The organism is Streptomyces sp. NBRC 110035, from assembly GCF_000829695.1.
Classification (GTDB): domain Bacteria; phylum Actinomycetota; class Actinomycetes; order Streptomycetales; family Streptomycetaceae; genus Streptomyces.
Genome location: NZ_BBNN01000026.1, coordinates 56,710 through 169,661, shown reverse-complemented (window position 1 = coordinate 169,661; position 112,952 = coordinate 56,710). Strand labels below are relative to the sequence as shown.

At 71.7% G+C, this 112,952-nt stretch carries 98 protein-coding genes and 7 pseudogenes (2 of these 105 only partly in view); 56 read left to right on the top strand and 49 right to left on the bottom strand.

All coding sequences use genetic code 11. The features are described from left to right. Both TU30_RS16905 and TU30_RS16900 read left to right on the top strand, forming a co-directional pair. Nucleotides 1-931: the 3' portion of a polyprenyl synthetase family protein gene (locus tag TU30_RS16905; protein WP_042170712.1), read on the top strand. The gene continues 125 nt to the left of window position 1, outside the view; 931 of the gene's 1,056 nt are visible here — the last part of the coding sequence; the start codon falls outside the window, past its left edge; its stop codon occupies nucleotides 929-931. 82 nt (nucleotides 932-1,013) lie between these two features. Further along, nucleotides 1,014-2,174, top strand: coding sequence for an oxygenase MpaB family protein (locus TU30_RS16900; protein WP_042170708.1), 1,161 nt, complete (start codon nucleotides 1,014-1,016; stop codon nucleotides 2,172-2,174). Between the two features lie 373 nt (nucleotides 2,175-2,547). On the opposite strand, the gene TU30_RS16895 is transcribed toward TU30_RS16900, so the two are convergent. Next, nucleotides 2,548-3,375 carry a restriction endonuclease gene (locus tag TU30_RS16895; protein WP_078878319.1) on the bottom strand — a complete coding sequence of 276 codons (828 nt, stop codon included), beginning with the start codon at nucleotides 3,373-3,375 and terminating at the stop codon, nucleotides 2,548-2,550. A gap of 168 nt (nucleotides 3,376-3,543) precedes the next feature. Next, a complete protein-coding gene (locus TU30_RS36520; RefSeq protein WP_042170703.1) occupies nucleotides 3,544-3,954 on the bottom strand; it encodes a DUF664 domain-containing protein in 411 nt (136 codons plus the stop codon). 429 nt (nucleotides 3,955-4,383) lie between these two features. On the opposite strand from TU30_RS36520, the gene TU30_RS16885 reads away from it, so the two are divergent. The 7 genes and pseudogenes from TU30_RS16885 to TU30_RS16860 all read left to right on the top strand — a co-directional run bounded on the left by TU30_RS16885 (nucleotide 4,384) and on the right by TU30_RS16860 (nucleotide 10,158). After that, the gene (locus tag TU30_RS16885) at nucleotides 4,384-5,310 is read left to right on the top strand and encodes a GNAT family N-acetyltransferase (RefSeq protein ID WP_042170700.1); all 927 of its coding nucleotides are present in this window, start codon (nucleotides 4,384-4,386) and stop codon (nucleotides 5,308-5,310) included. Nucleotides 5,311-6,131: 821 nt separating this feature from the next. Further along, a complete protein-coding gene (locus TU30_RS16880) occupies nucleotides 6,132-7,031 on the top strand; it encodes an NAD-dependent protein deacetylase (protein WP_042170699.1) in 900 nt (299 codons plus the stop codon). A gap of 136 nt (nucleotides 7,032-7,167) precedes the next feature. After that, nucleotides 7,168-7,408 (top strand): annotated as a pseudogene (locus TU30_RS37290) (response regulator); the annotation flags it as partial. Nucleotides 7,409-7,623: 215 nt separating this feature from the next. Beyond that, on the top strand, nucleotides 7,624-8,211 hold the full coding sequence (locus TU30_RS16875) for a hypothetical protein (RefSeq protein ID WP_078878318.1): 588 nt from the start codon (nucleotides 7,624-7,626) through the stop codon (nucleotides 8,209-8,211). Next, nucleotides 8,208-8,630, top strand: a complete 423-nt coding sequence (locus TU30_RS16870; protein ID WP_042170694.1) for a DUF6003 family protein — start codon at nucleotides 8,208-8,210, stop codon at nucleotides 8,628-8,630. Before TU30_RS16875 ends, TU30_RS16870 begins: the two co-directional genes overlap by 4 nt. Before the next feature lie 239 nt (nucleotides 8,631-8,869). Further along, entirely contained in the window at nucleotides 8,870-9,724 is an 855-nt protein-coding gene (locus tag TU30_RS16865) for a hypothetical protein (protein ID WP_042170692.1), read from the top strand. Between the two features lie 26 nt (nucleotides 9,725-9,750). Next, nucleotides 9,751-10,158: a DUF4190 domain-containing protein gene (locus TU30_RS16860; RefSeq protein WP_042170689.1), complete on the top strand. Its 408-nt coding sequence runs from the start codon at nucleotides 9,751-9,753 to the stop codon at nucleotides 10,156-10,158. Between the two features lie 171 nt (nucleotides 10,159-10,329). On the opposite strand, the gene ykgO is transcribed toward TU30_RS16860, so the two are convergent. From ykgO to TU30_RS16840, 5 genes and pseudogenes are all read right to left on the bottom strand, one after another. Continuing rightward, nucleotides 10,330-10,452, bottom strand: coding sequence for a type B 50S ribosomal protein L36 (gene ykgO, locus TU30_RS16855; protein WP_042170687.1), 123 nt, complete (start codon nucleotides 10,450-10,452; stop codon nucleotides 10,330-10,332). Between the two features lie 96 nt (nucleotides 10,453-10,548). After that, nucleotides 10,549-10,713 (bottom strand): 50S ribosomal protein L33, encoded by a 165-nt coding sequence (gene rpmG, locus TU30_RS16850; protein WP_042170684.1) that lies wholly within the window; start codon nucleotides 10,711-10,713, stop codon nucleotides 10,549-10,551. A 527-nt stretch (nucleotides 10,714-11,240) separates the two neighbouring features. Further along, nucleotides 11,241-11,414 (bottom strand): hypothetical protein, encoded by a 174-nt coding sequence (locus TU30_RS36515; protein ID WP_170102187.1) that lies wholly within the window; start codon nucleotides 11,412-11,414, stop codon nucleotides 11,241-11,243. 227 nt (nucleotides 11,415-11,641) lie between these two features. Continuing rightward, on the bottom strand, nucleotides 11,642-12,751 hold the full coding sequence (locus TU30_RS16845) for a glutamate--cysteine ligase (protein WP_042170683.1): 1,110 nt from the start codon (nucleotides 12,749-12,751) through the stop codon (nucleotides 11,642-11,644). A gap of 742 nt (nucleotides 12,752-13,493) precedes the next feature. Then, a pseudogene (locus TU30_RS16840) lies at nucleotides 13,494-13,694 on the bottom strand (serine aminopeptidase domain-containing protein); the annotation flags it as partial. Nucleotides 13,695-13,974: 280 nt separating this feature from the next. Between TU30_RS16840 and TU30_RS16835 the strand changes: the two are divergent. The 4 genes from TU30_RS16835 (at nucleotide 13,975) to TU30_RS16820 (ending at nucleotide 21,012) form a co-directional block, all read left to right on the top strand. Then, nucleotides 13,975-15,342, top strand: a complete 1,368-nt coding sequence (locus tag TU30_RS16835; protein ID WP_042170676.1) for an FAD-binding oxidoreductase — start codon at nucleotides 13,975-13,977, stop codon at nucleotides 15,340-15,342. Nucleotides 15,343-16,040: 698 nt separating this feature from the next. Continuing rightward, complete coding sequence (locus tag TU30_RS16825) at nucleotides 16,041-17,438, top strand: erythromycin esterase family protein (RefSeq protein WP_042170805.1); 1,398 nt, start codon at nucleotides 16,041-16,043, stop codon at nucleotides 17,436-17,438. A gap of 401 nt (nucleotides 17,439-17,839) precedes the next feature. Beyond that, complete coding sequence (locus TU30_RS36065; RefSeq protein ID WP_141713767.1) at nucleotides 17,840-18,064, top strand: hypothetical protein; 225 nt, start codon at nucleotides 17,840-17,842, stop codon at nucleotides 18,062-18,064. Nucleotides 18,065-18,285: 221 nt separating this feature from the next. Next, on the top strand, nucleotides 18,286-21,012 hold the full coding sequence (locus TU30_RS16820) for an HAD-IC family P-type ATPase (protein WP_199816864.1): 2,727 nt from the start codon (nucleotides 18,286-18,288) through the stop codon (nucleotides 21,010-21,012). 170 nt (nucleotides 21,013-21,182) lie between these two features. Here the strand turns inward: TU30_RS16820 and TU30_RS16815 are convergent, their stop codons facing one another. Next, nucleotides 21,183-22,385 (bottom strand): acyltransferase family protein, encoded by a 1,203-nt coding sequence (locus tag TU30_RS16815; protein ID WP_234307884.1) that lies wholly within the window; start codon nucleotides 22,383-22,385, stop codon nucleotides 21,183-21,185. Nucleotides 22,386-22,739: 354 nt separating this feature from the next. On the opposite strand from TU30_RS16815, the gene TU30_RS16810 reads away from it, so the two are divergent. The 3 genes from TU30_RS16810 (at nucleotide 22,740) to TU30_RS16800 (ending at nucleotide 24,880) form a co-directional block, all read left to right on the top strand. After that, a complete protein-coding gene (locus TU30_RS16810; protein WP_042170671.1) occupies nucleotides 22,740-23,735 on the top strand; it encodes a sporulation protein in 996 nt (331 codons plus the stop codon). 221 nt (nucleotides 23,736-23,956) lie between these two features. Continuing rightward, entirely contained in the window at nucleotides 23,957-24,223 is a 267-nt protein-coding gene (locus TU30_RS16805) for a GlsB/YeaQ/YmgE family stress response membrane protein (RefSeq protein ID WP_042170669.1), read from the top strand. Nucleotides 24,224-24,304: 81 nt separating this feature from the next. Then, nucleotides 24,305-24,880 carry a TerD family protein gene (locus tag TU30_RS16800; RefSeq protein ID WP_042170666.1) on the top strand — a complete coding sequence of 192 codons (576 nt, stop codon included), beginning with the start codon at nucleotides 24,305-24,307 and terminating at the stop codon, nucleotides 24,878-24,880. Between the two features lie 85 nt (nucleotides 24,881-24,965). Here TU30_RS16800 and TU30_RS16795 read toward each other — a convergent pair. The 3 genes and pseudogenes from TU30_RS16795 to TU30_RS16785 all read right to left on the bottom strand — a co-directional run. Continuing rightward, a pseudogene (locus TU30_RS16795) lies at nucleotides 24,966-25,536 on the bottom strand (GNAT family N-acetyltransferase); the annotation flags it as partial. A 105-nt stretch (nucleotides 25,537-25,641) separates the two neighbouring features. Then, a pseudogene (locus TU30_RS16790) lies at nucleotides 25,642-26,380 on the bottom strand (methyltransferase domain-containing protein); the annotation flags it as partial. A gap of 4 nt (nucleotides 26,381-26,384) precedes the next feature. Then, complete coding sequence (locus TU30_RS16785; RefSeq protein ID WP_078878323.1) at nucleotides 26,385-27,461, bottom strand: YafY family protein; 1,077 nt, start codon at nucleotides 27,459-27,461, stop codon at nucleotides 26,385-26,387. Nucleotides 27,462-28,041: 580 nt separating this feature from the next. Between TU30_RS16785 and TU30_RS16780 the strand changes: the two genes are divergently transcribed. From TU30_RS16780 to TU30_RS16750, 7 genes are all read left to right on the top strand, one after another. Continuing rightward, nucleotides 28,042-29,136, top strand: a complete 1,095-nt coding sequence (locus TU30_RS16780; RefSeq protein WP_042170664.1) for a winged helix DNA-binding domain-containing protein — start codon at nucleotides 28,042-28,044, stop codon at nucleotides 29,134-29,136. Between the two features lie 378 nt (nucleotides 29,137-29,514). Continuing rightward, on the top strand, nucleotides 29,515-30,720 hold the full coding sequence (locus TU30_RS16775; protein WP_176726259.1) for an ATP-binding protein: 1,206 nt from the start codon (nucleotides 29,515-29,517) through the stop codon (nucleotides 30,718-30,720). Further along, nucleotides 30,717-31,118, top strand: a complete 402-nt coding sequence (locus TU30_RS16770) for a roadblock/LC7 domain-containing protein (protein WP_042170662.1) — start codon at nucleotides 30,717-30,719, stop codon at nucleotides 31,116-31,118. The genes TU30_RS16775 and TU30_RS16770 overlap by 4 nt, the downstream gene beginning before the upstream one ends. Beyond that, nucleotides 31,115-31,489 (top strand): DUF742 domain-containing protein, encoded by a 375-nt coding sequence (locus TU30_RS16765; protein ID WP_042170660.1) that lies wholly within the window; start codon nucleotides 31,115-31,117, stop codon nucleotides 31,487-31,489. Before TU30_RS16770 ends, TU30_RS16765 begins: the two co-directional genes overlap by 4 nt. Beyond that, nucleotides 31,464-32,066 (top strand): ATP/GTP-binding protein, encoded by a 603-nt coding sequence (locus TU30_RS16760; protein WP_042170657.1) that lies wholly within the window; start codon nucleotides 31,464-31,466, stop codon nucleotides 32,064-32,066. Before TU30_RS16765 ends, TU30_RS16760 begins: the two co-directional genes overlap by 26 nt. Before the next feature lie 101 nt (nucleotides 32,067-32,167). Beyond that, a complete protein-coding gene (locus tag TU30_RS16755; RefSeq protein ID WP_042170654.1) occupies nucleotides 32,168-33,469 on the top strand; it encodes a cytochrome P450 in 1,302 nt (433 codons plus the stop codon). A gap of 36 nt (nucleotides 33,470-33,505) precedes the next feature. Beyond that, on the top strand, nucleotides 33,506-33,850 hold the full coding sequence (locus tag TU30_RS16750) for a hypothetical protein (RefSeq protein ID WP_141713768.1): 345 nt from the start codon (nucleotides 33,506-33,508) through the stop codon (nucleotides 33,848-33,850). 34 nt (nucleotides 33,851-33,884) lie between these two features. On the opposite strand, the gene TU30_RS16745 is transcribed toward TU30_RS16750, so the two are convergent. After that, the gene (locus tag TU30_RS16745; RefSeq protein ID WP_042170650.1) at nucleotides 33,885-34,292 is read right to left on the bottom strand and encodes a RidA family protein; all 408 of its coding nucleotides are present in this window, start codon (nucleotides 34,290-34,292) and stop codon (nucleotides 33,885-33,887) included. A 302-nt stretch (nucleotides 34,293-34,594) separates the two neighbouring features. On the opposite strand from TU30_RS16745, the gene TU30_RS16740 reads away from it, so the two are divergent. Then, on the top strand, nucleotides 34,595-35,527 hold the full coding sequence (locus tag TU30_RS16740; protein WP_107068480.1) for an endonuclease/exonuclease/phosphatase family protein: 933 nt from the start codon (nucleotides 34,595-34,597) through the stop codon (nucleotides 35,525-35,527). 225 nt (nucleotides 35,528-35,752) lie between these two features. On the opposite strand, the pseudogene TU30_RS33210 reads toward TU30_RS16740, so the two are convergent. Then, nucleotides 35,753-37,002, bottom strand: a pseudogene (locus TU30_RS33210) (IS110 family transposase). A 302-nt stretch (nucleotides 37,003-37,304) separates the two neighbouring features. Next, nucleotides 37,305-37,505 carry a hypothetical protein gene (locus tag TU30_RS16725; RefSeq protein ID WP_042170645.1) on the bottom strand — a complete coding sequence of 67 codons (201 nt, stop codon included), beginning with the start codon at nucleotides 37,503-37,505 and terminating at the stop codon, nucleotides 37,305-37,307. A 277-nt stretch (nucleotides 37,506-37,782) separates the two neighbouring features. Between TU30_RS16725 and TU30_RS16720 the strand changes: the two genes are divergently transcribed. Beyond that, nucleotides 37,783-38,268: a hypothetical protein gene (locus TU30_RS16720; RefSeq protein ID WP_042170642.1), complete on the top strand. Its 486-nt coding sequence runs from the start codon at nucleotides 37,783-37,785 to the stop codon at nucleotides 38,266-38,268. A 243-nt stretch (nucleotides 38,269-38,511) separates the two neighbouring features. Continuing rightward, nucleotides 38,512-39,174: a CBS domain-containing protein gene (locus TU30_RS16715; RefSeq protein ID WP_042170639.1), complete on the top strand. Its 663-nt coding sequence runs from the start codon at nucleotides 38,512-38,514 to the stop codon at nucleotides 39,172-39,174. 102 nt (nucleotides 39,175-39,276) lie between these two features. Here TU30_RS16715 and TU30_RS16710 read toward each other — a convergent pair whose 3' ends face one another. From TU30_RS16710 to TU30_RS16695, 4 genes are read right to left on the bottom strand one after another with little or no spacing between them, the layout of a single operon-like run. After that, nucleotides 39,277-40,653 (bottom strand): GH1 family beta-glucosidase, encoded by a 1,377-nt coding sequence (locus TU30_RS16710; protein ID WP_042170789.1) that lies wholly within the window; start codon nucleotides 40,651-40,653, stop codon nucleotides 39,277-39,279. Between the two features lie 32 nt (nucleotides 40,654-40,685). After that, complete coding sequence (locus TU30_RS16705) at nucleotides 40,686-41,528, bottom strand: carbohydrate ABC transporter permease (protein ID WP_042170787.1); 843 nt, start codon at nucleotides 41,526-41,528, stop codon at nucleotides 40,686-40,688. Nucleotides 41,529-41,533: 5 nt separating this feature from the next. Then, on the bottom strand, nucleotides 41,534-42,484 hold the full coding sequence (locus TU30_RS16700; RefSeq protein ID WP_042170636.1) for a carbohydrate ABC transporter permease: 951 nt from the start codon (nucleotides 42,482-42,484) through the stop codon (nucleotides 41,534-41,536). Beyond that, a complete protein-coding gene (locus TU30_RS16695; protein ID WP_042170633.1) occupies nucleotides 42,481-43,755 on the bottom strand; it encodes a sugar ABC transporter substrate-binding protein in 1,275 nt (424 codons plus the stop codon). The genes TU30_RS16700 and TU30_RS16695 overlap by 4 nt, the downstream gene beginning before the upstream one ends. Before the next feature lie 330 nt (nucleotides 43,756-44,085). Between TU30_RS16695 and yicI the strand changes: the two genes are divergently transcribed. After that, nucleotides 44,086-46,359 (top strand): alpha-xylosidase, encoded by a 2,274-nt coding sequence (yicI, locus tag TU30_RS16690; protein WP_042170631.1) that lies wholly within the window; start codon nucleotides 44,086-44,088, stop codon nucleotides 46,357-46,359. A 296-nt stretch (nucleotides 46,360-46,655) separates the two neighbouring features. On the opposite strand, the gene TU30_RS16685 is transcribed toward yicI, so the two are convergent. Together TU30_RS16685 and TU30_RS16680 are read right to left on the bottom strand one after the other, a co-directional pair. Beyond that, nucleotides 46,656-47,444, bottom strand: coding sequence for an SAM-dependent methyltransferase (locus tag TU30_RS16685; RefSeq protein ID WP_042170629.1), 789 nt, complete (start codon nucleotides 47,442-47,444; stop codon nucleotides 46,656-46,658). Between the two features lie 101 nt (nucleotides 47,445-47,545). Further along, on the bottom strand, nucleotides 47,546-48,553 hold the full coding sequence (locus tag TU30_RS16680; RefSeq protein WP_042170785.1) for a LacI family DNA-binding transcriptional regulator: 1,008 nt from the start codon (nucleotides 48,551-48,553) through the stop codon (nucleotides 47,546-47,548). A gap of 414 nt (nucleotides 48,554-48,967) precedes the next feature. Here TU30_RS16680 and TU30_RS16675 point away from each other — a divergent pair, with 414 nt between their 5' ends. From TU30_RS16675 to TU30_RS16655, 5 genes are all read left to right on the top strand, one after another. After that, complete coding sequence (locus TU30_RS16675; protein ID WP_042170626.1) at nucleotides 48,968-49,894, top strand: carbohydrate ABC transporter permease; 927 nt, start codon at nucleotides 48,968-48,970, stop codon at nucleotides 49,892-49,894. Between the two features lie 7 nt (nucleotides 49,895-49,901). Beyond that, nucleotides 49,902-50,852, top strand: a complete 951-nt coding sequence (locus TU30_RS16670; protein ID WP_042170623.1) for a carbohydrate ABC transporter permease — start codon at nucleotides 49,902-49,904, stop codon at nucleotides 50,850-50,852. Between the two features lie 129 nt (nucleotides 50,853-50,981). Beyond that, complete coding sequence (locus TU30_RS16665) at nucleotides 50,982-52,325, top strand: ABC transporter substrate-binding protein (RefSeq protein ID WP_042170621.1); 1,344 nt, start codon at nucleotides 50,982-50,984, stop codon at nucleotides 52,323-52,325. A 59-nt stretch (nucleotides 52,326-52,384) separates the two neighbouring features. Beyond that, on the top strand, nucleotides 52,385-54,427 hold the full coding sequence (locus tag TU30_RS16660) for a beta-galactosidase (RefSeq protein ID WP_042170618.1): 2,043 nt from the start codon (nucleotides 52,385-52,387) through the stop codon (nucleotides 54,425-54,427). Nucleotides 54,428-54,604: 177 nt separating this feature from the next. Continuing rightward, nucleotides 54,605-56,653, top strand: a complete 2,049-nt coding sequence (locus tag TU30_RS16655; RefSeq protein ID WP_042170616.1) for a glycoside hydrolase — start codon at nucleotides 54,605-54,607, stop codon at nucleotides 56,651-56,653. 93 nt (nucleotides 56,654-56,746) lie between these two features. On the opposite strand, the gene TU30_RS16650 is transcribed toward TU30_RS16655, so the two are convergent. From TU30_RS16650 to TU30_RS16640, 3 genes are read right to left on the bottom strand one after another with little or no spacing between them, the layout of a single operon-like run. Beyond that, nucleotides 56,747-58,825, bottom strand: a complete 2,079-nt coding sequence (locus TU30_RS16650) for an iron ABC transporter permease (RefSeq protein WP_042170612.1) — start codon at nucleotides 58,823-58,825, stop codon at nucleotides 56,747-56,749. A gap of 4 nt (nucleotides 58,826-58,829) precedes the next feature. Next, nucleotides 58,830-59,807, bottom strand: coding sequence for an iron-siderophore ABC transporter substrate-binding protein (locus tag TU30_RS16645; RefSeq protein WP_042170609.1), 978 nt, complete (start codon nucleotides 59,805-59,807; stop codon nucleotides 58,830-58,832). After that, nucleotides 59,804-60,658 (bottom strand): ABC transporter ATP-binding protein, encoded by an 855-nt coding sequence (locus tag TU30_RS16640; protein ID WP_042170606.1) that lies wholly within the window; start codon nucleotides 60,656-60,658, stop codon nucleotides 59,804-59,806. The genes TU30_RS16645 and TU30_RS16640 overlap by 4 nt, the downstream gene beginning before the upstream one ends. Before the next feature lie 255 nt (nucleotides 60,659-60,913). On the opposite strand from TU30_RS16640, the gene TU30_RS16635 reads away from it, so the two are divergent. Then, nucleotides 60,914-61,405, top strand: a complete 492-nt coding sequence (locus tag TU30_RS16635) for a DUF5949 family protein (RefSeq protein WP_042170604.1) — start codon at nucleotides 60,914-60,916, stop codon at nucleotides 61,403-61,405. Between the two features lie 27 nt (nucleotides 61,406-61,432). Here the strand turns inward: TU30_RS16635 and TU30_RS16630 are convergent, their stop codons facing one another. Next, complete coding sequence (locus TU30_RS16630) at nucleotides 61,433-61,657, bottom strand: hypothetical protein (protein WP_042170601.1); 225 nt, start codon at nucleotides 61,655-61,657, stop codon at nucleotides 61,433-61,435. Between the two features lie 302 nt (nucleotides 61,658-61,959). Between TU30_RS16630 and TU30_RS16625 the strand changes: the two genes are divergently transcribed. Continuing rightward, a complete protein-coding gene (locus TU30_RS16625; protein ID WP_042170599.1) occupies nucleotides 61,960-62,433 on the top strand; it encodes a carboxymuconolactone decarboxylase family protein in 474 nt (157 codons plus the stop codon). Nucleotides 62,434-62,600: 167 nt separating this feature from the next. On the opposite strand, the gene msrA is transcribed toward TU30_RS16625, so the two are convergent. Continuing rightward, complete coding sequence (gene msrA / locus TU30_RS16620) at nucleotides 62,601-63,113, bottom strand: peptide-methionine (S)-S-oxide reductase MsrA (RefSeq protein ID WP_042170597.1); 513 nt, start codon at nucleotides 63,111-63,113, stop codon at nucleotides 62,601-62,603. Between the two features lie 183 nt (nucleotides 63,114-63,296). Between msrA and TU30_RS16615 the strand changes: the two genes are divergently transcribed. Genes TU30_RS16615 through TU30_RS16605 form a run of 3 tightly spaced genes read left to right on the top strand, consistent with a single transcriptional unit; the run spans nucleotide 63,297 to nucleotide 66,624 of the window. Further along, the gene (locus tag TU30_RS16615; protein ID WP_042170595.1) at nucleotides 63,297-63,740 is read left to right on the top strand and encodes a helix-turn-helix transcriptional regulator; all 444 of its coding nucleotides are present in this window, start codon (nucleotides 63,297-63,299) and stop codon (nucleotides 63,738-63,740) included. A 10-nt stretch (nucleotides 63,741-63,750) separates the two neighbouring features. Beyond that, nucleotides 63,751-64,164 (top strand): VOC family protein, encoded by a 414-nt coding sequence (locus tag TU30_RS16610; protein ID WP_042170783.1) that lies wholly within the window; start codon nucleotides 63,751-63,753, stop codon nucleotides 64,162-64,164. Nucleotides 64,165-64,224: 60 nt separating this feature from the next. Next, nucleotides 64,225-66,624 carry an excinuclease ABC subunit UvrA gene (locus tag TU30_RS16605; RefSeq protein ID WP_042170593.1) on the top strand — a complete coding sequence of 800 codons (2,400 nt, stop codon included), beginning with the start codon at nucleotides 64,225-64,227 and terminating at the stop codon, nucleotides 66,622-66,624. 57 nt (nucleotides 66,625-66,681) lie between these two features. Here the strand turns inward: TU30_RS16605 and TU30_RS16600 are convergent, their stop codons facing one another. Continuing rightward, entirely contained in the window at nucleotides 66,682-67,134 is a 453-nt protein-coding gene (locus TU30_RS16600; RefSeq protein WP_042170591.1) for an ATP-binding protein, read from the bottom strand. Between the two features lie 133 nt (nucleotides 67,135-67,267). On the opposite strand from TU30_RS16600, the gene TU30_RS16595 reads away from it, so the two are divergent. Next, complete coding sequence (locus TU30_RS16595; protein WP_042170589.1) at nucleotides 67,268-67,879, top strand: hypothetical protein; 612 nt, start codon at nucleotides 67,268-67,270, stop codon at nucleotides 67,877-67,879. 81 nt (nucleotides 67,880-67,960) lie between these two features. Continuing rightward, nucleotides 67,961-69,148, top strand: a complete 1,188-nt coding sequence (locus TU30_RS16590) for a S1 family peptidase (RefSeq protein ID WP_042170587.1) — start codon at nucleotides 67,961-67,963, stop codon at nucleotides 69,146-69,148. A 290-nt stretch (nucleotides 69,149-69,438) separates the two neighbouring features. On the opposite strand, the gene TU30_RS16585 is transcribed toward TU30_RS16590, so the two are convergent. Beyond that, entirely contained in the window at nucleotides 69,439-70,035 is a 597-nt protein-coding gene (locus TU30_RS16585; RefSeq protein WP_042170585.1) for a snapalysin family zinc-dependent metalloprotease, read from the bottom strand. 289 nt (nucleotides 70,036-70,324) lie between these two features. Between TU30_RS16585 and mgrA the strand changes: the two genes are divergently transcribed. Beyond that, complete coding sequence (mgrA, locus tag TU30_RS16580; RefSeq protein WP_042170582.1) at nucleotides 70,325-71,368, top strand: L-glyceraldehyde 3-phosphate reductase; 1,044 nt, start codon at nucleotides 70,325-70,327, stop codon at nucleotides 71,366-71,368. A 91-nt stretch (nucleotides 71,369-71,459) separates the two neighbouring features. Further along, on the top strand, nucleotides 71,460-71,942 hold the full coding sequence (locus TU30_RS16575) for an MSMEG_6728 family protein (RefSeq protein WP_042170579.1): 483 nt from the start codon (nucleotides 71,460-71,462) through the stop codon (nucleotides 71,940-71,942). Between the two features lie 113 nt (nucleotides 71,943-72,055). Here TU30_RS16575 and TU30_RS16570 read toward each other — a convergent pair whose 3' ends face one another. The 6 genes from TU30_RS16570 to TU30_RS16545 all read right to left on the bottom strand — a co-directional run bounded on the left by TU30_RS16570 (nucleotide 72,056) and on the right by TU30_RS16545 (nucleotide 77,899). Beyond that, nucleotides 72,056-73,342 (bottom strand): ABC transporter substrate-binding protein, encoded by a 1,287-nt coding sequence (locus TU30_RS16570; protein ID WP_042170577.1) that lies wholly within the window; start codon nucleotides 73,340-73,342, stop codon nucleotides 72,056-72,058. After that, the gene (locus tag TU30_RS16565; protein ID WP_042170573.1) at nucleotides 73,339-74,481 is read right to left on the bottom strand and encodes a branched-chain amino acid ABC transporter permease; all 1,143 of its coding nucleotides are present in this window, start codon (nucleotides 74,479-74,481) and stop codon (nucleotides 73,339-73,341) included. Before TU30_RS16565 ends, TU30_RS16570 begins: the two co-directional genes overlap by 4 nt. Next, nucleotides 74,474-75,370, bottom strand: coding sequence for a branched-chain amino acid ABC transporter permease (locus tag TU30_RS16560; protein WP_042170570.1), 897 nt, complete (start codon nucleotides 75,368-75,370; stop codon nucleotides 74,474-74,476). The genes TU30_RS16565 and TU30_RS16560 overlap by 8 nt, the downstream gene beginning before the upstream one ends. Continuing rightward, nucleotides 75,367-76,170 carry an ABC transporter ATP-binding protein gene (locus tag TU30_RS16555; RefSeq protein WP_042170568.1) on the bottom strand — a complete coding sequence of 268 codons (804 nt, stop codon included), beginning with the start codon at nucleotides 76,168-76,170 and terminating at the stop codon, nucleotides 75,367-75,369. The genes TU30_RS16560 and TU30_RS16555 overlap by 4 nt, the downstream gene beginning before the upstream one ends. Next, a complete protein-coding gene (locus tag TU30_RS16550) occupies nucleotides 76,167-76,979 on the bottom strand; it encodes an ABC transporter ATP-binding protein (protein WP_042170566.1) in 813 nt (270 codons plus the stop codon). The genes TU30_RS16555 and TU30_RS16550 overlap by 4 nt, the downstream gene beginning before the upstream one ends. A gap of 167 nt (nucleotides 76,980-77,146) precedes the next feature. Then, the gene (locus tag TU30_RS16545; RefSeq protein WP_042170565.1) at nucleotides 77,147-77,899 is read right to left on the bottom strand and encodes a TioE family transcriptional regulator; all 753 of its coding nucleotides are present in this window, start codon (nucleotides 77,897-77,899) and stop codon (nucleotides 77,147-77,149) included. A 58-nt stretch (nucleotides 77,900-77,957) separates the two neighbouring features. Here TU30_RS16545 and TU30_RS16540 point away from each other — a divergent pair, with 58 nt between their 5' ends. Then, entirely contained in the window at nucleotides 77,958-79,205 is a 1,248-nt protein-coding gene (locus tag TU30_RS16540) for an erythromycin esterase family protein (protein ID WP_042170563.1), read from the top strand. Between the two features lie 121 nt (nucleotides 79,206-79,326). Here the strand turns inward: TU30_RS16540 and TU30_RS16535 are convergent, their stop codons facing one another. The 3 genes from TU30_RS16535 to TU30_RS16525 all read right to left on the bottom strand — a co-directional run bounded on the left by TU30_RS16535 (nucleotide 79,327) and on the right by TU30_RS16525 (nucleotide 84,819). Beyond that, complete coding sequence (locus TU30_RS16535; RefSeq protein ID WP_042170560.1) at nucleotides 79,327-80,586, bottom strand: CdaR family transcriptional regulator; 1,260 nt, start codon at nucleotides 80,584-80,586, stop codon at nucleotides 79,327-79,329. A gap of 143 nt (nucleotides 80,587-80,729) precedes the next feature. Then, complete coding sequence (locus TU30_RS16530) at nucleotides 80,730-83,657, bottom strand: helix-turn-helix transcriptional regulator (protein WP_052479830.1); 2,928 nt, start codon at nucleotides 83,655-83,657, stop codon at nucleotides 80,730-80,732. A 223-nt stretch (nucleotides 83,658-83,880) separates the two neighbouring features. Beyond that, nucleotides 83,881-84,819 carry a lipase gene (locus TU30_RS16525; protein ID WP_042170555.1) on the bottom strand — a complete coding sequence of 313 codons (939 nt, stop codon included), beginning with the start codon at nucleotides 84,817-84,819 and terminating at the stop codon, nucleotides 83,881-83,883. Between the two features lie 452 nt (nucleotides 84,820-85,271). Between TU30_RS16525 and TU30_RS16520 the strand changes: the two genes are divergently transcribed. Further along, nucleotides 85,272-85,412: a hypothetical protein gene (locus tag TU30_RS16520; protein ID WP_234307883.1), complete on the top strand. Its 141-nt coding sequence runs from the start codon at nucleotides 85,272-85,274 to the stop codon at nucleotides 85,410-85,412. 82 nt (nucleotides 85,413-85,494) lie between these two features. Here the strand turns inward: TU30_RS16520 and TU30_RS16515 are convergent, their stop codons facing one another. Continuing rightward, on the bottom strand, nucleotides 85,495-87,207 hold the full coding sequence (locus TU30_RS16515) for a tetratricopeptide repeat protein (protein WP_042170550.1): 1,713 nt from the start codon (nucleotides 87,205-87,207) through the stop codon (nucleotides 85,495-85,497). A 273-nt stretch (nucleotides 87,208-87,480) separates the two neighbouring features. Between TU30_RS16515 and TU30_RS16510 the strand changes: the two genes are divergently transcribed. Then, nucleotides 87,481-88,302, top strand: coding sequence for an SAM-dependent methyltransferase (locus tag TU30_RS16510; protein ID WP_042170547.1), 822 nt, complete (start codon nucleotides 87,481-87,483; stop codon nucleotides 88,300-88,302). Between the two features lie 113 nt (nucleotides 88,303-88,415). On the opposite strand, the gene TU30_RS16505 is transcribed toward TU30_RS16510, so the two are convergent. Both TU30_RS16505 and TU30_RS16500 read right to left on the bottom strand, forming a co-directional pair. Then, nucleotides 88,416-89,348 (bottom strand): helix-turn-helix transcriptional regulator, encoded by a 933-nt coding sequence (locus TU30_RS16505; RefSeq protein ID WP_042170544.1) that lies wholly within the window; start codon nucleotides 89,346-89,348, stop codon nucleotides 88,416-88,418. Between the two features lie 131 nt (nucleotides 89,349-89,479). Further along, complete coding sequence (locus tag TU30_RS16500) at nucleotides 89,480-89,710, bottom strand: DUF397 domain-containing protein (protein ID WP_042170541.1); 231 nt, start codon at nucleotides 89,708-89,710, stop codon at nucleotides 89,480-89,482. 395 nt (nucleotides 89,711-90,105) lie between these two features. On the opposite strand from TU30_RS16500, the gene TU30_RS16495 reads away from it, so the two are divergent. Beyond that, nucleotides 90,106-90,651, top strand: coding sequence for a hypothetical protein (locus TU30_RS16495; protein WP_078878316.1), 546 nt, complete (start codon nucleotides 90,106-90,108; stop codon nucleotides 90,649-90,651). A gap of 280 nt (nucleotides 90,652-90,931) precedes the next feature. Here the strand turns inward: TU30_RS16495 and TU30_RS37280 are convergent. Further along, a pseudogene (locus tag TU30_RS37280) lies at nucleotides 90,932-91,318 on the bottom strand (dihydrofolate reductase); the annotation flags it as partial. Between the two features lie 272 nt (nucleotides 91,319-91,590). Between TU30_RS37280 and TU30_RS16485 the strand changes: the two are divergent. The 3 genes from TU30_RS16485 (at nucleotide 91,591) to TU30_RS16475 (ending at nucleotide 96,565) form a co-directional block, all read left to right on the top strand. Further along, a complete protein-coding gene (locus TU30_RS16485; RefSeq protein ID WP_199816863.1) occupies nucleotides 91,591-94,329 on the top strand; it encodes a SpoIIE family protein phosphatase in 2,739 nt (912 codons plus the stop codon). 145 nt (nucleotides 94,330-94,474) lie between these two features. Beyond that, nucleotides 94,475-95,842, top strand: coding sequence for an FAD-dependent oxidoreductase (locus tag TU30_RS16480; RefSeq protein WP_042170531.1), 1,368 nt, complete (start codon nucleotides 94,475-94,477; stop codon nucleotides 95,840-95,842). A gap of 225 nt (nucleotides 95,843-96,067) precedes the next feature. After that, nucleotides 96,068-96,565 (top strand): lamin tail domain-containing protein, encoded by a 498-nt coding sequence (locus TU30_RS16475; protein WP_042170529.1) that lies wholly within the window; start codon nucleotides 96,068-96,070, stop codon nucleotides 96,563-96,565. A gap of 39 nt (nucleotides 96,566-96,604) precedes the next feature. Here TU30_RS16475 and TU30_RS16470 read toward each other — a convergent pair whose 3' ends face one another. After that, nucleotides 96,605-98,974, bottom strand: coding sequence for a glycoside hydrolase family 65 protein (locus TU30_RS16470; protein WP_042170528.1), 2,370 nt, complete (start codon nucleotides 98,972-98,974; stop codon nucleotides 96,605-96,607). 201 nt (nucleotides 98,975-99,175) lie between these two features. Between TU30_RS16470 and TU30_RS38315 the strand changes: the two are divergent. Beyond that, nucleotides 99,176-99,522 (top strand): annotated as a pseudogene (locus TU30_RS38315) (transposase domain-containing protein); the annotation flags it as partial. Further along, a complete protein-coding gene (locus TU30_RS16465; RefSeq protein ID WP_370626667.1) occupies nucleotides 99,505-100,608 on the top strand; it encodes an IS4 family transposase in 1,104 nt (367 codons plus the stop codon). The pseudogene TU30_RS38315 and the gene TU30_RS16465, both read left to right, overlap by 18 nt. A 36-nt stretch (nucleotides 100,609-100,644) precedes the next feature. On the opposite strand, the gene TU30_RS16460 is transcribed toward TU30_RS16465, so the two are convergent. Both TU30_RS16460 and TU30_RS16455 read right to left on the bottom strand, forming a co-directional pair. Beyond that, nucleotides 100,645-102,369 (bottom strand): GAF domain-containing sensor histidine kinase, encoded by a 1,725-nt coding sequence (locus TU30_RS16460; protein WP_042170527.1) that lies wholly within the window; start codon nucleotides 102,367-102,369, stop codon nucleotides 100,645-100,647. Between the two features lie 103 nt (nucleotides 102,370-102,472). After that, complete coding sequence (locus TU30_RS16455; protein WP_042170777.1) at nucleotides 102,473-103,165, bottom strand: response regulator transcription factor; 693 nt, start codon at nucleotides 103,163-103,165, stop codon at nucleotides 102,473-102,475. Between the two features lie 489 nt (nucleotides 103,166-103,654). Between TU30_RS16455 and TU30_RS16450 the strand changes: the two genes are divergently transcribed. Together TU30_RS16450 and TU30_RS16445 are read left to right on the top strand one after the other, a co-directional pair. Beyond that, nucleotides 103,655-104,065, top strand: a complete 411-nt coding sequence (locus TU30_RS16450) for an STAS domain-containing protein (protein ID WP_042170524.1) — start codon at nucleotides 103,655-103,657, stop codon at nucleotides 104,063-104,065. Between the two features lie 202 nt (nucleotides 104,066-104,267). Further along, the gene (locus TU30_RS16445; RefSeq protein ID WP_042170522.1) at nucleotides 104,268-105,473 is read left to right on the top strand and encodes a globin domain-containing protein; all 1,206 of its coding nucleotides are present in this window, start codon (nucleotides 104,268-104,270) and stop codon (nucleotides 105,471-105,473) included. 88 nt (nucleotides 105,474-105,561) lie between these two features. Here the strand turns inward: TU30_RS16445 and TU30_RS16440 are convergent, their stop codons facing one another. The 4 genes from TU30_RS16440 to TU30_RS16425 all read right to left on the bottom strand — a co-directional run bounded on the left by TU30_RS16440 (nucleotide 105,562) and on the right by TU30_RS16425 (nucleotide 107,751). Beyond that, nucleotides 105,562-105,936: a hypothetical protein gene (locus TU30_RS16440; RefSeq protein WP_042170520.1), complete on the bottom strand. Its 375-nt coding sequence runs from the start codon at nucleotides 105,934-105,936 to the stop codon at nucleotides 105,562-105,564. An 86-nt stretch (nucleotides 105,937-106,022) separates the two neighbouring features. Beyond that, a complete protein-coding gene (locus TU30_RS16435; protein ID WP_042170518.1) occupies nucleotides 106,023-106,532 on the bottom strand; it encodes a roadblock/LC7 domain-containing protein in 510 nt (169 codons plus the stop codon). A gap of 38 nt (nucleotides 106,533-106,570) precedes the next feature. Continuing rightward, complete coding sequence (locus TU30_RS16430; protein WP_042170516.1) at nucleotides 106,571-107,350, bottom strand: hypothetical protein; 780 nt, start codon at nucleotides 107,348-107,350, stop codon at nucleotides 106,571-106,573. After that, nucleotides 107,347-107,751 (bottom strand): hypothetical protein, encoded by a 405-nt coding sequence (locus tag TU30_RS16425; RefSeq protein WP_042170514.1) that lies wholly within the window; start codon nucleotides 107,749-107,751, stop codon nucleotides 107,347-107,349. Before TU30_RS16425 ends, TU30_RS16430 begins: the two co-directional genes overlap by 4 nt. Before the next feature lie 504 nt (nucleotides 107,752-108,255). Here TU30_RS16425 and TU30_RS16420 point away from each other — a divergent pair. Beyond that, nucleotides 108,256-109,452 (top strand): hypothetical protein, encoded by a 1,197-nt coding sequence (locus tag TU30_RS16420; RefSeq protein WP_042170511.1) that lies wholly within the window; start codon nucleotides 108,256-108,258, stop codon nucleotides 109,450-109,452. 94 nt (nucleotides 109,453-109,546) lie between these two features. On the opposite strand, the gene TU30_RS16415 is transcribed toward TU30_RS16420, so the two are convergent. Next, a complete protein-coding gene (locus tag TU30_RS16415; protein WP_052479828.1) occupies nucleotides 109,547-110,692 on the bottom strand; it encodes a hypothetical protein in 1,146 nt (381 codons plus the stop codon). A 397-nt stretch (nucleotides 110,693-111,089) separates the two neighbouring features. Between TU30_RS16415 and TU30_RS16410 the strand changes: the two genes are divergently transcribed. The 3 genes from TU30_RS16410 to tgmB all read left to right on the top strand — a co-directional run bounded on the left by TU30_RS16410 (nucleotide 111,090) and on the right by tgmB (nucleotide 112,719). Then, nucleotides 111,090-111,407, top strand: a complete 318-nt coding sequence (locus TU30_RS16410) for a YkvA family protein (RefSeq protein WP_042170508.1) — start codon at nucleotides 111,090-111,092, stop codon at nucleotides 111,405-111,407. Between the two features lie 120 nt (nucleotides 111,408-111,527). Continuing rightward, a complete protein-coding gene (gene tgmA, locus TU30_RS16405) occupies nucleotides 111,528-111,719 on the top strand; it encodes a putative ATP-grasp-modified RiPP (protein ID WP_042170505.1) in 192 nt (63 codons plus the stop codon). 16 nt (nucleotides 111,720-111,735) lie between these two features. After that, on the top strand, nucleotides 111,736-112,719 hold the full coding sequence (tgmB, locus tag TU30_RS16400; RefSeq protein ID WP_042170503.1) for an ATP-grasp ribosomal peptide maturase: 984 nt from the start codon (nucleotides 111,736-111,738) through the stop codon (nucleotides 112,717-112,719). A 59-nt stretch (nucleotides 112,720-112,778) separates the two neighbouring features. Here the strand turns inward: tgmB and TU30_RS16395 are convergent, their stop codons facing one another. Next, nucleotides 112,779-112,952, bottom strand: the 3' portion of a protein-coding gene (locus TU30_RS16395; RefSeq protein WP_042170500.1) for a hypothetical protein. The gene runs 48 nt beyond the window's last position; only the last 174 of its 222 coding nucleotides appear in the window; the start codon falls outside the window, past its right edge; the stop codon is at nucleotides 112,779-112,781.

Below are 112,952 nucleotides of genomic sequence, written 5' to 3'. Positions count from 1 at the left end.
GCAGTTGGAGGCGGCCGTCGCGGACGGCAAACGGCTGCGGGCGGCGTTCTGCTACTGGGGCTGGCGTGCGGTGGGACAGCCGGACAGCGACGCGCTCGTGCGGGCAGCGGCCTCCATGGAGCTGGTGCACGCCGCCGCTGTCGTGCACGACGACCTCATCGACGACAGTCCGCTGCGGCACGGGCGCCCTACCGCGCACATCGCCCTGCGTGGTGCCGTACGCCGTCGCCCCCGTGCCGACGCCGCCGCGCGGTCGCTCGCGATGCTGGTGGGAGACCTGCTGATGGCGCTGGCCGGGCAGTTGTTCGCCGGCAGCGGCCTGCCTGCCGCATACCTGGCCCGGGCCCGCTCCCTGTGGTCGGTGATGGCCCGCGAGCTGATCGCCGGCGAGTGCCTGGAAATTCTGCGCACCGGAGCCGGTCCGGACACGGCCGCGTCACTGAAGGTGGTCCGTTACAAGACCGCCAAGTACACCGTTGAGCAGCCCATGTTGATCGGCGGCGCCCTGGCCGGGGCGGGCCCGCGACTGCGCGAGGGCTACTCCGCGTACGGTCTGCCGCTGGGTGAGGCGTTCCAGCTTCGGGACGACCTGCTCGGTCTGTTCGGAGACCCGGAACGCACCGGCAAGGCCAACACCGACGACGTGCGCGGCAACCGGCCCACGGCTCTGCTGGCAGAGACCTGGCGCCTCGCCGACGACGAGGACCGCGAACGGCTGCGCGCCCTGCTGGGCCGGCGCCGCCCGGACGCGGATGCCCTGGATGCGGTGCGCGAGGTGACGCGCCGGCTGAAGGCACCCGACCGCATCGAGGACATGATCGGCGCACGCGTCCAGGAGGCACTCGGCGCTCTCGACGAGCTGGACGTGCCAGCGCACGCCGCGAGCGCCCTGACCGCACTGGCGCGGTCCGCCGCGGACCGCCTGTCCTGAACTTTTGCCACCCGGTGGGCACAGCCGGCCGTCGGCCCTCCCGCCGGTCGTCAACGGTACCGAGGAAACAAGGAGCCCTGCCATGACCTACACCGAGGCATCCATGGACGCCCTACGGCACACCGGCGACGAACTCGCCGACGCCACGGTCGCCGCGCTCTTCGAAAGCGGCCAGGTGGGCACGTTCAACACCCTGATGCGCTACGTCTCCACCGTGGGCGCTCCCCTGCCGGACGGACTGCCCGACATCGCCCGGGAGTACCTGGAGTCCACCCGTGTCCCGCCGTCCTGGGTGGACTGGGCGGAAATGGAAAAGGCACGGCTGTTCTTCATCGACAACAACGTGCACATCTCCACCGCGCTGTCCTTCGCCTCGATGCCCGCCTGCTACGTCGTGCCGCACGTGGCGAAACTGCTGTCGGCCACCCACGGGCTGAAGTACCCGTCCAAACGGATGGCGGAGACCGGTCAGTTCACCGTCTACCTGATGCAGCCCGACGCCTTCGAGGCCGGCAGCCGCTTCATCCCCGCCGCCCAGAAGGTCCGCCTCCTGCATGCCTCCATCCGCCACCACCTCAAGCGCGCGAACCAGTGGGACACCACCGCGCTGGGAACGCCGATCTGCCAGGAGGACATGGTAGGCGGGCAGATGTTCTTCTCTCTGCTCGTCCTGGACAGTCTGAACCGCCTCGGCATCCACATGTCACAGGAAGGCGCCGAAGCCTACTACTACGCCTGGCGGGTGGTCGGTGCCATGCTCGGCGTCGACCAGGACGCCGTCCCCGAGACCCTGGAGGAGGCCCGCGCCTTCCTCGACCTGTACATGATCCGGCACATGGGACCCTCCGAGGAGGGCGCGCACCTGACCCGGCAACTCATCGACCTCTACGAGGAAGTGGTGCCCGGCGCCTTCTTCGACCCGATCGTCTCCGCCCTCATCCGCTACCTCGTCGGCGACACCTGCGCCGACTGGCTCCACGTGCCGCAGACCCCGTGGGACACCGTCGTCAAGGCCCTGCCCCACCTCCTCGGCGTTCTCGAAACCATCGAAGACCGCTCCCCGCTCGGTGCCTGGGCCCTGGACCGTCTCGGCCACCTCACCACCGTCTTGGAGCTCTCCTCCCTCACTCGGGGACGCGTCATGCACTACGCCATCCCCGAACAGCTCAAGAAGGACTACGACATCTCCAGCACGGTGCCCCGCACCCGCCGATGGACCCCGCCGGCCGCCACGGTGTCCTGATCACACAGCACTCACGCCTCGGTGGCACCCACGTGAGGTCCGGTGACACGGAACAGCAGGCCCCGACACACAGCTCACAGCTCACAGCTCTGTGTACCGTCCGAGGATCTGGTCCCCCTCTCGGACGATCTGGTCCGGTTCGTTTCCTGTCTCAGGTGGCCTGGTCGTCCCTTGCCGACGAATCCCGAGCGGGGTCACCGGAGCAACGTGGAAGTGTGCGGGCCCTCTGGACCGATGCAGAACATGGTCGAGCGCCGACCGGCCCGCGGGTCCCCGGGTGGCCTTGCCGAGAGGACCCAGGTCCCCTGATCGGCCGGTACTGATGAGTCCCCCCACAGCGCCCGTCCGCCCGTCCTCACCCGCCTCACCCGCCTCACCCGGCCACGAACTCCGGCTCCCACGGCCGCGGCCCCACGCCGTGCTGCCAGCGCAGGAGTTCTTGACCGTCCATGCACACAATGCCGCACTGCTCGGCGTACTCGATCGCGGGAGCGGTGAAGTCGCTGGTGGTGACCACGACGGCGACATCGGCCCCGTGAACGGTGAAACACGTGCCGCCGAACCGCTGCATGTCCTGGGAACCGACTCGGTTGGCGTCGCAGTACCGCTTGCACTGGACGACGACCAGGCGCCCGTCCGGCGTCCTCGCCAAGACGTCGGCGCCCAGGTCGCCGGCCCCGCCCACGACGTCCACGTCGAGGCAGCCGTCGCGTCGGCACAGCTCGGCTATCGCCTGCTCGAACTCGGCGGGGTCCAGCTCCTCGTAGCCGACCTCCCCGGGGTCCGCGGACGCCTCGTTCACGGGCTCAGGGAGCGGGATGGTCCGTTCCGCGTCGGGGCGACCCCCACGGGGACCGGTCCGTGCTGGTACGAGGTCGGCGGCAGGAGCCGGTGGAGCGGTGTCGAGGGCTTCGACCGCCGTGTTCGTGGCCTCGTCCAGGGCTTCCGCGGCGTGGCGCGCGAGCCTCGCCGCCGATATCCGGCGCCTTCTGCGGCAGAAGGCCACGACACCGCCGACGCCCACGAGGACGAGCGCGACAGCCCAGGCAGGACGGCGTTCGGCGGCGGCCGCCGCAGTACGGACAGCCGTGCCCACCAACACCAGGACGACGGCGAGAAGGACGAAGTACAAAGCCGTCGACCGCAGTTCGAACCGGCGGGAGCGGCGCACGGAACGCGAAGCACGTGCGGGTACAGCCATGGTGTTACTTCCCCTCCAAGGGCGACAACGAAGATCAAGGCGCGTCTGCCCAGGTACGGAAGGTTCTATCGAGCCGGTGCGATCACCCGTGTCGCCGAGCATCCGACCGACTTCAATGTCCGGAGGGCCGCCCTGCCTGGTTTTGTCGACGGAATCCGGCACCACGTGTCACTCAGTGCCCTTGGGCAATGAGGCCGGTCGGCCACGAGTCTGCGACCTGGGCGGACTTGACTGGTGGACACGCAGGGCCGTTGGCGGAGCGGTGATGACACTCGTCGCACGGTGATCTCCGGTGAAACCGTCGACGGACTCGCGCGGCATGCCCGCCCGGCTCGCGTGCCGAACGGCTCCCTCGAGCATGTGCGTCAGTGCCCGGCGCAGTGAAACGGTGACGCCGTCGAAGAACGCGCATGCGTTGCCGGCGGCGTCGACGTCGAGGCTCTCGATCGCTTCGTCCCGGCCCGGGAGACCGTTCTGGACGGCACGCCTCAACAAACGGCGCACGGCATCAGTGACCACGACGCCTTCGCCGTCGGCCCGACCTGCGGGGGCAGCCGTCTCGATCACAGCCGAGAGCATCGCGACACGCTACGGCGGCCGGGACGAACCGCTGTCCCACCGCACCGGCCCGCTCCGCACACTGCGTGCAGCAGCAGGGGGACCGCACCTGTCGACGGTTGTGGCCGGACAGCAACCGATCTGCGGGGGTCGCCGACGGGTGGGGCATTCTTCGCTGACGCGCTGCACGTCGGCCGCGACCCCTCGCCGGCTCGCCAGGCCCGCCCCGCGTCTTCCGGTTTCCTGTTCGGCCCCGGCGGTCCATCCGACCCTCTGATCCCGGTTCGTTCCTGGGACAGCGGGACGGCCGTTGCCCACGGAGCACCCGGCGTGCCCCGCCCGCTGACGCCCCGCGGTCCGCGGGACCGGGCGGCCGCGCCCTCCCCGGATGCGGTCGCCAGCCGGAAAAGCCGTTGCGGCCCGCGCCCCTCTCCCGGACCCTAGGCTGTCATGCACTACTCCCTGCGGCCCGCCGCGCTCACGGACGCGCCCGCCATCACCGAACTGCTCAACAAGGTCGACGAGATCGAGATCGGCCGGCCCGAGACCGACCTGCACACTGTCCAGGCCGACCTGAAACATCCCGAGACCGATCTGGAGCGCGACTCGTGGCTCGTGTGGGACGGGGACGAGCTGGTGGCCTACGGCCTGCTGTGGGACGAGTCCGGCGGCGACCGCATCGACATCGACCACTACGTGCTGCCCGACCATCAGCGGCCCGGCGCGCACCTGCTGGAGGTGATGGAGGCCAGAGCGCTGGAGAAGGCAGGGAAGAACGGCGCCGAGCGAGCCGTGGTCCACCTCCACCTCAACGTGGCGCCCACCCTCGACACGCAGCTGCTGCTGACACGGGGCTGGCAGGTCGTACGGCGATATCACGTGAAGCACCGCCCGCTGGACCCCGCGCTGGACGTGGTGCCCGAGGCACCCGCCGGTGTGCGGATACGGAACTGCGGCGCCGAGGAGGACCGGGTCCGCGTCCACGCACTCCACCAGGCTTCCTTCGCCGACCACTTCGACTTCCAGCCGCGCACGTACGACCAGTGGCTGCACGACATCGACGCCGACGCGCTGGACTGGTCCCTGGTGTGGATCGTCTCCACCGACGAGCTGGGGGACGCCGGATTCCTGCTGGCGCGCAACGACCGGGAGGCCTTGGGGTGGATCCCCAGCCTCGGCGTGCTGTCAGGGGCCCGCGGCCTGGGCCTCGGCGGTTTCCTGCTCCGGCACGCCTTCGCGGCCTTCGCGGCACGGGGCCGGGACACCATCGGGCTCGGGGTGGACACCGCGAACACCACCGGGGCTCCCCGGTTGTACGACCGCCACGGGATGACGACCCATTTCGCCGTCGACACCTGGGAGACCGTCCTGCGCTGAGACCGCCGCCGCCCCCGCACCCCGCCGGGTCGGCGGGACGGAGGGACGGGGGACGGGGGACGGAGGGGGACGTCTGGTCGGAGCTTTGAGGAGGCCTCGTCCGTAGCGGGCCGGGTACGCGGTCCGATGCCGCAGCGCGCCCCGTCGCACTCCGGTTCCCGATGCTGCAGTCCCTCCACGGCGAAGCCCGTGGTGGTGGCCGCCGCGCAGGACGCCGGATTGTTGGCGCGGTGGCCCGCATACGGCCGGAACAGCTCGGCGCCGTCCAGCAAGACGAAGGCGGTAACCGGGGACCGATGCGTTTCCCGGGCCGTGGGCCGGTGCTCCGCGGTCTCCCCCGAGACCGTGGGCTCGACGGGCCTGCCTCTCATACGGGAGGCGCCGTGGCCGTCACGGCAGCGGGATGCGGCGATGCCTTCCCTGTGCGCCGCTTGCACCGGGCGGAGGCGAGGCCACTGCGGATCTTTCCTCCGGTAACCGGTCGGGGCACCCACCAGCTCCTGGAGGCGGTGAAGCCCTTCGGCGCCCTTCACCGGCGGTGCGGGGAACGCCGTGACATCCGGTGCGGAGCCGTCCGCACCGGTTGTGTCGTCACGCACGACGTCGGAGCCCGGACGCGGGGACTGGGACCGCGTCCGGGCTCCGACGTCGTCGACGTCACCCCGAGAGGTCGGCCTTGCCGTTGGCCGGCTCGACGGGAGCGGACGGCGTCGGCCGGCTTGCGGACCTGGGTGCCCGGTTCGCGGTCGGTCAGCGCGGCCTGCCGGGCTGCGGCCTTCTCCTGCTCCTGGTGGCGACCGCCTGTTCCGTACCCTGGCGGTATGCGCATGCGCCCCACTCTGAACTGGCTCCCTGCCGATGACCCGTTGCCCGGCACCACGGATCTGGAGCCGGTCGCCGACGCGCTGAGCACCGGTGGTGTGCTGGTACTCAGCGGAGCGGGCATCTCCACGGAGTCGGGCATCCCCGACTACCGGGGCGAGGGCGGGAGCCTGAGTCGGCACACTCCGATGACCTACCAGGACTTCACCGCCGACACCCAGGCCCGGCGCCGGTACTGGGCGCGCAGTCACCTCGGCTGGCGCACCTTCGGCCGCGCCCGCCCCAACGCCGGGCACCGGGCCGTGGCCGCGTTCGCGCGGCACGGCCTGCTCACACGTGTGATCACCCAGAACGTCGACGGCCTGCACCAGGGCGCCGGCAGCGAGGGGGTCGTGGAACTCCACGGAAGCCTGGCCCGGGTCGTCTGCCTTTCCTGCGGCGCTCTCAGCCTGCGCAGCGAACTCGCCCGGCGGCTGGAGGAGGCCAATGCGGGCTTCGAGCCGACGGCCGCCGGAATCAACCCGGACGGCGACGCCGATCTCACCGACGAACAGGTCGAGGGCTTCCGTGTGCTGCCCTGCACGGTCTGCGACGGCGTCCTCAAACCGGACGTGGTGTTCTTCGGCGAAGCAGTTCCGCCTCGGCGGGTCGAGCACTGCCGCACGCTGGTCCGTGAGGCGGCCTCGCTGCTGGTTCTGGGCTCCTCGCTGACGGTGATGTCCGGGCTCCGGTTCGTCCGCCACGCGGCTCAGGCCGGAAAGCCCGTACTGATCGTCAACCGGGACCCCACCCGGGGCGACCGGCACGCCGTCACCCGGGTCGCGCTCCCCCTGGGAACGGCCCTCACCACCCTGGCCGACCGACTGGGCATCCCCGTGGACGACGGGTCGACGGCCTGAGTGAGGCGGTGACGGCTGGGGGAACGTCACGGCCTCATCGAGCAGGTCCCTCGTATCGGCGCAGGGCCGCGACACCAAGCGTGCCTGCGGCACGGGTGGGCGAACCAGGAGTACCGCGGCGCCGGCTTCCCCGCACGGGCAGGCCGCGGTCGGGCTCACCGGGCAATCGCGCCCGGACGCCGTGGTGATGGAGGTGCGTATGCCGGTGCTCGGCGGCCTCGAGGCCGCCGGCCTGCTCGCCGGTGCCGGGAAAACACCCCGGCAGGGTGCCCGTGGCGACCACGTTCAACCTGGACGGGTATGTCCACGAGGCGCTGCGCGCCGGGGCGGGCGGATTCCTGCTCAAGGACGCAGCGCCGGCCCGACTGCTGCACGGCGACGCGTTTTCGCTCGCTCACCGCCGTCGTCACAGCCCTCCACGGGCAGGAGCCGGGCGAGCCGGTCGGTGCGGGTTCGGCGGGCCGCGGCCGTGGAGGTCACCGACCGGGTGGTCGTCCGAGCGACCGCCGACCAGGTGGCTGATCCGTGGAGGACGGCAGACCTCGTCCTCGACACCGCGGGGGTTCTGCCGATCTCAGCCATGGAGCCCGGCATGGTCGACCCCGCACCGCCCGACCACGTCACGGGCCCGGACGCCGGCAGCCTGATGGCCGGGCTGCTCCACAGCATCGACGGCCTGGACGGCCTGGACGGCACCGACAGCGTGGAGACGGTCGCGTTCCTCACCTGCCTCCCGCGCCATGTCGGCATCAGCGGGCCGACCGTCCTGCCCATGGCACGGGCCGTCCGTCCGACGACGGAGGAGAACGCGACGGCTCCCTGCATCGCACGTGCGCGTGTCCCGGCTCACCCTGCCTGCTCCGCCTGCCTTTCCGCACTCGTCGAGGGCACGGCCGGGAAGGTGGCCGGGGTCGGCCGCCGGCAGGACGTGGAGGAGCGGGACCGGTCGGCCCCCTCCGGCAGGAGCGCGCTGCACCGGCGCCGTGCGGGGCCGGCGTCGGCGGCGATCGGCAGGCCCGTATCCAGACGGGCTTCTTACGCGCGGTACCGGGAGACCCGGAATCCCGCGCGGCGGGCGTGGATGGCCGACGACAGGTCGGGAGCGGTCGTGAGACGGCCGATGAAGGGTATAGGGGGTGCCGTCAGGACAAGACCTTCTCCCGTGAGGAACCGAAGATGACCGATGACGCCTACCTCGTTCTGCTGAACGGCACGGCCGTGACGCTCGGCGTGCCCCCCGCGGCCGTCGGGGAACTGGCCTGCATGGAGACCCCCGCGGTCCGGGCATGGCTGCAAGCTCAGGGGGTCACAGCGACGTCCCCCGGGCTACGGCTGGTGCCGCCGGAGGAGACGTCAGTCCTTCCCGACGATGCCGAGCGGCTGCCCGTCCCCCTCGGGGAGGAGGAGCTGAGCCACGTGCGCCGGCATGCCGCGCCGCACAACGTCGCCCGGCTGGAGGAGGAACTGCTGGCCTACCGTTCCTACTCGGACGGCAGGGACGCGCTGCTCGTCCGCGCCCTGGCAGCCGGGGTGCCGGCGCACCGGATCGCGGAACTGACCGGTGAAGACCTGGTCACCGTCAAGGCGTTGGCGCGTTGACACCGTTCCCGCCGGGCCGTGACCGCGACTGGAGGCCGGCCGGCGGTGACGCGCCGCCGGCCGGTGGCCCGCCCTCCGGCCGCCACGGCCCCGCCCGGGGGCCTCGCGTCGGCGGGAGCAGTGACGCAACGTCAAAGAGGATTCTCCGCACGTGTTTTCGCTGTGGACAGGGGCAGCCGGGACACCACGCCGGTACCACGGCGGGCCGGCACGCGCACACCTGAGAGGAGACACATCACATGGTCAGGCCAGACGGCAGCATCCGGGTGGGCACGGCGACCGTGGCCGGTGTTCTGGCCGGCACGGTGCTGGCCGGTTGCGGCACCGTGGGCGGCTCCCCGGCGGGCAAGGAGACGTCCAGCACCCGGGAGCAGGATACGAAGGCCCTCCGTTCCGCCTATGGCAAGACGGCCGAGCAGGACACCGCGCGGGTGACGCTGCGCGTGCAGACTTCGGCCGACGGCACCTCGATGACGGCGAGCGGCCGGGGGACCGTCGACCTGCGGGACGGTGACAGCGTCATGACCCTCAGCGCGCAGGGCGGGCGCGTCGAACAGCGGGTCGTCGACCAAGTGCTCTACCAGAAGCTTCCCCGGAGTGAGGTTCCGGGCGGCAAGCCGTGGATCAGGATCGATTTGCAGAAGGCCGCCGAGCGTCGGGCAGTGGGGGGCCAGTCCGTGAACGATCCTGTCCAGGCAGCGGCGTTCGCCAGGGCGATCGACGGCAAGGACGTGACCCGCGAGGGCACCTCCGAAGTCGGCGAGGTGAACACCACCCACTACCGGGTCGCCGTCGACGTCGCCGAACTCCCCGACGGCGCCACTCTGCGTCGACAACTCGGTCCGACCCTGCCGATGGACGTGTGGCTCGACGGCGACGGCCGCATCCGACGGCAGCAGATCGACATGACGCTCAAGGCCCCCGCCGAGGACGCCGCCACGGACCGGGCCTCGTCGCCTCCTCGGCCGGCGAAGGTGCGCACCGTCATGGAGTTCAGCGACTTCGGTACGGACGTGGAGGCGAAGGCACCACCGCCCCGACAGGTCACCGACCTGACCGGGACGGCCCTCGAACGTGGCCAGACGCAGAACTGATCCGTCTCGTATCGGAGGTAGCGACCATGACATCGACGCAAGGACACCACGGGGGATGGCAGAACGGGCCCGCCGGTGCGGGTGAACGCCGTAACGGGTTCGGTATCGCGGCTCTCGTTCTGGGCCTGGCCGGCGCCGTACTGTTCTGGACCGTACTCGGCGGGATCGTGCTCGGCCTGCCGGCGCTGGTCCTCGGAGTCCTCGGACACCGGCGCGGGAAACGCGGTGTGGCCACCAACGGAACGATGTCCGTGATCGGCGCGGTGATCGGCGCGCTCGCGCTCGTCGCCTCCTCGGTGCTTCTGGCAGTGGGCGCGGCCGTGTTCAGCAGCGACGAGTTCAAGAACTACACCGAGTGCGTCGAGCACGCCGACACCGAAGCCGACCGACGGCAGTGCGCAGAAGACTTCGACCGGGACGTCGACGGCCGGTGAGCCCCGGTGACCCGGGGGCGGCCCTTCCGGGAGGTGCGAATCTTCTCCGACGGCACCGTGCGAGCGCCGGTTGAGCACGGGCCGGCCCTCTCGTCCCGCTCCCCCGCCGGCACGCCGGACGGCCCGGCACCGCGCTCGCGGTGCCGGGCCGTCCGGCAGCGAAGTGGCTCGTCAGCCCTGGCGGGCCTTGAAACGCGGATCCTTCTTGTTGATCACGAACACCCCGCCCCGCCGGCGCACCACTTGGGCGCCCGGCTTGGCCTTCAACGAGCGCAAGGACGTGCGTACCTTCAAAACGTTCTCCTTCCGCGGGGTCGAACAGGAACAGGGGGACGGGACCGTCGGCCTCCCCCCGCGAGGGCCTCCGTCGCGGGGCGACGGAGGCAGGTGTCATCGTTCCTCGCGGAAGAGGACGTGCTCACCGGCGACCGGGTCGTACTTCCGCAGGACCAGCCGGTCGGGGTCGTTCAGACGGTTCTTGCGGGTCACGTAGGTGACTCCCGTACCTACTGTCGACTTCAGCCTGACGACCGGCCTCGCAGTACTGCGTGCCATGAGGTGCTCCTTTCGCGACCGCCCGAGCCCGTTGACTCGAACATGTCAGACGTGGTGGACAACGGTGCCGGCGGGCGCCCTGTTCCGCATCCCACGTTCGGAGGAGGGGACCGCCGCCCACGGCGCGCCCGGCACCTCGCCGGGCGGACCGAAGCCACCGTGCACGTGGTCGTGGAGGGCGGTCGCCTACGCGGCGAAAGGCTCTGCGGGGCTTCAGCCGAACGATCGTCCCTGCAGGCCATGGGTGAGGCCCGGGGACACTGTCCCCTCCACGACCACGATGCCCTCAACACGTCCCCCCTCCTCCTTGTTCCCCGGAGGACGCGTACGTCCGCAGGTCCGAAGTTCCCCCCTGGACCGGTCCTCCGGACCGTCACGCTTCTCGAAGGCCCAGGATGCTGCCGAACAGGTGCCCCTTGGGGAACCGCTGCCTCGGGCGGTGCCGGCTACCAGGTGGCGGGGGGCTCGGAGTGTTCACGTCGCCCCGAGCACCCCGTCACGCGGGTCAGCGGTCTCAGGGTCCGGGGTCAGCGTCGGCTCCTGGAAGCCCAGCCCGCACCGATTCCCGCCACGTGCAGAGCCAGGGCAGTCAGCCCCAGCAGCATCACGTTCGTCGAAGAGAACACATCATTGGTGCCGATGTCCGCCGCGTTGATCAGAAACGCGAAGAAGAACAGCACGGCAGCCACTATGCCAAGCATGAACAGGCTCCTCTCAGACAGGTGAAGCCCGTATGCCCCGCCATCCCCCTCACAAGCCGGAACGCAGGAACCGAGCCGTTCGCGACCTGACCGTGATGCACGGCTGCCGGAAGTCAGCGGCGGTACGCAACGACGAAGCTCCTGGCGGACCCATACCGACCCGGACCACCCGTGCCCCCTCAGGCGCGACCCTCCTGACGGCAGCGCACCCGCTCGACGGAAGGGCGTCAACCGCCCGTGGTCAGGTCTGCGCAGCAGGTCACGACACGGGCGAGACTGCCCTCCTCGGCCAGCAGCCGGCGTTGCGTACGCGCCCCGTCACCCTGTTCGAGAAGACGGGCGATGCCCTCACGGACAAGGTCGTCGTCGCCGTGGTCCACCAGTGTCCCGCGCACGTGCCGGTACAGGGCCCACACCGCCTCGGCGGCGGAGGTCTCCCGCATGGTCCCGGGGTGCAGGAGGGGACCGTCGAGGCCCGAGCGTCCCGCTCGCCACGAGGCAAGGCGCAGCAAACTTGTTCCGACCCTGTCCGGCGGTACACCGTCCTGCCAGGCCCGGGCGGACGTCTCGACCAGAGCACGCGCGAGCGCGGCCAGCAGTACCGGCAACGACGCCTCCAGGCAGACGTCCGCCACACGGATCTCCACGGTGGGGTACCTGGCGGAAAGCCGGGCGTCGAAGTAGACCATGCCCTCGTCACGGAGGACCCCGGTCTCGATCATGGCGGTGACCTGCTGGTGATAGCGGTCGGCGGACCCGAAGATCTCGACCGGGCCGGCGGACGGCCAGCGGTTCCACACCCGGCTGCGGTAGCTGCCGTAGCCGGTGTCCTGGCCCTGCCAGAAGGGCGAGTTGGCGCTCATCGCCGTCAGGACCGCCAGCCACGGGCGGATACGGTCCAGGACGGCCACACCCTCCTCGTCGGAGTCCACCGACACGTGCACGTGACAGCCACACGTCAACTGTTCCTGGGCCGTCAGCCCGAACTGCTCACCCAGCCACCGGTAGCGGATACCGGCACTCAGCGAGGGCTCGACAGCCAGCGGCGAGGTCGCCAGCGCCGTCACCACCGCCCCGGCCGTGGCCGCATACCGCGCCGCGTCCCTCCGGCAGCGGATGATCTCCTCCAGGAGCCGGCCCATCTCCGTCACCGGCTCGGTCGCGAACTCCACCTGCTCCCTCTGAAGCTCCTCCTCGAACCGATGGCCCTTCCCGCGCTCGCCGGACTGCAGGGCCCCGCAGTCCGCCGCCGCAAGCGCCGCGCCGGAGACGGCGACCGGCGCACCACTGACCGGGTCCACCAGCAGCAGTTCCTCCTCCACACCCACGCTCCGCATGCCGCCGCCCTCATCTCCACCTCACCACCACTGCCCCTCCGCCCGAATCGTGGCAGGCACAAGCCCTCACGACAACACGTCCCCCGCACGCACCCCGCCGGACGGACCACCCCCACCACCAGGTCCTCGGCAGGTGTACCGGCCCCTGGCCGTGAGGCGAGTACGTCCGAGGAGCCGGGTTGGTCGTCCCCACCGTCGGGATCACGCGGGAAGGCCTCGAGCGGGCAGTGGCGCACTCCGGCCCCTCCCACTGCGAGCAGGACGACGGGACCGGCCACACCCCATGGAACGGGTGCGTCCGGCCGCCTGAGCCGACCCCCGCCGGGGCGGGGAGCAGGGAATCCACTGCTGGAGCGGCTCGGCCCTGCCGCCGGGCCCCGGGTGGCCGCGAGGCGGGGTCCGGGCCGCCCACCCGACCGGCGGCGTCCCGAAAGCCGGCCGAAGAGCATGCGGCCGACCGTCCGCGGGGAACGGCCACGTCCCAAGGTCCGCTCGAGGCCCACGGATCGAGCCCACGGATCGAGCCCACGGCGCGGAGACGGCCCCACACGCCCCACCGCGCGTCGGCACCGTCCTGGAGATCTGCTTCGCCGATCCCCACAGTCCCCGGCAGCGCGGAGCCGAGGAGAGCACCAACGGCGTGCTCTGCCCGTACGTTCCCGAGCGCACCGACCTCGCGCGGCACAGCCGCAGCGGCCTCGATACCGTCGCCATCGCCCCCAGCCTCCGCTCATGCCGAGGACTACGACTCCACGAAGGCAAGGAGGTCGGGGTTGAGGATCTCCGGGAGGATCGAGAGCATGCCGTGCGGGAGCCCTTCGTACGACTTCAGGGTGCCGCTCTTCGGAAGTTCGACCGACAGGGGCACCGAGTCCGCGTAGGGCACGACTTGGTCGTCCGTGCCGTGCGCGACGAGGGCCGGGACGTCGATCTGCCGGAGGTCAAAGGCCCTTCTCATCGCCGGTGATCGGGCAGCCGCCAACGCGTCCGTAACAGGCTTACCGGCCTGCATCGTTGAGCAGACCGGAACAGGCACAGAGGTGTTCGGTCACCCGTTTCACCACGGTGCGGTCGGGCCCGCACGCCTACCGGACCGGAATGCGGGCCCGACCGCACCGGACTAGCGTGGAAACGAGAGAACGGCAGCCACCAGCGCGCCCCGGGATGTGACGCAGATGCCGGACAAACAGGGGTCCGTATTGACAGCCGCTGCGGAGCGGTCGATGGCGGATGAACTGCGCTCCTCGCTCCTGGGTGAGATGATCGACCGCGGGCATCCCGGCTATGACGGGGCCCGGGCCGTGTGGAACGGGCTGATCGACCGCCGTCCCGCGCTCATCGCCCGGTGCTCCGGCACCGCGGACGTGGTCGAGGCGATACGGGTGGCCCGCGAGTACCGCCCCGTCGTCAGCATCCGCGGTGGCGGGCACCAGGTGGCGGGAAGCGGTGTGTGCGACGACGGGCTGGTGATCGACCTGTCGCGCATGAAGGGTGTACACGTCGATCCCACTGCCCGCACGGCGCGGGCCCAGGCAGGCCTGACCTGGGGTGAACTCGACCGCGAGACGCAACTGCACGCTCTGGCCGCACCGGGCGGGGAGATCTCGGCCACCGGGATCGCCGGTCTCACCCTCGGCGGCGGCTTCGGCTTTGTGATGCGGACGTTCGGTCTGAGCTGCGACAGCGTCCGCTCACTCGAGATCGTCACCGCGGACGGCGTGGTGCGCACGGTGAACCGGGAGGAGGACCCCGAGCTGTTCTGGGCGGCGCGCGGCGCCGGTCGGGGCCTCGGAGTCGTCACCTCCTTCGAGTTCGATCTCCACCCGCTCGGCCCCGAGGTGGCCGGTGTGCTGGTTCTCCACCCCTACGAGCGTGCCGAGGAAGTGCTGCGGGCCTGGCGGGACGCGACGTACACCGCGCCGGAGACGGTCACACCGGAACTCCTGCTCTGGAGCATCCCCGCGGACCCGGCGGTCCCGCAGGAACTGCACCGATCGAACTGCGTGATGGTGGGCGCCGTGTACGGGGGTCCCCCGGGTGACGCCGCCCTCGCCGCACTGGCACCGCAACGCGAACTGGGGCCGCCGCTGATGGACTTGAGCGGAACCATGTCCTACGTCGCGCTGCAGAGCGCCAACACCTGGCGGTTTCCCGACGGCGAACGCTACTTCATGAAGTCGCATTTCCTGGACGAGCTGACCGACGAGGCCATCAGCACCCTGGTGGACTGGCATTCCCGACGGCCCACTCCGGAAAGCCTGGTCGTCGTCCGTACCCTGGGCGGCGCCGTGGCACGCGTCGGTCCCGACGACAGCGCGTTCGCGCATCGGTCCGCGCGCTACAACGTGAGCATCGACGCGGGCTGGCAGGACCCGGCACTGGACGGGACCGCGATCGGATGGGCGCGCTCGGCCTGGGACGCGATGAAACCGTTCTCGAGCGGCGGGACGTACGTCAACTTCGCCGGGCTCGGCGAGGACGCGGGCGAGTTGCGGGGCGCGGTCTTCGGATCGCACGAGGAACGCCTCGAGGGCATCCGGGCCGCGTACGACCCGGAGGGCCTCTTCGGATCAGCCGCGGGCAGGCCCTGAGCAGGTGAACAGACCGCGGTACGGGCGGTCACCCGCCCGGGCCTCGTCCTTCACCGGTGTCGGCCCGCCCGGGACGCCGCCGACGCCCCGCCGCCGGCGCGGTCGCCAGAAGCGGCGACAGGCCGGTGGACGCGCCCGTGAGGTCACGGCCCGGGCCCCGTCCCGGACTGCAGAGTCCGTGGCCCCTGGCGTCGGAGTTGGTTGCGGAGCGGCATGGCATGGGTCCGTGGCCGGTCCCGGAGTTCGCACATGACCGGACGGCCCGCCGGCGGTCCGCATATGTGCGTGCCTTGTCCTTCACGGCCGAGCGCCCGACGCCGCCCGTGCGCTGGACACCGGTGCGCATCCGTGTCCACCCCACCCCGGTCCTGCACGTCGCGCGAGCCGGCGGCAGCCGAGCGGCGGTGCGACCGTCCGGCCCGCACGCCTCGGCACGGCAGAGCCGGTGCCGGAGCTGGGGTCGGGGCCGGGTGCGGATCCGGTTCTGGGCGTGGGCGCGGGCATCATGGTCTGCCGTCTTCCTGGTCCGGCCCTCACGATGGGGCCGGCACCCCGGTCCGGAGCACAGGTCGCACCACCACACACGTCCCGACGGGCCCGGACGCAGCCGGAGTGCCCCGGCGGTAGTGCCTGGGGTACCTCGAGACGGGCAGCCCAGGGGTTGGTGAAGTCCACGGCACTCCAGGAAATCTATGGGCATGACACAACGCAAGGCAGTAATCATTCCCTCGGTCCTCCTCTCCCTCGGCGCCGTGGCCATGGCCGCCCCGGCCGTCGGGGAGGAAGTGGCAGGTGCCCGGACTTCGGTTTCGTCCGCGCAGGCCACCAGGTCCGGGCAGTACGGAGAGACGGTGGTCGATGCCATCGAGCGCAGTGCCCACACACTGCGCAGCACCGGACCCGAAGGCAGCCTGCGCGATCTGAACGCGCTCGGCCGTATGGTCGAGGGCGCTGACGTGGTGGGGCTGGGCGAGGCCACCCATGGGTCGCGGGACTTCTTCCGTATGAAGCACCGGATCTTCCGTTACCTGGTCGAGGAGAAAGGGTTCAGGGCTTTCTCTCTCGAGCTTGCCTGGAGCAGTGGTGTGCGGCTCGACGACTGCGTGGTGAACGGCGAGGGCAGCCTGAAGGACATCGCGCGTGAGGAGTTCCAGGGGTCGTACCGGATCTGGAACGACCAGGACTACCTCGACCTCATCGAGTGGATGCGCGACTACAACCGTCAGCACCCGCACGACCCCGTCCGCTTCACCGGCAACGACATGGGTTACGCCGGGCCGGAGCTGTACGAGCGGGTGACCGACCATGTGGCCCGCCGTCACCCGCGACTGCAGAACCGCGTCGCCGGGCTCTACCGCGGCCTGCCTCCGGCCACCGACGCCGGCACCTACATGCAGGACTACCTCGCACTGCCGCCGGCCGAGCGCAGGGCACGGGCGGAGCGGACCGGGAGGGTGCTCGAACTGCTGCGGGAGCAGCCCTCGGCTCGCGGTGCCGGCAGGCAGGAGCATCTGTGGGCCGTGCAGCACGCCAGAGCCATCCACCAGATGGCCAAGGGCTACTCCTTCGACATCACCGACGAGGCCCAGATCGCGGCGATGATGAAGTTCCGTGACCGGGTGATGGCCGAGAACGTGGCCTGGTGGCACCGGCACACCGGTGACCGGGTCCTGCTGTCGGCACACAATACGCATGTGCCCTACGAGACCTTCGACCTGCGATACCCCAAGTCCCAAGGGGCTTTCCTGCGCGACACGTTCGGCAAGGGCTACGTCAGCATCGGCTTCAGTTTCCACGAGGGCGCCTTCAAGGCGTTCGGCACGGACGACGACGTCGTGCGGACCCACCGCGTCGGTGCCGCGCAACCGGGTTCCAACGAGCACACCCTGGACCAGGCCCGCCAGAGCGACTGCATCCTGGACATGCGCACCGCACCCCGCTCCGTGCGCGACTGGCTGGACCGGCCGCGCGTCACCTACAACATCGGTGCCGGATGGCCCGATCCCATGGAGTACAGGATCGCCCTCGGTGAGGCGCACGACATCCTCATCCACCTCGACGACGTCGAGGCCACCACGTACCTGGGCACCCCCTGAGACGGGCCGTCGGCCGGCGTGGCCGAGGACTTCGCGCAGCCTGCGTGCGAACGGGCCGCCCGGCGTAGCCGAACTCACCGTCCGGGAAACCGCCGTGGTGGCTCGGGGACACCGCCGGCTGCTGTCCGGGCAACGCGGCCGTCGCCACCGCGGTGCGTCCGGTGAGGGTGTCCGGGGCCTCCTCCCCCGCCGCGATCACGATCCGCGCCGAAGCGACGGGGAGCACCTCCGTGCCAAGACGGTGGCCGCCCACCGCCCACGAGTGGTCGGAGAGCAGCGGAGCGTCACGGGAACCGTCGTCCTCGGCCACCATCCCCAGGACGGCGGGGTCAGGTGCGGACCGGGCGAAGCAGCCGGGGATCGCCGCACCTCGTTCCCGGCTCGTGAAGGTCACGGGTGACATGGCACCTGCTCGTCCGCGCCTGGCCGGTGGGACGTCGGCGGCAGAGTCGGGGCTCCGGGTGATCCGCGGTCTGCTGTTCCTGCCGGCTCCGCCTCCGCGTACCACGGTGCGCGCCAACTCCGTCATTGGACGGACCGGTCTCATGGTGCGCTACGGCAGGGAGACGGCCGCCGTCCTCGGCCTCGCCATGGCCGGCCTCAGGTCGTACGGGCGACAGGGCTGAAAAGGTGACGCCGCTTTGGGGGCCCGCTGCCGAGCGGTACGGGAGCCGGCACACGGGCGGGCCGGTCGCGGACGAGTGCGGGTGTGGGTGCGGACAACTCTCCTGTCCCCGGGCTGACCTCCGGATTCTTCCTGTACGCGCATGCTGGCCCGCACAATCGCGTGCAGAATGGAGCAATGCTTCCTTCCGGTACTTCCGCCACACCACCGCCCTGGCACGCTTTGCCCGCGACCGACGCGACGGGCCGGCTCGATGTCGACCCCGGTGCGGGGCTGTCTTCGGAGGAAGCGGCCCGGCGGCTGGCGGAGCACGGGCCGAACCAGTTGGACGAGGCTCCGCGTGAACCCCGGTGGCGGGCCTTCCTCCGGCAGTTCCAGGATCTCCTGATCATCATTCTGCTGGTGGCCGCCGTGGTCAGCCTGCTGGTGTCCCGGGAGTGGGAGACCCCGATCGCGATCGCCGTGGTGGTGCTGCTCAACGCGACGATCGGGTTCGTGCAGGAGTCACGGGCCGAGGCGGCACTGGACGCCCTGCGGGAGATGACGGTCACTCATGCCACGGTCCGCCGCGACGGCCGTCTGAGGCAACTGGCCGCCAGTGAACTGGTCCCCGGGGACGTGGTCACCCTCGCGCCGGGCGACCGGGTGCCCGCGGACGGACGGCTGCTGACGTCGGCTTCCCTGGAGGTGCAGGAGTCCGTCCTGACCGGTGAGGCGCAGGCCGTGGCCAAGAACGCGGGTGCCGAGGTCACGGAGGACGCCCCGCTGGCCGACCGGTTGACGGCGGTGTTCATGAACACCGCCGTCACACGCGGCCGCGGCGAGGTCGCGGTCACCGCCACCGGTATGGATACCGAGACCGGCCGCATCGCCGACATGCTGCACTCGGCCAAGCCCGGTCCGACGCCGCTGCAGCGTCAGATCGACGCGCTCAGCCGCACCCTCGCCCTGATCGCCGGGCTGGTCATCGCGCTTGTGTTCGTCCTCGGCCTGGTGCGGGGGCAGGACTTCGGCGACCTGTTCATCAGTGCCGTGTCGCTGGCGGTCGCGGCCATTCCCGAGGGCCTGCCCGCGGTGGTCGCGTTCACCCTCGCCATGGGCACGGGCCGAATGGCCAAGAAGGGGGCGATCGTCAAGAAACTGGCGTCGGTCGAAACCCTCGGCGGCACCACCCAGATCTGCACGGACAAGACCGGCACACTGACGCTGAACCAGATGACGGCGCGGGAGGTGCTGCTGGCCGGCCGCCGGCTCACCCTCTCCGGCGAGGGCTACTCCTTCGAGGGACGGATCCGCACCACCGACGGACAGCCCCTGCCGCAGACGCTGGACCACGCGCTGACCGCGATGGCCCTGTGCACCGACGCCGTGATCCGCGACGGTGACGTCGTGGGTGACCCGACCGAGGGCGCCCTGGTGGTCCTGGCCGAGAAGGGCGGCATCGACGTGGCCGGGCTGCGGCAGGAGCGGCCGCGGCGGCTGGAGGTCCCCTTCGACTCCGACTACAAGTTCATGGCGACCTTCCACGACTGGACGGACGATTCCGGGCGCGCGGTGGTCCGGTGCTTCGTCAAGGGTGCTCCTGACGTCCTCGCCGGCCGCGCGGACCGCCTCGTCGGCGAGGAGGGGATCCTGCCGTTCGACGACGCGGCCCGCCGCCGGTTCGACGAGGGCAACGCCTCACTCGCCGAGCAGGGCATGCGGGTCATGGCGCTGGGCATGGAGGATTTCCCCGCCGACGGCTTCCGGGCTCCCGAGGACCCCAAGGATCTCCTCGACCGGATCGTGCTGACAGCCATGGTGGGCATCGTCGACCCGCCCCGCCCCGAGGCCCGCGCGGCGATCGCCGAGTGCATCGACGCGGGGATCCGGGTCCGCATGGTCACCGGTGACCATGCGGTGACCGCGGGCGCCATCGCCCGCGAACTCGGTATCCCCGGAGCCGCCGTGACGGGAGCCGAGCTGGACCGCATCGACGACGAAACCGTCCTGGCCGACCGGCTGGACGAGGCGGGTGTCGTCGCCCGGGTGTCCCCCGAGCACAAGATCCGTATCGTCCGGGCACTGCAGGACCGCGGTGACGTGGTCGCGATGACCGGTGACGGTGTCAATGACGCCCCCGCGCTGCGCAAGGCCGACATCGGGGTGGCGATGGGTGTCACGGGGACGGAGGTCACCAAGGAGGCCGGCACGATGGTGCTGACCGACGACAACTTCGCCACCATCGTGTCCGCGGTCCGCGAAGGCCGCGGCATCTACGACAACATCGTGAAGTTCACCCGGTTCCAGGTCTCCACCGCCCTGGGTTTCGTGGCCGTTTTCCTGATCGCCTCACTGACCGGCCTGGCGGGCGGGGCGCCCTTCACCGCCCTGCAGATCCTGTTCGTCAACCTGGTCATGGACGGGCCGCCGGCCATGTCCCTGGGCGTCGACCCGGTCAGCCCGGACGCGATGAAGCGCGCGCCCCGCGCGGCCGGCGAACGGATCCTCAGCAAGCAGCGCCTCGCCCGCATCCTGCTGGCGAGCACGGTGATGGCGGCCGGCACGCTGGCGGTGCTGATCTGGGCCCCGGGCCCGGAGGCGGAGCTGGGAAAGGCGACCGTCGCGGGCACGATGGCCTTCGTCACCTTCGTGTTCTTCCAGGTCTTCAACCTGCTCAACGTGCGGCACGACATCCGCAGCGTGTTCAGCCGGGAAACACTGCAGAACACCTCCGCGTTCGTCGCCACGGGTGCCGTGATCGCCCTGCTCATCGCCATCGTCGAAACCGACGCCCTGCACGGCTTCTTCACCACCACCGACCTCACTCCCGGTCAGTGGCTGGTGTGCGCTGCCGTCGGCTCGGCGATCCTGTGGACCGGCGAGGTGCTCAAGACCGTGTTGCGTGCGCGTGCTCGCGGCGTGCGCGGCACCGGTTCGCAGCAGCCGGCGTCCCGACAGGCGGCATGACGGCAGTGTGTCCGGTGCGCCGGGCGCACTGACCGGGCGGGCGGAGCGGGTGCGTCGCCGGCCGGACCGGCCCCGTGACACACGCGCACCTCGCGGGTTCTGCGCCGTCCGCGACCACCGCGGGAAGGGGCGTACGAGCCCACGGGGCAGGGCTCGTACGCCCCTCGGATCTAACTGGACCGCCGTGGTGCCCCTGCCGGTTCCACAACCGGCTTCCGCGCCGGTTCCGACGCCGCCACGGGCGCGGGGGCCTGCTGCCGGAAGGCCCAGTCCATCTTCGGCTCGAACGCGACGCGGAAGACCTTCCGCACCGGTGCGGTGCACAGGGCGGTCACGACCACGGCGGCGATCGCGGTGACGGTGATCTCGCCGAGCGGAGTGTGGAACCAGTCGTTGCGGGACCAGTGCCAGTGGTTGGCGGCCTGGATGAAGAAGCCGTGCAGCAGGTACCCGTACAGCGTGCCGGCACCCAGCGCGGTGAACCACGTGCGGCGCCGGGGGACGAGGGCGACGAAACAGGCGACGAGGACCGCCGAGCAGCCGAAGATCGCCAGGGTCATGAGCGGCCCGTGCCAGGCGGGCGACCCCAGGTCCTCGGCGCTGGAGTTGTGGAAGAACCAGGCGTAGTCCATCCGGGTCACGGCCCAGTAGGCCACAGCCAGCGCCCCCGCGAACACCGGTACGGCCAGGATGCGCACCTCACGGCGCCGCACCGTCTCGAAGTGCTCCTTCTTCAGCGAGAGGCCGAGCACGAAGTACGGCAGGAACTGCAGGGTGCGGTGGAGGTCGAGGTCCTTGCCGATGGACGGGGCGAGGGTGGCCAGTGCCGCGATGGTGAGGGCGACGGGCAGCGGCCGGCGCAGGGTCTGCCAGATCGGGGTGGTCATCCGCCAGATGAACAGCGCGGCGAGGAACCATGTCAGATACAGGGGGTCCAGCAGGCTGATCGGGCGGTCCGGTTCGTTGTCGCTCCACCGGGTGAAGAAGGTGTACGCCACCTCGAAGACGACGTACGGCACGGCGACGCCGGTGATCAGACGCCTGATCTTCGCCGGGCTCCAGTCGAAGCCGCGCGAGAAGTAGCCGGAGATGATGATGAACGCCGGCATGTGGAAGGCGTAGACCAGGGTGTAGAGCGCCGTGACGGTACGGCTCTCGCTGCGCAGCGGTTCCCACGCGTGACCGACCGCCACCAGCACGATGGCCAGGTACTTGGCGTTGTCGAAGAGCGCGTCCCGCGGTTTCGCCGACGGCCTCTCCCCGTCCGTCCCACCGCCGGCCGGCGCGGAGTCGGCGTGGCTCCTGCCCTTGTCCGGTCTCGTCGGAGGCCCGTCCGTCTCCCCGGGGCTGCGCGAGGGCAGCGTTTCGTTCACGATTCCTTCCTTCGGGAACCCAGACAGAGCAGAACACCTCTTAGGGGAGTTGTGTAAGTGACACGAGAGCAACGACCCGGAGAACCGTAGCTGTGACCGACGTCCGGGTAAACCCGGCCCATGGACAACCGGCCCTCCCCTCGCGTGCGGTGGCGGCGAGGGGGATCCCGTCCGCACCGCAGACGCGGGTGCCCACTTTCGGCCATTCCCGCCGCGTCGGCAGCGGGTGCACGTCTGCCCGGACATCGCCGCCCTATGCTTCTACGTGCTTGTAGAAAGCTTGCGCCGTGCGTCCGCGAGGACGCGCGGCACTGTGTTTACGGAACACTCGCACGTGAAGGAGTGGACGCCCCGATGGTGTTCAAACGACTGCTCGGCTCGCTCGGCGTGGGCGGCCCCACGGTCGACACGGTCCTCGACCCCGGTGCGCCCCGGCCCGGAACCGCACTGACCGGACAGGTCCATCTCAAGGGTGGTGACGCCGACTTCGACATCGAGCACATCACGCTGGAGCTGGTGGCCCGGGTCGAGGCCGAGCACGAGGAGGGGGAGAGCGAGGGTGTCGTCGTCTTCGAGCGGTTCACCGTGGGCGGCGGCTTCCGGCTCGGCGCGGGCGAACTGCGGAGCGTCCCGTTCGCCGTGGCGCTGCCCTGGGAGACCCCCGTCACCGAGCTCCACGGCCAGAGCCTCGGTATCGTTCTGGGCGTGCGGACCGAGCTCGCCGTGGCGGGCGCCAAGGACAAGGGCGACCTGGACCAGCTGAGCGTCGGGCCGCTGCCCGCACAGGAAGCGATCCTCGAGGCGTTCGGCGGGCTCGGGTTCGGCTTCCGGTCCGCCGATCTCGAGTACGGCCGTATCGGCGGCACCGGCCAGCAACTGCCCTTCTACCAGGAGATCGAACTGACCCCGGGGGCGCAGTACGCCCACCAGGTCACCGAGATCGAGGTGACGTTCCTCGCCGGCCCCGGCGGTATGGAGGTCGTGCTGGAGGCGGACAAGCGTGGTGGGCTCTTCTCCTCCGGCCACGACGCGGTGAACCGGTTCACGGTCTCCCACGAGGGTGTCGAGCACCAGGACTGGACCGCGATCGTGGACGAGTGGATGCGCCGGCTCGTGGAGCACCGGGCTTCGTACGGTTCGCACGGCGCTCATGGGCACACCGGGTACCACGGGCACGACGAGCACCACCACGACGGCCACCGCTCCGGCCCCGGCATGGGGACGGTCGTCGCGGCGGGCGCGGCCGGGCTGGCCGTGGGGGTCGTCGGCGGCATGGTCGCGGCCGAGGTCGTCGACGAGGTCGGGGACTTCTTCGAGGGTGACGAGGAGGAGGCGGAGGACGAGGGCTGACCTCATCGGGGCGGGCCGGGCCCACCGGGGCCCGGCCCGCCCGGGCGTGTGCCGCACCCGGGCCCACGGGCGCGGCGCGAGGGCCACCGGGACCTCTCACCGGACGACACCCCACCCCACAGCTTCTACATAATTGTAGAGGTTAGGCTTGCCCGTGCACGGGCGCCTGCTGTGCCGCGTTGTCGGCCGGCAGGCGCGACGACACGACAAGGAGGGGCGTCATGGGCGTCATCGCATGGCTGGTGCTGGGACTGCTCGCAGGGGCGACAGCCAAGGCCGTCCTGCCCGGACGCGATCCGGGCGGACTCATCGGGACGACGGTCATCGGCGTCGCGGGGGCCTTCCTGGGCGGCTGGTTGTCGTCGCAGTTCCTGGACCGGCCTGTGCAGCGGGAGTTCTTCGACGCCGCCACCTGGGGCTCGGCCATCGTGGGCGCGCTTGTCCTGCTCATCGGCTACCGCGTCCTCTTCGGCAACTCACGCAGCTGAGCTTCGGCCGGGAACGGCCCCTCGATCGCGGACGACCGCGAACACTCGACATCACCGAGAACGACCGAGAAGGAGTACCCAGTGGGAGTTTCCCTTTCCAAGGGCGGCAACGTCTCTCTCAGCAAGGAGGCCCCGGGCCTGACCGCGGTCGTGATCGGCCTCGGCTGGGACGTCCGCACCACCACCGGCACCGACTACGACCTCGATGCCTCCGCGCTGCTGCTCAACGCCTCTGGCAGGGTGCCGTCCGACCAGCACTTCGTCTTCTACAACAACCTGAAGAGCCCGGACGGTTCGGTGGAGCACACCGGGGACAACCTCACCGGTGAGGGCGAGGGCGACGACGAGTCCGTCAAGGTGGACCTCGCCGGTGTCCCCGCCGAGGTCGACAAGATCGTGTTCCCGGTCTCGATCCATGACGCGGAGAGCCGGGGCCAGAGCTTCGGCCAGGTCCGCAACGCCTTCATCCGGGTCGTCAACCAGGCGAACAACCAGGAGATCGCCCGCTACGACCTCTCCGAGGACGCCTCCACCGAGACGGCGATGGTCTTCGGCGAGCTCTATCGCAACGGCGCCGAGTGGAAGTTCCGCGCCGTCGGCCAGGGATACGCCTCCGGGCTCGCCGGAATCGCCGCCGACTTCGGCGTCGGGGTCTGAGACCCGGCCGTCACGTCCGGCCGGGGTCACCCGGCCGGACCGGCCGCCGGGCCGGCCCCTTCGTGGCCGCTCCGGGTCCGCCCGGGCGCAGGTCGAGACGCATCAGGACCCGGGGGTGCCCGGCCAGTACCGAGGTGGTGTCGGCGGCATGGGTGAACCCGGCACGCTCGAAGTTCTTCCGGAGACCGGCGTACGCCATCGTGAGGTCGACCTTGGCGTCACCGTTGTCGAGGGGGTACGCCTCGATCACGGGTGCGCCCCGGGTGCGGGCGAACTCGACCGCACCGGCGATGAGGGCGTGCGAGATCCCCTGTGTGCGGTGGCCGGGGGCGGACCCGGATGCACCACAGCGACCACACCGGCAGGTCGTCGACGTGCGGGATCGTGCGGCTGCGAGCGAAGGACGTGGCCGAGCGCGGCGCCACCGCGGCCCAGCCGACCAGTACGTCACCGGCGGGGGCGAGCACCCCGGGCGGGGGCGACGTACGGCACAGCTCGGCGACGTACTCCCCGCGGGCCGGCCCCCGAAGCTCACGGTTGAGCTTGGACGGGATGCGGTAGTTCAGGCACCAGCAGACGTTGGCCGTAGGGGACTTGGGGCCGAGCACGGCATGGACGCCGTCGAAGTCGGAGGCGGGGCGCACATCGATGCTCATGGCACCACGATGTCACGCGGCGAGCACCACGGCCCGGCCGGAAACCCTTCGCGCGGGGCTGCCCCCGGGCTCGGTCGAGGGCTCGGCCGGGTGCGCGGGGGCGAGCGGCATGGGGGAGACCGACACGTGGGAGCGCGACTCGGCGGTGAAGGGGGCGCCGGTCCAGTCCGCGTGTCGGGTCTCCAGGTCGAAGCCGGCGAGCCGGGCCATGAGGTCGAGTTCGGCCGGCCAGATGTAGCGGTGCGGGGTGCGGTCCAGCCGCGCCTGCCGGGTCCCGTCGAACCGGAAGTGGTGCGACACCACCCGCTGGTGCAGGACGTCGTACGTGTCCAGGAGGATGTAGCCGGATTCGGACCGCATGACCGCGGCCGCCCGGCCCGGTGGGAGCCTGGAGCCTGCGCAGTTCCGGCACCCGGAGCTCGGCCACGAACCGGCCGCCGGGGACGGGGTGGCGGGCCGCGTTGCGGAAGCACTCGACCTGCTCGGCCTGGGTGAGCAGGTTGGCAACCGTGGGGTGGACCGGGTGGACGAGGCCGTACTCCCCCGGCGCGGCGGTGGTCGCCATGCCGCCGATGACCACCGGGATCGTCGCCTCGTCCGCCTTGGTGCGCAGCCGTTCCGCCATCGGGCGCGACAGCTCGATACCGGTGACGGGGACGCCTCGCTCGGCGAGGGGCACCGCCATCCTGCCGGTCCCGACGGCGAACTCGAGTGCCGCTCTGCCCTCGGCGAGCCGGGCGAGCCGGTCCACGGTCGGCCGCAGGGTTTCGGGCGCGAACATGCCGGTACCGGGTGTGTCGTAGCGCTGGGCGGCGTCGGCGTCCCAGAGGGCCTCCTGATTAATCCGGTCAACGCTCTTCTGCGGCCGGGGAGTTGTCCAACGAATTTCGGGGCGGGGTGGGTCCGCTGTGCGGTGCGGGGGGCACGGGGGTGGGCGGGAGGGCCGCACCCGCGGCTGTGTAGCGGCGGCCCAGGTGGGCGAAGGCCGCCTTGAGTTCGAGCGGGCCGACGACCTCGATGCCGGCGTCGAAGAGGCCGACGGTGGCGGCGAGGGCTGCCCATGACCATGCGCCCAGGGTGAGCCTGCAGCGGTCCGGGCCGAGTTCCTCGACGACTCCGTCGCGGGCGTAGCGGGACACCTCGGCGGCGGGCAGGTCGAGGATCACCTCACCGCGGCAGGGCCACTCCCCCGAGCCGTCGGAGCCCCGGAACCTGGCGGCGACGAAACGGGAGACCTCGCCTCCGGGCAGTTCGCGCGGCGTGAAGCGGGGGCCCGTGGGGGTACGTGGGGTGATCCGGTCCGCGCGGAAGGTGCGCCAGTCCTCGCGGTCGAGGTCCCAGGCGACGAGGTACCAGCGGCCGCCCCGGGTGACGAGATGGTGCGGTTCCACCCGGCGCGGCGGGGGCCCCGCAGGGTCCTGTCCGCCGTGTTCGGACGGGAAGGCGGGGGTGTAGTCGAAGCGCAGTACCTCCCGGGCCCGGACGGCGCCGCTGAGCGTCATGAGCACGCCGCTGTCGGCCTGGGGGGCAGAGCCGGCTCGCTCGACGGCGGTGACCTGGAGGGTGTCGACGCGGTGGCGGAGCCTGGCCGGCATCACCTGGCGGACGGTGTTCAGCGCGCGCGCCGCGGCCTCCTCTGTGCCGGCGCCGGTGGTGGCGGCGATCCGGAGGGCGACCGCGAGGGCGACGGCCTGCTCGTCGTCGAACAGCAGCGGTGGGAGGTCCGTGCCGGCGCCGAGCCGGTAACCGCCGTCGGGGCCCTTGACCGCCTCGACGGGATAGCCGAGCTCGCGCAGCCGGTCGACGTCGCGGCGCACGGTGCGCGGACTGACGCCCAGCCGGTCGGCCAGCAGTGGCCCCGGCCAGTCACGGCGCGCCTGGAGCAGGGAGAGCAGGGCCAGCAGTCGCGCCGATGTCTTTGGCATGGCGCCCATGGTGCCCCGAGTAGAGGTCACGTCCTGACCTCTACGGCTGTCACGGTGGTCCCGTACCGCAGGACGACGAGCACGACCCGAAAGGCTTCCTCGCCGTGACCACCACCCCTGTGCCGGCCACCACCACGGCCGGTACCGGCAGCGCCGCCACGGCCGCGGCCGCTCACCGGTCCGCCGACGCGGAGCGGGCCGGTCCGCTCGCCGCCCTCGCGTCCGCGCGCTGTGCCCGGGCGGGCCGGTCAAGCACTTCGCGTCCGTCGGGGAAGGGTGGATGCGCTTCGTGCCCGGAAGGCCCTCGGGGATGCGCCACGACCTGCCCGAGGGCGTCACCCGGCCCGATCCGCCGACGGCGCACCCGCTGCCCGGGCGCCGTGGAACGAGCCGGGAGCGGTGCGCAGTGTGCGCCGGGTACTGACGCACCTCGCCTCGGAGACGCCCCGGCACACCAGGCATACCGGGCGGGACGCTGGACGGGCGGACGCCGGGCTGACGGCCTCACCACGTTGTACGGAATCGAAGGGAACGGTGTCACCATGACGACACACGAACGGGCGCACCGCCGGGTGATCCGGTGACCGTGCTGGACGCCCGGGCGCTCAACCGCGCACTGCTCGCCCGCCAGCTGCTGCTCGACCGCGCCGACATGCCGGCGCTGGACGCGGTGGCACACCTCGGGGGTCTGCAGGCGCAGGAACCGCAGGAGCCGTTCGTCGGGCTCTGGTCGCGGTTGCGGGGGTTCGAGGCGCCCGCACTGTCGGACCTGCTGACCGGACGGGACGTGGTGCGGGCCCATCTGATGCGGCGGACGGTACATCTCGTCACGGCCGGCGACCTGCTGGCGTGGCGGGCCCGGCACGGCGCCATGCTGCGCCAGCGGGTGCTCGGCGTCTACCGCCGTGAGCTCGCCGGGGTCGATCTCGGTGAGCTCGAGTCGGCCGGCCGGGAGTTGATGTCCGACGGGGAGCCGCGTTCGATGGGCGGTCTGGCGCGGGAGCTCGCGGGGCGCTGGCCGGAGCCGGGGCCGCGTGCGCTGGGAGAGATGCTGCTCGCCGCCCTGATCCCGGTGGTGCAGTCGCCTCCGCGCGGGCTGTGGCGGACCAAGGGCGCGGTGCGCAACTTCCTGGTCTCCTCGTGGCTGGGCCGTGAGGTCGACCCGCTTCCCGCGGACGCGTCGGACCCCGTGGGCCGGGCGCTTGTACGGCGTTATCTGACGGCGTACGGCCCGGCGGCCACGGCCGATCTGCGCGCCTGGTCAGGTCTGGCCGGGCTGCCGGCCGCGGTCGCCGCGATGCGCGGGGAACTGGTGTCGTTCCGCGACGAGCGGGGCCGGGAGCTGCTGGACCTGCCCGGTCTGCCGCGCACCGACGCCGCGACGCCGGCCCCGGTGCGGTTCCTGCCGGCGTTCGACAACGCGATCCTCGGCTACCACGACCGGGGGCGCGTCATCGACGACGCGCACCGCGGCCTGTCGGTCTCCGGTGCCCGGGTGGTACTGGTCGACGGGCGGGCCGCCGCGACCTGGGAGTTCGAGGAGGGGACCGTGGTGGTCACCCCGCTGCACCGCTTGTCCCGGGTGGACCGGGCCGCGGTCGCCGAGGAGGGGAGCGCGCTCGCGTCGTTCCTCTCGGACCGGGACAGTGACCGCGTGCGGGTCGGCACGTTCTGATCGGCACGTGCCGGACGATTTGTCGCCCCGCGTTTCCACCAGCGTTTCCGCCAGGGTTTCGGCCCGGTTCACTCGGGATCCGATGGTATGCGTTCCGTGTCGGTGGCGTACGGAGGGCAGGCGTGTGAGGGTCTGGTGAGGGTCGCCAAGCGAGGCACGGGGCATGCATTTTGTGCATATGCAGCTGATAAGATCATCGGACTTTCAGTAGACTGACGGCGCGTCATGAACGCGTACGGGGGACAGTCTCTAAGGCCCCATCGCCAAGGATTGAGGTGTGGTCCGCCCGCGGGCCCGAGCCGTTCGACGGCCGGGTCGCTCAGTGCGGATCGGCGGACCTCCCGCATTCCCGGCGCGATGCGACTTGAAGAGAGTCTCATGACGTCATTGATCCGGGATCCACTGTTGTGGATCTTGCTGGTAGTGCTCATCGCTGCGTCGTTCGCAGTGATGAGGGCGCGGAGAACCAATCTGGCGCTCCGCAGAACGAGGAAGGACCTGGAAGCAAGCCTGGGGCAGACCCAAGGCCAGCTCGCCCAGCAGCAGGGGCAGATCACCGCGCTCAACGCGCGGCACCAGGGCGACCTCGCCGACGTCCGTGCGGATGCCGAGTCGTCGACCAAGGCCGTACTGAAGTCGGCGATGGGAACGCTGCAGTCCCTCGCCGAGGAGCAGCAGCTGCTGCTCGACGAGTTGTTGAAGAAGTACGGCAACGACACCGAGGTGCTCGCCGACCTCATGTCGGTGGACCACACCGGCAGCCAGTTCAGCCGACGGGCCAAGGGCATCTCCGTACTGTGCGGCGGATGGCTGGGCCGGCGCGACGGCGCGGCGACCGTGTACGACGTGGCGCGCAGCGCCCAGGGGCGCATCAAGGACTTCAACCGGGTCGGCATCCACGCCCAGGTCAGTGTCTCCGTCTCCACGAAGGCCGTCGAACCGGTGGCCGTCGTGCTGGCCGAGCTGCTGGACAACGCGACCACCTACAGCGCGCCGGGCACACCGGTCGAGGTCAACATCCAGGCCGTCCCGACGGGTGTGTGCTTCATCGTCGACGATGCCGGACTGGGCATGGACCAGGAGACCAAGGACCGGGCGGCGGCGTTGCTGTCTCCCGAGGGCGCGGTCGACATCACGAGCCTGGGCGATCCGCCCCGGTTCGGGTTCGCGGTGTGCGGCATGCTCGCGGCGCGGTACGGCTTCGCCGTCTCCGTGGGCTCGGTGTCCCCCTACGGCGGAGTGCGTGCAGTGATCCGTGTACCGGAAAGTCTCCTTGCCGCCGAGGCGCCCGCACCTGCCGAGCCCGTCCAGGAGCCCTCCGGGGAGGAGGCCGCCCCGCAGCGGCTCGCTCCCGTGCCGGTGGGGCCCTCCCATGTGGTGGGCAAGACCAACGGAGGACTTCCCAAGCGGCGCCGGCGGCAGGGCCCCATCTCGGTGGTGCCCTCGCCGGACGCCACGGCCGCTGCCGGCGAACCCACGTCCGAGCAGGCCAGCGAGGTGACCGCGTCGCGCCTCGGCGCGTTCGCCCGCGGTACCCAGCTCGGTCGGATCACGAACACCATGGAAGGACCTGATCAGCAGTGAACACCGACCTGTCGTGGGTGCTGAACGACGTGCTCGAGGTGCGCGGTGCCCGTCACGCCGTCCTCGTCTCGGGTGACGGCCTGCTGCTGCAGCGTTCGGACGACATCTCGCGCGACGACGCGGAGACGAACGCTGCGGCGATGAGTTCCATGCAGTCCCTCAGCCGCGCGGTCTCCGGCTTCGTCGGTTCGGGCAACGGCGTCTGGAAGCAGACACTGCTCGAGTACGACGGTGGCTGGATCTTCCTGAGCGCCGCCGGGCAGGGCGCCTACCTGGCCGTCTCGGCGGCTCCCGACGTCGACATGGAAGCCGTGTCGTTCCGTATGCAGAAGACGGTGGTGGCGCTCAGCAAGGCGATGAGCGTCGCACCACGCTCGGACCACGGTGGCGGCTCATGACGGCTCCCGGCGAGGAGGAGTCCGTCTCCAGCGACTTCGTCCGCTCCTACGTCATCACCGGGGGCCGGAGCCTGCCGTCCTCGGACGATCTTGCACTGCACACCCTCGTCACGCTGGCTCCCGAGCGGACTCCTCCGCTCGGGGCCGGGCCCGAAGTGACGGCGATCTGGGACCTGTGCGCGGGGGGCTACCTGTCGGTGGCCGAGGTGGCCGGCCACCTCGGACTGCCGGTCGGGGTGGCCCGCCTGCTGCTGACCGACCTGTGCGAGCAGGGGCACCTGCTCCACCGCGCCGAGCCGCCCCGGGCCCAGAACGTTGACAGAGCGACCCTCGAGAAGGTTCTGCATGGACTCCAATCCCTCATCAGCTGAGACGGCCCAGGGCTCCATCTACGTCTCCAGCGCGGTGACCAACGCCGCCAAGATCCTCGTCGTCGGGCATTTCGCCGTGGGCAAGACGACACTCATCGGTTCGCTGTCGGAGATCACTCCGCTGCGCACCGAGGAGAAGATGACCCAGGCCTCCGTGCACGTCGACGACCTGCGGGGCGTGACGGACAAGACCACCACCACGGTCGCCCTGGACTTCGGCCGTCTCACGCTGAGCGAAGACCTGGTGCTGTACCTCTTCGGCACACCGGGACAGCAGCGCTTCATGCAGCTGTGGGAGGACATGGCCCGCGGTGCGCTGGGAGCGCTGCTGCTGGTCGACCCCGCGCGGCTGGAGGAGACGTTCCCCGTCATCGACCTGGTCGAGGGGTACGGCCTGGAGTACGCCATCGCCGTCAACACCTTCAACCCGTCCGACACCTACGGCGAGGCGGAGGTGCGTGAGGCGCTCGACCTGCTCCCGGACACCCCCGTCGTCTACTGCGACGCCCGCGACCAGCGGTCCTCCGCGCAGGCGCTGATCGCGCTCGTCCGGCATCTGCTCGAGCGTACGGCCTGACGGCTGCGCCCACCCCGCCCGGGAGCGGCCGTTCCCGGTTCACCAAGGAAGACTTCATGGATCTTCAGCAGACATCTGCGCCCACGGGCAGCAGATGCCCCATGCACGACGCCTCGTTCGCCGCCGATCCGCAGGCGCTCTACGACCGGTTGCGGGCCCATGCTCCGGCCGGTCCGGTCGAGCTCGCCCCGGGCGCGGACGCCACTTTGGTCGTGGGGCACGAGATGGCGCTGCGCGTCCTGCAGAACACCGAGCTCTTCGCCCGGGACGCCCGCCGCTGGAAGGCGTTGAACGAGGGACGCATCGGGATGGACAACCCGGTGCTGCCGATGATGGCGTACCGGCCGAACTGCCTGTTCACCGACGGTGCGGTGCACCTGCGGCTGCGCAAGGCGGTCACCGACAGCCTGGCCCGGCTCAACATCACCCGGGTCCGCCGCGACGTGGAGCCGATCGCCGACTACCTGCTCGACCAGTTCAGCGAGCGGGGCCGTGCCGACCTGCTCAACGACTACGCCAAGCTGCTGCCGCTGCTGCTGTTCAACAAGCTGTTCGGCTGCCCCGCGGACATCGGTGACACCCTCACCACCGCGATGTCGGCGATCTTCGACGGCAAGGACGCCCTGCGCGCCAACGAGGACCTCACCGCCTGCCTCATGGAGCTGATCGCCCGCAAGCGACGCCAGCCGGGCGACGACGTCACCTCGTGGCTGATCCAGCACCCGGCCGGGCTGACCGACGAGGAGCTCAAGGACCAGTTGGTCGTCCTGATGGGCGCCGGAGTGGAACCCGAGCGCAATCTGATCAGCAACGCCCTGTTGCTGCTGCTGTCCGGCGCGGGCGGCCGGCAGAGCGGCATGATGATCGAGGAAGCCCTCGACCACGTGCTGTGGAACGAGACGCCGATCGCCAACTACGCGACCCACTACCCGGTCCAGGACGTCGACCTGGGCGGCCATGTGGTGGAGGCCAACACCCCGGTCGTCATCTCCTTCGCCGGTGCCAACAGCGACCCCGCGCTCGCCGAGGCCCGCCGCACGCACAGCAAGGGCGCGCACCTGGCGTGGGGGGCAGGACCGCACGCCTGCCCCGCCAAGGACCCGGCGACGGTGATCGCGACCACCGCGATCGAGCGGCTGCTCAACGCGCTGCCCGACCTGGCGCTGGCCGTACCGCAGGCGGAACTGCGGTGGCGGCCGGGGCCGTTCCACCGGGCGCTGGTGGCACTGCCCGTGACCTTCAGCCCGTCACCGGCCACACGCATGGCGGCGGCTCTGCAGAGCCGTGCCTCGGTGCCCGGTGCGGAGCAGCCCCGGGCCGTGGCGCCGTCCGCCCCGGCCCGGCAGGAGTCGGGACGGAAGAAGGGGTTCTGGAGCAGTTTCCTCGATGTCTTCCGCGTCTGACGCACGGCATGTGACAGCGGCAGCACTCCGGAGCGCATGACGGAGGAGGGTGGGAGGGAGGTTCCGGCGGGATCGGCAGCGCCCGGCCAAAAGGGCTCCGCGTCACCGCTGTGGGCGGCATACGTGGCACCGGCCGGCATCCCCGGCGCCACGGCCGCCGACCGTCGAGCCGTCGTCCCCTCCTCCGTCGGCTGGCGCCGGCGGGGGGCGGACAGTCCTCTTGCCCTCCGCTCGGAGCCGCGCGGCAAGAACCGGCTCGCCCCCGGCCTCGCCCGGCGGCGGCGCCAGGCCGGCCGGGAACGCCGGGAGGACCCGGCCACCCGCGGGACGACCGGGACACTCGTCCGGCTCAACGCGCCCGTGGGCCGTGGCTGTTCCTGACGTCCCGGGCCGCGGTCACGGAACGCGACGGGCCTCAGTCAAGGACCGCGACGGCCTCGATCTCGACCAGGTGGTCGGGGATGTCCAGTGCCTGTACGCCCACCAGCGTGGCCGGCGCCGCCGGGGTGGTTCCCAGCTTCCGTGCCGCGCGGGTGACGCCCTCCATGAACTGCGCCATCCTGTCGGGCGTCCAGTCGACGACGTAGGCGGTCAGTTTCGCGGCGTCGGCGAACGTGGCGCCGGCCGCGGCCAGGGCGGTGGCGACGTTGAGGTAGCACTGCTCCACCTGGGCAGCGAGGTCGCCCGCGCCGACGGTGACGCCGTCGGCGTCCCAGGAGACCTGCCCGGCGATGAAGACCGTCCTGGAACCGGACGCGATCGCCACCTGCCGGTAGACGTCGATCTCCGGGAGTCCCTCGGGGTTGATCAGGGTGATGGCCATACTGTTTGCCTCCTTGTGCTGTGAGCCCGCGGGCTCTCTGCTGCCGGGCCGGTGACAGCCCCGGCGGTCGGTCCTGGTCACCTGTGGTTACTCGGAAACCGTAGGAGAGTGGCCGCTGACATGGAAGAACGCACTTTTTGGTGACTGGGGAACCAGAAGGTGACCAAGCACGGAACCCGCGTACGCGGGAGCGCGTCCTGAAGGAAAGGATCATGTGGGCGGAGCGTCCGGGCAGTGGGGAGGAACGGGTGGGCGGCGGACGGTGGGGCGCGCGCGGCGGGTCGGTATGGACGCGGGGACGGATGGTCGCGGCGGCCGCGGTGCTGACGGCGGGGCTGCTGGTGTTCCACCGCGCGGTGCCCAACTCCGTGGGCCGGGCGGGCAGTCTGCTGGAGTCGTTCCTGCCCTGGCTGGGGGTGGTGGTCGTGGTGCTGCTCGCGGCGGCGCTGCTGCGGCGTTCGTCGACCGCGCTGTCCGCCCTGCTGCTGCCGGTGGCCGCCTGGACGTGTCTCTTCGGCGGTTTGTTCCTGCCCGAACCGCGGGCCGGCGCACGGGATCTGGTGGTGGTGCAGCACAACGTCAGTGACGAGAACACCGATCCGGCGGGCACTGCCCGCGCCCTGGCCGACGCCGGCGCCGACCTCATCGCGCTGGAGGAGCTGGTCCCGGCGGCACTGCCGGTCTACGAGCGGACACTCGCCCGGCGCTACCCGTACCACGAGGTCCGGGGCACCGTCGGCCTCTGGTCGAGACATCCGCTCAGCGGCGCCCGGCTGCTGGACATCAAGCCCCGGGGGATCACCGAGCCGTGGAGCCGCGGGCTGCGGGCCGTGGTCCGCAGCCCGCACGGGGACATCGCGGCCTACGTCGCGCACCTGCCCTCGGTCCGGGTCGGGCCGGGCGGCCTCGCCTCGGCCAACCGGGACGAGAGTGCCCGACTGCTGGGCCGGGCCCTCGACGCCGAGGAGCTGGAGCCGGTGATTCTTCTGGGTGACCTCAACGGCACCGTCGACGACCGCGGTCTGGCCCCGCTGACCTCTTCGATGAACGTGGCGGAACGCGGCTTCGCCCTCAGTTTCCCCGCCGCGCTGCCCCTGGCCCGCATCGACCAGGTGATGGCCCGCTCGGCCGCCGTCCGTCACCTCCGCACCCTGCCCGAGACCGGCAGCGACCATCTGCCGGTTGCCGCGCGGATCACCCTCGACCGAAGCACCCGGCCGGAACGGCAGGCCTGACGCGGGTCCGGAAGACGGCGTTCCTGGCCGCCTCCTCGACCGGACCGAGCGCGAAGGCCTGACCGGCGGCGCCATCCCCGCCGCGGCCGCGGTACGTTTCCCGGCTGTTGGCCACGCCGGGCAGGTGTCGTCCGCTCACCCCGGCCACCACGCCTGGTCACACCGGGGGTGCCTCTATGTCCTTCGTCAAGGCTGCGGTGTCGGGTGTGTGACTGTTTGCCTTGGTCATGCGGCGAGGGTGACGGTAGGGGTTCGGGGCTCGTAGAAGGTGCCGTCGCGGAGCATGGCGAGCAGGACGCTGATGCGCTGGCGGGCGAGGCGGAGAAGGGCCTGGGTATGTGTCTTTCCGCGGGCGCGTTGCTTGTCGTAGTAGGTGCGGGAGGCGGGATCGGCGTTCATGCAGGCGAAGGCGGAGAGGAACATGGCACGTTTGAGCTGCCGGTTTCCGCCGTGTGGTGCGTGTTCGCCGTGGATCGAGGTTCCGGATTGTCTGGTGGCGGGGGCGAGGCCGGCGTAGGAGGCGAGGTGGGCGGCGGTGGGGAAGCTGGTGCCGTCGCCGGCGGTGGTCAGCAGGACAGCGGCGGTCCTGACGCCGACGCCGGGCATCGACGTCAGGACCTGGGAAAGAGGGTGGGCCTCCAGCAGGGCGTTGATCTGCGCTTCCAGGGCCCGGCGCTGTTCATGGACGGCGCCGAGCGAGCGGGCCAGGGAGGGCACGACGATGTCGAGGGTGCCGGTTCCCGGGACCACGACGGTCTGTTCGTCGAGGGCGTCGAAGACGTCGTCGATCAGCCGGGAGGCCATGCGCGGGGCCTTGGGCCGGATCATCTCGACGAGTCTGCGGCGGCCCGCCTTGCGCAGGGCGGCCGGGGAGCCGTGGCGCTCCAGCAGCCAGGTGACGGCCTGGTGGTCGAGAGGCGCGGGCCGAGGACGCGTTCCAGGCTGGGGTGGAACTGGGTGAGCAGGCCGCGTATCCGGTTGGAGGTGCGGGTGGCCTCGGCGGCGAGGTCCTGGTCGAAGCCGACGAGCACGGTCGGCTCGGCGGTGATCTCGTCGGTCGGCTCCAGGGTGCGCAGGGTGTGTGGCATGGTGCGGGCGGCGTCTGCGATCACCGCGGCGTCCTTGGCGTCGGTCTTGGCCTCTCCTGGGTAGAGGTCGGCGATCCGGCGCATGGCCGGGCCGGGCAGGTCGGCGATCCGGCGCATGGCCGGGCCGGGCAGGTAGGCGACCCGGCAGCCGGCATCCCGGGCCACGGTCAGCGGGAGGGCGCCGATCGAGGCGGGCTGGTCCACGATCACCAGCACGGTGCCGAATTTCGCGATCAGCTTGTCGAATACCGACCGCAGTTTCGGCTCGCTGTTGGGCATGGCCTTGTCGAGGACCTTCTTGCCGGCCGGGGTCAGTCCGTGCCCGTGATGGGCGCTCTTGCCGACGTCCATGCCGAGGAAGACGCCCACGCTGCTGGTGTCGAACATCGCACCCCTCCAAGGGAGTTGGCGGTGCCGGCCTCGGGCGGTGGTGTCGTACGCGCGCATCCACGTTATGCAGACCTGCCGCCCGCAAACTGTCCGGCATTGCGCCGGACCGGACGGTGGCCGGACCTCTCATCAGCGTCTCCGACGGCACCTCCCGGGCCCGGTGACACCACCCCCAGGTCATGCCTTCGACAGGGGGCAACAGTCATGCCGGGCCCGGAGGCCAGCGGCCCTCCTGCAGGACCGCGAAAAAGATAACGGGGCATCCGGACCCCGTGACGGCCCGGGTCCCGTCCGCGCGCTCAGCCCTGCGGTTCCTGCGGCCGGAGGTCCACCTCACGCAGGTTCTGGTCCTTGCGTTCGGTGCGGGTCTCCGTGCGGTGGCCGCGGGCGATGTAGTCCCGCACCACGACCTCGACGGCGTCCTGGGGCGACCCGACTCCGGCCAGCACCATGACTTCCACGACCAGCTCGGCGTCGAGCATGACGGTGACCTTGGCCATGAGCTCCCCCTGCCGATATCACCCGGGCTCCGCGTCGGCCCGGATCACCGCACTTTACAGGGGCCGGGTCGCCGTACCCGCCGGGCACGTGTGCCCGCACCCCCGCGCACACTCGTCGTTCCTCCCGGCTCTCCCGGCATTCGTCCGCTCTTCCCGAGGTCTTCCCCCCGGCGAGCCGCAGGCGCTGAACTGCAGGACGCGACCTGCGCCGGAACCACATGGGGACGGTGTTGTCGCCAAGTGGGAGCAGGGGCGCCGCGGACTCCTGGCCACCCCGATGGCCCTCGGCACGCCCGTGACGGGGCTGGTTCCCGCGTCCGGTGCCGTCGCGCAGGCCCGTGAGGTCGCCGCGTCCGACGCCGTCGGCCCGTTCATCGGCACCGGGCCGGACCCCGTGCAGAGCACGGGCGACAGCGCGTACGGGAACCTGGAGCACGGCCGCCGCCCTCGCCTCGGACGAGGTACGGGTCCGCGAGGCGGGCGGCGAAAAGCGCACGCCCGGCGTGACGACCGGGCCCGTCTGCGCGGTGGCCGTCCCGGGACCGAAGTACTACGAACTCGCCCCCAGGACGACGACGTGTGGACCCGCACCGGTGCGCCGCAGGTGGTCCGCGCCGGTCACCCCTCCGCCTCCGAGGAGATCGGGGTCAGGCGGGACCGGTTCCACTGCGAGGCCGTCGTCACGACCGAGTGGGACGACGGCACCACGTACGTGACGGAGAAGGGGGGCGAGGTGCCGCCCGCACCGTGGGCCGGCCGCTGAGGCACGGCGCGGGGCATCGGCCCGTGTTGCGTCCGGCTCCGTCCGGGTGGGCGCGGGCCGATGCCGTGCCGGGGCCCTGCTGCCCCGCACTCTCGGGGGGAAAGGGAGTCCGACGGGGCCGGAACGCGATCCTCCTGTTCCCGTTCGATGCCCCCGACCGGTGATGATGTCGGTGACGGCCGCGTGCGCACAGCGGTCGTCCGTCCGTCGGACCTGTGCCAGGAGCAGAGAGGAACCGCCACCATGAGCCACCAGAAGGTGCGCGATGTGATGAGTGACGCCGTCGTCCGTATCCAGGGCGGAACGCCGTTCAAGGAGATCGCGCACCTGCTGCTCGAGTACGACATCACCGCCGTCCCCGTGGTCGACGCCGAGGACCGTCCGGTGGGTGTGGTGTCGGAGGCGGATCTGCTGCACAAGATGTGGGGCCGTCAGGAGGGCGACGCCGGTGGGTCCGGTGGGGTGCCCCGGCCTGAGAAGGCGTGGGCCACCGACGCCGCCGGACTGATGACGTCACCCGCGCTGTGTGCCGCCGAGGACTGGAGCGTGGTGGACGCCGCCCGGGGGATGGCGCTGCACGGGATCAAGCGGCTGCTGGTGGTCGATGCGGCGGGCCGGCTGAGGGGTGTGGTGAGCAGGAGCGACCTGCTGCGCGTCTTCGTGCGCGAGGACCGGGCGATCCGTACGGAGATCGTCGAGGACGTGCTGGTGCGGGCGCTCGGCGAGGCTCCCTCGGCGGTCGAGGTGAATGTGACGCACGGTCACGTCCGACTCATCGGGCAGCTGTCGTCCCAGGCGATGGCAGAGGAGCTCGAGGAGCTGTGCCGCAATGTCGACGGCGTCGTCGACGTGGAGTTCCGTACGGTGCCCGAGGCCGGCGCCGACGGCCCGGCGCAGGCGGTCTGAGCACCGGAGGGCCGGGCACGGGCGGACCGACCGCGGCGCCGGGAGCCCGGGGAGGGGCCGTCGCCTGACGGGACGGCCCCTGTGCCCGTCGTGCGGGGCGGCTCAGGGGTGCTGTGCGGCGATCATCCGCCGGTACCAGTGATAGCTGTCCTTCGGGATGCGCCGCTGGGTGTCGTAGTCGACGCGGACGATGCCGAAGCGCTTGCCGTAGCCGTAGGCCCACTCGAAGTTGTCGAGCAGGGACCAGACGTAGTAGCCGCGTACGTCGACGCCCCGGTCGATGGCGGCGCGCAGGGCGGTGAGGTGGTCACGCAGATAGGCCACGCGGTCGTGGTCGTGGACGGCGCCGTCGGTGACCCGGTCGTCCTCGGCGGAGCCGTTCTCGGTGATGTGGACGGGCGGCAGGGCGGCACCGTACTGCTCCTTGAGGTCCACCAGCAGGTCGGTGAGGGTGCGGGGCACCACCGGCCAGCCCATCGCGGTGTGGCGGACACCGGGTGTCGGTGCCTCCTCGTACCGGTTGTCGGTGGCCACGCGCCGGGCGGGGTCGCTCTCGCGGTACGGGGCGTCGGCGACGGTGATGGGACGGTAGTAGTTGATGCCGAGGAAGTCCAGCGGCTGCGAGATCAGGTCCAGGTCGCCGTCGCGGCGGAACTCCTGGCCGGTGATCAGCTCGCCCCAGGTGTCCTGTTCGGTGCCGGGGTAGCGGCCGGCCAGGATGGGGTCGGTCCACGCCAGGTTGTGCAGGGTGTCGGCGCGGACGACGGCGGCCCGGTCGGCGGCGGAGTCGGTGGCGGGCAGGTGGTGGTCGAGGTTGAGGGTGATGCCGGCCTCGCGCACACCGGCCGCCCTCAGCGCCTGTACGGCGAGTCCGTGGGCGACCAGCAGATGGTGGGCGGCGGCCAGGGCGCCTCGGCCCTCGCGGGCGCCGGGTGCGTGGCGGCCGACGGAGTAGCCGAGGAAGGCGCTGCACCACGGTTCGTTGAGGGTGATCCAGCGCGGTACGCGGTCGCCCAGCCGGTCGGCGACGGCGGCGGTGTACTCGGCGAACCGCTCGGCGGTGTCGCGCACGCGCCAGCCGCCCCGGTCCTCGAGGGCCTGGGGGAGGTCCCAGTGGTAGAGGGTGGCGGCTGGTTCGATGCCGGCGGCCAGGAGTTCGTCGACCAGGCGCTCGTAGAAGTCCAGGCCCTTGGGGTTCACCGGTCCACTGCCGTCGGGCACGACGCGCGGCCAGGCGACGGAGAAGCGGTAGGAGCCGACGCCGAGGTCGCGCAGCAGGGCGACGTCCTCGGGGTAACGGTGGTAGTGGTCGCAGGCGGTGTCCCCGGTGTCGCCGCCCTCCACCAGGCCGGGGGTGTGGCTGTAGGTGTCCCAGATCGACGGGCCGCGGCCGTCCTCCCGGACAGCCCCCTCGATCTGGTAGGACGCGGTCGCGGCCCCGAGGACGAATCCGGGCGGGAAGCTCGGGAAGTCGGACATGTGCTGGGCGATCTCCTCGGTTCGTGCGGTGGTCACTTGACGGAGCCTCCGGTGATGCCGGCGGCGATGTACTTCTGGGCGAGGACGAGCAGGATCGCCGCGGGCACGGCGGAGAGCACGGACGCGGCCATCACCGAGCCCCAGTCGCCGACGTGGGCGCCGATGTACTGATAGATGCCCAGGGTGATCGGTTTGACGTCGTCGGTGGTGTTCAGGGTGAGCGCGAACATGAAGTCGCTCCACGAGAACAGGAAGGCGAACAGGCCGGAGGTGATCAGGGCGTTGCGGCTCATCGGCAGCGCCACGCGGACGAAGGTGCGCACCGGTCCGGCGCCGTCGATCTGCGCGGCCTCGACGACCTCGCCGGGGATGGACACCATGAAGGCGCGCATCAGCACGATGGCGAAGGGGATGCCGAGTGAGGCGTCGGCGAGCATGAGCCCGAAGTGGGAGTTGACCAGGCCGAGGTCGACGTAGGAACTGTAGAGCGCGTTGGCGATGACGATGCCCGGGACCATCTGGGTGATGAGGGTGCCGAACACGATGGTGCGGGTGCCGCGCAGCCCGAAGCGGGCCAGCCCGTAGGCGGCGGGGGCGGAGACGGCGAGGCAGATGGCGACGGCGCCCAGGGAGACCACCAGTGAGGTGAGCAGGTGTCCGCCCTGGTCACTGATGGCCTTCGAGAATCCGGACAGGTCCAGGCTGCCGGGAACCGGGGCGACCTGGAGCAGTCCGGACTCGGGCTGGAGTGCCGTGTTGAGCATCCAGTAGAGCGGGAAGAGCATGACGCCCAGGACGAGCAGGCCCGCCACGGTGGAGCCCAGGCGGCGTCCCCGTACGCGTGGTGCGGCGGGGGCGGGTGTGTGAGCGGCCATGTCGGTCACTTCCCGTCGGTGCGGTTGGCCCGCAGGTAGAACACGGCGAACGCCGCGGAGATGAGGATGAGGACGTTGCCGACGACCGCGCCCGCTCCGAAGTCGAGCTGGACGAAGGAGTTCTGGTAGGTGAGCGTGCCCAGGGTCTGGGTGGCGTCGGCGGGGCCGCCGTCGGTGAGGGCGAGGATGAGGTCGAGGATCTTCACTGTCGACATGAAGCCGAGGACGAGGACGACCGTGATCACCGGCTTGAGCATGGGCAGGGTGACGGAGCGGAAGGTGCGCCAGGCCGAGGCACCGTCCAGGGAGGCCGCCTCGTACAGCTCTCTCGGTATCTCCTGGAGGCCGCCGTACAGGATGACCATGTTGAACGGGATACCGATCCAGATGTTGACCAGGACCACCGACAGCAGGGCCATGTCGGGGCTGGTCAGCCACGGGGTGTCGCCGGCGAGGCCGAGGGCGCCCAGGAAGGTGTTGAGTACGCCGGTGTCCTGGTCGAGGATGCGGCGCCAGACGATGCCGGACACCACCATGGGAACCAGCCAGGGCAGCAGGATCAGCGACCGCAGGACGCCGTTCAGGGGGAACCTGCGGCTGAAGAAGACGGCGAGTGCGAGCCCGATGCAGAACTGGCCGAGCAGGGAGCCGGCGGTGAAGACGAGGGTGTGCCACAGGGCCTTGCCGAAGAGGGCGTCCTGGAGGACGGCCGACCAGTTGTCGGTGCCGTTGAAGGGCGCCTCCGAGGTGAAGAACGTCTTCGGCGTGTAGTGCTGGAAGCTCATCACGACGTTGCGGACGAGCGGGTAGCCGAAGAAGAGCAGCATGAAGACGACGGCGGGGGCGATGAAGCCCCACTGGGCGAGCCGGCGCCGGCGGCGCAGCCGGGCCGGGTCCGGGGCGGCCTTCCCGGGCGCCTTCGCCGGGGCCGCGGCGGTGACGGTGGACGTGGTCATGGGCGCGTACCTCGGTTCCCGCTCGTGGCGCGCTGCTGGGCGCGCTTCAGGGCGGCCTCGCTGGACTGGCCGGTCAGGGCGGACTGGAAGGCGCTCTGCAGCGCGAGGGAGGCCGAGGACCAGCCGGCGCCGAGCTTGCCGGTGCGGGAGCGGGCCTCGGCGACCTGGTCGGCCAGTGCGTCGAGTTCGGGCACGCGTTCACGCCAGACGGCGGCGGCCTTCTCGTTGGCCGGGACCATCCAGCTGTTCAGGGCGTAGGTGAGCTGTTCCTTCTCACCGGCGAGGCAGGCGACGATGCGGCCGGCCGTCCTCTCGCGGTCCTCGTCACCGGTTTTCGGCACGGTGAGCACCGCGCCGCCGAGCGGTCCCACCGAGGCGTCGCCGGCCTGCGGAACGGGGATCTGGGCGATGCCCCAGTCGAGGGACTCGTCGGTGTTGAGGGTCTCGACCTGCCATGGACCGTTGATCATCATGGCGGCGTTGCCGGCCATGAACTGGTCGTTGACGTCGGCCTGGGTCCAGTTGACGGTGGACCTGGACAGCGAACCGTCCTGGAGCAGCGCCTTCCAGTAGTCGAGTGCCTCGACGACCTGCGGGCTGTCCAGCTCGGTCTCGTCGCCTCCGTTGGACCACATGAACGGGGTGAACTGGAAGACGCCGTCCTCGGCGCCGCCCGCGCTGAGCGCCAGGCCGTAGCGCCTGCCCTCGGTGAGCTGTTCGGCCGTGTCGCGCAGTTCGTCCCAGGTGGTGGGTACCTCGATGCCGGCCCGGTCCAGGATGTCCTTGTTGTAGAAGAGGGCCAGGGTGTTCACGGAGCGGGCCGCGCCGTAGTACGTGCCCCGGTAGGAGCCGAACTCGACGATGCCCTCGGGGATCTCGTCGGTTTCGAGGCCGAGGGTGCGCAGGTCGACGAGTCCGCCCGCCTCGGCGAAGGTCGGCATCTCGGAGGCGTCGAACTGCACGATGTCCGGCAGCGACTTCGACGAGGCCATGCGCAGCGCCTTCGTCATCACCTGCGCGGCGGGAACGCTCTGCTGCTCGATGCGGATGCCGAGCTGCTTGCCGCAGCGGGCCATCGCCTCGGCGTCCCAGCGGTGGTAGGACTCGTCGGTCGAGGAGTTCATCACGGTGTACACGTCGCTGTCCCGTTGCTGTGCGCAGCCGGTGAGTGCCGCCCCGGTGACCAGGACGGCGACGGCGGCGAGGGACGTGACGGCTCTGCGCGGGCGGCGGGGCCCGCTCTGTGCGGCGACCGGGGGATGTGCTGTCACGGTGGGTGCCCTTGGGTGGGACCGGCTCGGCGTTGGCCGACCCGGCGGCTCGTGGGAGGAGTGGGCCAGAGAGGGATTCCGGGGCGGCGAGGCAACTGGTGAAGCGCTTCGACGATTAGGCGGTCCCGCTCATGGGAAACTCGGCTCCGAGGTCGGGTGCAATTTGTTTTGCCTGATTACTAATACGTCAGCGGAAGCCGGTCGCGCTAGCCCCCCAGCAAGGCGATCCGTGTGCACCAGGGCGTGACAGGAACCCCCGAACCTGTCATAGTTCCTGGTCAAATACCGCTTCCTTCCCCGCCATCGCTCTCTCCCCCTCCGAGGAAGATCATGAAGTTCACCGACGGCTTCTGGCGCATCCGCGACGGCGTCCAGATCTCGTACGCCACCGAGGTGCGCGAGGTGCGCCCCGAATCGAAGCGCTTCACCACGTACGCCTCCATACGGAAGGTGGCGCGGAGGGGCGACACCCTGAACGCGCCGCTCGTCACGGTGGAGTGCTTCTCCCCCGCCGAGGGTGTCATCGGTGTCCGCGTCACGCATCACGCGGGCAAGCGGCGGCCGGGGCCCGACTTCGCCCTGGTCGGCGACGCCGACGGCGCCGGGACGGTACGCCAGGACGGTCCGGTCACCGAGCTGACCAGCGGTCCGCTGACGCTCCGCCTCGACGGGTCGGGCCCCTTCGCACTCGCCTTCCGGGACGCGGACGGGCGCGAGCTGACCCGTGCGGACGCCAGGAACACGGCCTTCGTCACCACCGGGCACGGGGAGCGGCACCACATGCTGACCCGGCTGGCACTGGGTGTCGGGGAGCAGGTCTACGGCCTCGGCGAGCGCTTCACCCCGTTCGTCAAGAACGGCCAGACGGTCGACGTGTGGCAGGCCGACGGCGGCACGAGCAGTGAGCAGTCCTACAAAAATATCCCGTTCTACCTGTCGTCCCGCGGTTACGGCGTCTTCGTCAACCATCCCGGTGCGGTGTCCTTCGAGGTCGGCTCGGAGTCGGTCGGCCAGGTGCAGTTCAGCGTCGAGGACCAGTCGCTGGAGTACTACGTCGTCGCCGGCCCCACCCCGAAGGACGTCCTCACCCGTTACACGGCCCTCACCGGCCGTCCCGCCCTGCCGCCCGCCTGGTCGTTCGGCCTGTGGCTCAGCACCTCGTTCACCACGTCGTACGACGAGGCGACGGTGACGTCGTTCGTGGACGGCATGGCCGAACGCGGTATCCCTCTCACGGTGTTCCACTTCGACTGCTTCTGGATGCGTGAGTACCAGTGGTGCGACTTCCAGTGGGATCCCGACGTGTTCCCCGACCCGGACGGCATGCTGGCCCGGCTCAAGGAGAAGGGGCTGCGGATCAGCGCCTGGATCAACCCGTACATCGCCCAGAAGTCGCCGCTCTTCGACGAGGCCGCCGCCCTCGGGCACCTGGTGCGCCGGGCCGACGGCGACGTGTGGCAGTGGGACCTGTGGCAGGCCGGCATGGGGCTGGTCGACTTCACCAGTCCCGAGGCGCGGGCCTGGTTCCAGTCGAAGCTGAAGCCCCTGCTCGACCAGGGAGTGGACTGCTTCAAGACGGACTTCGGCGAGCGCATTCCCACCGACGTTCTCTGGCACGACGGCTCGGACCCCGAGCGGATGCACAACTACTACACCCAGCTCTACAACCGGACGGTGTTCGAGCTTCTGGAGAAGGAGCGCGGGCAGGGTGAGGCCGTGCTCTTCGCACGGTCCGCGACCGCGGGCGGGCAGCAGTTCCCGGTGCACTGGGGCGGCGACTGCTGGTCGTCCTTCGAGGCGATGGCCGAGTCGCTGAGGGGCGGGCTGTCGCTGTCGCTGAGCGGGTTCGGTTTCTGGAGCCACGACATCGGCGGTTTCGAGGGCACGCCGGACCCCTCGGTGTTCAAGCGCTGGCTCGCCTTCGGCCTGCTGTCCTCGCACAGCCGGCTGCACGGTTCCACGTCGTACCGCGTGCCGTGGGAGTTCGGCGACGAGGCGGTGGACGTCGCCCGGCGGTTCACCCTGCTCAAGCACCGGCTGATGCCCTACCTGTACGGTGCCGCCGTCGAGGCGCACGACACCGGGGTGCCGATGATGCGGCCGATGGTGCTGGAGTTCTGGGACGATCCGTCGTGCCGTCAGCTGGACCGTCAGTACATGCTGGGCCCCGACCTGCTGGTCGCCCCCGTGTTCGACACGGACGGGGAGGTGGAGGTCCACCTGCCGAAGGGCACCTGGACCCACCTGCTGAGCGGCGAGAGGGTCACCGGCCCGTGCTGGCGCACCGAGCGGCACGGCTACGACAGCCTGCCGCTGTATGTCCGGGAGGGCGCCGTGCTGCCGCTGGCCGGGGACGACACGCGGCCCGACGGCGACTGGCTGGACGCGCCGGTACTTCTCGTCCACCCTCCTGCCTCGCCCGACTACGAGGCCGAGGTCACCGTGCCCGACACGACGGGTGCGCGGGCGGCGGGCTTCCGGGTGGTGCGGGACGGCGACGTGCTGCGGGTCACCGCGTCGGGCACCGAGCGGCCGTTCACGGTGCGGGTCGCGGGCGGGGCCCAGGCCCGGGGGGCGGGCGAGGTGACGGTACCGCTGGGGTGACCGGGGCCGGGGTCATGCATGGCCTGCGGGAAGGCGGTGGGCGGCCGCTGCCCGCCCGAGGGGGAACCCCGGGCGGGCGGGACGGCCACCGCGGTCGCCCCGCGCCGGGGTGACGTACGGCCGGCCGCGTGGGGCGGCGAGCGCCGTGCGACCCGGCGGGCGGGTGCGAGGCAGGACGCCGGTCCTCGCCGCGTCCCGCTGCCCGGGGCCACGCGTTCAGTCCGCGTCCGTCCGGCCCTCTGTCCGCGGGCCGGACGCGCCACCGGACGGCGCCTGCGGGCAGGGCGCCGCGGAAGTCAGCGGAGCCGGGCGACGCCCGCGTAGATGCCGCTGTCCTCGGCTGCCGGGGCCGGGGTCTTTCGGAACCACTCCGTGGCCGTGACCAGGCCCGGCGCCACCAGGTCCAGGCCGTCGAAGAAGCGGGCGACTTCGGAGCGGGTGCGAAAGCCGAGGCGGATGCCGGCCCGGGCGTACTCGGCGGTGACCTGGGCGGCCAGTTCCGCGTGGCGGTCGGACGCCGCGTGCGACAGCACCAGGTAGCTGCCCGGTGGGAGTGCGGAGAGCAGCTCTCCGACAACGGCGCGGGGTTCCTGGTCGTCGGGGATGAAGTGCAGGAGGGCGATCAGGGACAGCGCGACGGGACGGCCGAAGCCGAGGACGGTCCGGGCGTGGTCGATGATCTCCCCGGGATTGCGCACATCGGCCTGGAAGTAGTCCGTGGCGCCCTCGGGACCGCTGATCAGCAGGGCCTCCGCGTGCCGCAGGACGATCGGGTCGTTGTCGGTGTAGACGACCTTCGCGGCCGGGGCGACGGCCTGCACGATCTGGTGCAGGTTCGGCTCGGTGGGGATGCCGGTGCCGACGTCGAGGAACTGGTCGACGCCCTGTCCGGCGAGCCAGGTGGCGGCCCGGTGCATGAACCGGCGGTTCTGCCGGGCGGCGTCCCGGGCCTGGGGTGGCAGCTTCTCGCCGACGGCCTCGTCCACGGGGTAGTTGTCCTTGCCCCCGAGCAACCAGTCGTAGACCCGCGCGGGGTGCGCCGCGCGGGTGTCGATCTGCGGAGGGCTGGACCTGCCGGCCGGCATGACGAACTCCGTCCCGCGGTGGATCACCGCTGATGATGATCAACGAGTCTTGCACATCAACATGCGAGCAGACAGGGCGAGTTGAGCCAGAACGGGCCGCATCACCCACGCGTCCACGCCTTCTCCGCCGGCGGCGGTGCCGTACTGGCGCGCGCCACCAGGCGGGTCGGGACGAGGGTGGTCCCCCGCTCGGGGCCGCCATGGCGCACCTTGCCCAGAACGGCCGCCACGCAGCGCCGTCCCACCTCGGCGAAGTCCTGGTGGACGGTGGTCAGCGGGGGCAGGAACGAGGATGCCTCGGGGATGTCGTCGAAGCCGATGACGCTGACGTCCCCGGGAACTCGCCGGCCGCGTTCGTGGAAGGCCCGCAGCAGGCCGAGGGCCATCTGGTCGTTGGCCGCGAAGACGGCGGTGCACTCGTCGCGGGCGGCGAGTGCGAGGCCCGCGCGGTAGCCGGACTCCGCGGACCAGTCGCCGCGGACCAGTTCCGGCGGGACGCGTCCCGCGCCGGTGAGGGCGGCGCGCCAGGCGTCGGTGCGACGCTGGGCGGCGAAGGAGCCCTCGGGGCCGGCCAGGTGCCACACCGTGCGGTGGCCGAGGTCGAGCAGGTGGTGCACCGCGGTACGGGTGCCGCCGGCCTGGTCGGTGTCGACGACCGTGTAGTGGTCACCGGCGTCGGAGTCGACGACCACGACCTGGACGTGTGGGGGCAGTTGGATCGTTGCCGCGTCCAGCAGATGGACCTCCATGATGACGATCACCGCGTCGACGGCGAGTTCCTCCAGCCGGGAGAACGCGCCGCGCACCTCTTCCTGGGTCGGTATCGCGACGGGCAACAGGGTCACCGCGTAGCCCTCGTGCGCGGCGGAGGTCGCGATCGCCTCCAGGGTGCGTACGTTTCCGGTCGTGGCCAGCGAGAAGGTGATGACGCCGATGGTGCGGAACTCGCCGCGTTTGAGCGCGCGGGCCGCACTGTTGGGCCGGTAGCCGAGCTCCTGCATCGCGGCGAGCACCTGCCGGCGGGTCTCCTCGTTCACTCCGGCGTAACCGTTGGACACACGGGAGACCGTCTGGGACGAGACGCCGGCGAGGCGTGCCACGTCCGCCATGGAGGCCCGGGCGGGGCGGCTGCCGCCCCGCGGACGGGGACGCGGGGCGGCACCGTCGGCCGGGTCCGTGCCCGCGGGCTCCCCGCCCGCCCGGTCCGCGTCGGCCGGATCCCCGCCGGCTGCGGTCGCCTCGGGAACGAGGGCCCGCCTTGGCGTGCTGTGCACCGTCTCCACTGGCTTTCCAGCCGCCTTCCCGTCGCCACCCGCCGCGTCAGGGTCTCCCGGAGGACCCTTGACCGTCGTCATCGGGGCAGTGTAGACATGCCGCCACCGAATGTTTACGTAAACATAACACTCCGCCGCATTTCTGCGGCGCTCGATGTTTGCGTAAACATCGGTTGCGGGGGCACGGTTCCCCGCCCGGGAGAGGGCCCCGTGACCACCCGGCCCGAACGTGGACGAGCGAGGAACGACATGACGACGCTGCAACCGCCGGCGGCCGCCGAGCCGCGGCCGGCACCGCCTCCGGCGGGACGGGACCGCCGCTCCTGGACGGGGTGGGGGTTCATCGGCCCCTTCGTGGTCGTGTTCGCCCTGGTCTTCCTGGCACCGATCGTGTACTCGGTCTACCTGAGCCTCTTCCGCGACCAGCTCATCGGCGGCACCAGCTTCGTCGGGTTCGACAACTACCAGCAGGCCCTGCAGGACGAACGGTTCTGGGCCGCGCTCGGCCGGGTCTCGCTCTTCCTGTGCGTCCAGGTTCCGATCATGCTCGGCATCGCCCTGCTGGTGGCCCTGGCGCTGGACAGCGGACAGCTCTACGGCAAGAGCTTCTTCCGCATCTCGATCTTCCTGCCGTACGCGGTGCCCGCCGTCGTCGCCACGCTGATGTGGGGCTTCATGTACGGCACCCGCTTCGGCCTGGTCGGCGACGTCAACGAGGCCTTCGGGCTGTCGCTGCCCAACCCGCTCTCCCCCGACCTGGTACTGGCGTCGATCGGCAACATCGTCACCTGGGAGTTCGTCGGCTACAACATGCTGATCTTCTACGCGGCGCTGCGGGTGATCCCGCACTCCCTCTACGAGGCGGCCGAGATCGACGGCGCCGGGCAGCTCCGCGTCATCACCGCCATCAAGCTGCCCGCGATCCGCGGCGCCCTGGTCATCGCGACGATCTTCTCCGTCATCGGCAGCTTCCAGCTCTTCAACGAGCCCAGCGTCCTGCAGAAGCTGGCACCCAACGCCATCACCACGGACTACACGCCGAACTACTACACGTACTCGCTGTCCTTCTCCGGCCAGCAGCACAACTACTCCGCGACGGTCGCCATCATCATGGGTCTGATCACCATGGTCATCGCCTATGTCGTCCAGCTGCGCGGCATGCGCAAGGGAGTGTGAAGCAGCGATGACCACTACCGTCTCCCCCTCCTCCGCGGGCCGCACCGGCTCCGCGTCCGGCGATTCCGACGCCGTGCCCCGGCTGCGCACGCGCCGGCGCGGCTCCACGCCGGGGCGGCCCCGCCGCAGTGTGCTGCTGACCGTCCTCACCGGCCTGGTGCTGCTCTACAGCCTGGTACCACTGGTGTGGCTGGTCATCAGTGCCACCAAGACCCAGGAGGGACTGTCCCGTTCGTTCGGCCTCTGGTTCGACAGCGACTTCGCCCTCTGGGACAACATCGCCGGGACGTTCACCTACGACGACGGCGTCTTCACCCGCTGGCTGCTGAACACCATGCTGTACGTGGGGCTCGGCGCGGGAGGCGCGACCCTCCTCGCCGTGCTCGGCGGCTACGCCCTGGCCAAGTTCGAGTTCCCCGGACGCCGGGCCGTCTTCGCCGTCGTCATCGGTGCCGTGGCCGTACCGGGTACGGCTCTGGCGGTACCGACCTTTTTGATGTTCAGCAACATGGGACTGACCAACACCCCGTGGGCGGTCGTCATCCCGTCGCTGATCTCGCCGTTCGGCCTGTACCTGATGTGGGTGTTCGCCAGTGAGGCCGTCCCGAACGAACTCCTCGAAGCGGCCCGGATCGACGGCGCGGGCGAGCTGCGCACCTTCTTCCTGGTGGTGCTTCCGCTGCTGGCGCCGGGCATCGTCACCGTCTCGCTGTTCACCATGGTCGCGACCTGGAACAACTACTTCCTGCCGCTGATCATGCTCAAGGACCCCGACTGGTACCCCCTCACCCTGGGCCTGCACAGCTGGAACGCCCAGGCCGAGACGGCCGGCGGGCAGCCCGTCTTCCACCTGGTCGTCACCGGCTCACTGATCACCATCGTTCCGCTGATCGCCGCGTTCCTGCTGCTGCAGAAGTACTGGCAGTCGGGGCTCGCCGCCGGAAGCGTCAAGGAATAGGCGCCGGGCGCCGTCCTCCTTCGGCACGCGTCCCTGCCCCACCGGCCCCACCCCCCGCAAGCACCTCTCCCACCGCACACCACCCCAAGGCCTTGGAATCCAAGCCCACGAAGAAGTGGAAGCACTCCCATGCACAAGCAATCCCGCCGCCTGCTGCGCGGCATCGGCACAGTCTGCGCCCTGGCCCTGGGCGCCACCGCCTGCGGCGGTTCCGGCGACGGGGACGCCGCTCCGAAGGCGGTCTCCGAGTCGGACGTCGAGGCGGCCCTGGAGAAGGGCGGTACCGTCACCGTCTGGGCGTGGGAACCCACGCTCGAGCAGGTGGCCGCCGACTTCGAGAAGGAGCACCCCGGTGTCGAGGTGAACCTCGTCAACGCGGGCACCGGCAACGAGCAGTACAAGGCGTTGCAGAACGCCATCTCAGCGAAGAAGGGCGTCCCCGACGTCGCCCAGGTCGAGTACTACGCCATGGGCCAGTACGCGTTGACCGACGGACTCACCGATCTCAGCGGCTTCGGCGCCGACCAGCTCGCCGACCAGTACTCCCCCGGGCCGTGGAACGGTGTGAAGGCCGGCGGCGAGGGGATCTACGGCCTGCCGATGGACTCCGGCCCGATGGCGCTGTTCTACAGCAAGAAGGTCTTCGACAAGCACGGGATCGAGGTGCCGGCCACGTGGGACGAGTACGTGGACGCGGCCCGCGCCCTGCGCAAGGCGGACCCGAAGGCGTACATCACCAACGACGCCGGCGACGCGGGCTTCACCACCAGCATGCTGTGGCAGGCCGGTTCGCGCCCCTACGAGGTGGACGGCACCGAGGTGAAGATCGGCTTCGCCGACGAGAGGGCCAAGGACTTCGCCGGCACCTGGCAGAAGCTGCTCGACGAGAAGCTGGTCGCCCCGGTCACCAGCTGGTCCGACGAGTGGTACAAGGGCCTCGGCGACGGCACCATCGCGACCCTGGCCATCGGGGCCTGGATGCCGGCCAACCTCGCCTCCGGCGTGAAGGAGGCCGCCGGTGACTGGCGTGTCGCCCCGCTGCCGCAGTGGACGGCGGGCGCCGACGCCAGTGCGGAGAACGGCGGCAGCGCCCTCACCCTGCCCGAGCTCGGCAAGAACGAGGCGCTCGCCTACGCGTTCGTGGAGTACGCCAACGCCGGCAACGGGGTCGACACCCGCGTGAAGAGCGGCGCCTTCCCGGCAACCACGGCGCAGCTCGACTCCGAGAAGTTCCAGGAGACCGAGTTCCCGTACTTCGGCGGGCAGCAGGCAAACAAGGTGTTCGCCGAGTCGGCCGCGAACGTCGCCGACGACTGGGCGTACCTGCCGTACCAGGTGTACGCCAACTCGATCTTCAACGACACCGTCGGCAAGGCCTACGTCTCCGGCACCACGCTGGCGGACGGCCTGGAGGCCTGGCAGGACGCGTCGGTCAAGTACGGCAACGAGCAGGGCTTCACCGTAGCGAAGTAGCACCCCGGGGCGGCACGCACGCCGTGCCGCCCCGGGGCCGGACACCCGGAAGGACCGCCATGATCTCCACCCTCCTGCCCCGTTCCAGCGGGGTGGACGGTGACCGTGCCCCCCGCCTCCTGTACGGCGCCGACTACAACCCCGAGCAGTGGTCCCGCAGCGTCTGGGAGGAGGACGTCCGGCTGATGCGGAAGGCCGGCGTGAACGTCGTGTCCGTGGGGATCTTCTCCTGGGCTCGGCTGCAACCGGCCGAGGACACCTGGGACTTCGGCTGGCTCGACGAGGTGCTGGACCTGCTGCACGCCGGCGGCATCGGTGTCGACCTGGCGACCGCCACCGCGTCCCCGCCGCCGTGGCTGACCACGGCCCACCCGGAGATCCTGCCGGTCACCGCGGACGGCGGGACGCTGTGGCCGGGGGCGCGTCAGCACTGGCGGCCCACCTCCCCGGTGTTCCGCGCCCATGCGCTGCGCCTGGTAAGGGAGTTGGCGACCCGCTACGCGGACCACCCGGCGCTGGTCGCCTGGCACGTCAGCAACGAGCTGGGCTGCCACAACGTCTACGACTTCTCCGACGACGCGGCGCGCGCGTTCCGGCACTGGCTGCGGGCCCGTTACACCACGCTGGAAGGGCTCAACTCCGCCTGGGGCACGGCCTTCTGGTCCCAGCACTACACCGACTGGGAGCAGATCCTGCCGCCGCGGCAGGCCGCGTCCCATCCCAACCCCACCCAGCAGCTGGACTTCAAGCGCTTCTCGTCGGACGCGCTCAAGGAGCATCTACGGGCCGAACGGGAGATCCTGCGGGAGATCACCCCGGACGTCCCGGTCACCACCAACTTCATGGTGATGGGCAACACCAAGGGGATGGACTACCCCGACTGGGCGCAGGAGATCGATTTCGTCTCCAACGACCACTACGTCCACCCGGGGCCGCAGGACCGCGACGAGCTGTCCTTCTCCGCGAACCTCACCAGCGGCATCGCCGGCGGCCGGCCCTGGTTCCTGATGGAGCACTCCACCAGTGCCGTCAACTGGCAGCCGGTCAACGTGGCCAAGCGTCCGGGTGACCTGGCCCGTGACTCGCTGCTGCACGTGGCGCACGGGGCCGACGCGGTGTGCTACTTCCAGTGGCGGCAGTCGGCGGCCGGCGCCGAGAAGTACCACTCGGCGATGGTCCCGCACGCCGGTGAGGACAGCGAGCTGTTCCGCTCGGTGGCCGAACTCGGCTCCACCCTCAAAGCACTTGCCCCGGTCGCGGGCAGTGAGCGGGAGGCCGCCCGGGTCGGCATCCTCTACGACTGGGATTCGTGGTGGGCGAGCGAGCAGGACTCGCACCCTTCCGCACTGCTCGACTACCGGCAGGAGGCGCTCGACTGGTATTCGGCACTGCTGGCCCTCGGTGTCCGCGCCGACCTCGTCACCACCCGCTCCGACCTGCACCGCCACCAGGTGCTGGTGGCACCGGTGCTGCACGTGGTCCCCGCCGACCTGGCCAAGACGCTGACCCGGTACACCGAGCAGGGCGGGCACCTGATCACCACGTACTTCTCGGGTGTCGTCGACGAGCACGACCACGTCTGGCTCGGCGGTTACCCGGGGGCGCTGCGCGATCTGCTCGGCATCCGCATCGAGGAGTTCGGCCCGCTGCTCGACGGTGACACGGTGGAGCTCGACGACGGGACGGCCGGCAGTCTGTGGAGCGACCGGATCGACGTCGCGGCCGGGACGGACGTCCTGGCCCGCTACCGCACGGGCGTGCACGCCGGCCGGGCGGCGGTCACCCGGAAGGCCTCTGGCACCGGGTCGGCCGCCTACGTCTCCACCCGGCTCGGTGTCGAAGGGCTCACCTCCCTGCTGCCCCGGCTGCTCGCACCGGCCGGCGTGGAGAGCGAACTGCCGTCCGAGGCACGCGGGTCGGTCGAGACGACGGTACGCAGCGGTCCCGGTGGCCGGTTCCTGTTCCTGGTGAACCGGACCGACACGGCCGTCCCTGTGCCCGGCCTGACCGGGGACGTACTGCTCGGCGCCACGGAAGGTGACGACGGCGCCCTCGTCCTCGGGCCGCGCGCCGTCGCCGTACTGCGACAGCCGGCCGGCTGAGTCGCGGCGACTGCGCGCAACACCCCTGGAACGGCAGGATCGTTCCAGGAGCCGCCTGCTCCACCTCCCGGAACGGCGGGGCCGTTCCGGGCCTTCTTCTCCTTCGGCCCGCGCGGTGGGCGCGGGCCGAAGGGTTCCACCAGAGCGCGACCACACCTCAATGTTGGGAGCACACCGATGGCACGCCGCACCCGCAGAAGACGGCTCCTGTCAGCCGCCGGCCTCACCGCCCTGGTCACCGGGGCCGCCCTGGTCCCCGCCCCTGCCTCCACCGCTCAGGCAGAGGACGTCGTCCCCTCCGTCACCGTCCGGCCCGATCCGTCCTACCAGCAGGAGGAGTTCGAGGGTTGGGGCACCAGTCTGGTCTGGTTCGCCAACGCCACCGGCGACTACCCTCCGGAGATACGCGAGAAGCTCGCCGAGCTCCTCTTCGGCGACGAGGGACTCGCCCTGAACATCGCCCGCTACAACGTGGGCGGCGGCAACGCCCCCGACGTCAAGGACCATCTGCGCGCGGGCGGCGCCGTCGAGGGCTGGTGGAGGGCGCCGGAGGGAACCACCCGCGAGGACACCGACTGGTGGGACGCCGAGGACCCGGCGGACTGGAACGAGAACGCCGACGCCACCCAGCGCTGGTGGGTGGACCGCATCAAGAAGGACATCACCCACTGGGAGACCTTCAGCAACTCTCCGCCCTGGTTCATGACCGTCAGCGGCTACGTCTCCGGCGGGTTCGATGCCGGCGAGGACCAGCTCAAGGCCGAGTCGGTCGACGACTTCGCCGCCTATCTGGCGGGCGCGACCAAGCGACTGGAGAAGGCGCACCGCATCGAGGTCGACACCGTCGACCCCTTCAACGAGCCGAACACCACGTACTGGAGCACCCGTCTCGGTCCAAACGGCGAGCCCGTCGGCGGCCGGCAGGAGGGCGCCCACATCGGCCCCGAGCTCCAGGAGAAGGTGCTCCACGCCCTCGCCCCGGCGCTGAGGAAGGCGCGGACCGGGGCCGGTATCTCCGCCATGGACGAGACCAACCCGTCCACGTTCGCGCGGAACTGGAACTCCTACTCCCCCGCGGCCCGCGATCTGGTGGACCAGATGAACGTCCACACCTACGGAACCGGGCAGCGCACCACCGTGCGCGACCTCTCCAAGGCGGCGGACAAGCGGCTGTGGATGAGCGAGGTCGAGGGCGACTGGGGCGACGGTCAGAGCTTCACGGACATGCGTCCCGGTCTGGGTCTGGCCCAGCGCATCGTGGACGATCTGCGCGAACTGGAGCCGCGTGCTTGGGTGTTCTGGCAACCCGTCGAGGACCACGACAACATGAGGCCCGGCGGGGAGTCCGCGAAGGGCGGCAACTGGGGTGAGATCCAGCTCCCGTTCAGCTGCACGGCGGCCGACACCCTCGAGACCTGCCCCGTCCGCACCAACACCAAGTTCGACACCGCCCGCAACTTCACCCACTTCATCAAGCCCGGTGACCGGCTGATCCAGGTGAACGACACCTCCAGCGCGGCGGCGGTGGCGAAGAACGGCAGGGGCGCCTCGGTCGTCCACGTCAACAGCACCGGCGAGGCGCGCGACGTCACCGTGGACCTGTCGAAGTTCCGCACCATCAGCCAAAACGCGACCGTCACGCCCGTCGTGACGAGCGCCGGCGGCAAGCTGGAGCGGCACCGGGCCATCAGGATCGGCGACCGGTCCGCCACCTTCACCGTGCCCGCCCGGTCGGTGACGTCCTTCGTCGTGAAGGGTGTCTCCGGCGTCGCCGCGGATGCACCGCTGCTGCGCAAGGGGCACACCTACACCCTGACCGGCGTGCAGAGCAACAGGGCCCTCACCGTCGGTGAGGACGGCAGCGGCCTCGTCATCGGCACCGGCGACGGCTCGTCGGCCCAGCAGTGGCGGCTGAGCGCGGTGCGTCCCGGCGACGGGGTCCGGCAGCGCTACGAGTTCACCAGTACGCGGGGCGGTGGGCACAGGCGTCTGACCGTGCGCGACGACGTCCCGGTCGCCGAGCCCCACACCGGCGTTCGGGACAGGGCCGCCGAGTGGATCGTGTCGGGCACCGGCGACGGCACCTGGACGCTGGTCAACGCGGCCACCGGACGTCTCCTGGAGGTCGGCGGCCAGGCCACCCACGAAGGGGCCGCGGTGACGACCTGGGAACCCAACTCCGGTGCCAACCAGCGCTGGACGGTCACGGACGTGACCGGGAGCTGACACACCCGTCCGGGCCCCGGACCCACCGGCCGGTGGGTCCGGGGCCCGCCGCCGGTTGCCCGAGGGCCCGGCGGCGTCCCGCGTCCTCTTCCGCTACCGCCTGCTGCGCACGAGCACGTACAGGAAGTACGGCGTACCGATGACGGCCGTCATGAGGCCGGCGCCCAGTTGGGCCGGTGCGATCACGGTGCGGCCCAACAGGTCGGCGGTGCACACCAGTACGGCACCGAGCAGCACCGCGACCGGAAGGACGCGGGTGTGCCGGCGTCCGACGAGGGCCCGTGCCGCGTGGGGGGCGACCAGGCCGACGAACCCGATGGTGCCCGCGGCGGCCACCGCGGTGGCGGTGAGCAGGACGCCGACGACGAGGAAACCCAGCCGGCCGCGCGCCAGCCGGAGTCCGAGAAGCCGCGGGGTGTCCTCGTCGAGGGAGACCAGGTCGAGTTCCCGGTGCCGTACGGCCGCCACCACGAGGCCGACGACGAGGACGGCGGCCGGCGGCAGGACGTCGGGCATGGTCCGGCCGTAGGTCGAGCCCGACAGCCAGGTGAGGGCCTTCGTGGCGTTGAACGGGTCGGTGAGCACGATCAGCAGACTGATCAGGGCCGTCGTGCCGGCCGCCACGCCGACACCGACGAGCACCAGCCGGTTCTGCTGGAAGCCTCCGCGTGCCGCGAGTCCGAAGACGACGACGGCGGTGACGGCGGCCCCCGCGAACGCCGCCCCCGCGACGCTCCACGCCCCGGCGGCGGGCACCGTCGTCACGAGGATCACCGCGCCGAGCGCGCCACCGCCCGAGACACCCAGGACCGAGGGTTCCGCGAGCGGGTTGCGGGTGACGGCCTGCACCAGGGTGCCGGCGAGCGCCAGGGCCGCCCCCGCGAGGAGCGCGGCGAGGACGCGCGGAACCCGGGTGTCGAGGACGAAGGAGACGGTCCGCCCGGCCCGGCCCTGCATCCAGTTGAGCACGTCGCCCAGCAGGAGCATGCTGTCGCCGACGAGCGTCGCGGCGATCGTCAGACCGACCAGGGCGACGGTCAGGACGACGAGCCAGCCCACGAAGACGGCGCGGCTGCGGATCCGCAGCCGGTCCGGCGCGGGCGAGCCCGCGGTGTCACGGAGCCGGGCCGCCATGACGACCAGGAACACCGCGCCGACGAGGCTGGTGACGACGCCGGTGGGCACCGCGACGGAGATGTCGGCGCTCACGAACGTACGGAGCAGCACGTCCGCCCCGAGGACCAGCGCCGCGCCGACCAGTCCGGCGACCGGCACGCCCGCACGCAGCCGGTGGATGCCGCGGAACCAGCGCGCCAGGGGACGGACCAGGGCGGGGGCGCACAGGCCGACGAACCCGATGGGCCCGGCGAGGGTGACGGCCGCCGCGGAGAGCAGCGTCGCCAGGACCACCGCGGTGACGCGGGTCGCGCGCACCGGGACGCCCAGCCCGCGGGCCGCGTCGTCACCGAGGGCGAGAGCGTCGACCCGGCGGGCGACGAACAGCAGGCCGGCCAGGCCGACGACCGCGACGGGCAGCATCCGGAGCACGCCGTCGAAGCCGTTCTGGGCGATGCTGCCCTGGTTCCACTGGTAGAGGCCCTCGGTCTGCTCCGGGAACAGCAGCAGCAGGCCCTGGGTGATGGCCGTGAGGCCGAGGGTGAGCGCGGTGCCGGCGAGTACCAGCCGTACCGTTCCGGACCCGAGCCCGGACAGCCCGAGGACGACGGCCGCCGCCGCGAGGCCACCGGCGAAGGCGACCCCGGAGGAGGCGAGCAGGGGCAGCGGGACGCCGGTGACGGCGACGACGCCGAGGGCGAGATAGGAGCCCGCGTTGACGGCGAGGGTGTCCGGCGAGGCCAGGACGTTGCGGCTGACGGCCTGCAGGGCGAGGCCGGCCATGCCGAGCGCGGCGCCCACCAGCAGCCCGGCGGCCGTCCGGGGCAGCCGGGAGGCGATGACGACGGACGCGTCGGCCGGGTCGGCGCGTCCGGTGAGCGCCTTGAGGACCTCGGCGGGGCCGACGGCGGCCGTGCCCTGGGTGATGTCGACGACGGCGAGCACGGCGACCAGGAGCACGAGTGCCCCGGTCACCCCGGCCGCGCCCGTCCGGGACGCGGCCGGGGCCGGCGCCGTCTTCGGACGGACGGGGCCGGGCGTGGCGGTGACGGCCATCGCGCTACTTCGTCAGCGCCTCGACGACGGCGTCGGTGTACGCCCCCATCGAGCCGGGACCGCCGAACATCCAGATGCCGTCGGGCAGCCGGTGGACGGCACCGGCCTTCACGAACGGCAGGGACTTCCACACGGAGTTCTTGGCGAGCTGGTTGCCGAACGGGTCGCTGTTGGCGTCCCCGTCGCTGCCGATGTAGGCGAACTGCACGTCCTTGCCCAGGCCGGTCAGTCCCTCGACGTCGGTGGCGGCCAGGCCGTAGGCCTTGTCGCCCTCCATCGTCCAGGCGTTCTTCAGCCCGAGCCGCTCGTTGACCACGCCGATGAGGGAGCCGGAGGTGTACGGGCGCACGGAGACCTGGTTGGAGGTGACGTAGCCGTCGGCGAAGGCGATCTCGGAACCGTCCAGACCGGCGTCGGCCAGGGCCTTCCTGCCCTCGGCGAGCTTCGCGTCGAAGTCCTTCTTCAGCGTGGCCGCCTGCTCGGTGGTGCCGGTGGCCTTCGCGACGAGGTCGACGTTCTCGAGTATCTGCCCCATCTGGTCGGAGGCGTCGGCGGACGTGACCGTGAGGACGGGGGCGACCTCGCGCAGCTGCTTGACGGCGTTCGGCTGCAGGTCGCTGGTGGCGACGATGAGATCGGGCTTCAGCGAGGCGATGGTGTCCATGCTGGGCTCGCCGCGCGTGCCGATGTCCTTGGGCTCGTTGGTGAGCGGGACGGCGGTGTTCCAGGTCTTGTAGCCCTTGACGTCGGCGACCCCGACCGGTTCGACGCCGAGCGAGATCAGGGTCTCGACGACGTTCCACTCGGTGCCGACGACGTTCCTGGCCGGGCCGTCGAGTTCGACCCTGGTGCCGGAGGCGTCGGTCAGGGTGATGGTCTCGACGGACTCCTTCGCCTCGGTGGCGGCGGGTTCGGTGGTTCCGCAGGCGGTGAGCAGGAGGGCCGTGGCGGCCAGGGGCGCGGTGAGCAGGAGTCGTCTCATGAGAGGGTGCTGAGCCTTTCGGTGCGGGTGTGGTGGCGGCCGATCGCGCGGGTGCGCAGCCGGCCGGTGAGCGGGTCGGTGCCGACCTCGATCCGGATGCCGTAGACCTCGGTCAGGCGCTGCGGCGTCAGGACCTCCTCGGGCGTGCCTTCGGCGACGACGCGTCCCTCGGCGAGCAGCACGATCCGGTCGGCCACGGCCGCCGCCTGGTCGAGGTCGTGCAGGACGACGCCGACGGCGATGCCGTGGTCGTCCGCCAGATCGCGGACCAGGTCGAGAAGTTCGACCTGGTAGCGCAGATCGAGGTAGGTGGTGGGTTCGTCGAGGAGGAGGACCCCGGTCTCCTGGGCCAGGCAGCCGGCCAGCCAGACGCGCTGGAGCTGTCCCCCGGAGAGGTGTTCCGCGCCTCGGTCGGCGAGTTCGTCGACGCCCGTCATGGCGAGGGCGCGGTCGACGGCGGCACGGCCGCCGGGGTCGGCGCCGCCCCAGCGGCCCCGGTGGGGATAGCGGCCGAACTCGACGACGTCGCGCACGCTCAGGCCGCTGGGCGTGGGCCTTCCCTGCAGCAGAAGGGCCACGCGGCGGGAGAACTCGCGGGGACCGAGGGCCAGGCCGTCGGTGTCGGTGTCGATCGTGAGCGTGGCCCGACGGGGTGGCTGGAGCCGCGCCACGGTGCGCAACAGGGTCGACTTGCCGCTGCCGTTGGGACCGACCAGTACGGTCACTTCGCCGGGCCGCAGGGTCAGCGCCGCGGCGTGGACGACGTCCACGCCGTCGTACGCCACGGTCACATCGGTCGCCGCCAGTTCATGGCCGCGCAGGCCCGGGGGCGCCTCTTCACCAGGTTTCACGCCGCAAGGTTAGCCTACCCTTAGTTCGCGTTATGCACCGGTGACCTGCCCGTGTTCGTGTGCACGGTCCGTCGCGTCGCCGTGCCGTCACCCCGGGAACACCCCACGACCCGTCGGACTTCGAAGCCGGGAACCCCGAACCTGACTGCCCCGGAGGGCAGTTCATCCCTCGTACGTGTGGAGAGCCGCCGCGGTCATCGCCCGGACGGGTGACGGCCGACCGGATGAGGGCCGCCGCGCCGATACGGTTTCCCGGTGTCCACGACCTCCACCGCAGCGCAGCCACGGAACTCCACCGACCTGGGTTCCGTCGTCGTCATGGCCCGGCACAGGGAAACACCGGACGGCGGCGTCCCCTTCCTTCTCGCCTGCTCCCTGGGCAACGGGGCAAGCGGCCCGGACGCCACCGCGGACGCCGTACGGCGTCTGCTGCGCGGGGCGGGCCTGTCCCCCCGGGGCCGCCTCGTCGACGCCACCGAGGAGCCCGGTCCGTCCGGTGTGGTCGTCGTGCCGGGCGCGGCTGCGCTCACCATGCCGGGCTTCGACGCCCAGTTCGTCCCACCGCCGAAGTGGGCCGACGCCGCCGGTGAACGCGGCTACGTGTACCTCGTCTTCACCACCCGGCCCTGGCCGTCCGGCGCCGAGCCCGGCGACCTCGCGACCCTGGACGCGTTCACCTCGGACCAGGACACCCTGCGGTCCGCCGCCCACGTCCTGCTGCCCGCCCGCACCCTGTGCGACGGCTGACCGCGTGCGGCGGCGCGCCGGGACGGATCAGAACAGGTGCTCCTGCTCGGCTGCCGTGCCACCGCGCGGAGGGCGGCGCGGGCCGGGACGCCGGGCCGGCGACTCCTCGCCGAACAGGGGCGCCGTGCCGTACTCGTCGGGCTCCGCCGGGACCACGACGGGTCCGGTGCCCACGTTCAGGCACAGCGGAGCGTCCCGGTCGAAATCTCCTGGCGTCATGTCCGCCCAGTCGCATTCCTGGCGCTCGCTCACCGACGCTCCGCTCCCCCGTCCGTGCTCTCTGTCCGGCTTCCCGGCCCCTCATTGCTCCCGTACCCGGGCCGGGTGTCAGCGGGTGCCCTCCCGCGAGGAGGCGTCATCCTGCACGCGGCCAGGCTATCGCCCGCTCGCCGCTTCCCGATCATGCCTCCGCGGCCACGCCGCCTCCCGCCCGAGCCCTTCCCCACGAAGGCGCCCCCCGCAGGGAGACGTAGGTCACACCCCGGGGCCTGTCACACCTCGACGGCCTGTTCCGTCAGGAATACGTCACCGCAATCGCAACCCAGGAGATCACCATGGACGCCCGTCTCGACTTCTTCGGCAACGCACTCGGCGCCAAGGTGCTGAAGCACATCAACTCCGCGGGCAGGGCGGCGTCCGACTCGGACCTGCCGCACGCCACCCAGGAACTGGTGAAGATCCGCGCCAGCCAGATCAACGGCTGCGGCTTCTGCACCGACATGCACACCAAGGACGCCGCCCACGCCGGTGAGACCGCCCAGCGTCTCCACCTCGTCGCCGCCTGGCGCGAGGCCACCGTCTTCACCGAGGCCGAACGCGCCGCACTCGAACTCGCCGAACAGGGCACCCGTATCGCCGACGCCGCCGGCGGCGTCACCCACGAGGCATGGGCCGACGCGGCCAGGCACTACGACGAGGACCAGCTCGTCGCCCTCGTCTCCCTCATCGCCGTCATCAACACCTACAACCGCATCAACGTCATCAACCAGCAGCCCGCCGGCGACTACCGGCCCGGCCAGTTCGGCTGACGGGCGCCTGCCCGCCCCCGGCCGACGGCCCGCGGTGACCGGTACGAACGGGGCCGGCCCCGGAGCGGCGACCGAGCCGGCCGGCGCCCGGTCCGGGGCTCCGGTCCGGGCACCGGCCGAGCACCGGGGCTCCGGTCCGGAGTCCCGGCGGCGCGCACCTGGGCGGCTCAGGCCTCCGCGCGCCGGGGCAGACGCCAGCCGGGACGTACGAAGTGGCAGGTGTAACCGTCCGGGTACCGCTGGAGGTAGTCCTGGTGCTCGGGCTCGGCCAGCCAGAACGGGCCGGCCGGTGCGACCTCGGTGACCACGGGCCCCGGCCACAGGCCCGACGCGTCGACGTCGGCGATCGTCTCCTCGGCGACGCGCTTCTGCTCGTCGTCGAAGTAGAAGATGGCGGAGCGGTAACTCAGCCCGATGTCGTTGCCCTGCCGGTTCCTGGTGCTGGGGTCGTGGATCTGGAAGAAGTACTCCAGGATCGTGCGGTAATCGGTGACCGCCGGGTCGTAGGTGATCTCGATCGACTCGGCGTGGGTACCGTGGTTGCGGTACGTGGCGTCGGGGACGTCGCCGCCGCTGTAGCCGACGCGTGTGCTCAGGACACCCGGGAACGTGCGGATCAGCTCTTCCATGCCCCAGAAACAGCCGCCCGCCAGCAGCGCCTTCTCCTCGGTCCTCGTCATCTCGTCCCGCCCTTCTGCCGCGTCCTTCGACGGACACGTCCGCCTCGCACTCATGATCCCGTACGGCCGCGGCCGTACGCGCACCGGTCTCAACCATGCCGGGACCCCTGTTGTTCCGTCCACGCCCGCCCGCGCCCGGGATTCCGCCCTGGCCGGACAGCCTCCGTGTGTACGATCTCGCACATGACCGGCACACCCGCCCCGGCACAGCGGCTGCGCGACCTCGCCCGGCTGCGCCGGGTCCGCGACCGGATCGACCGGGAGTACGCGCAGCCGCTGGACGTCGAGGCGCTCGCCCGGGGCGTCCACATGTCGGCCGGGCACCTGAGCCGGGAGTTCCGGGCCGCGTACGGCGAGTCTCCGTACAGCTATCTGATGACGCGGCGCATCGAGCGCGCCATGACCTTGCTCCGCCGCGGCGGCCTGAGCGTGACCGAGGTGTGTTTCGCGGTGGGCTCCTCGTCGCCGGGCACGTTCAGCACACGCTTCACCGAACTCGTCGGCACGCCGCCGAGCACCTACCGGCGCCTGGCCGCCGACGCCACGGAAGGGATGCCGGCGTGCGTGGCGAAGCAGGTGACCAGACCGGTCAGGAATCGAGAAGCCTCCAGGGCCGGGGCCCTCTAGCGTGATCTCCATGGACATCACCCTTCACGCGAGCTTCCTCCCCCACGACGACCCCGAGGCCTCCCTGGCCTTCTACCGCGACACCCTCGGCTTCGAGGTCCGCAAGGACGTCGGGTACGGCGGCATGCGCTGGATCACCGTCGGTCCCGTCGGCATGCCCGCCACGTCCCTCGTGCTGACCCCGCCGGCCGCCGACCCCGGTGTCACCGACGACGAGCGGCGCATGATCACCGAGATGATGGCCAAGGGGACCTACGCCGGCCTGCTGCTGGCCACCGACGACCTCGACGGTGTGTTCGCGAAGCTGCAGGGGGCCGAGAGCGCCGAAGTCGTCCAGGAGCCGACCGAGCAGCCGTACGGCGTGCGCGACTGTGCCTTCCGTGACCCCTCGGGCAACCTGATCCGCATCCAGGAGGTGCGCTGAGCCCGTCCCCGGGCCACGGAGCGGACCACGGAGCACCCACGAGAGGACGGGGGCCCCGGAATGGCCACAAGAACGAGGACGCAGCCACCGGCATCGCACGGCGCCGACAGCCACGAACTGATCCGCGTGCACGGCGCGCGCGTGAACAATCTCAAGGACGTCAGTGTCGAGATCCCCAAACGCCGGCTGACCGTCTTCACCGGCGTCTCCGGCTCGGGCAAGAGCTCGCTGGTGTTCGACACGGTCGCGGCGGAGTCGCAGCGGCTGATCAACGAGACGTACAGCGCCTTCGTGCAGGGCTTCATGCCGACCCCGGCACGGCCCGACGTCGACGTCCTCGAAGGGCTGACCACCGCGATCATCGTCGACCAGCAGCGGATCGGTTCCGACCCGCGCTCCACGGTCGGCACCGTCACCGACGCCCACGCGATGCTGCGTATCCTCTTCAGCCGGCTCGGCACTCCGCACGTCGGCCCGCCCAGCGCGTTCTCCTTCAACACCGCCTCGGTCCGGGCGAGCGGGGCGATCACCGTCGAGCGGGGCGACAGGAAGACGGTGAAGGCGACCTACGAGCGCACCGGCGGGATGTGTACGCGCTGCGAGGGCCGCGGCAGCGTCTCCGACATCGACCTCGGCCAGCTCTACGACGACACCAAGTCGCTGTCCGAGGGCGCGTTCACCATCCCGGGCTGGAAGTCGGACAGCTTCTGGACCGTCCGGGTCTACGCCGGGTCGGGCTTCGTCGACCCGGACAAGCCGATCCGGGAGTTCACCGAGCAGGAGATGCGGGACTTCCTGTACCGGGAGCCGGTCAAGGTGAAGGTCGACGGCGTCAACCTCACCTACGAAGGGCTGATCCCCAAGATCCAGAAGTCGTTCCTGTCGAAGGACAGGGAGTCGATGCAGCCGCACATCCGGGCGTTCGTGGAGCGGGCGGTCGCCTTCACCACCTGCCCCGAGTGCGACGGCACCCGGCTGAGCGAGGGGGCCAGATCGTCGAAGATCGCAGGCGTCAGCATCGCCGACGCCTGCGCGATGGAGATCCGGGAGCTGGCCGAGTGGGTCCGCGGCCTGTCCGAGTCGTCGGTGACGCCGCTGCTCACCTCGCTGGGCGGCACCCTCGACTCCTTCGTGGAGATCGGGCTCGGATACCTCGCGCTGGAGCGGCCGTCGGGCACGTTGTCGGGCGGCGAGGCCCAGCGCGTCAAGATGATCCGCCATCTCGGCTCCCCGCTCACCGACATCACGTACGTCTTCGACGAGCCCACCATCGGCCTGCACCCGCATGACGTCCGGCGGATGAACGACCTGCTGCTGCGGCTGCGGGACAAGGGCAACACCGTGCTGGTCGTGGAGCACAAGCCGGAGACGATCGCGATCGCCGACCATGTCGTCGACCTCGGCCCCGGTGCCGGTACGGCGGGCGGCACCGTCTGCTTCGAGGGAACCGTCGAAGGACTGCGGCGCGGCGGCACCGTCACGGGCCGCCACTTCGACGACCGGGCGTCACTCAAGGAGTCGGTGCGCAAGCCCTTCGGGGCGCTGGAGATCCGGGGGGCGACGACGCACAACCTGCGCGGTGTCGACGTCGACATCCCGCTCGGTGTGCTCACCGTGGTCACCGGTGTCGCCGGTTCCGGCAAGAGTTCGCTCGTGCACGGGTCGCTGGTCAAGCGGTCGGCGGCCGGCGACGAGGGCGTGGTGTCGGTGGACCAGAGTCCGATCCGCGGCTCGCGGCGGAGCAACCCGGCGACGTACACGGGGCTGCTCGAACCGATCCGTAAGGCGTTCGCCAGGGCCAACGGCGTCAAGCCGGCGCTCTTCAGTGCCAATTCCGAGGGTGCCTGCCCCACCTGCAACGGTGCCGGTGTCGTCTTCACCGACCTGGCGATGATGGCCGGGGTGGCCGGCACCTGCGAGGACTGCGAGGGCAGGCGGTTCCAGGCCTCGGTGCTGGAGCACCGCTTCGGGGGCCGGGACATCAGCGAGGTGCTCGCGATGCCGGTGGCCGAGGCGGAGGAGTTCTTCGGCGCCGGTGAGGCCCGTACTCCGGCGGCGCACCGGGTCCTTGTCCGGCTCGCCGACGTGGGGCTCGGCTATCTCACCCTCGGCCAGCCGCTGAACACGCTGTCCGGCGGCGAGCGACAGCGGCTCAAGCTGGCCGTGCACATGGCGGAGAAGGGTGGCGTGTACGTCCTCGACGAGCCGACCACCGGCCTGCACCTCGCCGATGTCGAGCAGTTGCTGGGCCTGCTCGACCGGCTGGTCGACTCCGGCAAGTCGGTGGTCGTCGTCGAGCATCACCAGGCGGTCATGGCGCACGCCGACTGGATCATCGACCTCGGGCCGGGGGCCGGGCACGACGGCGGCAGGATCGTCTTCGAGGGCACCCCCGCCGACCTGGTCGCCGCCCGCTCCACCCTCACCGCCGAGCACCTCGCGTCCTACGTCGGTGCCTGAGTCCCGGCTTCCCGGGCCGGGGATCCGTCGGCAGCAGGCGGCGCACCCCGGCCCGGGTCACCGGCCGCCGGTCTCCATGAGGGGGATCAGGGCCGTGATGCGTTTGCCGGTCGGCTCGGGCCGCACCTCCACCCCCCGGGTGACGGCCAGCACGATCTCCAGGCCGTGCCGGCCCACCCGGTCCGGGTCCGCGACCCCGGCCACGGGCAGCGCGGTGCTGCCGTCCCGGACCATCACCTCGAGGGCGTCGCCGGCGATGCGCAGGTCCAGCCGGACGGGGCCGGGCGCGTACTTGCGGGCGTTGGTGACCAACTCGCTCACCACGAGCTGGGTGACCTCCACCACTTGGCCCGACACGGGCAGCCCGTCCTCCGTCTGGACGCGTGTCAGGAACGCCTTGGCAAGCCGCCGGGCCTCCGCTATCCACGCGCCGTCGCCGTCCAGGGCGTAGGACGCCCGGCGCGGCGCGTCGGGCACCCGGTCCCCTCCGTCGACAGGAACTGGTTCCATCCGATCCGCCTTCACTCACCGATCACATGGCGCGCCTACCCGAGATGCCCGGCCGCACTCCCCCGGGCCCACGACGGCGGGCCGGGCGGGCTCTTTCCTCCGGTTCCGGGAAACGTGCCGGGTGTGTCGACCCGTGTCGGGCGCTCCCGACGAGGCGGCGAGCGCCCGGTGCCCGGGCGTCCACCGGTTCGGCCGGCTTCGGAGCGCGGGCATCGGCGGGCAGGAGGGCGCCGCGGCCACGGCGGTCACCGCCGCGTTCACCTCCGGCCGCGGTGCGAGGGCCGTCGCCGTGGTCGTCGCCGTGGTCAGCCGGAACCTCGTCCGGCCCCACCGGTGCCCGGCCGGTCCCCGCGGGGTGCCCGGGAACAGCACCGGTCCGCTGATCAGCGGTGAGCGGAAGCACGAGTGGCAGGCGAAGGGTTCCCTCGCCCCCGGGCTGTCCCGGCAGGCCGCGGTTCTCGCACGGGAGGCCGGACGCCCTTCGGGGGACGTGGTCCAGCGGAATGTGGAGAACACCCTGCGTGCCGTGCCCGCCGGCCCGGAAGCGGAACGGGCGGCGACGAAGCCGGTCCCGCCCGCGCACACCGGCCCCGGCAACGGCCGACCGACGGCAACCGGCACCGTACGTCCCACGCGCCACGCGCCACGCGCCGGACGCCCGGCAGCACCGTCGGCGAGCGGGCGACCGGTGGGCGAAGCAGCGGATTCGGTCATTGGCATGGACCTGATAGCCAGGGCCCGCTAGGCTCGGCCCGACTCGAATGAGAGCGCTCTCAGATTGCGTTTGTTCCACCCCCACCTTGCTGGAACGACGAAGGGCACGTCCATGAGACGCACCAGACTCACGCATGCCTGCGTGGCCGCACTCTTCATGATCGGCAGCTGGACCGCGGCCGGCACTCTGCCCGCCTCGGCGAACGACACCCCCGGTTCGGGCTCCCCCGCCGCCTCCGCCACGTCGGTGGAGTCCGCGCCCGCCTCCACCGCCCTGCTGCACGCCATGCAGCGGGACTTCGGTCTCTCCCCCGCCGAGGCCGAGGCCCGGCTCGCCGCCGAACAGCGGGCCACCGAACTCGAGCCCAAGGCCCGCAAGACCGCCGGACCGGCGTACGGCGGCGCCTGGTTCGACGCGAAGAGCGAGAAGCTGACCGTCGCCGTCACGCCCGACGCCGACGCCGCCACCGTCCGCAGCCTCCGGTCCTCCGGTGCGGCCGTCCGTACCGTCGAGCACAGCGCCCGGCAGCTCGACGCGGCGGTGTCACGTCTGGACCGCCTCGACGCGCCGTCGGGCGTGAGCAGTTGGTCCGTGGACCCGGCCGTCAACGCGGTGGTCGTGAACGTCGTCGGGGGCGAGCGGACCGACAACGATGTCCAGCGGTTCCTCTCCGAGGCCCGCGCGGCAGGACCGGTCACCGTGCGCACCGTGCGGGCGGCCGCCGAGACCTTCGCCGCGGGAACGGTGGGCGGCGACCCCTACTACACGGGCAACGTCCGTTGCTCCATCGGCTTCTCGGTCCACGGCGGCTTCGTGACCGCCGGGCACTGCGGCGGTGTGGGCGGCCAGGTACGGGGCTGGGACGGCTCGTACATCGGTAACTTCCAGGGCTCCTCGTTCCCGGGCAACGACTACGCGTGGGTCAACGTGGGCAGCGGCTGGTGGACGGTTCCGGTCGTACTCGGCTGGGGCACGGTCTCCGACCAGTTGGTGCGGGGCTCGAACGAGGCTCCGGTCGGCGCCTCGATCTGCCGCTCGGGCTCCACGACCCACTGGCACTGCGGCACACTGCTGGCCAAGAACGAGACCGTCAACTACAGCCAGGGCGCGGTGTACCAGATGACGAAGACGAGCGTTTGCGCCGAAGGCGGCGACTCGGGCGGCTCGTTCATCAGCGGCGACCAGGCACAGGGCGTCACCTCCGGCGGCTGGGGCAACTGCTCCTCCGGCGGCCAGACCTGGTTCCAGCCGATCAACGAGATCCTGAACCGCTACGGTCTGACCCTGCACACGGCGTGACCCGGCCCCACGGCCCGAGCGGCCCTCGACGCACCTAGTGCCAACGGCACAAGCCCCTCCCCCGGACGAGCTTCCGGGGGAGGGGCTTGCGGTGGAGCGCTGGGCAGGCCTTGCACCTGCATTTCCCCGCAGGAAGCGGGGCGTCTTTCCTTGGACCACCAACGCACGGGAGGGCTCCGGGAGTTCCGGCGCCTTGACCTGCGTCAACCATAGCCGCATTCGCCTCGGTAGTCACATCGGGCGGGTGAGCAGCGTGCGGGGTGGTCCGGTGCGCACGGCGGGACTGCCGGTCAGTCCCTGATCAGCACGGCTCGAGGCACCGACTCCGTCGCCCCTGCCTGCTCCGTCCGTTCCGGTGCGCCGGAGAGGACACGCGCGAAGTTGTCCTCGACCTCCGCCTTCTCCGCCGCGTTCGGGTGACGGTTGGTGCACGCGGTTCCCGCACTGGAGCCGGACATCAGGCTGGAACAGGGCCCCGGCTTACGGTCCGGCAGGCCCAGGATGTGACCGAACTCGTGGGCCGAGATGCGGATCGTGTCGTAGCCCTGGTTCACGGCCTGGCGTCCGATGTAGACGGTGCCGTTGCCCAGGGTGCCGGGCAGGGCGCGCGGCCAGCCGTTGTCCGCCAGGACCCGGATGTTGGCACGCTGCCCGGACGCGACCGGGCGGAGTTCCACGGCGTCGACGCTCTCGTTCCAGATCGCCGCGCCCCGGTCGACGGCGGACCTGAACTCCGCGGAGCCGCTCGCGTCGTAGGTGAGCAGGCGGGCTGCCGCCTCCTGCTCGGGTGCGCCGGACGGGGCGGCCACAGCCTGGCCGCCCCACAGCAGGGGGGAGGAAAGCACCAGAACCGCGGCCAGGCTTCCGGTCAGCGTACGGATGTGCATGGTCGACCTCCTTGTGGGGGCAGGCTAGTCGTGCTCATGACACTCAACGCCTCTCTGCCCACCCGGCGAGGGCGGCAATCCGTCAATCGCACCGCGTCGGTCCCGCACAGTCGGTCCCGCACACCGGCCCCTGCCCCCCTCACCGATCCCGTGCCCGGCCCCCGGTCCAGAAGCGGCACCGCCGAATTGCGCGAAGAGCACCGGTTGGACTTCCGGATCATGCGGGGGCACTGTGGGCAGGGTTCCCGAGTCCGTCAAACACCCCTGAATCGCACCCGGAGACCACTCGATGAACCACGTGATCGATCCCGAGCGCTACAACGGCACCATGCGCTACCGGCGCACCGGACGTTCGGGGCTCGACCTCCCCCTGCTGTCCCTGGGCTACTGGCACAACTTCGGTGACGACCGGGCCTTCGGGACCCAGCGTGAGATCGCGCTGCGCGCCTTCGACCTCGGCATCACCCACCACGACCTCGCGAACAACTACGGACCGCCCTACGGCGCCGCGGAGGTCAACTTCGGCCGGCTGATGAAGCAGGACCTCGCCCCGTACCGGGACGAGCTGGTGATCTCCACCAAGGCCGGCTGGGACATGTGGCCGGGTCCCTACGGTCAGGGCGGCGGATCACGCAAGTACATGCTCGCCTCGCTGGACCGGTCGCTGGAGCGGATGGGCCTGGACTACGTGGACATCTTCTACTCCCACCGGCTCGACGCCACCACTCCCCTCGAGGAGACCATGGGCGCGCTGGACACCGCGGTCCGCCAGGGCAAGGCGCTCTACGTCGGCATCTCCTCCTACGACGCCGAGCGCACCCGTGAGGCGGTCGCCGTCCTCCGGGACCTCGGGACTCCGCTGCTGATCCACCAGCCCTCGTACAGCATGCTGAACCGCTGGATCGAGACCGAGGGACTGCTGGACGTGGCCCAGGAGGAGGGCTTCGGGATCATCGGGTTCACGGCGTTGGCCCAGGGGCTGCTGACCGGACGCTATCTGGACGGTGTGCCGCAGGATTCGCGGGCGACGCAGGGCAAGTCGTTCGACACCGCGTGGCTGACGGACGACATGCTGCACCGGCTGCGCTCCCTCAACGGCATCGCGGCCCGCCGCGGGCAGACGCTGGCGCAGATGGCGCTGGCCTGGGCCCTGCGGGACCGGCGCGTCACCTCGCTGGTCATCGGCGCGTCCCGAACCGAGCAACTGGAGCAGAACGTCGCCGCGCTGGACAACCTCGACTTCAGCGACGAGGAGCTGGCAGAGATCGACGAGTACGCCACCGACGGCGGCGTGGACCTGTGGCGCGAGGCCCGTCTGGGCAACCTGGGCTGAGCCGCGGGGTGTGCACCGCGGCGGAAGGGGAACTGCGACGGGGTGGACCGCGTTCCGCGGCCACGGTGGCCCCGGTCCCCGGGAGGGCCCGATGCAGACCTTCCTGCCCTGTCCCGGCTTCCACCGGTCGGCGTCGGTACTCGACCGGCGCCGGCTCGGCAAGCAACGGGTGGAGGCCCTTCAGGTCCTGCGCGGCCTGATCGTGCCCGGCTACGGGTGGCGCCGGCACCCGGCGGTCCTCATGTGGACCGGCTACGAGGAGGCACTGGTGCGCTACGGCCTCGAGATCTGCCGGGTCTGGCGCGACCGGGGGCACCAGGACGGCTGCGCCGCCACGCTCGTCGCCGAGCTGGCCACCGTCCGGCCCGGCGCACCGGTGCGCGGTCAGCGGGAACTGGCCGAGGCGGGTGAACTGCCCCCCTGGCTCGGGGACGACGCCCTGCACCGCAGCCACCGTTCGGCCCTGATGCGCAAGGACCCGGCCTTCTACGCGGAACTCTTCCCCGGGGAGCCGGACGACCTGCCGTACGTCTGGCCGGCCTCGGACCGCTCTCCCCGGGTCCTCCCCGGCTGAGGCCGCCGTTCCGCCACGCTCGCACCACCCGTTCGTCCCGCCCCGAGCGCACGGACGCCCCGGCGTTCCCCTCCGCGGGGTCCGCCGGGGCGGGCCCGGACGGCGCGGTGCGCCTACCGCCTGGTCAGGTACTCCTCGACGCCCGAGGCGGTGTGCGCGTCCTCGGCGTTCACCACGGCGCCCGTCGCCTTCGCGTCGGGCTTGAGGACGTACGTCTCGACGCTCGCCGGGCGGTCGACGTCGGAGAAGTTCTGTGCGGTGCCGAGGCCGGTGTCGGCGTTCTTCTGCGAGCGGTGCGCCTTGACGACGTCCTCGCGGCTGAGGCCACCGGCGTCGCAGGCCGCCTTCAGGTCGGCGCCCATGAGCTGCGCCGCGTTGTAGCCGGAGAGCACCCCGGAGTCGACCGGCGAGTCCGGGTACTTCTTCTTGTACGAGGTCACCATGCGCTGGACCATCGGCAGTTCCGAGCTGACCGCGGGTGCGGCGCTCACCACGTGCAGCATGGCGGCCAGGGCCGGCGCGGCCGGGGTCTCCATCAGCTGGGGCGCGTAGCCCGGTGCGCTGCTGACCACGGAGACGCTCAGGCCCCGGGAGGCGGCGACGCCGACGAGGGAGGCCGTCTGGGCGGGTCCGGCGCTGATCAGGACGGCCTTGACGTCTTCCTTGCGCAGGGCGGAGACCTGTGCGGACAGGTCGGTGTCCGTGGCCTGGATCTTCTGCCCGGCGATCTTCAGTCCGGCCTGCTTCGCCGCCCAGGTGGAGCCTTCCAGCGCGTTGGCGCCGTAGTCGCCCTCGAAGTAGACGTGGCCGATGGTGTCGCCCTTCTTCACTCCCTTGGTGCGGGTGAGGAAGTCGACCGCGGCGATCATGTCGATGTCGTAGGTGGTGCCGAGGACCTGAACGGCGTCCTTCCCGAGCAGGGAGGCGGCCCAGGCCTGCGGGAAGGTGAGCACCTTGTCGCGCTCGACGTCGTCGAGCAGGGCGGAGACGACGGGCGAGCCGATGACCTGGGGCAGGGCGACGACGTCCGGGGCGATGTCGGCGTAGGCGGTGACCGCCTTCTGCACGTCGTAGCCGTGGTCCTTGACGACAATCTCGATCTTGCGGTCGCAGATGCCGCCGTCGGCGTTGGTCTCGTCGGCCCACATCTGCTGGGCCTGCACGATGCTCTTGCCGAGCGTGGCGTACGGGCCGGTGAGGTCGGTGAGGGCTCCCAGCCGGATGGTGTCGGCGCTGACGCCGGGGCCGGTGCGGACGCCGTCGGCGGATTCGCCGCCCCCGTTGCCGTCGTCCGCCTTGGAGCTGCACCCGGTGGCCGCGAGCAGCAGGACGAGGGCTCCGGCGAGGGCGGTGCCGCTGGTGCGGCGCCGGGTGCGGGGCCGGTGATGCGTGGTGTTCACGGGGTGGGCTCCTTGGGTCGTACGGCTGCGGCCGGTTGCGGTGGTGTCTGGGCCTGGTCGGTGGCGGGGGCTCGGGGGCGTCGGCGCCGTACCCGGTCGCGGGCCCGGCGGACCAGTCCGTGCAGGCCGTCGGGCGCGTACAGCAGGGCGAGGACGATCGCGGCGCCGTAGAGGTAGCGGGCGGCCTCGGTGGGGCCGATGGAGCCGTCGCCCGAGCCGGGGGCGGCCACCAGGGGGAGCTGGTCGGCGTAGCGGGTCATGAGCAGCGGGAGCGCGGTGACGAAGACGGCGCCCGCGGTGGCTCCGGCTGCGGAGCCGAGCCCACCGATGACGATCATGGCGAGGTAGTCGACGGAGAGGACCAGGGAGAAGTAGTCCGGGACGACCCGGCGGAAGGAGAGGGCGAGGAGAACGCCCGCGAGCCCTGCGTACATGGACGACACCACGAAGGCCGCCGAGCGGTGGCGGGCGACGTCGACACCCATCACGGCGGCCGCGGTCTCGCTGTCGCGCAGGGCGGCGAGCGCCCGGCCGGGGCGCCCGCGCAGCAGACCGCGGGCGGTGAACCAGGTGACCGCGAACAACGCAAGGCCCAGGAACCACAGTCGTTCCTCCGCGCCGAACGGCACGCCGAGCACGGTGAGTCCGGGGCCGCCGGCGCCGAAGGTGAAGCCGCCGAGGCTGAGCGGGGGCACGGAACGGCCGTTGAATCCGCCGGTGATGCCGTCGGCGGTCAGCAGCACGTGGTGGCCGAGGAAGACCAGGGCGAGAGTGGCGATGCCCAGGTAGATGCCGCGCACCCGGGCGGCGACGGGGCTGAACAGCCCGCCCGCCGCGCCGGCCAGCAGCACCGCGAGGAGAGCGGCGAGGGAGGTCGGCAGTCCCGGGCCGGGCTCGCCCGCGAGCCAGGTGTAGCCGTAGGCGCCGACGGCGAGGAAGAAGGCGTGGCCGAGGGAGAGCTGTCCGGCGGTGCCGGTCAGCAGGGCGAGGCCGACGGCGCCGATGGCGGCCGCCATGGAGAACAGGCCGATGCGCAGCCAGAAGGCGTCCAGGTAGAACGGGGGGAGGCACAGGACGACGGCGAGGAGCACGACCCGTGCCCCGCGGCCGGTCAGGGCCGTGGGGATGCGGTCAGACACGGGCTGCTCCCTTCGCGCCGAACAGCCCGGTGGGCCGTACCAGGAGCACCAGCAGCATCACCGCGTACGGAGCGACGTCGCCGAAGCCCTCGCCGAGGACGTGCAGGTCCGACTGGTAGCCGACGACCAGGGCCTCGGTCAGGCCGATGAGCAGGCTGCCCGCGAGGGCTCCGGTCGGGGAGGCGAGGCCGCCGAGGATCGCCGCGGGGAAGGCGTTGAGCGCGATCAGGCCGGTGCTGCGTTCCAGGCCGGGTGCCGGGAAGGCGGCGAGGAACACGGCGGCGAGTGCGGCGAGCGCGCCCGCCAGGCACCAGGCGATCGCGCGGACCCGGCCGAGCCGTACGCCCATGAGGGACGCGGCCTCGAGGTCCTCGGCCGCCGCCCGCAGGGACAGCCCCCAGGGGGTGAACCGGAAGAGCGCGAACACGCCGCCGATGACCACGGCGGACACCACGATCGCCGCGAGCCGGCTGTCGGCGACGGTCACCGGGCCGATCTCGGTCACGCCGTCGCCCCAGGGGTCGCCGAGGGGCAGCAGGTCGCCGCCGATGCGCCGGGCCAGGTCGGTCAGCAGGACGATGTCGATGCCGATGGTGACGATGGTCTGCACATGGGCGGAGTGCGCGTCCTGTCCGCCGCGTTGCAGCAGGAACCGGTCGAGGGCGCCCGCGAGGGCGGCGGTGGTCAGGACCGCCAGCGCCAGCGCGCCGGCGAAGCCGAGGTCGTCGTGGAGGACGGCGGTCAGGTAGCCGCCGAACAGGAGCAGGGAGCCGTGGGCGAAGTTGAGGACGCCGGACGCCTTGAAGATGACGACGAAGCCGAGGGCGACCAGCGCGTAGACCGCGCCGAGGGCGATGCCGCCGAGGACGGTGTCCAGGAATACGGTCATGCCGCGTCCTCCTCCCGGGTGTCGGTGCCGAGGTAGGCGCGCAGCACCTCGGGGTCACGGCGGACCTCGTCGGGGGTGCCGTGGGCGATGGACCGGCCGAAGTCGAGCACGGTGACGTCGTCGGCGAGGCGCATGACCAGTCCCATGTCGTGTTCCACGAGGACGACGGACAGGCCGAGTTCGGCCCGCAGTTCGCCCACGACCCCGGCGGTGCGGGCGCGTTCGGTGGCGTTCATGCCGGCCACCGGTTCGTCGAGCAGGAGCACGCGTGGCTCCAGACAGAGGGCGCGGGCGAGTTCCACGCGTTTGCGGTCGCCGTACGACAGGAGGGCGACCGGGCTGTCGAAGTGGGCGCCGAGACCGGTCAGTTCCGCGATCTCGCGGGCCCGTGCGAGGTGCTCGCGCTGTTCGCGCACGGCGCCCGGCAGACGCAGGGCGGTGGCGGCGAAGCCCGCGCGGGTCAGGGCGTGGCGGCCGAGCATCAGGTTGTCGGCGACCGTGCCGTGGGTGGTGACGATGTTCTGGAAGGTGCGGGCCACGCCGAGCGCGGCGATGCGGTGCGGGGCCAGCCGGGTCAGTTCGGTGCCGCCGAGGGTCACCGTGCCGGCGGCCGGGCGGCAGAGGCCGGACAGCACGTTGAAGCAGGTCGACTTGCCGGCGCCGTTGGGTCCGATGATCGCGTGCACCGTGCCGGGTGCGACGGTGAGGGAGACGGTGTCGAGGGCGGTGAGTCCCGCGAAGCGCACGGTGACGTCCCGTACGTCGAGCACGGGCGGCGCGGTGGTGGTGCGGTCGTTCACGCCGCCCCCCGGCCCCTGGCCACCCGGTCGTCGGCCGTCTGGTCCTCGGCCGCCTCGCCCAGGTAGAGGCGGCGTACGGCGTCGGTGCGGGAGAGTTCGTCGGCGGGGCCGGACAGGCGGGTCTCCCCGACCTCGAGGACGTGGGCGTGGTCGGCGAGGGAGAGTGCCATACCCGCGTTCTGTTCGACCAGGAGCACGGCGGTGCCCTGGGTGTTGATCTCGCGGATCACCTCGGCGATCCGGTACACCATCTGCGGTGCGAGGCCGAGGGACGGTTCGTCGAGGAGCAGCAGGCGGGGAGCGGCCATCAGTGCGCGGCCGATGGCGAGCATCTGCTGCTCGCCCCCGGACAGCAGCCCCGCGGCCTGGTGGGAGCGCTCTGCGAGCCGGGGGAAGAGCGTGAACACGCGCTCCCGTGCCTCGTGGACCTGGGCCCGGCCCCGACGGCCGAGTCCGAGTCCGCCGCTGCGCAGGTTCTCGTCGACCGTGAGCCCGGCGAACACCCGCCGTCCCTCCGGGACCTGGACGACTCCGGCGCGTACCGCCCTCACGGGGTCCTTGCCGTCGAGCACGGTGTCGCCGTAGCGGATGCGGCCGGCCGTGATGGCACCGCGGTGCAGGCGCAGGGTGCCGGACACGGCCCGCAGCAGGGTCGTCTTGCCCGCGCCGTTGGCGCCGAGCAGGGTGACGACGCCGCCGTGCGGCACGGTGAGGGACACGGAGCGGAGGGCGGACAGGGCGCGCCCGTACGTCACGTCGACGTTCTCGACGTGCAGCGCGGGCCGGTCGTCCGGTGGTGCTTCGGGCATCACGGCTCCTCGGGGCCGTACCGCACGGCGGCGACGGCTTCGACGGGAAGGGGAGCCCACGACAGCACGGGCGCGGGCGGGCGGAACAGGCTTCCGGCCCCGCTCGCTGCGACGTCCCAACGGGGGCGCGCGGGGGTTGTGCGGCTGCCCAGGGACGGTCCCGGGTCTCAGCCTCGGACGCGCAGGTACGCGTCCAGTTCGGCGGCTCCGGTCAGCATCGTCCGCCCGCGGGCGGACAGCCGGGCGTGCCAGTCCTGGAGGGTGGCTTCCAGGGGCTCGAGGCCCCCGGCGGACCGCACCTGGGCGATGAGCGGGGCGATCTGCTCCAGCAGGTAGCCGCCTCGCCGGAGCTGGTGGACGAGGCGGGCGTCCCGGACGTCGGCCTCGTCGTAGACGCGGTAGCCGGTCAGCGGGTCGCGGCGTGGGCTCACCAGTTGGGCGCGCTCCCACTTGCGCAGCGTCGCGGGCCGGAGGCCGAGCCGACGCGCCAGTGGCCCGATGAACGTGCCGTCGGTGCCGGGCACCGCGCGGGACACCGTGCCCGGCACCGGGCCGGGCCGCTCCGTGCCGGGCGCCAGGTCGCCGAGAGCCCGCTCCACGGCGCGGAGTGTGCGGCGGTCCTCGAGCAGTTGGGCGTGGCTCTCGTCGACGATCCGCAGCGCCTCGTCGACCGCGTCCTGGTTGACGGCGCGCATGATCGCCGTCGCCGTCGCGTGGCCGTGGCCGGGTACCAGGGCGCGGAACGCGGCCAGGGCCCGCGCGTGCAGCGGGGTGTAGGTGCGGTAGCCGTGGGGGGTGCGGTCGGCGGGCGGGAGAATGCCTGCCTCCTCGTAGTTCCTGACGGCCTGCGTGGACAGACCGTGCCCGCGTGCCAGGTCGACCGGTCGAAGTCGTCCCCCATTTTGAAGGTTTCGCCCCATGGAACCGACGGTATCGCGGAAAAGTTTCCACCGAAAGTTCAGCGATAGCGTTGACGGCATGACTATTCGCATCAAGGACGTCGTCCGTGCCGTGGACGCCGGGAGCGTCATGGAGCTGCTTCCCGGCCGGCCGCGCGTGCTCGCGCTCGGGGAGCCCACACACGGTGAGGACGCTCTGCTGGGCCTGCGCAACGAACTGTTCCGACAGCTTGTCGAGCAGGAGGGCTACCGGACGATCGCGATCGAGAGCGACTGCCTCATGGGCCTGGTCGTGGACGACTACGTCACCTCGGGCACGGGCGCCCTCGACGAGGTGGTGGAGCGCGGATTCAGCCACGGCTGGGGCGCCTTCGCGGCCAACCGCGAACTCGTGTGCTGGATGCGGGAGTACAACGACGGCCGACCCGTGTCCGAGCGGCTCCGTTTCGCCGGTTTCGACGGCCCGCTGGAGATCAGCGGCGCCGCGAGCCCCAGGCAGGCCCTCACCGCGCTTCACGGCTACCTCGCCGCCCGGGTCGCCCCGGACCTGCTCCCCTGCGCCGCGGAAGCACTGGACCGTCTGCTCGGCGCCGACGACCGGTGGACCCATCCCGCCGTCATGATGGACCCGGCCCGGTCCGTGGGGCGGTCGGCAGAGGCCGGGGAACTGCTGCTGCTCGCCGACGACCTGGTGGCGCTGCTCGACGCCGAGACGCCGCATCTGATCGCGGCGACCTCGCGGGACGACTGGGACCGGGCGCGCCTGCACGGGCGCACCGCCACCGGCCTGCTGCGCTACCACTACTGGCTGGCCGGCACCTCACCCGGCCGCATGACACGGCTGCTGGGCCAGCGGGACCGGATGATGGCCGACAACCTCCTCGCCCTCGCCGAACGGGGCCCGGTCCTGGTCTTCGCCCACAACAGCCATCTCCAGCGGCACAAGAGCACGATGCGCATGTGGGACCAGCCGCTGCTGGGATGGTGGAGCGCCGGCGCGCTCGTGAGCGCCCGCCTGGGCGAGAAGTACGCCTTCCTGGCCACGGCTCTCGGCACGATCCGCCACCAGGGAGTGGACACCCCGTCCCCGGACACCGTCGAGGGAGTGCTGTACGCGCCCCCTCAGGACCCCTGCCTCATCGGCGGCCCCCGGCTGGCCGGCCTCCTCGGCGACAAAGTGCCCCCCGCCCGCGTGTCGCCGTGGTTCGGGTACAGCCCGTTCGACCCGGCCCACTTGGAAGGAACCGACGGGGTCCTGTTCGTCGGGGACGTCCCGGAACGCCGGGGGACGGCCCCCCTCCCGAGCGAAGCCGAGAGGGGGAAGTGACGACAACGCGGCCGGGGGCACCCCCTGCTCGAAGAGCTGGGGAAGTGTGTACCGGACCCCGCGTCCTCGGCATGATCCGCCGGACGGGCCCCGAGGCGTACGGCCCGCCCCGGGGGGCCGGTCAGCGTGGGAGGAGCCTGCGGGCGGTCAGGGCGAGGGTGACCTCGACCAGGTCGAAGGGGCGGGAAAGGGAACGTCCGGTCAACTGCTCGTAGCGGCGCAGGCGGTTGAGGACGGTGTTGCGGTGGCAGTACAGCCGTCTGCTCGCCCGCTGGGCGGACCCGTCGCAGGCCAGCCAGGTGGCCAGGGTGTCCAGCAGGACCTCCGCGTCGGCGGGCTCCAGCCGTGCCAGCGGGCCGAAGAGCCGGTCGGCCAGGGCGGCGCCGAGGTCGGGGGAGGACACCACCAGGGCCGCCGGCAGGTGTTCCGTCAGCCGGACCGTGCCGCCGGTCTCCGGGCACAGGCTCAGCGCGGTGTCCGCCAGCCTGCGTGCCTCGCCCACCGCGGCGAGCCCTTCGACGGCGCTGCTGACACCCGCCCGTACGCCCGGCGGCTGCTCGTCCTCCACCACCGGCTCCGCGTCGTCCTGGACCAGAACGATGCCGTGGTCGGCGTCCACGCCTGTGTGCCAGTGCACGCGCACACCGGGAGCGGGCACCGCCTGGGCACGGGGACAGGCGGCGAACCGGCCGCCGCCGACCGCGACGACCACGTACCGGCCGTGCTCCGGCAGGCCCAGTGCCAGCGCGGCCTCGGGCAGGTCGGCGATCCGGCTGGTCCCGTCGAGCAGCGCCGTGGCCAGCAGCCGCACCCTGTTCTCCCGCCGCCAGGACAGCTGACGCTCGGTCTGCCGGTAGGCGTCCGCCACGACGGTGCAGTGCTCGTCGACGAAGTTCCACACGTCGGACGCCACGTGCACCAGCAGCCGTACGTCCTCGGGGGCCGTCCGTGAGGTCTCGTCGACCAGGCTCTGCCACACCAGGGAGCCGCCCAGCCGGAAGGCGTGCAGCAGCGCGTCCAGCGGCAGCCCTTGTTCGGCGCGGGTGGCGCCGATCTTCCAGGAGCAGCGGCGGGCCGCGTCCCGGACACCGCGCGGGTCGAGCAGCGCGGAGACGCTGTGCCGCAGCGAGCGGTGCACCTCCTGCCAGATCTCGGTGGCGTTGTTCTCGATCGCCGACCGGTAGGCGGGCTCCTGGTCCTGGAGCAGGGCGACCAGCTGGTCGGAGAGCCGGGGCAGGTCGTCGAGCAGCACCCGGGCGGCCCGGTGCAGCACGCCCAGTGCGTCGGCGTCGATCAGTGACCGCACACGCGGTGCCCGCGCCCGCGGTGCGGGCACGGGTCCGGGGCGCGGCAGGCTTCGTGGCCGTACGGCGTGTTGCATCGCGCATCTCCCCCAGGGTCGGCTTTCCCGGTGGCGCCCGCGTGGCGGTCCCCGTACCGGCTCCCGGCCGGCCGTGGAGCCGGTGAGCGGACCGCCACCCGACTCGTCCTGCCCCGAAGGATGACATACCGTCCGGTCGGTCCCTAGAGTTGTGCACCGGTCTTTTCCGCCTGTTCGACCAGTCGGACCAGCTCGACCCGGGAGCGGACGCCGAGCGTGGCGAAGACGTTGCGCAGGTGGTAGTCCACGGTGCGGGTGCTGACGGACAGGCTCAGCGCCACCTCCCGGTTGGTGGCCCCTTCCGCGACGCACCGTGCGATCCGCAGTTGCTGCGGGGTCAGCCGGGACAGGCCGCGCGCGCCGTGCCGGGGCGCTTCGCCCGTTCCCGGCCCGTTCGGCGCCACGCCGTTGGCGCGCAGTTCCGCGGCCGTCTGGCGTGCCCAGAGCTGCGCGCCGCAGCGCTCGAAGTCGACCAGCGCTTCCCCGAGCCGGGCGCGGGCCTCGCGCAGTCTGCGCCGTCGGCGCAGCCACTTGCCGTGCAGCAGTCCGGTGCGGGCCCGTTCGAAGTCGCCGGACGTCTCGTCGTGCCGCTGCAGGGCGCGCAGGTACAGCTCGTCGGCGTCCTCCGGCGCGGCCAGCAGGGCGCGGCAGCGCAGGAGCTGGGCGGGGGCCTGAGGGTCGGCGCCGCAGCCGGTCCACAGCGCGAAGTCCTCGACCACCGCGCGGGCGTGCTCGGGCCGCCCGGCCAGGGCGGCGGCCTCCACGAAGCAGGGGGCGGCGAGCATCCACAGCGCGAAGTGGCCGCGCCGCGCGCCGGGGCGGACCAGCGGGCCGAGCCGGTCGGCGGCCGCCTCGGGGCGGCCCGCGCCCAGATCGGCGCGGGCCGCCGCCCACTGGGCGAGCAGAAAGGCCTGGGCCAGGCCGTGCCGCCGGGCCGTGGTGAGCGCTGCCGCCGCGTGCCCGGTGACGCGTGCCCGGTCGCTCTCGATCGATGCCGCCAGCGCCAGTACGGCGTGGTGGTGGGCGGCCGTGTTCCGCTGTCCGGTCCGGCGCGCGGCACGCAGGCCTTCCTCGGCGTGGGTACGGGCCAGCTGGTGACAGCCGGCGCGCAGTTCGGCGTAGGCCAGGTACTCCAGGGCGCGCGGTTCCAGGGATGCGGCGCCCAGCGTGCGTGCCGCCGCCAGGGCCCGTGCTCCGCCCCGGCGGGCGGCGACGACGTCCCCGAGCATGAGGGCCGCGGCGACCGACCGCAGCAGCCGTTCGGGGTCGGTGGCGGGACGGCCCCGGTCCACCACACGGGTCAGCGGGGCAGCGGCGAGGTCGAACCGCCCCAGCAGCACGGCACGCATGCCGTCCCGGTCGTCGCGGAGCAGGCTGGACGGGGAAACGGAGGGCTGCGCCGGGACGGCGGCGCCACGGTGGGAAGGGCCGCCCCGGAGCGCCTCCCGTGCTACCGCCTCCTGCGGACCCGGCGTGGCCGCAGCCGCGGCGCGGAGATCGAGCAGCCCCGCGACGGCGGGATCGGCGGAGGCGTCATCGTGGGCGAGAGCCCGAAGGCAGGCCTGCCGGTCGCCGGCGGCCCAGGCCGCGTCCGCCGCGCCGAGGACCGCGGCGTCGGCCTCCGCCGGGCTCGGACCCACCAGGAGCCGGGCGGCGAGCAGGAAGGACTCGCGGGCGTCGTCCACCGGGCCGTCGGCCAGGAGTACTCTGCCCCGGATCAGTTCGGCGCGGCCGCGCACCGGCGCCGGTGCCGGCCGGCTTCCGGCGGCGTCGAGCAGGCGCAGGGCCTCGCGCGGATGCCCGGCGAGGAGAGCCTGCTGTGCGGCGGCCGTGTACCGCCGCGCCCGCTGCGCGTCGTCCGGCGTCAGTTCGGCGGCCCGCACCTGCGCCGTACGGCGCAGGGAGGACGGTATGCCGGAGGTCGGGTCGGTGACTGCGCGCTCAAGTCGGGCGGCCAGGGCCGCGTCGGGTCCGAGGGCGGTCCATGAGCGGTGCAGCAGTGCGGGCACACCGTGCGGATCGGGGTGCGCCGCGGCCAGCGCACGGTGCGCGGCGCGGCGGCGTTCGGGCGGCGCACCGGCGTACAGTGCCCTGCCCAGCAGCGGGCTGCGGAACCGGAGCCGGCCCTCGGAGACCGCGACCAGCTCGGGCGCCTTCGGCGGCTCGGACGGCGGGGGCCGTCCGTCGCCCTCCCGACCGCTGCAGCCGTTCGTCGCCCGCCGTACGAGTGCGGCCTCGGCGTCCTGTTCCCCCGTGGCACGCATCGCCGCGGCGACGGTCAGCAACAGGCCGGCCCGGTCGGGTCGACGGCCGCCCGGGCACCCGCCCGCGACGGCGGCCAGCGTCACGGCATCGGCCAGGGGGTGGGGCAGCGACCGGTCGCCGCGGAGCTGGGCCGGCGAGAGGCGGTGGGCCAGGGCCAGTAGCAGCGCGGGATTGCCCTGCGCCTCGGTCACCAACTCGTCGCGGACGACCGGGTCGACGGCCCCGTCCGTCAGATCGTGCAGCAGGCCCGCCGCGTCCCCGGGCGTGAGCGGGGCGAGCTCCAGCACCGGAAGTCCTGCCAGTTCCTTTCCCACGGGCCGGTGTCCCGGCACGCTGACGAGCAGACCCACGCGGTGGACGCCCTCCGCCGCGTGCACGCGCGCCGCCACCCGGCCCAGCGCGGCGCGTGAAGCGGTGTCCCACAGGTGCGCGTCGTCCACGCACACCAGCAGAGGTGACCGTGCGGACGCCGCCCGCAGGATGTCCAGGAGCGTCTCCCCGCCCGCCGTGCCGTCGCCGGGGAGACGCCCGGCGTGGCCGGCGGCACGCAGCAGGGTGTGCAGACCGCTGTGGGGCTGCGCATGCGGAGACCAGGCCGGTTCGGCGCGGACGTACCACACCGGTCCGGCACAAAAGGATCGTGCCGCGAACTTCAGGAAGGCCGTACGGCCGCCGCCGGGTTCGCCGGTCACGACACGGGCACCGCCGTCGGTGCGCAGTCCGTCCAGCAGCGCGGCGAGCGCCTGCCGTCGGGGTCCCGCCCGGTACCGGAGCGGAGCGGGCCCACGGGTCGTCTGTCCGGTCATTTCCACGACGTTACTCACGCGTAAGAAATGGTGGAAGGTGTCCGTCCGGGTGACGGAGGCGGCCCATCCGCCGCCCCACCAGCGGCTTTCCGCGGTGTGTCCGGTGTGCGTCGTGTGCCGCCGCCCACCCGGGACGCCTCTCGGCGGTGCACGCGCACAACGCCGGTGGCGGCCCGCGCCGTACGCGGGCCGCCACCGGAGCCTGTCGGTGTCCGACGGGACGTCAGGAGGTGTGCGGGCAGTTGCCCCGCGACTCCTCGATCGTGAGGCTCCGCCGCGGCAGCGGGCACAGGAACTGCTCGTAGCGGGTGTCATTGTCGATGAACCGCTTCAGCCACGAAATGCTGTACTTCGCGATCGTCGTGTTGCTGGAGTTGGGCGTGAAGTGGGAGGCGTTGTTCAGCTCCAGGTAGGCCCGGTCGAGGGAGGAGGGCAGACCGGTGTAGAGCGGCTCGGCGTGGGTGGAGACCGGGGCGACCGTGTCGCCGTCGGCCCCGAAGATCAGGGTGGGGGTCCTGACCTCGGGCCACGTCTTGTCGAGGTTCCAGGGCGTCAGCGGGATCGATGCCTGGAGCGAGGGCCGGTCCTTCGCCGCTTCGAGGCTGCCGCCCCCGCCCATCGAGTGGCCCATGACGCCGAGGCGGCTGCTGTCGACGCGTCCGCGGACCGCGCTGCGTCCGGTCAGGTAGTCGAGCGCGGCGAGCAGCTGGTCGCCGCGGGAGGCGGGCTGGTCGAGGGTGCTGTTCGTGTCGATGGTGAACACGACGAACCCCTGGGAGGCCAGGCGGGGGCCCAGCCAGGCGATGGAGGACTCGTAGGCGGTGAAGCCGGGGGAGACGGCGATCGCGCCGAACGTGCCGTCGGCGGTGCTGCTCGGGTAGTAGATGGTGCCTCCGCCGAAGACGGTGACGGCGAGCGAGGAGACCGAGGTCTCGGAGACGGAGTACGGGCCGCGCAGCGCCTCGATGCTGGACTCGGTCGGCGCCGGACCGCGCTCGTAGGGGTTGTCCGCGGCGTGGGCGCCGGGACCGGTGAGGGCGGTGAGACCGACTACGGCGACGACGGGCGCGGCCAGTCCGGTGAACCGTCCGGTCCTGCCGCGCCGGGTGCGGGAGGGGCGTGCGGCCGGGCCTGCGGTGCCGGTGTGGGGGTGCTGCTGCACGGCGAGGGGTCCTCTCTGTCGCGGCGGACCGTCCGGTGGCAGGTGCACGGGGGTACGACATGGGGGTGTCACCGTGCGCCGGCCGTGGGCGCCGCCGATGGGCTGGCGGTTGCCACTGTCGGAGAGAGGGCCGCCCTCGCGGACCGGCAATCTCACCGGTCTCATCGGCCCGCCGGGCGAGCGGCAGGGCGGCGGTGCTCGGCCGGGGGCCCTCGGCGTTCGGCACCGTGTGCGCCGGCGGAGCCGGGGCGGACGAGGAGGCGCGGTCACCGACCGAGTCGGCGCCGACGGTGACCGCCGTACGGAAACACACCCGCCCCGCACATCACCCGCTTGGTCCTCCCCGGGCGCCGCATCGGCCCGCGCCGTGCTCGTATGGAAGCGGCCTGCCTACCCGGAGGGAGCTGGGAATGCACGAGATGTGGTGCGGTGCGGACACTTCGGGGGAGCCTGTGTGGCATGTTCTGACCACCGACAGAACGACCACGCTGTGCGGGGTCGAGAAGGAGGACGAGCCCCGTCGCCGGGACGCGACGGACCGCCACTGCTTCCCCTGCATGGAGTCGTTCCAGGAGGTCGTGGAAGCCCACTGAGGACCGCGGCCCCCTGTTTCCGCCCCCCGGTACGGCCGGACGTCCCGGCGCCGGGACGTCCGGCCGTACCGGGGTCTTCGGCTCAGGCGCAGTGGCAGCCGTCCCCGGTGGTGCCCGCGTCCGCGCCAAAGACCGTCGGGCGGGTGTCCAGCCGGCAGAAGCAGGACGTCTCGATCGGTACGTCCGCCAGCGCGGCCGCCGCCTTGAGCTGTTGGGCCACGATCGCGGCCTCCCCCGTCCTGCCGGTGCGTGTCAGGCACTCGTGGAACCCGTGCAACGACCAGACGTTGCCCGGGTGCTGCAGCGGCCGGGGCAAGGTGGGATCGAGGCCGAGGTCGGCCCGGTAGACCGCCTCCGCCTCGCCCACGCGGCCCTGCTCCAGCAGCAGCGCCCCGTACGCGTGCCGGGTGGGCTGCATCCAGCCCCAGGGCTCGTCGTAGGGGAGGTTGTCGTCCAGCTCGACGGACCGCTCCAGTGCGGCGAACGCGTCGTCGTAGTCGCCCTTGCGGTAGGCGAGTTCACCGTCCAGCATCGCGGCCGCGATGGCGAGGATGTCCTGGCAGGTGTTGTTGAACAGCATCCGGGTGTCCGGCACCCGGTCCACCGCGGCGCGGAAGCTCTCCCGCTCGGCCTCGGCCCGGTCGATCTCCCCGGTCGCCGAGAGAGCGACGCCACGGGCGTAGTGGAGCATCGCGGTGGTCACGCGGTACAACACCGGGTCGGCGGGAAACGGCAGCGCCAGGACGGCGTCCCAGCGGCCGAAGCGGATGAGGACGTGGAAGCGCATCGCCAGGAAGCCCTCGAGCCAGTCGGCCATCGGCGGGCTCTGCACCCTGAGCAGTTCCTCGGGGACGGCGGCTTCGAGCTGCGCGGCGGCGTCCAGGGCGACCTTCGAGAGGCCCGCGAACATGGCGCCGTAGATCCTGAAGTGGTGGTTGTGGGCGCGGTAGAGGGTGTAGAAGTTCATGGCGCCGGACCGCGCGAGGTACTTCTCGTCGGCGGCGATCGCGAGGGTGTTGTCGGACACGACCCGTCGGTAGTCGCCGCACAGCACCTCGAGGTGCGAGGGCATGTGGCGCAGATGGCCGGCGTCGGGCACGGCGCCGCGCAGCCGGTCGGCGACCATGAGGGCCGCTTCCGGGGTGGGGGACATCTCCATCAAGTGGATGTACAGGTGCACGACGCCGGGATGCCGGGCGCCGCTGTCACCGGCGAGCGCCCGGTCGAGCACGGCCCTGGCCTCCAGGGTGCGGGCGCCCGCCGCGGGGCGGCCGGTCTTCAGGTCCCACAGCTGCCAGGGGGTGAGATTCATCAGGGCGTCCGCGCAGAGCACGGCGACGTCCGGGTCGTCGGGGGCGCTCTCGTACACCGCGAGCATGCGGTCCGCGTAGGGCTCGTTCCACACCGAGCAGTCCTCGACCGCCCGCCCCTGGGGGTAGCGGGCACGCAGGGCTCCGATGAGGGCACGCTCCACGGACGTGGCTCCCGCGGCCTTCTCGTGCGCCAATTCGACAGCGGTGTGGGTGCGTTCGACACTGCGGATGAGGTCGTCGCTGTCGAAGGCCTCCCAGGGCTTGTTGTAGTTCGGGCCGAGGGCGTAGGCGATGCCCCAGTAAGCCATGGCGCAGTCGGGGTCGGCCTCGGCCGCCCTCTCGAAGCAGGCGACCGCTTCCTCGTGGTTGAACGCATAGGTCCACAACAGTCCGCGATCGAACCAGAGTTGGGCCTCGGCCAGGGCGGTCGTCACGGGGCGGCGATAGCTGCCCAGGTCGTAGTAGTCGTCCGTGGCGTCCATGACCGTCTCCCGGGAAAGCGACTGAATCGGCCGGCCGGCCCCGCCCGCCGCACACACCGGAGGGGACGAAACCGACGATACCGCCACACTCCCCCCCCCGTACAGATTCTCACGCCATGCGGTCACCCGGTGACAACCGGTACCGGCAACGATGGTCCCTCCACTCCCGCAGGACCTTGTTCACCGATGGGCTGGACCCACTCGCGCAGCGCTACCTAGGATGTACTCCCTGTCCAGCCAGTCCAGTTGGAGCGGCACTCCGCAGGGGGAACGATGCACACCGGCAATCAGCTGTCCACCGAGATCGACGCGACCGTGCCGACAGCCGCACGCATGTACGACTACTACCTGGGCGGCAAGGACAACTATGCGACCGACCGTGCCGCCGTGGAAGAGCTCGACAAGGTGGTGCCCAGCACACGCCGCCTGGCTCTGAACAACCGGCGCTTCCTCCAGCGGGTCGTCCGGGTCCTCACGCAGGAGTACGGGATCCGGCAGTACCTCGACCACGGCTCCGGCCTGCCCACCCAGGAGAATGTTCACCAGGTCGCCCAGCGCATCGACCCGACCACCCATGTGGTGTATGTCGACAACGACCCGATGGTGCTGGTGCACGGGCGCGCGCTGCTGGAGCAGGACGAGCGCACGGCGGTCATACAGGCCGACATGCGGGAGACCGACTCGATCTTCGACCACGCCGAGACGCGGCGTCTGATCGACTTCTCGCGGCCGGCCTGCGTGCTGTTCAACTCCGTGTTCCACTGCATCCCGGACAGCGACACCCACGGCCCGATCGCCGTGGCCCGCCGGGTCCGGGAACGGCTCGCGCCCGGCAGCTTCCTGGTGATGTGCCAGTTGGTCAGCGAGGACCTCGAAGTCCGCGAGTCGGTCACGGAGTTCATGGACCAGGCAACCCAGGGGAACTGGGGCCGGGTGCGCACGAAGAGCGACGTCGCGTCGTACTTCGAGGGCTTGGAAGTCCTGGAGCCGGGTCTGGTGGAGGTGTCCACCTGGCGTCCGGACACCGAGGTGGCGCCCCGTCAGCTCACCCAGGAGTGGATCGAGTTCGGCGGCGTGGGCCGGATCCCGCTGTAGGACCCCACGGGCGTACGCCCCTCCGCCCGGTCACGGCAAAGCCCCTCGCGGCCCCGGTGATTCCGAGCGGACAGGGGCGTTCGCGTCGCGTTCCGGCTCGAGGTGCCGGGGTGTCACGACCCGGACTGCGGATCCGGGTAGCGATCCCGCATGGTGGCGCGCAGCAGGTCCAGGGATTCACGGGGCCGAAGGGCCTCGTCGGCGAGGCGGTCCAGTACGATCCGGTACTCCTCCGTCTCGTCGAGGTCCTCGAGGAAGTTGGCGCTCTTGATGTGCTCCAGGTAGACCACGTCGGGCAGATCGAGGCCGCCGAAGCGCAGATACGTCACCGGGATGGCGGGAGCCGACGCGTTCGTCACGCTCAACGGCACGATCTGTACGGTGACGTTGGAGCGCTCGGCCATCCGCACGAGGTGGGCGAGCTGTTCCCGCATCACCTCGGCGCTGCCCAGCACGCGCAGCAGAACCGACTCGTCGATGATCGCCCACAGCTGTGGGGCGCCCTCGCGCATCAGCAACGCGGCCCGCCGCATTCGGAGTTCGACACGACGCTGCACCTCACTCGCCGGCGCGTTGGTCAGGCCGCGCTCCACCACCGCACGGGTGTAGGCGGCGGTCTGCAGCAGCCCGGGGACGTACTGGATCTCGAAGGTGCGGATGGTGGCGGCGGCCTCCTGCAGTCCGACCAGCCGGTCGAACCACTCGGGCATCAGCCGCTTGTCGTACCGCTGCCACCAGCCCGGCTCCCCGGCCCGCCGGAGCAGTTTGACCAGGACCGAGACCTCGTAGTCGTCCGTGCCGTACAGCTCCAGCAAGGCCCGGACGTCGCGCTCCGTCGGCGGGCGACGCCCCTTGCCGGACTCGATGCGGGACAGCTTCGCCGCGCTGAAGCCGACGGAGCGCGCCGCCTGGTCCTGGGGCAGCCCGGCGTCCTCGCGGAAGCCGGCCAACTGCACACCGACCAGCATCTTCAGCAGGGTCGGAGCCGGCTCGGGCCGGTCCAGATAGGGCTCCAGACGGGAGATACGATGCGACGCGGCGGACATCCCGACTCCCAGCAGACCGGCACAAGGGCGGTTTACACTATCGCACCTCACTGTGCCGCCGTGTATGCGACCCACAGAATCCTTACAGAAGTCGGCAGTTGAACTCCGCTTCACCGCGTCGGTCGGCCGCATCAGACCAGGTGGTCGAACTCGCCGTCCTTCACCCCGGCCAGGAACGCCGCCAGTTCCGCCGACGTGTAGACCAGGGCGGGCCCGTCGGGGTCACGGGAGTTGCGCATCGCCACACCCCCGTCGCCCAGCGGGGCCACCTCGACGCAGTTGCCCTCGGCGTTGCTGTGCCGGCTCTTGATCCAGCAGGCGTCCAAGGAACTCGCCCGCACTCCGTTCCACACTCCTGGCACCGAAGCCTCCTTGCTGTTCCTGCGCACTGCCGGGCGGTGCCCGGCCGTTCGCCGGGGCGGATCACACGTGATCCGCCCCGGTCCACCCCCGTCCGTTCCCGAAAAAACTTCACGCAATTTCTCATGCAATTGCACGCGACCGCTCTCGGTGTGGATAATAGCTGGGGCGTCAACCCCCCTGTTGGCGGACCGTCCTGACGTCGCATCGAGGAGACGGCATGTCCTCACCTGCGCACCGAGTGATCCGGTCGGCCGTCGGCGCCGACGGCCCGTCCGAGGCATGGGGCCGGCCCCGGGTGCCCCCGGCACGCAGGACGGCCCGGGCCCGGCTGTCGGCCCGGCCGCCCGCCTGACCCTCCCCCATTCGACCCGACCGCCGCGAAAGGCCCCACGCGATGCGCAGCGCTTCTACGGAACAGCCGAGCAGCGAGCGCCCTGTGCGCCACACGTCCCCGACCGGAATGGCCCGTACGACACCGCTCATGTCACTGTCCCGCGTGCCGTGGCGGGACATCCAGGACTCCACCGGATCGGCGGCGGCCGTCCCTCTGCTGCTCAACGCCATCGCCTGGGGGGACGCCGACACCGCCCGGTCCGCCCTGGAGGATCTGCGGAAACGGATCTGCCAGTACGGCTTCGTGGTGGAGCAGGCGACGGCCGCCACCGTCCCCTTCCTCTGGGAGCTGGCGCAGCTGCCGCACGTGACCTGTCGTGCCGAGATCATCCGTCTGCTCAGGGCCATCGCCGACGCCCGGCAGTGGGAAAGCACCGCCGCCGCGTACCCCAAGCTGCTCAACCACCGCGAGAACCCGGTCGTCTGGGAGCGGGCCGCCCGGCAGGCCGTGCGCGCACGGCGGGGCGACCTGCGCCACCTGATGGACGACCAGGACACCAGAATCGCCCGTGCCACGACGGAGCTGGCCCACGCGCTGGCCGAGTGAGCCCCGCTCGAGCGCCGTTGGGGGACGAGCGCCGAGGGGGCCAGTGGCACGGGGAGCGGACCGCGCGACCGGTAACGCACCACTGGTCGCGCGGTCCGTGGGGGCCGACCGGACCGACCACCCCACCGGGAAGTGATGCCCTGTGGGCTGCTTCTCCGTCCTGCTTCCCGAAGCGGTACCTCAGATGGACCGCGACGGGCGAGCCGACCACCCGGACCGCATCGAGGGTCCGCCGCTCCGCGCCGGACTCCTCGAAGAACCGCGGTGCCGCGCCGAGGAGCACGGGCACCGCGTGCGGCTGCAGCTCTCCGATGAGCCCCTCACCGAGGTGCTGCCGCACCGTGCTCGCCCCGCCCACGATGTCGACGTCCCCGCCCCCGGCGACGGCCTTCGCCGGTCGGGGGCGCTGTGGAAGCCGTCGGTGACGAAAGCGAAAGTGGTGCCGCACTCCTTTGACCAGGGCCGGCCGGGGTCGATGGGTGAGCACGGGGACCGGGGTGCGGAACGGCGGGTCGTCACCCCGGGACTCCTCGTCCAGGTCGTACGTCGTCCGGCCCGTGACCACCCCTCCGGTGTCGTCGGACCACTCCCGCACGAGCTCGGAGTCGCGGTTCTCCTCGCCACCGGGGATGCCCTGGCGTTGCCGCCGGCTCGCCGGACTGTGCATCCGGCCGAAGAGCGCCTCGGCGCCGTCGCCTCCTGGGTCGTCAGGGGCGACACCGGTGCCTGACCCGTGACCGCCGAGGGCGAGGGCCGATGTCTGCGGTCACGGTGGATCCCCCTGAGGTCGCGGGAACGTACTCCTTTCACCCCCACGCCGATCGGGAACCGGCGCTTTCGACATGCGCCGGCAGTTCCTCCGCCGGCTGCTCGGCCCCTGGCTCCACGTGCCCATCCGGCCGAAAGCGCGCGTTTCCGGGCTGTGGGTAAGCTCGGCACATGGTCCGACTGATGGGTCGTTCCCAGGCCCGGTCGCCCCAGCGGCCCAGCACCACGGCCTCCGTACGTCGGCAGCGGCAGGGAGGCGGTGACTCCCGGTGGCACCCACCGAAGTGGCTCCGGTCCCTGCTGAGCGCCCGCAGCGTCGCCGGACAGGTCTTCATCCTGTACGTCGTGATCGTGCTGCTGCTGGTCGTGTCCGCCGTGTTCGCCCTGGTGCTGCAAGTACGGCACGACAGCACACTGGAGGCCCGCAACCGCTCCCTCGCCGTGGCGGAGACACTGGCCCACTCGCCGGGCATCGTCGAGGCACTCGAGTCCCCCGATCCCACCCTTCTGCTCCAGCCGCGGGCGGAGGCCATCCGCACACAGGCCGAGGTCGACTTCGTCGTCGTCATGAACACCGACGGAATCCGCTACACGCACCCGAAGACGGACCGGATCGGCAAGAAGTTCGTCGGCACCCTCCAGCCCGCGCTGGCCGGACAGCCGGTGACCGAGGAGATCACCGGCACCATCGGCCCACTGGTCCAGGCCGTGGTGCCGGTGAACAACCCCGACGGCGTTGTCGTGGGTCTCGTGTCGGCCGGCATCACGACCGAGAACGTCGGCGGCGTCGCCGAGGAGCAGCTGCCCCTGGTGCTGGCCGCGGGGGCGGTCGCGCTCGTGCTGGCCACCACCGGAGCGGCCCTGGTCAGCAGGCGCCTGCTGCGGCAGACCCACGGACTGGGTCCGCACGAGATGACCCGCATGTACGAGCACCACGACGCGGTGCTGCACGCGGTGCGGGAAGGCGTGGTCATCGTCGACGACGACGGCACCCTGCTGCTCGCCAACGACGAGGCGCACCGGCTGCTCGGCCTGCCCGAGGACGCGGAGGGCCGTGACGTGCTCGCCCTCCCCCTCGACCCCGGCACCGCCGAACTGCTGTCCTCGGGACGGGTCGCCACGGACGAGGTGCACCGGGTCGGCGACCGGCTGCTGGCGGTCAACCAGCGGTCCACCGACCGCGTGGGAGGCCCGCCCGGCAGCGTCGCCACGGTCCGCGACTCCACGGAGCTGCGCGCCCTGTCCGGCCGGGCCGAGACCGCGCGGGAGCGGCTCGACATGCTCTACGACGCCGGTGTGGGCATCGGGACCAGCCTGGACGTGGCGCGCACGGCCGAGGAACTGGCGGAACTGGCCGTACCGCGGTTCGCGGACTTCGCCACGGTGGACCTGTTCGAGACGGTGCTGGCCGGCGGTGAGCCGGACATGGCGGGGTCGGTGCGCCGCACGGCGATGACCGGCATCCGCAAGGAGACCCCGCTGTACCCGGTGGGCAGCCGGACCCGGTTCGTCGGATCGTCCCCGCAGGGCCGCAGCCTGGCCTCCGGCCGGTCGCTCATCGAGCCCCGGCTGAGCGAGGCCCCGGGGTGGCGGGCGCAGGACATGGAGCGCTCCGGGCAGATCGTGGCGTACGGGATCCACTCGCTGATCACCGTGCCGCTGCGGGCCGGTTCCCTGGTGCTGGGCGTGGTCAGCTTCTGGCGTTGCGGGAAGCCCGAGCCGTTCGACGAGGAGGAGCTGGCCCTGGCGGAGGAACTGGTCGCACGGGCCGCGGTGTCCATCGACAACGCCCGCCGGTACACGCGCGAGCACAGCATGGCGGTGACGCTCCAGCGCAGTCTGCTGCCGCGCAGCCTGCCCGAGCAGAGCGCGCTGGAGATCGCCTACCGCTATCTGCCCGCGCAGGCCGGGGTGGGCGGCGACTGGTTCGACGTCCTGCCGCTGTCCGGTGCGCGGGTCGCGCTGGTGGTCGGCGACGTCGTCGGGCACGGGCTGCACGCGGCGGCCACCATGGGGCGGCTGCGCACGGCGGTGCACAACTTCTCGGCGCTCGACCTGCCGCCCGACGAGCTGCTGGGCCTGCTCGACGAGCTGGTCGGCCGCATCGACCAGGACGAGGCGCAGGACGAGCACAGCGCCCCGGTGACCGGGGCGACCTGTCTGTACGCCGTCTACGACCCGGTCACCCGGCGCTGCACCGTCGCCCGCGCGGGACATCCGCCGCCCGCGCTGATCCGCCCGGACGGCACCGTGCGGTACGCGGACGTGCCCGTCGGCCCGCCCCTGGGGCTGGGCGGGCTGCCGTTCGGGACGGCCGAACTGGAGCTGGCGGAGGGCAGCCGACTGGTCCTGTACACGGACGGGCTCGTCGAGGACCGCAGTCATGACATCGACGTCGGTCTCGAGCTGCTGCGCGAGGCGCTGTCCCGGGCCGGGGACTCCCCCGAGGACACCTGCCGGGCCGTGCTGCAGGCCCGGCGTCCGGTCAAGGCGCGGGACGACATCGCCCTGCTCGTGGCGCGTACGCAGGCGCTTCCCGAGGACCGGATCGCCCGGTGGCCGGTGCCGTCCGACCCGGCGGCGGTCGCCGAGGTGCGTGCCACGATCGCGCGGAAACTGTCCGAGTGGGGCCTGGACGAGCTGGTCTTCACCACAGAGCTGATCCTGAGCGAGCTGGTCACCAACGCGATCCGCCACGGCGGCGGCCCCATCGAGGTACGGGTGCTGCGCGACCGCAATCTGATCGTCGAGGTCTTCGACAACAGCAGCACGTCTCCGCATCTGCGGTACGCGACCATGAACGACGAGGGCGGGCGTGGCCTGTTCCTGGTGGCGCAGATGTCGGAGCGGTGGGGCACCCGCTACCTGCCGACCGGTAAGATCATCTGGGCCGAGCAGCACATCCCGTGATCCGTGGAGGGCTGCCCGGGGACCCACCAGGGCAGTCATAAGGTCCACTTATGAGTCCATAGACCGGACCCGCGTACCAGGTTAGGCATGCCTTAGTTTAGGATTTCCGGCGAGGCTCTTGTCATCGCTCGAAGGGAACCTGACCATGCCCCGCCCCCTGCGGGTAGCCGTCGTGGGATCCGGCCCCGCCGGGATCTACGCCGCCGACGCCCTGCTCAAGTCCGACGTTGCCGCCGACCCGGGTGTCTCGATCGACATCTTCGAGCGCATGCCGGCACCGTTCGGCCTGATCCGTTACGGCGTCGCTCCCGACCACCCGCGGATCAAGGGAATCATCACAGCCCTGCACCAGGTGCTCGACAAGCCGCAGATCCGGCTGTTCGGCAACGTGGACTACGGTACCGACATCCACCTCGACGACCTGCGCGCGTTCTACGACGGCGTGATCTTCGCCACCGGCGCGACCGCCGACCGGGCGATGTCCTCCCTCCCGGGGATCGGCCTCGACGGCTCGTACGGTGCGGCGGACTTCGTCTCCTGGTACGACGGGCACCCGGACGTGCCGCGCACCTGGCCGCTGAATGCGGAGAAGGTCGCCGTGCTCGGGGTCGGCAATGTCGCCCTGGACGTCGCCCGCATCCTCGCCAAGACGGCGGAGGAGCTGCTGCCGACCGAGATCCCGCCGAACGTCCACGAAGGACTGCAGGCCAACAAGGCGCGGGAGATCCACGTCTTCGGCCGCCGCGGCCCGGCGCAGGCGAAGTTCAGCCCGATGGAGCTGCGGGAGCTGGACCACTCCCCCACCATCGAGGTCGTCGTCGACCCCGAGGACATCGACTACGACGAGGGGTCGATCGCCACCCGGCGCGGCAACAAGCAGGCCGACATGGTCGCGAAGACGCTGGAGAAGTGGGCGATCCGCGACGTCGGCGACCGCCCGCACAAGCTGTTCCTGCACTTCTTCGAGGCGCCGTCGGAGATCCTCGGCGAGGACGGCAGGGTGACCGGCCTGCGCACCGAGCGCACCGAGCTCGACGGCACCGGAAACGTCAGGGGCACCGGCGAGTTCAAGGTCTGGGACGTCAGCGCGGTCTACCGCGCGGTGGGCTATCTGTCCGACAGACTCCCCAAGCTGCCCTGGGACATCGACTCCGGCACCGTTCCGGACGAGGGCGGCCGGGTCATCCAGGAGAACGGCGAGCACCTGACGTCGACGTACGTCACCGGCTGGATCCGGCGCGGCCCCATCGGCCTGATCGGCCACACCAAGGGCGACGCCAACGAGACGGTCTCGAACCTGCTGGACGACTTCGCCAACGGACGGCTGCAGACGCCCGCGGCTCCCGAGCCCGAGGCCGTGGACGCGTTCCTCGCCGAACACTCCGTCCGCTACACCACCTGGGACGGCTGGTACCGGCTGGACGCCGCGGAGAAGGCGCTGGGCGAGCCGCAGGGGCGCGCGCGCGTGAAGCTCGTCGAGCGCGAGGACATGCTGCGGGAGAGCGGCGCCTGACCTGATCCCGGTCGCGACGACGTACCGGCGAGCGCCCGTTCGGTCCTGACGGACCGGGCGGGCGCTCCGTCACGTGCGCGGGGACTTGGTTCCGCCGGGCCCGTGGGGCCCGTTGGGGCTGCGGGACCTGCCGGGTGTAGGCGGGATCGGAATTGTGTACTATCCGATCCTTCACTTCATCACCACATGATCCTCACGCAAAGGTCGTGCAGGGGGGACCAGTTCATGCGTATACGCACCGCTGCCGTCGCGACCACAGCCGTCGCGGGGGCCCTGGCCGCCCTGACGGCCGTTCCGGCGCACGCCGCCGAGTACACCTCAGCGCTGAAGGTCCGCGGCGTCCAGTACGACGCTCCGGGGCGCGACTCCAACAAGTGCTCCACGGGCAACACGCACCAGGAGTACCTGACGATCAAGAACTACTCGTCGACGAAGACCGTGAACCTCAGGGGATACGTCGTCAAGGACGCCGCCGGGAACCGGTTCGTCTTCAAGGCCGACCACTACCTCCAGCCCCGCGACCACGTGAAGCTGCGCGGCGGCAACGGCACCGACTCCGACAGGAACAACGTCGTCTACCGCGACAACTGCAATTTCATCTGGAACAACGACAAGGACACGATCTACCTCGTCAAGCCGACGGGCAGCCGCGCCGACGCGCACGCGTACACGAAGCGCGGCTCCGACCGGGACGGCGACGGGTACATCACGTTCCACAAGTGACCCGTAACCGGTACCCGGTGACCTGTCGCCGCCGGACCGTCAGTCCGTGAGGGGCAGGTGGCCCGTCTCCCCCGGCTGGAGGCGGGCCGTACGGTCCGGTAGGCGTACGCCGACGGGACCGGGTCCCGACGAGGGTACGGCGATCTCCACGCGCCCGCGCTCCAGGCGCAGCCGGACGCCCCAGTGGCCGCGGTAGCGCAGGGTGAAACCGTAGGAGGACAGCTCCGGCAGGGGGACCGGATCCAGCCGCAGGTCGCCGTTGCGCGTCTCCAGGCCGGGCAGCCCGCGCTGGACCAGGTCGAGGGTCCCGGCCATGGCGCCGAGGTGGATCCCCTCACCGGTGGTGCCGCCCTGGATGTCGGCGATGTCGCCACGCAGGGCCTCCTGGCAGAACGTCCAGGCCTCGGCGCGCCGGTCGCGGGCCAGTACCCATCCGTGGACGAGGCCGCTGAGGGTGGACCCGTGACTGGTGCGGTGCAGGTAGTGGTCCACCGTGAGGCGCCAGGTCGCCTCGTCCATCCCGTACCCCAGCCGGCGGAAGAGGCCGCGCAGTTCGGCCGGGGAGAACAGATACCCGAGCATCAGGACGTCCGCCTGTTTCGAGGCCCGGTAGCGGTTGACGGTGTCGCCCTCGGCCTCCAGGATCCGGTCCAGGCGCCGGATGTCCTCGTAACGCCGCCGGTAGTCCCGCCAGTCGAGTTCGGCGAGCTTTCCGTAGCCCTCGAACTGGCTGACGACGCCGTCGTGGAAGGGCACGTGCAGGGCTCGGGAGACCTCCTCCCACCTCTCGAGTTCGCTCCGGTCGAGGCCCGTGTGTTCGTCGAGCTCCCGCCGGCGCGGCTCGGGCAGGTCGCGCAGCACGTCCAGGGTGTGGGCGAGCACCCAGGCCGCGGTGACGTTCGTGTAGGCGTTGTCGTCGACTCCGGGCCCTGAGGCGTCGGGGTAGGCGTCGTGGTACTCGTCGGGACCCATCACCCCCTTGATGCGGTAGCGGCCCAGGAGCGGGTCGTAGGCGGCGGCGTCCGACCAGAAACGGGAGATCTGCAGCAGCAGTTCGGCACCCTTGGTGTGCAGGAACTCGGTGTCGCAGGTGGCCTCGCAGTACTGCCGCACGTTGTACGCGATCGCCGAGCCCACATGGTGCTGGAGGCGGGAGTGGTCGGGTACCCAGTGGCCCGACCGCGGGTTGAGGTGGACCTGTTGGGCCTCCTCCCGGCCGTCGCTGCCGCTCTGCCAGGGAAACATGGCCCCTCGCCGTCCGGCGTCCCGGGCTGCGGTGCGGGCCCGGTCGAGACGCCGGTGGCGGTAGTGCAGCAGGGCTCGGGAGACCTCGGGGAAGTGCAGGTTGAGATAGGGCAGCACGAACAGCTCGTCCCAGAAGACGTGCCCGCGGTACGCCTCTCCGTGCAGGCCCCGGGCCGGTACGCCGACGTCCAGGTCGGCGGTGTGCGGGGAGAGGGTCTGCAGTACGTGGAAGAGGTGCAGGCGCAGGATGGTGCCGGCCTCCCCGGGCACGTCCAGCTCGCCCCGGCGCCACAGCCGGCCCCAGGCCGTCCGGTGGGACTCCACCAGCTCCGCGAAGCCGGCGACGCGGCCCACCCGGTCGACGGCGGCGTGCAGGGGGTCGCTGATGGCCGGGTCGCGTGAGGTGTACAGGGCGACGATCTTGTCCACGGTCGCCGTACGGCCCGCGGTCAGGTGCAGACGTGTCAGCTGGACGGCCCGCGGTTTCTCCTCGTGGAGGGTGACGGGTGCCTCGGAGAGCAGCCGGGACGCCTGGGCGATCCGGATGCCGGAGGTGCGGGTGCGGCAGCGCAGCCACACGGTGTCCGGTGTCGTGCTGCCGCTGTGCACATGGGTCAGGTGACGGCCGTCCAGGTCCCGGTAGCGGGCCACTCCGGCGTTGGTGACGCCGCCGTCGAGGGCCGCCTCGACCTCGAGTGCGCCGGAGTGCCCCTCGGGCGTGAACTCGGTGCGCAACGCGGCCAGATGAGGATCGGCCATGTGGACCAGGCGTTCCTGGCGCACCCTCAGTACCCGGCCCTCCCCCAGGTCGTACCGGGTCAGGCGCTCCAGCAGTCCCGCGGAGAGCAGGAGGGTCTCACGGTGGTCGAGCACGGTCGCCGTGTCGGGGGTGAGCCACGGCCCCCCGGGCAGCCGGAACCGCAGGGGCAGCCAGTTGGGCAGGTTGACGAGGTCCTCGTTCTCGATGCGCCGTCCGGCCACCTCGGAGGTGAGCCGGTCGTAGCAGCCGGCCGCGTACGTGCCCGGGTAGTGCACGTCGTCGGCGGCGCACTCCGGCAACGCACCCCGGGTGGCGAAGAAGCCGTTGCCGAGCGTGCACAGCGACTCCCGCAGGCGTGCCTCAGCGGGGTCGTATCCCTCGTACTCCCAGGTCCAGCCGGCCACGTCGACGCTCCTTCCCCCAGCAGACCCAGCGGGCTGCGGTGGTTGCGCACGGGGTACCCGCGCGGGACGGGAACACACACCGGCCGCAGCCGCCTCCGGAACACCGCCGCGGTGCCCGTGCGGGAGGGCTAGCGCCAATGCCGTGAAGTTAACGGGTCTCGTGGGTTGTCCAGGGGCCTGTAGGTGAGGGTTTGGCCGGACATGAAGAGCGGAGCCCCGGTAGAACTGGCAGTCGTCCAAGACAGCCGTTCACAAAGACCGGAGGCTCCGCTGTCCGGACAGCCTGCCATCACCCGTGCCGTTACGGTGGCCGGAGGCCGGTTCGCGCCCGGTCATCTCGGTGAACTTACCCAGCTTGTGCCCTTCGAGATGGTCGATGAGGCGCTGAGCGCGACCAGGGCTGTGCAGTCGCGGCTGCGGGATCTGCCCTCCCGGGTCGTGATCTACCTGGTCCTGGCCGCGTGTCTGTTCCCGGAGGTGGGATACCCGGCGTGTGGCGCAAGCTCACCGGGGCGCTCGTCGGCTTACCGCTGGTCGCGCCCACGGCGAGCGCGCCGGCCCAGGCCCGCCGACGTGTCGGCAGCAAGCCGCTGCGGTGGCTGTTCGACCTGCTGCGCGGGCCCGCCGCAACCCTGCACGGACCACAGACCCACTGGCGCGGGCTGCTGGTGGTCGCACTCGACGGCACCACCATGACCGTGCCCGACAGTCCCGCCGTCCTGACCAGGTTCACCAAGCAGGCGGGCAACCACGGCGGGACCGGCTACCCGCAGATCCGCCTCCTCGCCCTGGTCGCCTGCGGCACCCGCACCCTCATCGATGCGGTGTTCGGCCCCATCACCTCGGGCGAGACCACCTACGTCCCGCGCCTGCTGCCCAGCCTCCGGCCGGGGATGATCCTGCTGGCCGACCGCAACTTCGCCGCCCAGAAACTGGTGGCCGGTATCGCGGACACCGGAAGCGAGGTCCTGGTCCGGCTCAAGAACGGCCGCCGGATGCCGGCCCTGGCCCGCTACCGGGACGGCTCCTACCTCTCGGTGCTCGGCCCGGTACGGGTTCGCGTCGTCGACTGCGAGATCACCATCACCACCACCGCCGGGAAGCACACCGGTCTCTACCGGCTGGCCACCACCCTGCTCGACCACAACCGCCACCCGGCAGCCGAACTCGCCACCCTGTATCACCAGCGCTGGGAGATCGAAACCGCCTACCTGGAACTGAAGTCGACCATTCTGGGCGGCCGCGTCCTGCGGGCCCGTACCCCCGGAGGCGTCGAGCAGGAGATCTACGCGCTGCTGGTGGTCTACCAGCTGCTACGGACGGCCATGGCGGATGCAACCAGCACCCGGCCCGGCACCGATCCGGACCGGGCCGGCTTCACCATCGCCTGGCAGGCCGCCCGCGACCAGATCATCCTGGCCGCGGGCGTCATCGCCGACACCGTCATCGACCTGGCAGGCACCATCGGCCGACACATCCTGGCCGCACTGCTGCCCGCACGACGGCTCCGCGTCAGCCCCCGGATCGTCAAACGCGCCATCTCCAAGTACCAGGCCCGGGGCCCCCGCATCGACCGGAGCAGCTACAAAGCCACCACCAGCAGCATCGAAATCCTCGCGGCCACCAGCCCTTGACAACACAACCCAACCGCAAACTTCACGGCCTTGGGACTAGCCCTCCCGCACGGGCACGCGCCACACCAGGGTGGTGCCGCGGTCGGAGGCGCTGTCGATCTCCAGATCGCCGCCCAGTTGCACGGCGCGCTCGGCCATGTTGCGCAGTCCGCTGCGGCGACCGCCCTCCGGGATGCCCACACCGTTGTCGGCGACGGTCAGCCGCACCTCGCGGCCGTCGGTCTCCAGGGCCACGTCCACCCGGTCGGCACGCGCGTGCCGGGCGATGTTGGTCAGGGCCTCGGACAGGACGGCCACCAGATGGTCGGCGGTCTCCTTCGGCACATGGGTGTCGACCAGGCCCTCCATCCGTACGCTGGGCGCGAAGCCCAGCACGGGGGCCACCTCGCCGACCACCCGCACGGCGCGGGCCCGCAGGCCGGCCCCGGAGGCGGCGTCGTGGGCACGCAGGCCGAAAATGGTCGATCTGATGATCTTGATGGTCTCGTCCAGGTCGCCCACCGCCCGGGAGACCCGCTCCGCGGCCTCCTTGTGCTCGATGAAACGGCCGGCGCTCTGCAGCGTCATCCCGGTGGCGAACAGCCGCTGAATGGCCAGGTCGTGCAGGTCCCGGGCGATCCGGTCGCGGTCCTCGAGCACCGCGATCTGTTCGGCGTCGCGGCGACGCTCCGCCAGTTCCATCGCCACCGCCGCCTGCGCGGCGAAGCCCTGCAGCGGCTCGATCTCCTTGTCGGAGAACTCGCTGCGGCCGGCGGCGCGCACCAGCAGGACGATGCCCCGTACGCCGCCCTCCGACCCGACGGGCACGGCCACCGCAGGGCCGAGGCCTGCGAAGCGAGGCGGTCCGGACGACATCCGCTCGTCGCAGGAGACGTCCGGGCTGGTGACGGGGGCGGCGGCGGTGAACGCCCGGCCCAGAAGGCTGTCGTCGACAGGGACGACGAGCCCGCGGTGGGCCTCGGCCTCCTGGCCCATGGCGAGTTCCACGGTCAGCGACGCGGTGCCCTCCATCGGCACCGCCACCTCGGCGAGTGCCGCGCCGGTGATCTCCATGGCCCGTTCCGCGATCAGCAGGAGGGTTTCACTGCCGCCGCTTCCGGATATCAGGGCGTGGGTGATCTCCGTGTTCGCCTGCAGCCACCGCTCCCGCAGCCGGGACTCCTCGTACAGCCGGGCGTTGTCGATGGCGACACCGGCGGCTACGGCCAGGGTCGACAGGACCGATTCGTCCTCCTCGTCGAACTGCGCCCCGGCACGCTTCTCGGTGAGGTACAGATTGCCGAAGATCTGGTCGCGGACCCGGATGGGGACGCCGAGGAAGCTGTTCATCGGCGGGTGGTGGGCGGGGAAACCGAAGGACGCGGAGTGCTCGGACAGCTTCGTCAGCCGCAGCGGCTGGGGGTGCCGGATCAGCTCCCCGAGGATGCCGTGACCCTCGGGGTAGTGGCCGATGCGGGCGATCTCCTCGTCGCTGATGCCGACCGTGTGGAAGGCCGACAGCCGCTTGCCGTCGGGGCCGATCACGCCGAGAGCGGCGTACTCGGCGTCCACCAGCACCGCTGCGGCGTCGACGATGCTGTGCAGGACCTGTTTCAGGTCCAGCTCGCGGCCCACCTCGAGGACGGCCTCCAGCAGGCTGTGCACCCGGTCGCGCGTGCCGCGGGCCGCGTCGATCCGGGCCTGGAGCTCCTCCAACAAGTCGTCCAGCCGCAACTGCGGCAGCAGCGGACGGGGGTCCCCGTCCCGCTCGGAGCTCTCCACCCGTAGTCCTCCCGTTCGCTCGCCCTACCGGCAGCGTGTCCCCGGCAGGTGCCACGTTAACGGGCGTGGCCCGGTCGTATCCCACCGGTTGGTGAACCCGGCGTCAGCGATCCGTGCGCCGCAGCCGGTCCTGCGCCTGGGTGGCGATCACGGCGGCCTGGATACGGCGCTCCACGCCGAGCTTCGCCAGCAACCGGGAGATGTGGTTCTTCACCGTCTTCTCCGCCAGATAGAGCCGCTGGCCGATCTGCCGGTTGGTCAGCCCCTCACCGATCAGGGCGAGGATCTCGCGCTCGCGCTCGGTCAGTCCGGGCAGGGCGTCCTGCTCCTCCTCCGGCTCCTTCTCCTGCCGCAGCCGGGCCATCAGGCGGGTGGTGGCACTCGGGTCGAGCAGGGACTGTCCGGAGGCGACCGTCCGCACGGCCGTGACCAGGTCCGAGCCCTGGATCTGCTTCAGCACATAGCCTGAGGCGCCCGCCATGATCGAGTCCAGCAGGGCCTCCTCGTCGTCGAACGAGGTGAGCATCAGGCAGGCCAGGTCCGGCAGCGTCGAGCGCAGCTCACGGCACACGGTCACACCGTCCCCGTCCGGCAGGCGGACGTCGAGAACCGCCACGTCGGGGCGGAGCGCGGGGACGCGGACCAGTGCCTGCTCGACGGTGGCGGCCTCGCCGACGACCGTGATGTCCGGTTCGTCGTTCAGCAGGTCGTGCACTCCGCGGCGGACCACCTCGTGGTCGTCCAGCAGGAAGACCCGGATGTGCCGCTCGGGTCCTGGCCGCTCGCTGTCCGCCATCTGACGCTCCTTGTCCTCGTGTGCCGGACCGCCGTGTGCCGGACCGTACGCCGTGTACCGGGGCCCCGGCCGGCTGCTGCCGGGAAGTCCCTCACCGAGATCCTTCTCGATTCCGGGCCGAACGGCCAGGGCCGGTCGGCCTTGATTCCCGTCGGCCACCCGTTCCCCGCAGAGGACCCGTGCACTCCGGCCGGCCGGCCGGGGTGTCGGGACCATCGGCACCTGGAGGGTCACCCGCTGATGGGCCATCCTGGGAGACAGGAGCGACACCGATCCCCCGCGGTGTCGCTCCGTCCACGGTACCGGGGCGGCGAACCACTGGACCGCCGGGCGGTTCCCCACGCCCGCAGGTACGCCCGCACAACGCTTGGCCGGCGCCCGTCCGCGGATTCCCTACCGGCCGGTAGGGCCGTTCGGCTCCGGCGCTCCCCGCCGGCAGGGCCGGGCGGCCCTACCGGCAGGCTCGCCGCTACGGGTTGGCTGGCCGGTATGTCCGAAAATCATGGCAGGCCCGCGGCGGAGCCGATCGAGCGGGTCGTCGCCGGAACGACGATCGTCGCCCCGCGGGGCGAACTCGACCTGCTGACTGCGCCGGTTCTGTCGCGGCGTCTGGACGCGTTGACCGCCGGCGCCTTTCCCGACCTGGTGCTCGATCTGCGCGGCGTGTCGTTCATCGACTGCTCGGGCCTGCGCGTACTGTGCCGTGCGCGCAGGCTGGCCCTGTCCCGTGGCGGGCGGCTGCGGCTGATCACGCGCAGCCCCGGTCTGCTGCGCATCCTTCACCACACCCGGCTCGCCGGCGTCTTCGAACTCCTCCCCCGCCTGCCGGCGGAGCTCGACGCGGCCGCCGTCAGTCCCGTGGCAGGCAGGAGGACCCGCTCCCCGGACAGCGCACCATGAGTCCCCGGGGAACGGGGCCGACCGGCCCCGTTCCCCGGGCGCCGCCCGGTACCGAAGGTCCTCTTCTGCCGGGCCGATGGGCCCGCAGCACCCACGAACAGTGGTGACCACCGAAAACACGCCCGTCGGGTTGCTATACAGAAGTGCCGCCGGTCCGGAACGGCGGCCCGCCCCCTCACCCGTCATGTCGTTGGGAGACCTCATGCTGTCCGAAGAATCCGCCGCAGTGGTCCGGGCCACCCTTCCCGCCGTGGCCGGAGCGCTCGACGAGATCACCGCACGCTTCTACGGTGCGATGTTCCGCGACCGCCCCGAACTCCTGGACGGCATGTTCAACCGGGGCAATCAGGCCAGCGGGGCCCAGCGCCGGGCGCTGGCGGGTTCCATCGCCGGCTTCGCGCAGGCGCTGCTCGCCGACCCGGACAGCCGGCCGGACGCCCTGCTGACCCGTATCGCGCACAAACACATCGCGGTCGGAGTCACCGACGACCAGTACACCATCGTGCACAAGTACCTGTTCGGTGCCATAGCGGAGGTACTCGGCGATGCCGCCACCCCCGAGGTGGCCGCGGCCTGGGACGAGGTGTACTGGCTGATGGCGGGCGCCCTCATCGGGCAGGAGGCCCGCCTCTACCAGGACGCGGGAGTCGCGCCGGGTGACATCTGGCGGCGGTGGACGGTCGTCGAACGGCACGAGGAGACCGCCGACGTGGTGTCGTTCCTGCTGCGCCCGGCCGACGGCGAACCGGCACCGCCGGCACGGGCCGGGCAGTACGTGAGCGTGCGGCTGCGGATGTCCGACGGGGTGCACCAGCTGCGCCAGTACAGCCTGTCCTCGGACCCGGGCGGCGATCTCCGCCGTATCACCGTCAAGCGGGTCACCGGGGCCCCGGGGGCGCCGGACGGCGAGGTCTCCCACCTGCTCCACGCGCACACCCGCGCCGGTGACGAGCTCGCCCTGTCCGTACCGGCCGGCGACGTGGCCCTCGACGAGGCGGACACCCCGCTGGTGCTGGTCTCGGCCGGCATCGGCTGCACCCCCATGGTGGGCATGCTCGCCCGGCTCGCCGCAACGGGTTCGGCGCGCCGGGTCCTGGTGCTGCACGCCGACACCTCGCCCGAGGAGCACGCCCTGCGCGCCGAGGTACGGGCGCTGGTGGAGCAACTGCCGGGTGCCCGAGCCGTCTTCTGGTACGAGCGGCCGGGCGACGAGGAACCCGGGGCGCGCAGCGGCCTGATGGACCTCACCGGAATCGACGTTCCGGCGGACGCGTCGGTGTACCTGTGCGGCCCGCTGCCGTTCATGCGTACGGCGCGCGGCCGGCTCATGGGCGCGGGTGTCCCCGCCCGGCGGATCAGCTACGAGGTCTTCGGTCCCGATCTGTGGCTCCCCGAGGTGGCTGCCTGACCACTTCGCAGGACGGGTACGGCCCTTCGCGCGTGCTGTGCGCGAAGGGCCGTACCCGTCCTGCGAAGTGCCGGGACCGGTCCCGGCCTCAGACCTCCAGGTCGTTCTCGATCCGGCGCAGCTGGTGGCGGGCCATCGCCATGTTGGCACGGCTCGAGTCCAGCACCAGGTACAGGAACAGCCCGTTGCCGCCGCGCCCCTTGATCAGGCGGATCAGGTGGTACTGGCTGTCCAGGGTGATCAGGATGTCCTCGATCTCTTCCTTCAGCCCCAGGAGTTCCATGGTGCGCAGTTTCGAGCGCACGACGTCGGTGTTGCCCGCGGCGGCGACCTCCAGGTTGAAGTCCTTGCCGCCGCCGATCATGCCGAGCGCCATGCCGCTGGTGTAGTCGACGAGCGCGGCGGCCGTGGCACCGTCGATGGAGCTGAGGCAGTCCTTGAGCGAGGTCTCGGTGTTGGCCATGAGAGGTGTCCTTTCGATCGTGATGGTTGGTCCGGCCGGCTGCCAGGTCGCGTCACGGCGGCCGGCCGAGGGGAAGAAGCCGGTGTTCAGCCGCCGTGCTGGGGCCGGGGCCGGTGTGCGGGCCGCTGCGGGGTGCGCACCGGGAGGGTGCCGATCCGGCGGTCGGCGTCCGGGGGCGGCGCGTCGAGCGCCGCACGCTCCGCGTGCCTGCCCCCGCCCGGACCGACGCGGGTGTCGATCAGCTCCGCGATCCGGGCACCGCTGTGCCTGCCCTCCAGATGCAGCCGGCCCACGTTGACCCGGTCGTCGGCGAGCAGGGTGAGCACGGCGGTGCTTCCGACGGCGTAGGTCGCCACGTATCCCCGGGTGCCGCGCACCAGCAGTTCGCGGAACTCGCCGCGGGCGGCGGCATCCGTCATGCGGTACGCGACACCGAGAGCGGCGGCGGTGAGCGCGGCCAGCCCCTCCGGTTCGGTGTCGGGCACGTCGTGGGCGAGGACGAGTCCGTCGACGGTGGCCGCGAGCGATCCCGCCAGCCGGGGGATTCGGGTACGGAGCCGACGCAGTTCGTCCAGCACGTCGGTCTCGACGGCCATGAGCAGTCTCCTTTCGGCACGCTGCCGACGCGCGCGGATCACAGGGCCTCCAAGGCGTCCAGGAGCCGTCGCAGCAGTGCTGTGTCGGGCTCGTCCCACGCGTCGCCGGATGCGCCGGTGCCCGGACGGACGGAGGCGACCGGCGGAGGCGGCGCGGGGGTGATCAGTCCGTCGGCGGCCAGGCGGCGCAGCTCGACGAGGGTGTGGAAGGTGCGGCACGCGAGGGCCGAGGCGATCTGCGCGGCGGTGCTGGTGCCGTCGACCCGGGCGAGGGTCCGGCCGCGACGGGGCGGCAGGTCCGCCCGGTCTGCGCCGGGTGCGCGGGTGAGCGGGGCGGTGTCCACGGCGGGATCGGGCCAGATGCGGTCCAGCAGGTCACGGCGGCGCCGCGACTCACGCAGCACGCTTGTCACCGGGACGGGGCGGACCGCCCCGAACCAGTGGGCGGCCTCGGGCCTGAAGCGGAGCGCGGCGGTGTCCCGGGCGAGCGCGAAGTACGCGGCGTCGAAGAGCGCGCCCAGGTGGCACAGCTCCAGCGCGCCGGCGGTGAGCCGGCCGCTGTCCACGAGCTGGCGGCCGACGCGGTGGCGGGCGCCAGCCCGCTCGACCGCCTCCCACCAGCCGTCGGCGGGGAGCGCGCCGCTGCGGGTGAGCAGATCGCCGAGGTCGGGGCTGTACGCGGATTCGACGTGGACGACGTGTCCCGCGGCCAGGTAGAAGACCCCGGACTCGGTGGAGAGGGCGCCGGTGGCGCGGTCGGCAGCGAGGCTGCCGAGCATGACGGGCGCCGATCCGTGGGCGGCTGCCGCGGTGGTCATCCGAGCACCAGCCGGTCCGCCATCTCGGCCAGCCGGATGCGTGCGAGGGCAAGGTTGCCTTCACTGCGGTCGAGCCACAGGTACAGGAACACGGTGCTGTCGAAGGTCGTGATCACGAACCGGAGCAGGTGGTAGGCGTCGACGGTGGTGAGGATCAGGTCCTGGACCGGTGCTTCCTCTCCCGACAGGACGGACGCCCTGCCGTCGGCCGGTGCGAGCGTGCCGCTCTCCATGGCGAGGCGGGCGAGTTCGGCGGTCTCCGCCGCCGTGGCCTCCGAGTCGTCGCCCGGCGCCTCGCCCACCGCGCCCAGCGCGAGTCCACTGATCCAGTCGGCCACCAGCGCTCCTCGCGCACCGGGCAGTCGCATGGCTTCCAGCAGACTCTCGTCGATTCCGGGCACGCCGGATCCCCCTCCATCGCACGGCTGTACCGCGAACGTGACGTCGAAGCTACGCTGCGTGCTCGATCGAGGTGAGGGCTTTGGCGTTTTCCCTTGGAATATGCGACACGGCCCTCTCGGCGCTGGTAGGGTCGGCGCTTTTCCGAGGTTCGGCACGGTCGCCGGAAGAGGTCCCGCAGTCGCGCCGGGAGGGGTCCCGGCGCGACAGGGCGCGGGCAGGGCCTTCCCCTGGCGGACGGTGGGCCGGCCCTGCTCGCGGGAACCCGTTGTGGTCACGGGGTACCGTCGCGACCACGGGTGACGGGGCCCCACCACGTGTGCGCTCCGCACACCCCGTGCGCGGCACACACCTGCGCGCAGAGCGCTGCCGGACGACACGTGACAGCCCCGCCACACGGGTGGCGGTGACGGGAAACGCCGCCCGGCGGACCACTCGTGTCGGCCCCTCCGCCCGACAGCGACGACAATGGCAGGAAGCACGTGCCCCCGTTCCCCCCTGGACCCATGCCGACCTCACGCACAGCCCGCCCCGTGATCCCGCCCTCCGTCTGGCTGACCGCCGGCCGGCACACCGGGAGCTCCGCCCACGACGTACTCCGGCGCACCCTGCGCCGTCTGGAGGACGGCGGGGGCATCGACTCGTTCCTCGAACTGCCCGGAGAACCGCCCGAGGCAGGGCCGGAGCCGCGGGGTGACGCGCCGGACCTGGTCTTCCAGGCCCGTCTCCGGGTCGCCGGCGCGGTGACCGTGCGAGCCCGGCTGAGCATCGGGCCCGCTACCGGCGAGAGTCAGCCGTGGGTCCTGGTCGCCGAGGCCGAACGACGGTGGGACCACCTGTGGCCCTCCCCCACCGGCATGTTCTGGCCCGTGGACGAACCGGACCCGGGCTGGAACCACGACGCGGCCACGGGACTGCGGCTGGGGGAGATCAGTCCGCTCCCCGAGGACGACAAGGCCGTACGGCGGCTGATGCGCGACTGTGCGCGGAGCGGGAGCGGGTGGAACATCCACGTCGTCGTCCACGAGGCGATGACCACGGACGACCGCGGCCGGGTGCCGCTCGCGCACTGGCTGCCGCCGGGCCTGCGACACCGTGTGGTGGAACACCGGGCCGCGCCGCACCAGCTGCGGGTCGTGAACTGGGCGCTGCGCGACTGCGGCGTCGAGGTGCCGCGCGGTGGTGCGGTGGTCCTGCCCGGCAGCCCGGTCCCGGACGGCTACGACGCCGGGGAGTTCTCGGTGCGCGCGGTCTTCCTGGACGGCACCCCGCCGGCCGGTCTCGTCGATGCGGTGACCCGGTTCGCGGCCCTGCCGCGTGCGCTGCCGGACGGCGCCGAGGCTGCGCTGAGCGCGCTGCGGGAGGACTGGCGTCTGCTGAACCTGGAGGAGGAGCTCGCCCGGGAGCGCCGGCTGGTCGCTCTGTACACCGACGCGCTGGAGGCCATGACCACGTCCCGCGACCTGTACCGGGAGGCCGCCGAGAGTGCCCACGAAGCGCTGGCCGCGTACCGGGAGGCCGCCGGGGGCTCGGCCGTCCGGGCGCTGCCGGCCGGCACCCCGGCTGCGTCCCCGATGCTGCAGCTGACCCGTGCGTTCGAGCGCCTGAGGTTCGGCCCCAGGACACGCCGTCCGTCGCCCTCCGGGGAGGAGCCTCAGGCTCCGTCCGCCGCCGACGCGCGGTCGACGACTTCCGGTCCGTAGTGCGTCCTGCCCGGCGGACCGTGCCGGACGGCCGAGGGCCGGGCCTCTGGGAGCCGGCCGCGCTTCCGGGCAACGTACCCGGACCGTACGGCGGTCAGTCCGGCATCCGGGGTGTGCCGGGTTCCGGCCACACCGCCCAGTGCCTCCCGGGGAACGGGGACGCCACCCGGACGGCCAGGGCCGTCAGCGCCAGGAGCGCGGCGACGACGGCCGCCGAGCCGGCGAGCCACTGGGGGGCGAGTGCGAGGCCGACGGCCCGGGACAGGGCGGCAAACGGGAAGGAACCGCCGCAGGCATGGGCTCCGGCCAGGGCGGCCGGCAGCGCGACCGCCGCCGCCAGGACGAGTACGCCGGGGCGTACGACCAGGATCAGGGCCAGCACCGTGCAGAGCACCGGCAGGCCGACCGCGAGAGCGTGCGGGACCAGGGCGGAACCGTCACCGCGGAGCGGGAAGTGGACCACCGCGCACACGGCGAGGGCCACCACGGCGGACCAGCTCGACCAGGTCACGGACCGGACGGCCTGCGCCTGCGCCCGGTGGCGGGAGCTCCGGATCCTCCGCCGCGAGTGCAGGGCCGCCGCACCCCGTGCGCCGCGGTACGGGGGAGGAAGGTCCGCCCCCGGTCGCGCCGGGAGCCCGTCGTCCAGGACGCCCCCGGGTTCCTGCCCGCGCCGGTCCCCCTCGGCGTCCTCGGCCCCGTTCCGGGTTGCGTACAGGCCGGCCGGGTCTCCCCGCTCGTCCTCGTACCAGGACGGTTCGGGCGTGGGGCGGCCGGCGGGGCCCGGTGGGGGCTGCGCGGCCAGACGGTCTATCAGCTCGATCAGTTCCTCGACGGAGCGGCCGGAGGCGGCGGTCCGCAGCGCCTCCTCACGGCAGTGGGGGGCCAGCTGCTCGCTGTGCAGCAGTGCCACCAACCGGGTCACGTCCTCCACCGGGCGGTGTGCTGCCGCGGCCCGGATCACCTCGTCCGCGCTGTCGGCGTCGTGGGGCGGCCGGGTCAGCAGGACGACCAGACGGGCCACGTCCTCCACGGAGCGGCTCACCCCGATGGCCCGCAGGACGTCGACCACGGCCTGCGTGTGTTCGGGTGAACGGGCCAGCGACGTGATGAGGCCGGCGACCTCGTCCAGGGGGCGGTCCGACACCGCCGCGTACACCAGGTTGCCCACGGGATCGCCGTACCGCTGCCGCCCCTGCTCCTCGTCGGGGCGCAGCGGCTGGGCCGAGTCCCTGTCCACACGCAGTCCGCCGGTGCCGTGAACCGTCCCGGCGGCCGGAGGGGGCGCGGGGGGTGGCTCCGGCGGGAGGACCACGTCCGTCCCGCCGGTTATCTCGGAGGCAGTCGGGACGGTCGAGCTGTCCGAGGGACTCGAAGTACTCGACGGAGGTGTCGATGAACAGGTGGTCATGCTCGGCTCCATGAAGGAAGACTCAGGCCGCTCCCCGCCCCCGAGCGTACGAAGAGCGACGTTACGTGGACCATTACTAGGCGCCCGCGCCCGGCACGGCCACTCGGCTGGGCCACCGGTATGACCTGCGCCACCTCGACGGCTCCCGCGGGAGCCATACCGGAGCCGTTCCCGGGCATCCAGAGGGAGAGACCTGTCTCCCGTCGCATCGTGAGGAGGACATCCCGTGGACACCACCACCGTGGTACTCGTCGTGGCCGCGGCCGCCGTGCTGGCCTGCGCCGTGGCCGTCGCGGTGCGGCTGGTGCGCACCCGGCGCGAGCTGCGGCGCGCCGGTCTGCCCACGGGCCCGCGCTGGGTGTTCTGGGGCGCGGTCCTCTACCTCGTCCTGCCGGCCGACCTGTTGCCCGACCCGGTGTACCTGGACGACGTCGGCGTGCTGCTGCTCGCGTTGCGCTCGATGCGCGGTTCCCTCGGTGCGGGTTCCCCCGGAGCGACGTCCCGGCGACCGGATCGCGAACCCGCCGATGACTACGCTCCGTGAGGAAACCAACCACCCGTTCGATTCGTATAAGTCTCTGGAAGCCGAAACAAGTCGGCGGACCAAGCGGCTGTGCGCAGTGGGCAGTCGCCTGGCCGGCGCAGCACCGACGAGGGAGAGACGATGCAACCGTTCGCGCTCAACTACGCACGTCCGGCACCGGAGTTGGCCGTAACCACTCCGTATGCGTACGACTCCGGACTGCAGTTGAACGTTCTCGCCGACGGACGGGTGGCGGCCTGCGATCACGCACTGTTGCGAGAGGTGGGCACCACGACGTCCACCGCGGGCTCCAAAACCCACTTCGACGACTGACCGTGGGCCACAGACGATGACCATACTGATCCTCACCTGCGAGGAGGACGTGACCGCCGACATGGTGGTCGTGCACCTGCACGACTCCGGGGTTCCGGTGGTACGCCTCGACCCTGCCGATCTGACCGGCGGTGTCTCGCTCTCGGGTGAATACGTCCACGGCCGTTTTCGCGGCCATCTCTCCGCCGGGGGGCGGTTGGTGAGCATCGGCGGGCTGCGGTCCGTGTGGGTGCGCAGGCCGGGCACCCCGGCCGGGCGGGCGGCTCAGCCCTCGCCCTGGCTCACCGAGGAGGCCGCTCAGGCCCTCTACGGGATGCTGCGCGGCTCGGACGCCCGCTGGATGAACCATCCGGACGCGGCTCGGCAGGCACGCCACAAGCCGTGGCAGCTCCGGCTGGCGCAACGCTGCGGCCTGCCCGTGCCGGCCACGGTGATCACGACTTTCCCGCGCGCCGCCCGGGAGTTCGCGGAGCGGTTTCCGGACCTGGTGGTCAAGCCGGTCTCCGGAGCGCATCCGCAGGATCCGCCGCGGGCCGTGCCGACCAGCAGGGTGGCACCGGACACCGACTTCGCCGCGGTGGCGTTCGGGCCGACGCTGCTTCAGCGGCGGATCGCCAAGCGCGCCGACATCCGGCTCACCGCCGTGGGCGAGCGACTGCTGGCCGCCCGCAAGGCCGCCGACCCCGGCGCCGAACCGGCGGAGGTGGATGTGCGTTTCGCGCCGCCGGGGGCACCCTGGGAACCCGTCGACGTACCGCCGCGCGTCGCCGACTCCGTGCGCGCCTATCTACGCAAGGCCGAACTGGCCTACGGGGCCTTCGACTTCGTCGAGGATGCCGACGGGACGTGGTGGTTCCTGGAGTGCAACCAGTCGGGGCAGTTCGGATTCGTCGAGGTGGAGACGGAACAGCCGATCGCGCGCACCGTCGCCGACTGGCTGGCCCGGCCCGTTCCCGAGGAGACGGCGGAGGCCGACAGGACGCGCACCACGGCATGCTGAGGGCCGTCACCACGCGGGGGCGTGGTGGCACGGGCGCGCCCTCCGGTCGGGTGCCCGGATCACTGCGGCCTGGGGCCGGGCAGCAGGGCTGCGGTGCGCTGCCAGCCGTTGCCCGGGGACTGCGGCCGGTCGAGGCCGCCCTGGGAGTACCCGGGGGACTGCAGGGGGCGCATGACCTGCTCCAGTTCCCTGCTCACTCGTTCGGCTTCGCTGCGGACCTGTGCGGGCACATC

Coding starts and splice junctions, on each gene's coding strand:
- rpmG (WP_042170684.1), bottom strand. CDS start 10,713: ATGGCACGCAGTACTGCGAGGCCGGTCGTCAGGCTGAAGTCGACAGTA.
- TU30_RS16835 (WP_042170676.1), top strand. CDS start 13,975: ATGGCGGATGAACTGCGCTCCTCGCTCCTGGGTGAGATGATCGACCGC.
- TU30_RS16670 (WP_042170623.1), top strand. CDS start 49,902: ATGACCACTACCGTCTCCCCCTCCTCCGCGGGCCGCACCGGCTCCGCG.
- TU30_RS16880 (WP_042170699.1), top strand. CDS start 6,132: ATGCGCATGCGCCCCACTCTGAACTGGCTCCCTGCCGATGACCCGTTG.
- TU30_RS16530 (WP_052479830.1), bottom strand. CDS start 83,657: ATGACCGGACAGACGACCCGTGGGCCCGCTCCGCTCCGGTACCGGGCG.
- TU30_RS16515 (WP_042170550.1), bottom strand. CDS start 87,207: ATGGACGCCACGGACGACTACTACGACCTGGGCAGCTATCGCCGCCCC.
- TU30_RS16660 (WP_042170618.1), top strand. CDS start 52,385: ATGATCTCCACCCTCCTGCCCCGTTCCAGCGGGGTGGACGGTGACCGT.
- TU30_RS36515 (WP_170102187.1), bottom strand. CDS start 11,414: ATGCTTGGCATAGTGGCTGCCGTGCTGTTCTTCTTCGCGTTTCTGATC.
- TU30_RS16720 (WP_042170642.1), top strand. CDS start 37,783: ATGGCCCTCGGCACGCCCGTGACGGGGCTGGTTCCCGCGTCCGGTGCC.
- TU30_RS16645 (WP_042170609.1), bottom strand. CDS start 59,807: ATGAGACGACTCCTGCTCACCGCGCCCCTGGCCGCCACGGCCCTCCTG.
- TU30_RS16685 (WP_042170629.1), bottom strand. CDS start 47,444: ATGCCGGCCGGCAGGTCCAGCCCTCCGCAGATCGACACCCGCGCGGCG.
- TU30_RS16760 (WP_042170657.1), top strand. CDS start 31,464: ATGGACTCCAATCCCTCATCAGCTGAGACGGCCCAGGGCTCCATCTAC.
- TU30_RS16540 (WP_042170563.1), top strand. CDS start 77,958: ATGACTATTCGCATCAAGGACGTCGTCCGTGCCGTGGACGCCGGGAGC.
- TU30_RS16625 (WP_042170599.1), top strand. CDS start 61,960: ATGGACGCCCGTCTCGACTTCTTCGGCAACGCACTCGGCGCCAAGGTG.
- TU30_RS16650 (WP_042170612.1), bottom strand. CDS start 58,825: ATGGCCGTCACCGCCACGCCCGGCCCCGTCCGTCCGAAGACGGCGCCG.
- TU30_RS16710 (WP_042170789.1), bottom strand. CDS start 40,653: ATGTCCGACTTCCCGAGCTTCCCGCCCGGATTCGTCCTCGGGGCCGCG.
- TU30_RS16775 (WP_176726259.1), top strand. CDS start 29,515: ATGACGTCATTGATCCGGGATCCACTGTTGTGGATCTTGCTGGTAGTG.
- TU30_RS16585 (WP_042170585.1), bottom strand. CDS start 70,035: ATGCACATCCGTACGCTGACCGGAAGCCTGGCCGCGGTTCTGGTGCTT.
- TU30_RS16495 (WP_078878316.1), top strand. CDS start 90,106: ATGCGCAGCGCTTCTACGGAACAGCCGAGCAGCGAGCGCCCTGTGCGC.
- TU30_RS16805 (WP_042170669.1), top strand. CDS start 23,957: ATGGGCGTCATCGCATGGCTGGTGCTGGGACTGCTCGCAGGGGCGACA.
- TU30_RS16505 (WP_042170544.1), bottom strand. CDS start 89,348: ATGTCCGCCGCGTCGCATCGTATCTCCCGTCTGGAGCCCTATCTGGAC.
- TU30_RS16550 (WP_042170566.1), bottom strand. CDS start 76,979: ATGCCCGAAGCACCACCGGACGACCGGCCCGCGCTGCACGTCGAGAAC.
- TU30_RS16765 (WP_042170660.1), top strand. CDS start 31,115: ATGACGGCTCCCGGCGAGGAGGAGTCCGTCTCCAGCGACTTCGTCCGC.
- TU30_RS16420 (WP_042170511.1), top strand. CDS start 108,256: ATGCCGACCTCACGCACAGCCCGCCCCGTGATCCCGCCCTCCGTCTGG.
- TU30_RS16475 (WP_042170529.1), top strand. CDS start 96,068: ATGCGTATACGCACCGCTGCCGTCGCGACCACAGCCGTCGCGGGGGCC.
- TU30_RS16590 (WP_042170587.1), top strand. CDS start 67,961: ATGAGACGCACCAGACTCACGCATGCCTGCGTGGCCGCACTCTTCATG.
- TU30_RS16725 (WP_042170645.1), bottom strand. CDS start 37,505: ATGGCCAAGGTCACCGTCATGCTCGACGCCGAGCTGGTCGTGGAAGTC.
- TU30_RS36520 (WP_042170703.1), bottom strand. CDS start 3,954: ATGCTCTCGGCTGTGATCGAGACGGCTGCCCCCGCAGGTCGGGCCGAC.
- TU30_RS16600 (WP_042170591.1), bottom strand. CDS start 67,134: ATGGAACCAGTTCCTGTCGACGGAGGGGACCGGGTGCCCGACGCGCCG.
- TU30_RS16610 (WP_042170783.1), top strand. CDS start 63,751: ATGGACATCACCCTTCACGCGAGCTTCCTCCCCCACGACGACCCCGAG.
- yicI (WP_042170631.1), top strand. CDS start 44,086: ATGAAGTTCACCGACGGCTTCTGGCGCATCCGCGACGGCGTCCAGATC.
- TU30_RS16755 (WP_042170654.1), top strand. CDS start 32,168: ATGCACGACGCCTCGTTCGCCGCCGATCCGCAGGCGCTCTACGACCGG.
- mgrA (WP_042170582.1), top strand. CDS start 70,325: ATGAACCACGTGATCGATCCCGAGCGCTACAACGGCACCATGCGCTAC.
- tgmB (WP_042170503.1), top strand. CDS start 111,736: ATGACCATACTGATCCTCACCTGCGAGGAGGACGTGACCGCCGACATG.
- TU30_RS16575 (WP_042170579.1), top strand. CDS start 71,460: ATGCAGACCTTCCTGCCCTGTCCCGGCTTCCACCGGTCGGCGTCGGTA.
- TU30_RS16740 (WP_107068480.1), top strand. CDS start 34,595: ATGGTCGCGGCGGCCGCGGTGCTGACGGCGGGGCTGCTGGTGTTCCAC.
- TU30_RS16605 (WP_042170593.1), top strand. CDS start 64,225: ATGGCCACAAGAACGAGGACGCAGCCACCGGCATCGCACGGCGCCGAC.
- TU30_RS16655 (WP_042170616.1), top strand. CDS start 54,605: ATGGCACGCCGCACCCGCAGAAGACGGCTCCTGTCAGCCGCCGGCCTC.
- TU30_RS16535 (WP_042170560.1), bottom strand. CDS start 80,586: ATGCAACACGCCGTACGGCCACGAAGCCTGCCGCGCCCCGGACCCGTG.
- tgmA (WP_042170505.1), top strand. CDS start 111,528: ATGCAACCGTTCGCGCTCAACTACGCACGTCCGGCACCGGAGTTGGCC.
- TU30_RS16810 (WP_042170671.1), top strand. CDS start 22,740: ATGGTGTTCAAACGACTGCTCGGCTCGCTCGGCGTGGGCGGCCCCACG.
- TU30_RS16455 (WP_042170777.1), bottom strand. CDS start 103,165: ATGGCGGACAGCGAGCGGCCAGGACCCGAGCGGCACATCCGGGTCTTC.
- TU30_RS16845 (WP_042170683.1), bottom strand. CDS start 12,751: ATGCGGAGCGTGGGTGTGGAGGAGGAACTGCTGCTGGTGGACCCGGTC.
- TU30_RS16445 (WP_042170522.1), top strand. CDS start 104,268: ATGCTGTCCGAAGAATCCGCCGCAGTGGTCCGGGCCACCCTTCCCGCC.
- TU30_RS16440 (WP_042170520.1), bottom strand. CDS start 105,936: ATGGCCAACACCGAGACCTCGCTCAAGGACTGCCTCAGCTCCATCGAC.
- TU30_RS16785 (WP_078878323.1), bottom strand. CDS start 27,461: ATGCCAAAGACATCGGCGCGACTGCTGGCCCTGCTCTCCCTGCTCCAG.
- TU30_RS16485 (WP_199816863.1), top strand. CDS start 91,591: ATGGTCCGACTGATGGGTCGTTCCCAGGCCCGGTCGCCCCAGCGGCCC.
- TU30_RS16865 (WP_042170692.1), top strand. CDS start 8,870: ATGGTCAGGCCAGACGGCAGCATCCGGGTGGGCACGGCGACCGTGGCC.
- TU30_RS16675 (WP_042170626.1), top strand. CDS start 48,968: ATGACGACGCTGCAACCGCCGGCGGCCGCCGAGCCGCGGCCGGCACCG.
- TU30_RS16870 (WP_042170694.1), top strand. CDS start 8,208: ATGACCGATGACGCCTACCTCGTTCTGCTGAACGGCACGGCCGTGACG.
- TU30_RS16700 (WP_042170636.1), bottom strand. CDS start 42,484: ATGACCACGTCCACCGTCACCGCCGCGGCCCCGGCGAAGGCGCCCGGG.
- TU30_RS16825 (WP_042170805.1), top strand. CDS start 16,041: ATGACACAACGCAAGGCAGTAATCATTCCCTCGGTCCTCCTCTCCCTC.
- TU30_RS16545 (WP_042170565.1), bottom strand. CDS start 77,899: ATGGGGCGAAACCTTCAAAATGGGGGACGACTTCGACCGGTCGACCTG.
- TU30_RS16430 (WP_042170516.1), bottom strand. CDS start 107,350: ATGACCACCGCGGCAGCCGCCCACGGATCGGCGCCCGTCATGCTCGGC.
- TU30_RS16745 (WP_042170650.1), bottom strand. CDS start 34,292: ATGGCCATCACCCTGATCAACCCCGAGGGACTCCCGGAGATCGACGTC.
- TU30_RS16895 (WP_078878319.1), bottom strand. CDS start 3,375: ATGGCTGTACCCGCACGTGCTTCGCGTTCCGTGCGCCGCTCCCGCCGG.
- TU30_RS16750 (WP_141713768.1), top strand. CDS start 33,506: ATGACGGAGGAGGGTGGGAGGGAGGTTCCGGCGGGATCGGCAGCGCCC.
- TU30_RS16875 (WP_078878318.1), top strand. CDS start 7,624: ATGGTCGACCCCGCACCGCCCGACCACGTCACGGGCCCGGACGCCGGC.
- TU30_RS16680 (WP_042170785.1), bottom strand. CDS start 48,553: ATGGCGGACGTGGCACGCCTCGCCGGCGTCTCGTCCCAGACGGTCTCC.
- TU30_RS16560 (WP_042170570.1), bottom strand. CDS start 75,370: ATGACCGTATTCCTGGACACCGTCCTCGGCGGCATCGCCCTCGGCGCG.
- TU30_RS16450 (WP_042170524.1), top strand. CDS start 103,655: ATGTCCGAAAATCATGGCAGGCCCGCGGCGGAGCCGATCGAGCGGGTC.
- TU30_RS16510 (WP_042170547.1), top strand. CDS start 87,481: ATGCACACCGGCAATCAGCTGTCCACCGAGATCGACGCGACCGTGCCG.
- TU30_RS16705 (WP_042170787.1), bottom strand. CDS start 41,528: ATGGCCGCTCACACACCCGCCCCCGCCGCACCACGCGTACGGGGACGC.
- TU30_RS16480 (WP_042170531.1), top strand. CDS start 94,475: ATGCCCCGCCCCCTGCGGGTAGCCGTCGTGGGATCCGGCCCCGCCGGG.
- TU30_RS16665 (WP_042170621.1), top strand. CDS start 50,982: ATGCACAAGCAATCCCGCCGCCTGCTGCGCGGCATCGGCACAGTCTGC.
- TU30_RS16885 (WP_042170700.1), top strand. CDS start 4,384: ATGCACTACTCCCTGCGGCCCGCCGCGCTCACGGACGCGCCCGCCATC.
- TU30_RS16715 (WP_042170639.1), top strand. CDS start 38,512: ATGAGCCACCAGAAGGTGCGCGATGTGATGAGTGACGCCGTCGTCCGT.
- TU30_RS16860 (WP_042170689.1), top strand. CDS start 9,751: ATGACATCGACGCAAGGACACCACGGGGGATGGCAGAACGGGCCCGCC.
- TU30_RS16900 (WP_042170708.1), top strand. CDS start 1,014: ATGACCTACACCGAGGCATCCATGGACGCCCTACGGCACACCGGCGAC.
- TU30_RS16615 (WP_042170595.1), top strand. CDS start 63,297: ATGACCGGCACACCCGCCCCGGCACAGCGGCTGCGCGACCTCGCCCGG.
- TU30_RS16435 (WP_042170518.1), bottom strand. CDS start 106,532: ATGGCCGTCGAGACCGACGTGCTGGACGAACTGCGTCGGCTCCGTACC.
- msrA (WP_042170597.1), bottom strand. CDS start 63,113: ATGACGAGGACCGAGGAGAAGGCGCTGCTGGCGGGCGGCTGTTTCTGG.
- TU30_RS36065 (WP_141713767.1), top strand. CDS start 17,840: ATGGCACCTGCTCGTCCGCGCCTGGCCGGTGGGACGTCGGCGGCAGAG.